The organism is Pseudomonas syringae pv. coryli str. NCPPB 4273, assembly GCF_000972175.1.
Lineage (GTDB): Bacteria > Pseudomonadota > Gammaproteobacteria > Pseudomonadales > Pseudomonadaceae > Aquipseudomonas > Aquipseudomonas syringae.
On the sequence record NZ_AWQP01000043.1, the window covers coordinates 1 to 83,124 of the forward strand.

67 protein-coding genes, 1 rRNA gene and 6 pseudogenes are annotated in these 83,124 nt (G+C 56.6%); 38 read left to right on the forward strand and 36 right to left on the reverse strand.

Annotation, left to right across the window (positions count from 1 at the left end; genetic code table 11):
- The first annotated feature begins 81 nt into the window (after positions 1-81).
- Positions 82-197: ribosomal RNA gene (rrf, locus tag P406_RS17860) — 5S ribosomal RNA — on the forward strand.
- A 117-nt stretch (positions 198-314) separates the two neighbouring features.
- Here the strand turns inward: rrf and P406_RS17865 are convergent.
- The 7 genes from P406_RS17865 to P406_RS17895 all read right to left on the reverse strand — a co-directional run bounded on the left by P406_RS17865 (position 315) and on the right by P406_RS17895 (position 9,623).
- Complete coding sequence (locus P406_RS17865; RefSeq protein WP_046236897.1) at positions 315-794, reverse strand: SRPBCC family protein; 480 nt, start codon at positions 792-794, stop codon at positions 315-317.
- Positions 795-826: 32 nt separating this feature from the next.
- Positions 827-4,273: a non-ribosomal peptide synthetase gene (locus P406_RS17870; RefSeq protein WP_046236898.1), complete on the reverse strand. Its 3,447-nt coding sequence runs from the start codon at positions 4,271-4,273 to the stop codon at positions 827-829.
- A complete protein-coding gene (locus P406_RS17875; RefSeq protein ID WP_046236899.1) occupies positions 4,270-5,217 on the reverse strand; it encodes a diiron oxygenase in 948 nt (315 codons plus the stop codon). Before P406_RS17875 ends, P406_RS17870 begins: the two co-directional genes overlap by 4 nt.
- Before the next feature lie 42 nt (positions 5,218-5,259).
- Entirely contained in the window at positions 5,260-6,036 is a 777-nt protein-coding gene (locus P406_RS17880; RefSeq protein WP_046236900.1) for a DUF3050 domain-containing protein, read from the reverse strand.
- An 813-nt stretch (positions 6,037-6,849) separates the two neighbouring features.
- The gene (locus tag P406_RS17885) at positions 6,850-7,587 is read right to left on the reverse strand and encodes a GntR family transcriptional regulator (protein WP_003413733.1); all 738 of its coding nucleotides are present in this window, start codon (positions 7,585-7,587) and stop codon (positions 6,850-6,852) included.
- A gap of 318 nt (positions 7,588-7,905) precedes the next feature.
- Positions 7,906-8,913, reverse strand: coding sequence for an aldo/keto reductase (locus P406_RS17890; RefSeq protein ID WP_046236901.1), 1,008 nt, complete (start codon positions 8,911-8,913; stop codon positions 7,906-7,908).
- A gap of 20 nt (positions 8,914-8,933) precedes the next feature.
- The gene (locus P406_RS17895) at positions 8,934-9,623 is read right to left on the reverse strand and encodes an HAD-IA family hydrolase (protein ID WP_003413731.1); all 690 of its coding nucleotides are present in this window, start codon (positions 9,621-9,623) and stop codon (positions 8,934-8,936) included.
- A 275-nt stretch (positions 9,624-9,898) separates the two neighbouring features.
- Here P406_RS17895 and P406_RS17900 point away from each other — a divergent pair, with 275 nt between their 5' ends.
- Complete coding sequence (locus P406_RS17900; protein WP_046236902.1) at positions 9,899-11,380, forward strand: YdgA family protein; 1,482 nt, start codon at positions 9,899-9,901, stop codon at positions 11,378-11,380.
- A 61-nt stretch (positions 11,381-11,441) separates the two neighbouring features.
- Here the strand turns inward: P406_RS17900 and P406_RS30325 are convergent.
- The 3 genes and pseudogenes from P406_RS30325 to P406_RS17910 form a co-directional block, all read right to left on the reverse strand.
- A pseudogene (locus P406_RS30325) lies at positions 11,442-11,798 on the reverse strand (methyl-accepting chemotaxis protein); the annotation flags it as partial.
- A 555-nt stretch (positions 11,799-12,353) separates the two neighbouring features.
- Positions 12,354-13,460, reverse strand: a pseudogene (locus tag P406_RS30330) (FIST signal transduction protein); the annotation flags it as partial.
- Between the two features lie 120 nt (positions 13,461-13,580).
- Positions 13,581-14,381, reverse strand: a complete 801-nt coding sequence (locus tag P406_RS17910; RefSeq protein WP_046236904.1) for a mechanosensitive ion channel family protein — start codon at positions 14,379-14,381, stop codon at positions 13,581-13,583.
- 244 nt (positions 14,382-14,625) lie between these two features.
- On the opposite strand from P406_RS17910, the gene P406_RS17915 reads away from it, so the two are divergent.
- Entirely contained in the window at positions 14,626-15,108 is a 483-nt protein-coding gene (locus P406_RS17915) for a hypothetical protein (RefSeq protein WP_046236905.1), read from the forward strand.
- Positions 15,101-17,575, forward strand: a complete 2,475-nt coding sequence (locus P406_RS17920) for a PEP-utilizing enzyme (RefSeq protein ID WP_046236906.1) — start codon at positions 15,101-15,103, stop codon at positions 17,573-17,575. Before P406_RS17915 ends, P406_RS17920 begins: the two co-directional genes overlap by 8 nt.
- Before the next feature lie 437 nt (positions 17,576-18,012).
- Here the strand turns inward: P406_RS17920 and P406_RS17925 are convergent, their stop codons facing one another.
- From P406_RS17925 to P406_RS18010, 19 genes and pseudogenes are all read right to left on the reverse strand, one after another.
- On the reverse strand, positions 18,013-19,107 hold the full coding sequence (locus tag P406_RS17925; protein ID WP_046236907.1) for a fatty acid desaturase family protein: 1,095 nt from the start codon (positions 19,105-19,107) through the stop codon (positions 18,013-18,015).
- Entirely contained in the window at positions 19,100-20,233 is a 1,134-nt protein-coding gene (locus P406_RS17930; protein ID WP_046236908.1) for a sterol desaturase family protein, read from the reverse strand. Before P406_RS17930 ends, P406_RS17925 begins: the two co-directional genes overlap by 8 nt.
- The gene (locus P406_RS17935) at positions 20,230-20,850 is read right to left on the reverse strand and encodes a phosphatase PAP2 family protein (protein ID WP_046236909.1); all 621 of its coding nucleotides are present in this window, start codon (positions 20,848-20,850) and stop codon (positions 20,230-20,232) included. Before P406_RS17935 ends, P406_RS17930 begins: the two co-directional genes overlap by 4 nt.
- Entirely contained in the window at positions 20,847-22,130 is a 1,284-nt protein-coding gene (locus P406_RS17940; RefSeq protein ID WP_046236910.1) for a F390 synthetase-related protein, read from the reverse strand. The genes P406_RS17935 and P406_RS17940 overlap by 4 nt, the downstream gene beginning before the upstream one ends.
- Entirely contained in the window at positions 22,127-22,933 is an 807-nt protein-coding gene (locus P406_RS17945) for an MBL fold metallo-hydrolase (RefSeq protein WP_046236911.1), read from the reverse strand. Before P406_RS17945 ends, P406_RS17940 begins: the two co-directional genes overlap by 4 nt.
- Positions 22,926-23,942 carry an NAD-dependent epimerase/dehydratase family protein gene (locus P406_RS17950; protein WP_046236912.1) on the reverse strand — a complete coding sequence of 339 codons (1,017 nt, stop codon included), beginning with the start codon at positions 23,940-23,942 and terminating at the stop codon, positions 22,926-22,928. Before P406_RS17950 ends, P406_RS17945 begins: the two co-directional genes overlap by 8 nt.
- Positions 23,939-24,946 carry a 3-oxoacyl-[acyl-carrier-protein] synthase III C-terminal domain-containing protein gene (locus tag P406_RS17955; protein WP_046236913.1) on the reverse strand — a complete coding sequence of 336 codons (1,008 nt, stop codon included), beginning with the start codon at positions 24,944-24,946 and terminating at the stop codon, positions 23,939-23,941. The genes P406_RS17950 and P406_RS17955 overlap by 4 nt, the downstream gene beginning before the upstream one ends.
- A 140-nt stretch (positions 24,947-25,086) precedes the next feature.
- Positions 25,087-25,515 (reverse strand): DUF2628 domain-containing protein, encoded by a 429-nt coding sequence (locus tag P406_RS17960; RefSeq protein ID WP_003413715.1) that lies wholly within the window; start codon positions 25,513-25,515, stop codon positions 25,087-25,089.
- A 352-nt stretch (positions 25,516-25,867) separates the two neighbouring features.
- A pseudogene (locus P406_RS28020) lies at positions 25,868-26,071 on the reverse strand (transposase domain-containing protein); the annotation flags it as partial.
- A gap of 1 nt (position 26,072) precedes the next feature.
- Positions 26,073-26,366: pseudogene (locus tag P406_RS17965) on the reverse strand (hypothetical protein); the annotation flags it as partial.
- A gap of 43 nt (positions 26,367-26,409) precedes the next feature.
- The gene (locus P406_RS17970) at positions 26,410-26,718 is read right to left on the reverse strand and encodes a hypothetical protein (protein WP_032700021.1); all 309 of its coding nucleotides are present in this window, start codon (positions 26,716-26,718) and stop codon (positions 26,410-26,412) included.
- A gap of 183 nt (positions 26,719-26,901) precedes the next feature.
- A complete protein-coding gene (locus P406_RS17975; RefSeq protein ID WP_187292700.1) occupies positions 26,902-27,198 on the reverse strand; it encodes a hypothetical protein in 297 nt (98 codons plus the stop codon).
- Positions 27,199-27,390: 192 nt separating this feature from the next.
- Positions 27,391-27,861 (reverse strand): hypothetical protein, encoded by a 471-nt coding sequence (locus tag P406_RS17980; RefSeq protein ID WP_046236915.1) that lies wholly within the window; start codon positions 27,859-27,861, stop codon positions 27,391-27,393.
- A 233-nt stretch (positions 27,862-28,094) separates the two neighbouring features.
- Entirely contained in the window at positions 28,095-28,406 is a 312-nt protein-coding gene (locus P406_RS17985; protein ID WP_050554491.1) for a hypothetical protein, read from the reverse strand.
- Positions 28,407-28,502: 96 nt separating this feature from the next.
- Complete coding sequence (locus P406_RS17990; RefSeq protein ID WP_046236916.1) at positions 28,503-28,973, reverse strand: hypothetical protein; 471 nt, start codon at positions 28,971-28,973, stop codon at positions 28,503-28,505.
- Complete coding sequence (locus tag P406_RS17995; RefSeq protein ID WP_046236917.1) at positions 28,970-33,940, reverse strand: RHS repeat-associated core domain-containing protein; 4,971 nt, start codon at positions 33,938-33,940, stop codon at positions 28,970-28,972. Before P406_RS17995 ends, P406_RS17990 begins: the two co-directional genes overlap by 4 nt.
- Positions 33,937-34,680: a DUF4123 domain-containing protein gene (locus P406_RS18000; protein ID WP_046236918.1), complete on the reverse strand. Its 744-nt coding sequence runs from the start codon at positions 34,678-34,680 to the stop codon at positions 33,937-33,939. Before P406_RS18000 ends, P406_RS17995 begins: the two co-directional genes overlap by 4 nt.
- Positions 34,670-36,712, reverse strand: coding sequence for a type VI secretion system Vgr family protein (locus tag P406_RS18005; protein WP_046236919.1), 2,043 nt, complete (start codon positions 36,710-36,712; stop codon positions 34,670-34,672). The genes P406_RS18000 and P406_RS18005 overlap by 11 nt, the downstream gene beginning before the upstream one ends.
- 132 nt (positions 36,713-36,844) lie before the next feature.
- Positions 36,845-37,363 (reverse strand): Hcp family type VI secretion system effector, encoded by a 519-nt coding sequence (locus P406_RS18010; protein WP_003413701.1) that lies wholly within the window; start codon positions 37,361-37,363, stop codon positions 36,845-36,847.
- A gap of 780 nt (positions 37,364-38,143) precedes the next feature.
- Here P406_RS18010 and tssA point away from each other — a divergent pair.
- The 30 genes and pseudogenes from tssA to P406_RS18160 all read left to right on the forward strand — a co-directional run bounded on the left by tssA (position 38,144) and on the right by P406_RS18160 (position 71,765).
- A complete protein-coding gene (gene tssA / locus P406_RS18015; RefSeq protein ID WP_003413699.1) occupies positions 38,144-39,700 on the forward strand; it encodes a type VI secretion system protein TssA in 1,557 nt (518 codons plus the stop codon).
- 32 nt (positions 39,701-39,732) lie between these two features.
- Positions 39,733-40,239: a type VI secretion system contractile sheath small subunit gene (tssB, locus tag P406_RS18020; protein ID WP_003413697.1), complete on the forward strand. Its 507-nt coding sequence runs from the start codon at positions 39,733-39,735 to the stop codon at positions 40,237-40,239.
- A gap of 28 nt (positions 40,240-40,267) precedes the next feature.
- Positions 40,268-41,746 carry a type VI secretion system contractile sheath large subunit gene (gene tssC, locus P406_RS18025; protein ID WP_003413696.1) on the forward strand — a complete coding sequence of 493 codons (1,479 nt, stop codon included), beginning with the start codon at positions 40,268-40,270 and terminating at the stop codon, positions 41,744-41,746.
- 13 nt (positions 41,747-41,759) lie between these two features.
- Positions 41,760-42,167, forward strand: coding sequence for a type VI secretion system baseplate subunit TssE (gene tssE / locus P406_RS18030; RefSeq protein ID WP_003413694.1), 408 nt, complete (start codon positions 41,760-41,762; stop codon positions 42,165-42,167).
- A gap of 10 nt (positions 42,168-42,177) precedes the next feature.
- The gene (locus P406_RS18035; protein ID WP_046236920.1) at positions 42,178-42,684 is read left to right on the forward strand and encodes a PAAR domain-containing protein; all 507 of its coding nucleotides are present in this window, start codon (positions 42,178-42,180) and stop codon (positions 42,682-42,684) included.
- Between the two features lie 4 nt (positions 42,685-42,688).
- Positions 42,689-43,540, forward strand: a complete 852-nt coding sequence (locus P406_RS18040; protein ID WP_046236921.1) for a hypothetical protein — start codon at positions 42,689-42,691, stop codon at positions 43,538-43,540.
- Complete coding sequence (locus P406_RS18045; protein ID WP_046236922.1) at positions 43,537-43,914, forward strand: hypothetical protein; 378 nt, start codon at positions 43,537-43,539, stop codon at positions 43,912-43,914. The genes P406_RS18040 and P406_RS18045 overlap by 4 nt, the downstream gene beginning before the upstream one ends.
- Before the next feature lie 69 nt (positions 43,915-43,983).
- Positions 43,984-44,181, forward strand: a pseudogene (locus P406_RS28995) (type VI secretion system baseplate subunit TssF); the annotation flags it as partial.
- Positions 44,182-44,687: 506 nt separating this feature from the next.
- Positions 44,688-45,128 (forward strand): hypothetical protein, encoded by a 441-nt coding sequence (locus P406_RS18055; RefSeq protein WP_167338286.1) that lies wholly within the window; start codon positions 44,688-44,690, stop codon positions 45,126-45,128.
- A 125-nt stretch (positions 45,129-45,253) separates the two neighbouring features.
- Positions 45,254-47,041: a type VI secretion system baseplate subunit TssF gene (tssF, locus tag P406_RS18060; protein WP_024652733.1), complete on the forward strand. Its 1,788-nt coding sequence runs from the start codon at positions 45,254-45,256 to the stop codon at positions 47,039-47,041.
- Entirely contained in the window at positions 47,005-48,012 is a 1,008-nt protein-coding gene (tssG, locus tag P406_RS18065) for a type VI secretion system baseplate subunit TssG (RefSeq protein WP_003413682.1), read from the forward strand. Before tssF ends, tssG begins: the two co-directional genes overlap by 37 nt.
- Before the next feature lie 13 nt (positions 48,013-48,025).
- Positions 48,026-50,674 carry a type VI secretion system ATPase TssH gene (tssH, locus tag P406_RS18070; RefSeq protein ID WP_046236924.1) on the forward strand — a complete coding sequence of 883 codons (2,649 nt, stop codon included), beginning with the start codon at positions 48,026-48,028 and terminating at the stop codon, positions 50,672-50,674.
- 10 nt (positions 50,675-50,684) lie between these two features.
- The gene (locus P406_RS18075) at positions 50,685-52,202 is read left to right on the forward strand and encodes a sigma-54 interaction domain-containing protein (protein ID WP_046236925.1); all 1,518 of its coding nucleotides are present in this window, start codon (positions 50,685-50,687) and stop codon (positions 52,200-52,202) included.
- Positions 52,203-52,289: 87 nt separating this feature from the next.
- Positions 52,290-52,430 carry a hypothetical protein gene (locus P406_RS18080; RefSeq protein WP_017702037.1) on the forward strand — a complete coding sequence of 47 codons (141 nt, stop codon included), beginning with the start codon at positions 52,290-52,292 and terminating at the stop codon, positions 52,428-52,430.
- A 17-nt stretch (positions 52,431-52,447) separates the two neighbouring features.
- Positions 52,448-53,644: a type VI secretion system-associated FHA domain protein TagH gene (gene tagH, locus P406_RS18085; protein WP_003413677.1), complete on the forward strand. Its 1,197-nt coding sequence runs from the start codon at positions 52,448-52,450 to the stop codon at positions 53,642-53,644.
- A gap of 5 nt (positions 53,645-53,649) precedes the next feature.
- On the forward strand, positions 53,650-54,150 hold the full coding sequence (gene tssJ, locus P406_RS18090) for a type VI secretion system lipoprotein TssJ (protein ID WP_003413673.1): 501 nt from the start codon (positions 53,650-53,652) through the stop codon (positions 54,148-54,150).
- A gap of 2 nt (positions 54,151-54,152) precedes the next feature.
- The gene (gene tssK, locus P406_RS18095) at positions 54,153-55,484 is read left to right on the forward strand and encodes a type VI secretion system baseplate subunit TssK (protein WP_024652737.1); all 1,332 of its coding nucleotides are present in this window, start codon (positions 54,153-54,155) and stop codon (positions 55,482-55,484) included.
- Positions 55,485-55,489: 5 nt separating this feature from the next.
- Positions 55,490-56,365 (forward strand): type IVB secretion system protein IcmH/DotU, encoded by an 876-nt coding sequence (gene icmH, locus P406_RS18100; protein ID WP_003413671.1) that lies wholly within the window; start codon positions 55,490-55,492, stop codon positions 56,363-56,365.
- Between the two features lie 13 nt (positions 56,366-56,378).
- Positions 56,379-59,906 (forward strand): type VI secretion system membrane subunit TssM, encoded by a 3,528-nt coding sequence (tssM, locus tag P406_RS18105; protein ID WP_046236926.1) that lies wholly within the window; start codon positions 56,379-56,381, stop codon positions 59,904-59,906.
- Positions 59,906-60,631 (forward strand): PP2C family protein-serine/threonine phosphatase, encoded by a 726-nt coding sequence (locus tag P406_RS18110; RefSeq protein ID WP_003413669.1) that lies wholly within the window; start codon positions 59,906-59,908, stop codon positions 60,629-60,631. The genes tssM and P406_RS18110 overlap by 1 nt, the downstream gene beginning before the upstream one ends.
- On the forward strand, positions 60,628-61,635 hold the full coding sequence (locus P406_RS18115; RefSeq protein ID WP_046236927.1) for a serine/threonine-protein kinase: 1,008 nt from the start codon (positions 60,628-60,630) through the stop codon (positions 61,633-61,635). Before P406_RS18110 ends, P406_RS18115 begins: the two co-directional genes overlap by 4 nt.
- 21 nt (positions 61,636-61,656) lie before the next feature.
- Positions 61,657-63,693, forward strand: a complete 2,037-nt coding sequence (locus P406_RS18120; RefSeq protein ID WP_046236928.1) for a type VI secretion system Vgr family protein — start codon at positions 61,657-61,659, stop codon at positions 63,691-63,693.
- Between the two features lie 10 nt (positions 63,694-63,703).
- A complete protein-coding gene (locus P406_RS18125) occupies positions 63,704-64,174 on the forward strand; it encodes a hypothetical protein (RefSeq protein ID WP_046236929.1) in 471 nt (156 codons plus the stop codon).
- A 4-nt stretch (positions 64,175-64,178) separates the two neighbouring features.
- A complete protein-coding gene (locus tag P406_RS18130) occupies positions 64,179-67,361 on the forward strand; it encodes a M23 family metallopeptidase (protein WP_167338287.1) in 3,183 nt (1,060 codons plus the stop codon).
- A complete protein-coding gene (locus tag P406_RS18135; RefSeq protein ID WP_135007416.1) occupies positions 67,351-68,259 on the forward strand; it encodes a tetratricopeptide repeat protein in 909 nt (302 codons plus the stop codon). Before P406_RS18130 ends, P406_RS18135 begins: the two co-directional genes overlap by 11 nt.
- A gap of 24 nt (positions 68,260-68,283) precedes the next feature.
- Positions 68,284-68,430: pseudogene (locus P406_RS30335) on the forward strand (hypothetical protein); the annotation flags it as partial.
- A 126-nt stretch (positions 68,431-68,556) separates the two neighbouring features.
- A complete protein-coding gene (locus tag P406_RS18145; protein ID WP_046236931.1) occupies positions 68,557-69,492 on the forward strand; it encodes a hypothetical protein in 936 nt (311 codons plus the stop codon).
- 95 nt (positions 69,493-69,587) lie between these two features.
- On the forward strand, positions 69,588-70,175 hold the full coding sequence (locus tag P406_RS18150) for a lysozyme inhibitor LprI family protein (protein ID WP_024652748.1): 588 nt from the start codon (positions 69,588-69,590) through the stop codon (positions 70,173-70,175).
- A 112-nt stretch (positions 70,176-70,287) separates the two neighbouring features.
- Positions 70,288-71,145, forward strand: a complete 858-nt coding sequence (locus P406_RS18155) for a tetratricopeptide repeat protein (protein WP_046236932.1) — start codon at positions 70,288-70,290, stop codon at positions 71,143-71,145.
- A gap of 41 nt (positions 71,146-71,186) precedes the next feature.
- Complete coding sequence (locus P406_RS18160) at positions 71,187-71,765, forward strand: hypothetical protein (RefSeq protein WP_052739341.1); 579 nt, start codon at positions 71,187-71,189, stop codon at positions 71,763-71,765.
- A gap of 260 nt (positions 71,766-72,025) precedes the next feature.
- On the opposite strand, the gene P406_RS29000 is transcribed toward P406_RS18160, so the two are convergent.
- Together P406_RS29000 and P406_RS18165 are read right to left on the reverse strand one after the other, a co-directional pair.
- The gene (locus tag P406_RS29000) at positions 72,026-72,304 is read right to left on the reverse strand and encodes a hypothetical protein (protein WP_154232053.1); all 279 of its coding nucleotides are present in this window, start codon (positions 72,302-72,304) and stop codon (positions 72,026-72,028) included.
- A gap of 60 nt (positions 72,305-72,364) precedes the next feature.
- A complete protein-coding gene (locus tag P406_RS18165; protein ID WP_046236933.1) occupies positions 72,365-73,186 on the reverse strand; it encodes a hypothetical protein in 822 nt (273 codons plus the stop codon).
- 146 nt (positions 73,187-73,332) lie between these two features.
- Between P406_RS18165 and P406_RS18170 the strand changes: the two genes are divergently transcribed.
- The gene (locus tag P406_RS18170) at positions 73,333-75,267 is read left to right on the forward strand and encodes a RecQ family ATP-dependent DNA helicase (RefSeq protein ID WP_046236934.1); all 1,935 of its coding nucleotides are present in this window, start codon (positions 73,333-73,335) and stop codon (positions 75,265-75,267) included.
- A gap of 133 nt (positions 75,268-75,400) precedes the next feature.
- On the opposite strand, the gene P406_RS18175 is transcribed toward P406_RS18170, so the two are convergent.
- From P406_RS18175 to P406_RS18190, 4 genes are all read right to left on the reverse strand, one after another.
- Entirely contained in the window at positions 75,401-75,841 is a 441-nt protein-coding gene (locus P406_RS18175; RefSeq protein ID WP_003318246.1) for a glycine zipper domain-containing protein, read from the reverse strand.
- A 209-nt stretch (positions 75,842-76,050) separates the two neighbouring features.
- On the reverse strand, positions 76,051-78,387 hold the full coding sequence (locus P406_RS18180; protein ID WP_003413652.1) for an FdhF/YdeP family oxidoreductase: 2,337 nt from the start codon (positions 78,385-78,387) through the stop codon (positions 76,051-76,053).
- Positions 78,384-79,220, reverse strand: coding sequence for a formate dehydrogenase accessory sulfurtransferase FdhD (gene fdhD / locus P406_RS18185; protein ID WP_003420321.1), 837 nt, complete (start codon positions 79,218-79,220; stop codon positions 78,384-78,386). The genes P406_RS18180 and fdhD overlap by 4 nt, the downstream gene beginning before the upstream one ends.
- Positions 79,221-79,323: 103 nt before the next feature.
- A complete protein-coding gene (locus P406_RS18190) occupies positions 79,324-80,205 on the reverse strand; it encodes a LysR family transcriptional regulator (RefSeq protein WP_003420318.1) in 882 nt (293 codons plus the stop codon).
- Between the two features lie 150 nt (positions 80,206-80,355).
- On the opposite strand from P406_RS18190, the gene lysM reads away from it, so the two are divergent.
- The gene (gene lysM, locus P406_RS18195; protein WP_003318251.1) at positions 80,356-80,796 is read left to right on the forward strand and encodes a peptidoglycan-binding protein LysM; all 441 of its coding nucleotides are present in this window, start codon (positions 80,356-80,358) and stop codon (positions 80,794-80,796) included.
- 44 nt (positions 80,797-80,840) lie between these two features.
- On the opposite strand, the gene yrfG is transcribed toward lysM, so the two are convergent.
- Positions 80,841-81,503, reverse strand: a complete 663-nt coding sequence (gene yrfG / locus P406_RS18200; RefSeq protein ID WP_003343604.1) for a GMP/IMP nucleotidase — start codon at positions 81,501-81,503, stop codon at positions 80,841-80,843.
- Positions 81,504-81,600: 97 nt separating this feature from the next.
- Here yrfG and nudE point away from each other — a divergent pair, with 97 nt between their 5' ends.
- The gene (gene nudE / locus P406_RS18205; RefSeq protein WP_003372295.1) at positions 81,601-82,167 is read left to right on the forward strand and encodes an ADP compounds hydrolase NudE; all 567 of its coding nucleotides are present in this window, start codon (positions 81,601-81,603) and stop codon (positions 82,165-82,167) included.
- Positions 82,164-83,006 (forward strand): 3'(2'),5'-bisphosphate nucleotidase CysQ, encoded by an 843-nt coding sequence (gene cysQ / locus P406_RS18210; protein ID WP_046236935.1) that lies wholly within the window; start codon positions 82,164-82,166, stop codon positions 83,004-83,006. The genes nudE and cysQ overlap by 4 nt, the downstream gene beginning before the upstream one ends.
- Positions 83,007-83,124: the final 118 nt, after the last annotated feature.

Genomic DNA, 83,124 nt, shown 5'->3' on the forward strand with positions numbered 1-83,124 from the left:
ATGCGTTGAGGGTTTTTGTTTAAGTAGAAGTCACCAAAATTCGCTGGAACGTTACCTGCTAACGGATCAGCAACAGAATTTCTTGACGACCATAGAGCATTGGAACCACCTGATCCCATCCCGAACTCAGCAGTGAAACGATGTATCGCCGATGGTAGTGTGGGGTTTCCCCATGTGAGAGTAGGTCATCGTCAAGATTGAATTCCGAAACCCCTCATCGCTTACGCGGTGAGGGGTTTTGTCGTTATGGGTCATCAAATAAAAAAGCCCGCTCAGGCATTCGCTCCGAGCGGGCTGCGGTGGTGCAGCGTCAGTCAGCCAAACAGGCTGCGCACGTTACTCATTGCGCCATCTGCAAACCCCTGAAGAAACGCCTCGAATGCATCCCCCTCAGGCCCTCCCTCAACAGGGTCGGCAACAATCGTCCAACTGGCGATGCAGGTATCGCCATCACCACTGGCTTCAACGGTCATTGCCGCCCACAGATTGCTGACCGGCAAGCTGGTGTGGATCAGTGACCAGGTTATATAAAGCGCCTGATCGTCCCTGGAGTTCAGCTGTTCGATGGCCACATTGCCATCCTTGAACAGCTTGTTGCGAACCGAGCCCGGACCTTCGCCAGTGACCTCGATGCTCTCCAGCGCCGGTATGAATGCCTGGAAGCCGCCGAAGTTGCCGACAACAGCCCACACGCTGGCCGCGTCACCGGAGACGTCCACGGCGGACACCACTCGGCACGCCACCGGGTTCTTGATAAGGGTGTCGGGTTTCAGATTGCTGTGAAGTCTGTTCATGTCGTTCTCCATTTATCTCAGTGGGTAATGGCTCAGATGAAGTCGATTTCGTTCAGGTAATCGCAGCCCCTGCGCAATAACGCCGGAGTTTTCTGCGGGTATTGCTCGCCCATGCGACGAATGCCGTTCAGGGTGTTGCGGTGCTCGATCATCGAGATATCGCCGATGTCTTCTTCAAACCCGTCGAGGTAGAACCCCAGCACGCCAAACAGCGCGTTCTGGCTGTCGACGCGCCGGAGTTGCGCCTGCCATTGCTCGACGCTGACCAGCTCGAACTGACACCCTGCCTCGCGGAAGGCGTGCACGTAGTCGCTCCAGCTCAAGGGCTCGGGGTTATGCAGATTGAACACCGCGTGTTCTGGTTGGTAACGGCTGGCATGGAAGCCGATGAAGCGCGCCAGAAAGTCCACCGGCATCAGGTCGAAGTTGATGGCGAATGCCGGAACCTGACCCAATTGCAGCGAGCCCTTGAGCATCAGCATCAAGCGATTTTTCTGTGGCTGACACACGCCGGTAACGCTGTTGAAGGCGATGTTGCCGGGGCGATAGATATTCACCCACACACCTTGGTCGCTGGCACATTGCAGGATGCGCTCAGCCACCCACTTGGAGAGGTTGTAGCCGTTCTTGATATAGATCGGCGGGGTCGCGGCAGCGGGTTGTTCAAGCACATTGCCGGCGGCATCGATGGCACTGCAGGCCGACAGCGTCGAAACGAAATTGAAGACCTTCTTACTGCGCCCCTCACACAGCTTCAGGCATTCAAAAACCGGGGCCACATTGTCTTTGACCAGGGTTTCGTAGTCCTGAACATGGTTCACATTGGCAGCGTTGTGCACCAACGCACCAAACTCGAGATCCAGTCGTTCATACACCGCTTCACTGAGCCCCAACCGGGGCTTGGTCAGGTCAGCGGGGTAGACCTTCACGCGACTCAGGTCCAGGTGATCCAGGCGGTTTTCCCGCAGGGCATGTTCGAAGCGCTGTTGCGCGCTTTGTCCAGAAGCCTCGCGCACCAGACAGGCGATCTCGGTCGCCCCCCAGTCGAGCAGCGCTTCGACGATATGCACACCCAGAAAACCGTTGGCACCCGTGACAATCACTTTATGAACATCCCCCATCCTGCTGACGGGCAATGTAGTCAGTTGAAAGTCCGGGTTGGCATCCCGCAGGGCCTGAGCACTGAGGACTCCGGCAGAAGTGCCGTCGCTGTCGACCAGGCTGGCGAGTGTCAGCACGGTCGGTGCTTCGATAAAACGATTGATGGGAATGCTGCGCCCAAAGCGTTCACGAACGCCCAGCAACAGGCGTGACAGCAGGATCGAGTGGCCTCCGAGATTGAAAAAGCTTTCATCAGTCGAGATGTCGTCTGGCGGCAGCTCCAACAGCTCGCCCCATAGCTCCAGCAGCGCCCGCTCCTGCTCCGTCTCGGGCTGGCGACGAGCGTGCTGCCCGATAAAGCTCAGCGGTATTTCCAGAAGCGCTTTGCGATCGACCTTGCCGTTGCTGGCGAACGGCATGCCGGGCAACATCGTGTAGACAGCCGGATGCATGTAATCAGGCAACAGGCGTTGTACATGCGCCTTTAACGCCTGTTCGTCATGCTCAAGATACGGTTGAGCGAGAAACGCCAGAATTCGCCGCTGCCTGTCGATCACCACGGCGACCTGTCGATACAGTCCACTGTCGCGCAGGCAATGCTCTATCTCTTCCGGCTCGACCCGAAAACCGCGAATCTTCACCTGATTATCACGGCGTCCGCTGAGGACAATGCCGTCAGCGGTCCACTTGGCCATATCGCCGGTACGGTAGGCACGCATCAGTTGACCATCCGGCTTCGTCAGCCACACATAACGCTCGGCGGTAAGCTCCGGATTGTTTACATAGCCCAGGCACACACCGGGTCCGACGATGTACAGCTCCCCTTGAGTCTGATCGGCCACGGGCTGCAATTGCTCGTCCAGAATCCACGCCTGACTGTTGGCGATCGGTCGGCCCAGATGGCGGTTGCTGCTGGACGAAGCGAACTCGCAGGCGGTAACCAACACGGTGGCTTCGGTGGGGCCGTACAGGTTGTGGAAATGACATTGGCCGGTGAGTTGCGCAATCACATGCGGCTCACAGACGTCGCCTCCGGTCATGACATGCTCAAGCCCCAGCGGCTGATCCAGCGGCAGGATGCTCAACAGCGCCGGCGGCAGGAATGCATGGGTGATGCCTTGTTGCAGCACGCGGACCAACTGCAACGGATCACGTCGCTGGTCTTCATCGGGGACCAGCAGTTCGGCACCACTGAGCCAGGTGGGGAAAATGTCGATGATCGACGAGTCGAAACTCAGCGTAGAGAATTGCAGCACCCGGCTGTGTTCGTTCAGGCTCACATGCTTGGCGTACCAGGCGGTGAAGTGGCTGAGATTGTGCTGGCTGAGCAATACGCCTTTCGGCTGCCCGGTGGTGCCCGACGTGTACAGCGCCATGCAGGGCGCATCCTGACCGGCAGCAACGCGTGCAACGCATGAAGCGCCACCCTCTAAAGGCACCGCCGCGATATCCAGCGCCGGAAACTCCGCAGCCGCCAGCGGGTGCGTGCCATCGTGCAGCAACAGCATCGCCCCCGAGTTTTCCAGAATGTACTGCTGACGCTGCACCGGCTGGCCGGGATCAAGCGGCAGGTACACCGCACCGCAACCCAGAATCGCCAGGATGCCGGCATACAGCTCGGCTGACTTGCGCAGGCAAATACCAATCACCGGAGGTGCGTCGGCTTTCGCGTGCGCCAGCAACGGCCGCAGCAAGCGCTGGATAGCGAGGCTGTGCGCGTGCAGTTGCCGATAGCTGAGCGTCTGATTGCGAACGGAGAGTGCCGGGCGCTCGGCAAACTTCAGCAACGCCTGCTCCAGCCGCTCGGTGATGGGTGTTTCGGCCAGTTTCAGCAGGTGCGGTTGATCTGTCTGATTCAGGCGATGCTCGAACAGCAATTGATCAATCGCCTGCAAGCCATGCTGTCGATCGCTCTGGGCGGGTGTGGCGCTTGTCAGACCGTTGAAATAGTCGTCTTCTCTGGATAAGCGGCTGATCTGCAATGCCGACAGATCCACCATGGCAGCGACAGCCGCATCACGCAGTACGCGCCCGTTGCCTGATTCCTCGACCGGCAGCGACTCACGAACGATCAAGCGTCGAGCCTGGGCAGCGCCATGCAAGCACAGCAGCTCCAGCCGGGGTAACCCGTACTCCAATTCCCCGCTGATACCGACCCGCAGACTCAGATGCGTGCAGTGGCCGAACGCACTCAGTTGTTCTTTTGTCAGGCCCAGGCTGCCGTCTTCGATCAGCACGCCGCCATCAGGCACCGTCAACGCGTCCAGCGCCTGCTGATCAGACAGATGCCGCACGCCATGCCCGTGGTCCAGCAGCTCGGTATTCAGTTCACTCAAGGTCAGGCTGTGACCGATGAGCACAATCTCCAGGCGCTTCATTGCAGCGTCCCCTGCGCAGGCAGATAGTCCGCCAGCGCCCGCTGCACACAAGGATCGTCCAGCATCGAGCTGTTCTTGAAGAAGCGCACGATGTTGGCCACCAGTGGGTGATGGCGGTTGACTGGAAAACTCACAGCCCTGGTCTCCTCCCTGAGCGCGTGCTTGATGGTGTCCGGCACCTGCAGGTGGTCGATCAGGGTGAAGTCGAAGCCATTCTGAATATCGTTGGTCAGGTATTGAGCGATGAACACCGGCATGATGCGGGCGATGGATTCCCGGTCCTGTTGGGGAGCGGTGTGCCAGTAGATGCGTACCAGCCGCGCCCAGAAGCCCGAGTGACGCCCCTCGTCCAGCAAGTGGTCGGCCATCAGACCCTTGACCGATTGCTTGACCGATTCGTCCTTGGCGAACGCCGCCACGTCATTGGTCACGGTGTTCTCCGCGATGGCGACACAGATCAGCTCCACTGCGCTGCGCAGATGCTCGGGGGCCAGAGCCAGTGCGGCGGGAATGGCCCGGCTGAGTTCAATCTCGTTCGGCAACGGGATAGGTTCTATGCCCGTCAGGGCGATGGTCTGTTGCATGAAGTCCATCGCCACCAGTGCGTGATAGTCCTCATCGACCACCACCGTCATCGCGTCATAGCGACAGGCAAACGGGAAGCGAATCGTGAAGTGGTTCTTGGCGATGCTGCGCGCGGTCCTGTCGACGATTTCGGTCTCGAAGATCACCACATCATTGATGAACTTGTAGAGGCTCTGCACCAGCGCGTAATCGCGCAAATGCGCACACTCGCGTGTGAACGTGTCGCTGAGCACCAGCGGCTGGCGGCTGAGGGGGTAGATCAGTTTGTCATCGTTCTCGACCATCCTGCGTGGGCGAGTACGAATGGTGGCGCGACCTTCCCACGCATCGATGAACGACATGTAGTCTTCTGCTTTCATGATGGCTTCCTTGTAAAGGCTTCAGGGTGTTGCGGGCGGGTCTTACGCGCTGGCCTGCACGAGCGGCGTTCGCATGCTCAGGCGCAGCGTGTCCCACAGCTGGATCCTGCTTTCCACAGCGGCGATGGCGGTCTGATAAACCTCTCGTTCGCGCTGCGCGTCGCCGGCAACCAGACGAGCCAGCAACTGCTCTGCTGCCGGACCGTGGTCCTCGGCGTCCACTTCGATGTGGCGCTCCAGGTAGTAGCGGAAGGTGGGTGCCTGGTGGGCGGTGATGCCCCAGTCATCGAGGATGGTCTGGAACATCTGTGGGATGACGCTCTCGCGTCCATGCAGAAAGGCCGCAGCAACGCTGTGTGCCGGCGCATGCAGGGCGATGTCGAGGGTGTGTGTCACGAATGCCGTCGCCGCTTGCCCCGCGTCGACGTGTTGCAGTGCGGTTGTGTAACGCATGCCCTGTCTCTGCAGTTCGATGAAGCGCTCGATCTGTACCGTGCTCGCGCCAATCTCGCGCATCGCATCCAGGTACAGCTCGAAGTGGCTGTAATGACCCGCGCCCAGTCGGTCATCGGATTCCTCACCCAGAACGATCTCGTTGATCAGGCGGGCAGCGGAAGCATCTGTCGGCGGCAGCCACGGCAACTGGGTGCAGGTCAGCTCCTGTTGCAGGCGCTTGGTCAGCGACATGAAATCCCAGACAGCGAATACGTGGGTCTCCATAAAGCGCCGGAGTACATCCAATGTGGTGATTTCTGCAAAGATCGGATGACGGCCAAGTTCAACTTTCTTGTGTGCGAGCAGCGTTTTTTCACAAGGCATAATGACGGTCCTATTGAAAGAGGGCGGTAAGTAGCACTGCAGTTTTCTACGATATAAACGTGTCGCCAGTGCCGCGATAAAACGCAATGAAATGCCGGGTGCGAGGCGAACACGGGCCTTAGCGTGAGGGGCCTGTTCGCCGCAAACACGCATTGGTTATTTCAATTCGAGACACCCTGCCGCGTTGGCTTTCCGAGCGCCAGCCCTTTTATAGCAAGAGGTCCCGCCCGGTGAGCCGCCGACATCACTGACGACGAAGAAAACTTAAAACAAACTTATCAAGGGCTGCAATCATTTTTTAATAATATTTAATAGGTTGTTTTTTTAGCATGTAAGTTGCCATATAAAACGGCGTGAATACGTTTTATAGGCGTGCAGGCAACCCTCCCGACTGATTAAGTCAGAATTATTAATAATGAGCGAATGCCTCGCCCAGCGTTGCCGATGTGCTGAATAATCAGGGTTCTGGATTTTTTAATGGGCGAAGTTGGAAATGACTTCCAATGTCTGTTTGCCCCGTTCAACAACTCCTTATCCATTGAGTTCAGATGAACAGAGAACCGCTCCAGTCCTGTGCGAGCCGTTCAGCCGTAGCCAGGGAACATCCTCCGGTTGGTTTCCTCAGCGCCACGGCCGAGTTTGCCTCATTCCGGCGTTGTGCCATCCGGCAGATCAGGAAAATAGCGATAAAAACGCCATGCCGAGGTTGAGCCTGGCAATGCGTCGAGGAGGTGTGAAGAGGAGGGCGGGAGGTGCAAGCGGCCAATCCGCAGACGTTGTGTCATCGCCTGCTGGATAGACCGCCTTGATGATTCAGGCGGGGTTTTTCTTTACTGCACGGGTCGACTTGGCCGTAGTGGCCTTTTTGCTGTTCAGGTATTGAGTGACGGCCTGAACACCACGGTTGAGGTGATGCTGCAGTGCTTCGACACAGGGCTCGATCGCTTTCTGCTCGGCGAGGCGCAACAGCTGCCAATGGTCATCCTGAGAAAGCTTGCCCAGGCCCATGTCGGAAAGATTGAAACGCAGGAAGCGTTCTTCTTCGTTCAGGCCTTCTTCAACCAGACGCATGAGACGCTTGTTGTGGGTTTTGGCATACAGCGAAAGGTGGAACATCCGGTTGAGTCTGCCGATCTGGCCGAAATCCGTCTCGACCTCAAGCTGCTCGATATAGCCCTTCGCCGCCGCCAGATCATCAGCGTCCAGCAATGGGATAGACAGGCGCAACGCTTCGGATTCCAGGAGGATGCGCAAGGAATAGGCATCCACCGCGTCTTCGGTGATCAACGGTGCGACCACCGCGCCCTTGTGCGTTTCGACACGCAGCAGCGACTGCGCCTCGAGCTGGCGCAGTGCTTCGCGCACAGGCATGCGGCTGACGCCAAACAGCGTCGCCAGTTCCTGCTGGCGCAATGCCGTGCCGCTTGGCAGGCTGCCGTCGATAATGGCGTTTCGCAGCTTTTCTTCAATCACGGTTCTGGCAAGGTGCGCCGGAGGCTGCTCATTGCCCAGTACGGAGCCCAGAAAGGCTTCTCTATCTGATTTGCGCATTGACCTACTTCTTCATCAACCCTGGCTGGACAACGTCCAATTAATCGCTTTGTTGCCGACAGACTAGCCAAGACTTGCCAGTCCGTCGCGAAAATACAAACATCATTATGTTTAACGGCGAGCGCCGGACCGCGCTGCAGCCCGGCGAGCTCGACAAAATAGGCGTCTATCTTAGCGCTCATCGACCCCACGTACCGAGTTCGCATTCATAGGTAACAGGAGTTTCACGTGTTGTTTTTATGACAGCGCGCTCTGAAACGACCGTTCCAGAGCGCAACAGTGATGCGCTCGCGGCATAAGGCCGCAGGCGTGATCGTCTCAGCGCGTCAGGCGGCCGGAAACGAAGTGCTGAACGTCATTGAAGCCTGGCGTCGACGCATGGCCGGGTGTCACCAGCGAATCGATGAACGCTTCGTCTTCAGCGGTAATCTCCACCGTGAGTGCCTTGGTATAACCGTCCCACTGCTGCTCGGTCCTTGGTCCGACGATGGCTGAGGTCACGGCCTGGTTGTTGAGCACCCAGGCAATGGCGAACTCGACAATGCCGACGCCTTTGTCCTGCACATACGCCTGAATTCGCTGCGCGATGCGCAACGACTCCATGCGCCATTCGGTTTCCAGCAGCCGCTTGTCCTGACGTCCGGCGCGGCTCTCGCTGTCGGGAGCGATGTCCGGAGCGTACTTACCGCTGAGCACACCGCGTGCAAGCGGGCTGTAGGGCACGACGCCCAGGCCATGGTGTGCGGCAGCGGTGATCTGCTCGACCTCAGCCTGGCGGTTGACGATGTTGTACAGCGGCTGGCTGATGACCGGCTTGTCGACGCCCAGGCGTTGCGCGACGTTGACGATTTCGGCAATTCGCCAGCCGCGGAAGTTCGACACGCCCCAATAGCGGATCTTGCCTTGCCGGATCAGATCGCCAATCGCCGACACCGTCACTTCCAGCGGCGTGTCGTGATCTTCCTTGTGCAGGTAATAGATATCCACATAGTCGGTATCCAGCCGCCGCAGGCTGTTCTCGATGGCATTGAACATGTGCTTGCGATTCAGGCCGGCCCGGTTGGGCACGCCGTCGGTCGGGCCGATGGCGACCTTGGTGGCCAGCACCCAGGCGCTGCGCTGCGCCGCGATGGCTCGGCCGACGATTTCCTCCGAGCGCCCGGCGTTGTAGACATCCGCCGTGTCGATGAAATTGATGCCCTGATCCCTGGCCTTGTCGATGATACGCAGCGACTCTTCGGCGCCGGTCTGCTCACCGAACATCATCGAGCCGAGTGTCAGTGTGGAAACCTTCAGGCCGGACTGGCCAAGGGTTCGATAATTCATGCTCAGCATCTCCTTGTCATTCAGACGAGCTCAGGCAACCCCCACGCCTTGAGCGGGAAATCGGCCAGCGAGCCCAGCAGCAGGTCCGCATGCTCGTACTGCTCGACCGGCATGTGCGAGTCCGGCACGGCGACGGCGTACATCCCGGCAGCCTTGGCGGCGGTCACACCGAACGGCGAGTCTTCGAAGACCAGGCAATCGGCAGGCGAGACGCCAAGGCGGCGGGCGGCGACCAGAAAGATGTCCGGGGCCGGCTTGGCGGCGCCGACTTCCGGGTCGTCGGCGGTGACGACGGTGTCGAACAGCTCGAACCATGCGCGGTGCAGAGTGGTCTTGGCCTCGAAGTAATGCACCGACGAACTGGTGCCCACAGCGATCGGAATATTATGCGCAGCCAGATGACGGACCAGCGCTTCGGCACCGGGCATGGCTGCGGCGCGCGGGAAACGCTCTTCAAGCATGGGCTCCCTGACTTCGAGAAACTCGTCGATCGACATTGGCAGCTCCAGCGCCTTGATCACGTAGTCCGAGAAGTCCCGGGCACCGCGGCCAATGGTGTGCTGCTTGACGGACCAGTCGAAGGTGCGACCGTGGCGACTGGCAATCAAGTGGGTGACTTCGGTGTACACCCCCTCGGTGTCCAGCAACAGGCCATCCATGTCGAAAATGACGGCCTTGATCGGGCCTCGTTGTGTTTGCTGCTCGCTCATGTCATCACGTCCTGTTCGCAAATTCGTTTCAGCCTAACGTTTCCGGGAAGGCTGTGGCTAGGGTCTGTTTCAAAACCTTTCCGCGGGATTGGCGTGCGCAACAAAAGGCACAAGGCCATGTCCAACGCGCTTACAGAAGGGCGACGCGCCCACAGAAATGGCCATGAAGGCTGGGCTGTCGGGATCTGCCGATGATAGTCTCTCGCGGCTTTCAATCGGCGCTGCCGGTCCCGGTACGACTTTCCCATCATCAGAACGGATATCTTCACGTCACTATGAATAAATCAGCAGGTATAGCGATTGGCGTCATCGTCGTAGCGGGCGCACTGGCTACGGCCGGTGCCTGGTACACCGGCAATCAACTGGAAGGCGCGCTGAACGACTCGATCAGCAAGGCCAATCAGGAACTGGCGAAGTCGTTCAAAGGCACGGACACCAGCGTCAAACTGGAAATGCTCTCGCTCGATAAGCACTTCTTCAGCAGCACGGCGCACTACCGCGTCGACATCCAGAACCTGTCCGATAGCACCCAGGGCGGCCAGTTTCTGTTCGTCGACCATATCGAGCACGGCCCCATTCCGCTGTCGCATCTGAAGACCCTGAACCTGCTGCCGGTCATGGCCCTGAGCAATTTCCAGATGGAAAAAAGCCCCAGCGCCGAGAAATGGTTCGCCATGAGCAAGGACGTTCCACCGCTCACAGGCCAGGCCAGCATCGGCTATGACCGCGCCACCAAAGGCACGCTGCAGATGGCCCCGCTGGAGATGACCGACGTCGACGGCACGTTCCGTTTTTCAGGCCTCAACCTGAATGCCGAGTCGTCGGCCGACGCGGAAAAATTCAGCCTTGCGGGCAACATGGACAATCTGCAACTCAATGTCGCGTCGCCTGACGGTCCGGTCAGCATCGAAATCAAAGGCATGACCTTCGACACGGGCGGCACCAAAGGCAAGTCCGGTTTCTATCTGGGCCACACCAACATGAAAATCCAGAACGCGGGTTTCCAGGTGGTGGGCAAGCCACAGGTACAGATCCGCGATTTCACCAACACCAACCTGGCGCAGGAAGATGCCGGTAACCTGGCAGCGCAGATCAACTACGATGCCGGCATGATTGCCTACGCGGGCAAGGACGTCGGTTCTGCGCACATGGGCTTCAAGATCGCCAATTTCGATGTGCTGGCGACTCAGGCGCTGTATCAGTTGTATCAGGATAAAATCCTGCCTCAGCAGCAAGAGGCCGCGCAGGAGAAGCGTCCGTTCCGCCTGGAGCTGAGCCCGGCTGATCAGGAGCTGATGAACACCCAGATGAAAACGCTGCTGGCAGCCAAACCGCACATCGAGCTGGAAAAGCTCTCGCTCAAGACCAGCAACGGTGAAAGCCACATGCGTATCGCCGTGGACCTCGCCGATCCAGGCACGCTCGATCAGCCTTCCGATGCGCTGCTCATGAAGAGCCTGGGCGAAGTCAACGCCAGGGTCGTCCTGTCCAAACCGATGATTCGCGATCTCGCGACCCAGCAAGCCATGCGTGAAGGCCAGACCGACCTCAAGGTCATCGCCGATCAGGCCAAGGCCGCTGGCGACATGGCCAGTGCCATGGCCGAGATGATGCAACTGGCCAAGGTCGACGGCGACAACATCGTCTCCGACCTGCATTACGCCAACCAGATGGTCGACTTCAATGGCCAGAAAATGACCGTGCAGCAGTTCATGAGCAACGTCATGGGCAAGGTCGGCGTGCTGGGTAACCAGTAAGCCGCCTGTAACACGGTCTGCTGTCAGGACGGGCCATTTGCCGTCCTGACAGCAGGCGCTGCTACTGAGTCAGGCCCCGCAGGGTGTCCGCCAGTTGCCGGGTACGCTGCGAGGTGCCCGCCGTCATGTCACTGGAGCCTTCCAGCTCCGACAACAGCCCCGTCAGCGTTCCGACTTCAAGGGACTGCTCCTCGATGTGCTGCGCCACCTTACGAATTTCCTCGGCCAGGCGCTCGATATCGGTGCCGATGTCGTTGGCGTTCTGCGACGTCTTCTGCGCAAGCTGGCGCACTTCATCGGCCACCACGGCAAAGCCACGTCCCATTTCACCCGCCCGTGCCGCCTCGATGGCAGCGTTCAGCGCCAGCAGGTTGGTCTGCCCGGCGATCTGCTGGATCGTCTGCACCACCGACTGAATACGCAAGCTGGACTTGGCCAGCTCCCGCGAGCCCAGCACCACCTCGTCCGCCTGACTGACCAGGCTTTTGACGGTGTTGCCCGCTTTGTCGATAACCGTTTCCTGCTGGGTGATGGTCTGCGACAGCTCGTCCATCGACACATGCAGCTCGCCAGAGTAGTGGCGCAACTGAGCGGCGATTTCTTCCTGATCATGGTGGGCCTTGACCAGCACATCGCCCAGGTCGCTAAGGCCACCGAACACCGGACGGATCTGCTCGTCCAGACCGCTCGGGTCAATGGTTTGCACGAAGTTGCGCTGCTTGAACTGATCGATCTGCTTGACCACCACATGGCTCAGACCGGCCAGCTTCTTGATCTGCCGACGCAGAAAGAACGCCTTGAACTCGCCGTAATAGGCGATGAAGTTATCGATGTAGTCGTCGCGGAACGGCTGGCCTTCGGGCACCTTGAAGAAGAACACGGCGGTGAGCGTCTGGTTGAGGTTTAACCCCAGAATCTCGCCAAAGGTCGAGAAGCCCACCACCGGCGTCGCACCGAACACATCGTTCATCCGGCCCAGTTCACTGCCGTTGTTCAGGCGCCGCAGGATGCAGTCGCTCAACAGGCCGAGCAGCGGCTTTCCGGACTTGCCCTGCAGAAAGCGCGCGAAGTCCTTGCGCGTGGTATCGATCATGGATGTTCGTTTGACCATCACCAGCTCTTCGCCGGGCGCCACGTCGCAGAACAGGTGAACCCGCTCGCTTTCATAATCAATGCGCGCAATCGAACGCACGAACAGCTCTTCGCCTACCCGGATGGCGAACGAGTACTGCGCCAGCTTGCCTTCCAGCTCATGCCGCTCGCATTTTAGCGCGTCACACAGCGCCGCAACCATCGTGGTGATCTCGCCTCTGGCGTTGACCACCTGGCTGATGTAACGCTCCTCCAGGGAGGCCGTCAGCACGCTCAGGCTCAATGGCGTCGGCTCGAAGTTCTGGCTCTTGAAGACACCGAAGCGCACGTTTTTCGCGCTCTTGAGAAACACCACCTGGGCATGATTTTCGTAGCTGCGTTTGCCGTCGTGAATCAAGGTCTTCTTGAAGTCGCCTTTGCCACCCGCAGAACCGCCGACGAACAGGCACGGAAAGCGCCCCGACTCATACAGCGCTTCCATGAAGAACGACTCCGACGCCGACAGCCCGTCGAACGTGACGTAGGCCAGCGTATCGCGGTGGTCGATGGGGGTGTTGATCTGCGTGCGCTTGATCGAATCGGTCAGGCGCGCAATGCGCTCACGCATAGACAGTCGCTTGCCCGCGCCGCGAATGTCTTCGCTGTGCAGCGGAATGTGCACCACCTCCGCACTCTTGATGACGCTTGAGTCGAACAGCGCGAGGACAATCCGGTCCCACTGGTTTTCCGCCGCGCAGTACAGCGAATCATTGCCCGAGCACAGTTCGCCTGACGTTGTGCACAGGCTGATCTTCGCGTTGGGAAAGCGCGCAGCGACAGACTTGGCCACCTGATCGAAGTCGACGTGCGGCGAAACGAAACCGGTCAGATAGACCGGATCGAAGCTCAGCGCAGACAGCTTGGCGTTCAATTCGCGGGCGGACGTAATGACACTGATGACGCCTTCAGTCCGCGATGTGCCGGCCCGAAAACGAGATAAAAGGCTCATGGTTAAACCCGTAAGGATAAAGAGCAGAGGCCACGCGGAATATGGACCGATCCTTATTGATCGGCTGCCAACAGGTTCGGGTGAGCTTGAAGGGCGATGAATTTTGCCTATGCGTGCCGCTCAGGACAGGTGCAGCATCAACGCCCTGATGAGGGCAAGGGTCTGGCGATGCACTGAATCATAGTGATCATTGTGGCAATAGGGCCTTACCGACAGGGTGACGGAGTCGGCTGTCGCAGCGGACAGGTGCACATCCACTGCAGGGCTGCTCAGTACATTAGGCAGGCGGGCTATCTGATCCTTGAGGCGCGGGATGATCTTCTGCTCGTCGGCAGTGCCGGGCAATATCGCGGTCAGTTCGACGCTGCGAAAGGCATTGCTGGAAAAATTGACGATCGTGTCAGAGAAGATCTTGTTGTTGCCCACCAGATTCAGCACGTTTTCCGGAGTGTTGATCGACGTAACGAACAAGCCGATTTCGACCACAGTCCCGGTGACGCCCGCCGCCGAAATCAGATCGCCGACCTTGAAGGGCCGCAGCACGATGATGAAACCACCCGCGGCCAGATTGGCCAGCAAACCCGACCAGGCCATGCCGATCGCCAGCGCCACGGCCGCCAGCAGCGCCGCAAAGCTGGTGGTCTCGATGCCGCAATAGCTCAGAATGGCGATCACCAGAATGATATTCAGCGTCACCGTGATGAACGAGCCGACATAGCGCAGGACCGTCGGATCAAACCGCTGCCGCGTCAGCGAGCGCTGCGCCATCCTGACCAGCACACCGATCAGCCAGCGACCGACAATCCACAGCAGCGCGGCGATCACCAACCTCAAAACAACAGTCGCTCCGTACTGCATAACAGTGTTGAACAGCGAGTTGATTCCGTCAGTGTCGATATTGATGACATTCAGCGCATCCATCACCGCTACTCCCGACTGCTGGGCTCGCCCGGCAGATGGCCTGACGAGCGGAGCCGTACATTGAAGGGCAAAGCGGGGTGATGGCTACTGGTAGTTTTGACTGGAGGCAAAGGGCCTTTACGGTGTCACGCGCAGCAGCGCCCAGCATCCACAGTGAATCGAGCCGCAGGCAAGGGCGGCGGTATTAAGCCTGATGAGTTATCGCTAAACTCGCCACCTCACAAGGACGACTCAAGGACCTGGTATGCCGCTCTCTTCTGACACCCTGCGCCGTACGCTGGTGATCTGGCTGTATGCCGTCGCAGTTGCGCATGTGCTGGGCAGTCTGGTATTCACCTGGGCAGGCTTTTCCGGCTTGCTCGATGGCTATCTGACTAGCCTCGAGCAGGCGTTCTGGACCGAGGCGGTTCCCGCTGCTGCTCGCGCGCAACAGGTCTGGTGGATGGCGCTGTTCGGCGCAACGCTGCAAACCTATTCAATGTACATGCTGGCGCTGGTGCACCTGGGCAATCGCCTGAAAAGTGCCATGTCCTGGGGCTGGCTGATTGCGGGCCTGCTGCTTTGGGCGCCTCAGGACATGCTGATTTCCGTGCGTGGGGGCGTCTGGTCGCACGTCTGGCTCGATCTGGCAGCGCTGCTGGCCTTGTTGCCGCCGCTGATCTGGCTGTATCGCCATGATCGCCGCACTTCGGCTGTTCACGCGTCGAAGGAGCCTCGTCATGTCTGACTTGCCGCTGCTGTATCTGCTGGCGGGCAACGGCAGCAGTGCCGAATGGTGGGACGACGCGCTGCCGCATTTTCAGCAGCATCAGGTCGTGCCGCTGGAGCTGCCAGGCTTCGGCAACAATCCTCAGCCACCCTGCGAAGACCTCGCCGCCTATGCCGATGCGCTGTTGGCGGCGACCGTGAAGGGCAGTGCCATCGTCGCTGTGGGTGTCAATGCCTTGCTGGTCATGCATGCCTTGCAGCGCCAGCCCGGACACTTCTGCAGAAGCGTGCTGCTGGCCCCGGTGGGGGCTTTTCTGTGGCAGCGGCGTTTGCCTGCGTTGATGTCGCCGCTGCCCATTCGCAAGACCATTCACTGGCTGCTGGCCAACAGGCCCACGCTGTTTGCGCACAAGTTTTCCAGGCAGCGCTGGCCTGCCGCGCACTACCAGCGCATGGGTTCCGGTTACGCTCGCTGCCGTGCTTTCGTGCCGTATTGGGACCTGTTGCGTGCCGACACCGCGCTGCCGCTGCTGGAGTGGGTGCAGGATCCGATAGAGCTGGTCTGGGGCGATCAGGACAAGGTCTTGGGTATCGAGCAGGCAGCAGCGTGGTCGGCCATTCTGGCGCGTGCCGACCTGACCATCAGCCTGAAACCGGGATGGGGTCACTACCCGTGGATCGACGCGCCGGCCGAGTTTGCGCAGTGGCTGGAGTCGGGCGAGCGTGGGTTCGTTGCGCACACCAAAGGCGGCCGTCTGCGTCTGGCGGCCATCGCCGGGCAACCGGTGCCCGAGGCACTGTCTCTGGAACAGGGCGATGACTCGGCCTTGCCCGCGTTTCTGGCCCGTCAGCCTGACGCTATCTGGGCCGTGCGCTCGTCCAGCTTCGGTGAGGATCAGGCCGATGCGGCCAATGCTGGTCTGAGTACCACTTTTCTTCGCGAGCCCAGCCACAACGTTCCCGCGCGTGTCGCAGAGCTACACAGCGCTGGCGTCGAAGAGGTGGTGGTACAGCGCTTCATCACGCCGGTGCTTTCCGGCATCGCTTTCGTGCGTCACCTGTCGGTCGAGCTGGAGTGGGTGGAAGGGCATCTGGAGTCGCTGGCCGACGGTCAGGCAAGCCCTGAGCGAGCAATCATTTCCCGCCTCGGCGCGGCCTGGAGCAGCGGCGACTTCAAGCCATCCCACGGTTTGACTGAGGAGGTGCTCTGGGACTTCCTGCAGGGCGTTCTGCGCGTATTCCACTACGTGCCGGGCGACGTCGAGTGGGCTTGGGATGGCCGCCAGCTGTGGCTGCTGCAGTACCGCCCGATCAGTGACTACGGCTGGCGCCGCCACCTGACCGCCGCCAATATTGCGGAGATCCTGCCGCCACAGCCCAGCAGGCTGGTCGAGTACGCACAGCGGCGTGCCGCAGGCAGCATCCCGGCGATCATGGCGCGTTGGGATTCGCGCGTGTTGCAGGACAACGAGCCATTCACCGCACTGTTTGGCGCAGCTTCCTACATCAACAACGACCTGTTTCTCGCACGTCTGGCTGACTGGGGCATCGCCTCCAGCAGCTACGCCGATGAGGTCGGCGGCGCGACCCCGCATCTGCCTTGGCGACCGCTGCGTCTGCTGCGCTCATTACCGGTGTTTCTGCGGATGCAGCGCATCGCGCGTGGTCACTTGTTGACCCTTGAAAAGCAACTGCACCGCTTCGACCGAGAGCTGCATGCCCTCACGGACCAAGGTGCTGACGGTCAGCAACTGGCTGACTGGTTCACCCGTTTCTACGTATTCGTCGTGCAAGGCAACCTGTGCATCGCCACCTCGCTGGCCAGCAGCGGCGGAGACCTGCTGGGACGTCCGCCGACCGCTTACGACGACCTGGAGCACTGCCCGCACCGGCTGCCCTGGGAAACCGACCCCGCGACCCCGCGCCCGGCAGCCACTGGCCTGCCTTTACAAGCCTTCCCGACCTGGCCGGGTTTCATACGCATCGCCCACCGCGCAGGCCTGCCGGGCATGCGCGGCTACTACCTGCAAGTGCGCGAGTGGTATCGCGACAACCTGATGCGCCTGTTCTTCCGCCTGCATCACGCCATGCCCGGCGCCGACCGGGAACACTGGTTTGCGCCCCATCCGGACATTCGCAGCCGTGCCGGCAGCTTCTGGCAGGACGGCCGCGAAGGCACCGAGCAGGCCACCGGCTTCATGATTTATCCTGGCCAGGTCCAGGGCATTCTGGGTGACGACATCCTGCTGGAAGACACCCTCGACCCCGGACGCCACGCGCACTACCAGAACGCCCGCGCGGTGATCGCGCGCATGGGCGGACGTCTCTCGCATGGCTCGACATTGCTGCGTGAACTGCGCAAACCCTCGGCCGTGCTGCCGCAGGTTGATCTGGCGTGGGTGGGGCGCGAAGTGCTGTATGTGGATGGGGAGTTGAGGCTGGTGGAAGGGCAGGCATGCGATCAGGTCCGCGGCGACAAGGTATAGCCAAACGCTTACACGCGGTGGAGGGATTTGGCCATTTCCGAACTGGTCCTTCCTCCGTATTATTGGATCCATCAAGTGGTGAACAGGAGTTCACCAGGATCAAGGATGATCGACCATCGCCTCGGAGGCAGCCGACAGGAAGTCGGGATGGTCTTGGAAAAACCCGCTTCGGCGGGTTTTTTGTTGGGCGCGATAAAGTCCTCGTCGATCTCGGATCATGTGCGCGGTGCCTTCCGCTTGCGCAGGCTCTGACGATGTTTCTCGAGGTCTTTACGGCGATGCATCTCCCGACGGATCTCCTTGCGCTCGCCCCCAATGCACACGCAATTCGCGACCGTGCCGGCTGTTGAGCGATAAAAGGCCAGCGATGGGAAAAGCAGACAAACAATATCAGCGCGGTCATGCCAGAAGTCACAACGCTTCTGGCTCTGGGTTTGTCAGGTGATGTTCGTCACCTGCGCGTCCCGCCCCATACTGCGCAAGAACTTTCGCTGCTGTCTGAGCAACTCACGGTAGTCGATGCAGCGATAGTGCAGACCGTGGCGGGGTGCCAGGTCGGCGATGATGTTTGCCAGCGCCGGGTAGTGTCGATGACTCCAGCCAGGGAACAGGTGATGAGTCAGATGAAAGTTCAGCCCGCCCACGGCATGGTGCAGCCAGCGTGGAGAGGTTTGCCAGTCGCAGGTTGTCGCGAAGTTATGTCGATACCAGCCGTGTGGCATCAACGGGCTGTCTGATGGCTGATAGAACTCCGCTTCTGCCCAGTGCGTACCGAGCAGCAGAAATACCACCCAGAGAGAGGCGAGCATCTGGCTCAAAAAGTACGCGATCAGCACCGTCGTCCAGCTGCCCTCGAATATCACCAGCGGCACTATCAGTACCAGCAGCAGATGGCATGCCTTGCTGGCCAGAAATACCGCCCAGCCTTTGTTTCCTGGAAGAATGCTTTTGGCTTTGAGCGGCGTCTTCCCAAGGCGGTCCGACCAGTCGAATATCCATGAGATGTAGGGCAGCGACAACGCCGCGACCATGGGCCAGTAAAGATGTTGATAACGCATGTGCTTGCGCCAGCCCTGGAAGGGCGTCTGTCGCAGGACGCCATTTTCCTCGGTGTCCAGATCGTAATGTTCAACGTTGGCATAGGCATGATGAAACTGCACATGCCTGACTCGCCAGTAATCCGGATCAATCCCGAGCGGCAAGGTCATCAACCTGCCCACCAACCGGTTTGCCCAGGTCGCCCGGAAAAAAGCATTGTGGGTGGCGTCGTGAAACACCATCACGTTGAGTAGCATGCCTGTCAGGACAAACAGGAAGTAGCAGCCCACGAATGCCCACGCATTGTGTTGCATAAGGCTCGAGGCATAAAAACCGCCGCACAGCACGATGAGGAGCAATGCCGTCACCTTTTGCCGAATGCTTGCGTAGCGATGGTCGTCTGCCAGGTAGGCGTGGGCCGCCTGCTTGAGGGCGTGATGAAATGCCTGTTCGCCATCGGCAGGAAATGACAGGGGGGCAAGTGACTCAGCCATGATGTTTTTCCACCGGATTTGCGGCTGAAAGGTTGTAGCCGCGAGAAGACACGGCCACCCATGCGCCGTGCAGGGCGAGGGCGACCATCGGCAATTGCCAGTAAACCTGCGACCAGCCGTAATAACCCAGAAACAGCGACGCCGGCCCCAGGCTGACTATCAGCCAGACAGGAACACTCCAGGTCCTCGCTTCGGTCATTCCTCCCAGCGCCACCGAGCCCGCCACGAGAAAAACGAACAGGACGACCTGCGGCCAGGTGATGTCGCTGTAGCCATAGCCGTATTGATAGATATAGCCCACCACCAGCGCGAAGAGCAGCAACGCGCCACTGAAAATGCTCAAACCAGAAACGCGCGAGCGGGTAGGCTCTTTCGATTTTATCGACAGTCGCAGGTAATGCAGAAAAGGTACGTTGCTGGCCCAGAACGGGTTCGCGGAAGAGCGAGGCCCTCCGATTCCAAATATGTAAGGCACATCGGGCAGCCTGGAAAATGTGCCGAACAGCTTGTCCCAGAAAATGAAAGTACCGCCGAAGTTCTTGTCTGAGTAGGCCCGGTCTTTGAAGTGATGCACGCGATGATGGGTCGGAGTAACGAAAATCTTTTCCAGCACACCCAGCCTGGGTGTCAGCGCATTATGGTTAAAGAACTGCATCGAGTAATGCAGGATCGACACTGCGACAAACACATGCAGGGGCACCCCCAGCACGGCCAGCGGAATGAAGAACGGAATCGAGGTGAGTGACGAATACCACGAATTACGCACGCCCAGGGACAGGTTGAAGTGCTCGCCCTGATGATGCACCACATGCACGGCCCAGAGCACGCCAACGTGGTGATGCAGGCGGTGCAACCAGTAGAAACAGAAATCCCAGGCCAGCAATGCGAACGCCCAGACCCATAGTGGCGGCCATGTATCCAGCAGGCCAAGGCTCAAGTACGTGGCGACAAGTCCGTAACAGATGACTTCCAGTCCACGGAACAGCCACAGCATGAGGTGGCCGGAATTCAGATTGAACACCACGTCATGCCAGTCAACCGGCTTGCGCTGCATCCACTGCAGAATGACGGCCTCGCCTGTTACGGCCAGCAGCATGATGATGATCGGAATGGCCAGATCGCTCATTGCATATTCCCTTTGAGTGCGACTGGCCTGCTTCGGCCGAGCGCATCGACCAGCATACCCGCCACCAGTGCGAGCACGGCGCCACTGACCACGTCGATGAACAGATGACGGCGCAATTGCAGGATCGAATAGGCAATGGCGGCCACCCATAAGACAAACACTGCAGTACGCGCGCTACGCCTTGCTGCACTGATCCCCCAGACCGCCAGCACCATCAGGGCCATGTGCAGGGATGGCAGGCAATTCTGGGTCGAGTCCACATAGGTCAGTGCTGCCAGCAGTGTAGAGCTTAACGTTGTGCCCTCATCGACCGGGTAAACCATCGTTGTCGGCCACAGCAGATAGACCGTTCCGGCACCCAGTGCGGTAAAACGCATGGCGCGAGACAGCCAGCGCACCCGATCAAGCGGGGTCATCAGATAGCCCAGTGGAACAACCGCGAAGAACGACAGGTACAGCCAGATTGCGTGCGGCGTGAATGCGATCATTCGGTCGAGCGGCGAGGGTGTCATGACCTGGCCGGTGCTCTGCAAATGGTCGGTCAGCGTATAGATCAGACCGACCGAACCCCAGCCAAGCAGCATGTGCCACAACCGAAACATCATGGGGTTGTTCATGCTTCTGCCTGCCGGACAATACGGCATCGTTTTCGATCGAAGTTCGGCATCACGTTCTGCACCGTCAGTTGCCATTCAAGTTTGTCAGTGGCAATACCCTGTTGTGTGAACAGGGCGACAAGTTGTCTACGGCTGTGCTCCAGTTCGGTTTGCGTACAGTCTGCAATCAGCTGCAGCCGGGTTTTCGAAAGCTGAATCAAGCGGTAGTCACTGGTCAGTGGCAGTGCATTGGCAATTGCCCGACTGCACAGGTCGGCAAAGATAATCTGCATCTCACCGTGCTGGTCGGGCAGCGAAAGCTGATCGTCGCGGCGACCTTCTATTCGGGAAATTGCCATCGAGTGCTGACCGCACGGGCAGGGCTCGGATTGCCTGACCAGTACATCATCCAGTCGGTAGCGTACGATAGGTTGGGTGCTGCGAGTGAAGTCGGTGATCAACGGCGTGAAGCGCTGCTCATCAAGCCACTGGGGCTCGATATGCACGAACTCTTCGTTCAAATGCAGTGTGCCATGAGAGCACGTGGCCGCCAGAAAACCTTCAGTTGCCTGATAGACCTCGCCGACCTCGCGGAACACCGTGTTCAGCAACTGGCGATCCTGCGCATCCAGGACTTCGGCGACGGAGATCACTTTCTTTACTTCGAGTTGGATCTGCCCGCCCAGAACGGCCAGGGCCAGGGCGCGCAGCACCTGTGCTGGCGCAACGATAATGGTCGGCGCCTGTGCTTGTAAGCGAGGCAACTGCTCAGTGAACGGCGCGAACAGGTCATAAAAGGCCAGGCTCAGCCAGCGATTGTCGACGCCGTGGTACAGGTTATTGTCCGCACGTAAAAACAGCGCGACTCGCTCACCCGCGAAAATACCGTCTGGCAGCATCTTGGCAAGCATCCCGCCCGCCCAGATCTGCTGTTCCTGCGGGCTCACGACGAAAACGCCGCGCTGCCCTGACGTGCCCGAAGACAGCCCGACGCTAAAGCGGCCGATGCGTGGCGTGAAGTCGCGTTCGGCTTCGCCGCGCCTTGCGCAGGCCAGCAACTGATCACGTTGCAGACCTGCCGTGTTCATCTGGTCGAACTGCGTCATCATCAGCGCTTTGTCCATCAGCGGCCATTCGTTGAATGGCAGAGCGCTGTAAGCCCGAAAATAGGGACTTTTGGCCAGCACCCTATGGGCAAAGCGTTTCAGTTGCCTGTTCTGAAAATGCTCCAGTGCCTGGCGACTGGAAAAGCGCAGGCGACGCGCTCGCCAATAGTGCCAGAGCGTCATCACCGGAATCATAAATCCCCCTCGTGGCACAATCGGATATCCACATGGCCTGCTGCCCACAACAGGTTCAGACGGTTCAGCGTCTGGTAGTAGGCCTTGCTGTCGTCCATCAGCACGTTGGCAAGCACAGAAGGCCCGCGCAATTCTTGATAGCTCAGCGGCGACCATGCGGAATCACTGGCCAGCAGTGTCCAGCCATCGTCGGTGAGAATAAATGCACCCAGGTGTCCAGCGGCATGACCTGGTAGCGGCACCAGAACAATCTGCCCGTCACTGCCCGGTAGTTCGTAGCCATGTGTAAACGGCGCCAGTTGCTCGGTCAGGCTTACCAGCTCAAAGCCCTCGACGAACTGCAACGCTGCCTCGAAACCTTCCGGAATCAGTCCCGGTACGAAGGCGCGCTTGAGCGCGGCGATGCCACGTAATGAGCGGGTTTTCTGCCAGCCTTCGCCCGAGCAGATAAAGTCGAGATGACTGAAGTCCCGAAGGCCGGCGATGTGATCGGCATGAAAGTGGGAAATGATCAGCGCCTGAATATCGTTGGCCGCGTAACCCGCATTACGCAGCTGATCCAGCAGCGTTTCACCCGCATCCAGGTATACCGGGGTAACCTGGCTGTAGATGCGGAACACCCCCGACCGGGTATGCTCCTTAAAATGGTTGGCGTAGCCGGTATCCCATAACCAGCGGCGATCGCCAACCTCCAGCAGATACGCTCTGGACGGAAATTTGCAGACCCTCAGGCCCGCGCCTTGCAACGCCATACAACCGATATGCGTGCAGTAACCCACTTCAAAGGTGGTAATGCTAGCCATGGGGCTTCACCGCATGAGACTTAAGCCACTCTCCCGTAAGCTGAACGCCTTCTTCCATCGAGTACCGAGGCCGGTAGCCCAGCTCTTCAATGGATCGCGTCTGGCTCAGGGTCATATCGAAGTTCACCGCCGCCACACTGTATCGGGTCAGCACGGGCTCCTTGCGCGTTATACAGGCCAGAAGTTCGAGTGCCGTCGCCAGCGAGTGCAGCAATCGGTAGGGCACGCGCTGCACACGATAACGAATGCCGAGTTGTTCGTGCAGTAACAACTGCAAGGTATCCACCAGTCGCATGGGCTGATGATTGGTGACGTTGTAGGCGGCACCTGAGGACAAAGAATTGTTATGGCTGGCCAGGTCCATGGCGTGCACAACGTTCAGTACAAACGTCAGGTCCAGCACTGCCTGGCCACCACCGGGCAAACGCAGCACGCCGCGGTCGCGTTCTATCTGGCCCAGAATCCGGGGCAGAATCACCCGGTCATACGGGCCGAACAAGCCACGGGGCCGCAGGATAATAAATGTGGTCTGTGGATAAAGCGGTACCAGCGCCTTTATGGATTGTTCTGCCTGGTACTTGCTGCTGGCGTAGTGATTGGCGAATCGTCGGGCACGGTATTGCTCGTCAATACGCTCATGGTCTTGAAAGTCGAAATAGATCGCAGGCGTGGATATGTGCACGAAGCGCGAAACGCCGCAGCGGCCAGCTGCCTCGGCCAGCTTTTCTGTGACGACTACATTGGCCTCATGAAACTCGGCCTCGCTACCCCAGGGAGAAGACTTTGCCGCGCAGTGCCAGACCATGTCACTGCCGAGCATCAATTGCTCGCATTGCTGTGCTGTAGCCCGGGTCAGATCCAGGGCGGTGAACGCCGCTCCTTGTTCTCGCAGCAGATTCCCCACTGCCGGGTCACGTCCGGTGGCATGTACCCTATGGCCTGCGTTCAATAGCCACTCTGCCGCATTGCGTCCGAGGCCACTGGTGGCGCCGGTCAGCAGAACCTTCATGGCAGCAGCACCATGCCCGCCAATGTCAAACCGGCAGCGGTACCGATCAGCATCACGGGTTTGCCGGGTGTAAAACGGCCGTTGGTAAAAGCAGTATGCAGCGCCGTCGGAATCGATGCCGAGACCTGGTTACCGTGATAGCGATAAATATCCACCAGTACCTCAGGCCGTACTCCAAGCCTTTTCCGCATGTGCTCAAGCGAAAGATGGCTGGCCTGATGGGGGACCACGGTGGCGATCTCGGCAAGCGTCAATCCGCTCCTTTCCAACAGGCGTGCGAGGTAGCCCTCGATCAACGCGGCAGCCTGACGAAACAGCTGCTTGCCCTTCATATGGAACAGAAAGTCGCTGTCAGTCATGCCGGCACGTGGATTGCGGCGTGTACCGCCTGCTTGAATCTCGCACAGGTCGCTGCCCTGTGGATAAGTCTCGGACAGGCTGCTCAGAATGCCGCTGCTGCCGTCACCGCGTTCGACAATGGCGCAGGCTGCTCCGTCGCCGAGGATCAGCGAGCTTTCTTCGTCATTCCAGTCGATACCGCGCGAAACGAGATCTGCCGACACGACAGCAATGCGCTTGTAGATCCCGGCATTGAGCAAGCCGGCAGCGACCTGTAGCGCTGTAATGAAGCCGACGCAACTGCTGTTGATATCAAAGCCGGGCGTACCCGATGGCAGGTGGGCCGCTTTGAGAATCAATGCTGCCGTGCAGGGTAAGGCCTGCATGGGTACTGCCGAGGCCGAGATCAGCAGATCGATCGAACCCGCCGGGATCTGCTCTCTTCTCAGGGCATCCTGAAGTGCTTGCGCGGCAAGTTCGGCCTGGCTGGCATCGAGTGTTGCGTGAAAACGGCAATGTACGCCGGAGCGCTTTTCGACATAACCCGCAGGCTTGTTCAATAACGTGTCCAGCGCAGACGAGTCCACTCGATTTGCGGGCACCGCTACGCCAGTCGCAATAATTTTCAGTGGCAGCAAAGCTGCGGGAGAGGAGGGCGCTGTCATTGGAGTCCTGGCTTCGCATCCATGTGGCAATTACCTGAATGACTGATTCAAATATAACGCTGGCTGAACACGGCATGGGTCGATGCACCGCGAACCCTCATGCTTGGTAAGAGGACGGTGTCATCGGTTATCTTTTCGGGTTAAAGACGCATGCCTTTGAACGGATTCCAGCCTTGCTCGCTTTTTACTTCTTTGAGGTAGTACGAATAATTGACGGTCAAGGCATACATCAGCGAGAAGGCCACATTCAAACCTCCCCCCAACGCGTAAGGAACCTCGGTTCCCAAAAGCGTACATACCAGAAGGATCAAGGCGTTGGTCGCGAGCATTATGCCAATCAACGCAATGCCTTTTTTCCACAGGCCCAGCACGAAGAAATAAATGGGGCCAAAGAAATACGCGATGACGTTGAAATTGATCCGCATTTTCTTCCTGAAGCCAGGAAGTGATTTGAGGCCAGCCTTGAACCGCGGATCGTTCGGCGCACCATACGTCTCGAAGAAATTGAAGCGCTCCTGCCACTTGGCGCTGTACGTGCCAGTGCTGCGCGTCTGATCTGCTGTGCTCATGGTGCTGCTCCTGATGTTCCATTGGGGTGACGTCTTTCTTCCGGGAAATCCTGTGTTCTGGCGTTTTTATGATCAGGGTGCTGAGTGTATGGAGTTTTCGGGTGGTGTACTACGCAACCGCGTAACCTGGGCGCTAAATCGCCACAATTCTTCATCTCGTCAGCCTGATAGGCAGCCATTGACTGGAGTCGCTCGTTTTTCTGGTCAGGTTGCGGCCAGATTATCGGTTGTCGTGGCTGGTCCGTCCCCGTGGCTGGACGCGCCTAAAGCGTCTTGCCAAGGTATCCGCGCCACGAACCCCGCTTGGCAAAAATGAGTATCTGGTTTACCGAGGCATCCCTGGCGAGCAGTTCTAAGGCAGTCGGGCTTCGTAATCTTTTACCGATGCAGCATGCTGCAAACGCTCAAGTACGTGGCGCAGCCACGTATAACGCTCCTGAGCGTTGAGTTAGGCGGTCTCTACCCGGCTGTAGATCTGGCCGCTGGCAGTGGCGCCTTTGGTTGTGTCGCTGAACCGCCAGGCTTTTCGCCCGATGGCGTACGGTCGGATTGCCTTAGGCATCGTAATCGTAATGGTGGTCGCCCTGCATCAGCAGGCGGTTGCCTTTGACGTTGGCCAGGTTGGCAGCCGGTTGGTCGCCTTGGCCGAGCAGGTTGCCTGCCGGGTCATGAGCGAAGCTTTCCGGGGTGCTGCCCCGCACGTGATCAAGCGGTCGAGCGGGGCTTGGTGGCAGCTGCGGTTGCCTTTGTGGCTGTCGTCGATGCCGGCGCCGGAACAAGTTTCGGTCCTGCTGGCTGACGCTGTGCGCCTGCAGTCGGCCTTGGTCATCGTACTGATACTGACTCAGCAGTTCAGTGACTGTACTGAACACGATTTCTGCGGACGTCATTCATTTACGCTCGGAATTTAATTATCGGTATATTAAATTTTTTGAGCGACTGGATGAAGTCGTTTAGTGTGGGGGGTGACAGCTTTAGAAGGTCCAGCATCCAGAGCGCGTTTAGTTCGACAAACAAAGGTGTCCACTCGGGATTGGCTGCTTCAGCCTCGGGTAACTCGAATCCCGATAACCCATGCCCTTTCCCTGCTGAAAACAACAAGCATTTATGCTCGTAGGAGTACGCGATAAATTTTGGCCAGTCCGAATCGTGAGAGTTATCTAACAGAGTCTCTTTCTTTGCTAAAATGAAATAGTCTTTCATTGCTTTTCCGCAGGACCTCTATTTCGTCAAAATAAATAACTCAACTGCTTGTGTAAATCTGTTGTGCATCTACATTGCCATATTCTGGATATGATTCAGGAAGTGGTTCTACGTTGACTTTATCTTAGTCACCATTTCCAGAATGGCCAGAGTTTTTAAGGCGTAAATTTGATCGATTAATTTTCAGAACTCTATAAGTTCGGGGGTTCCTATTACAGTTTTCAGCTTTTCTAGAAAGTCTTCTTCATCATGAAATTTATTGTTATCTATAAAGTCTATGATCCATAGTGCATCTAAAGTGGTAAGGGTGTCGCGCCACCTTGGTTCTTTGATTTCAGATTCTGGCATATCGTTTGCGGCGAACCCATGGCCGTTTCCTTCGGCTAGATAAAATAAGTTATATTTATATGAGTAGGCTATTAATTTTGGCCATTTAGAACTATGTGGCAGTGTGGGTTCTAAATGTTTTTTTGCTATCACGTAGAAAGCTCTCATTCTTGTCCAGTATTATGTGGGCTTGATTGGGTTGGTAATATTTATGAGTTTTATTGCAATCCCTATTACGTCGATCTACAGGTCATATCTGGAGTGGGATCTTTGAGATCTAGTATCGAGGATTATGATTGCCGTATTAATGCTGTTGCTTTAGCTGACCGCGAATTTTAATTTCAGCTATAAATTTTCTATGTTTTTTGGTCCACCATCTTTGGCTAGTTTTTTTATTTTTGCATTATAGCTTTCAATATCTTGGTTGTCGCTGGAATTGCTGATTTCTTTTTTTAATAACCTTATGGATTCTGAGATTTTCTTTGTTGCTTTCGGTCCTTGATCACGGACTAGGTCAAGATTTTTTTCGGATAGAATTGGAGCTTTCTTTTTCATATGGTAATAGCAGGCAATATTCTCCAACAGGTTATTAGGATCTTCAACAGTGCCTTCTATGCTTAGTACGTACGTTGTAAAAGCATTTTTTAGTAAGGTGTCCGGTTTTTTTTGCGTTTTTAGAAAGCTACATAGTCCAGACCAGTTAATTGCGTGGAGCTGAGTGCCCCAGTCTGGATCTCTTGTGAAGTAAATTCCCATACCCCTGAAATACTCTGGGAGCTCATTTCTATTCAAAGCTTTTTCAAAATTACTAATCATTGAGGTTTCTCTCAGTCATCGTAGGCGTTTAGAAATTTGTTGATATCCATTCCGTGCGCAATTTTTGCTGAAGCTATTAAAGCTGCTTACTTAATTCCGCTTTTCGTTTCACCTCTTGGTGCTCGCTTTTTGTCATATACTCCTGCTTCATTTTCATCAGGCACTTCATATTGAAATCCAGGATCGTCAGAGTTGGATTTACAAGGGGTTAACCCATTTTTTGAGTTTCTATATCATGATTTTATGATTTCAACAATGTTGCGCTTTGCTTTTATATGGGTTTCAAGTAATGTTTTTTCTAATCTCGGGGTGCTAGTAATTAGTTTTAGGAACCAGTTGGCGTCCAGTATTTTGAATAGTCTATCCCATCGGGGTTCGTTGGCGATAGTTTCGGGCACGACAGTGCCATTAAATCCGTGACCGTTGCCTTCAATAAAAATAAATGATTTGTTTTCATGACAGTAGCCAATGATTTTTGGCCATTCTGGACTGTTTAATATTTCTGGCTCCAATTCCTTTTTTTCAATCACATAGTAATTATTCATTCTTTCTCCGGGAGGGTATCTACTCTATCGAATTTTATTATTAGTCTATAGAGTTGTGACTTTGTTTGAGATATCTCTAATGCTACTTTTAGTTGCTCAAATATTTTCAAGACCGATGGTGCAGCCATTTGATTTTATTTCTAAAAGGAAATTATCAAAGCTGATTACCGGCTTTCCTGCGTTTTTAATGTCATACTCTTTTCGAAGCAATCTAAACAGCTTTCCGATCTTTTCTTTCTGTGCATCATCAAGTTTTTGGATCAGGTCAAAGCCGTTCTCAGACATAAAGCTTGTCTCTGTTCGCAGCAAGTAATAGCAGCCTATGTTTAATAGGAGTGAGTCTGCGCTCTGGTAGTTGATATCTAAAGAGTCTAAGTATGCGCCGAATGCATCAAATAATATTCGGTTAGGATTTTCTTTCAGCTTTAAATATCCACATAAGCCTTGCCAGTTGTTGATATAGAGGTGGTCGCCCCAGTCAGGGTCACGAGAAAAATATTCGTTTTGACCTTTAAAAAACTCTGGAAATTCGTTTTTTTCTAAAGCTATTTGGAATTTAGTTTTCATTGAAGCTTTTCCCAGTCTTCGAATTGATCTAGCAGTGCACCAATGTTTTTGTCGTGTTTTATTTGCTCTGAACCTATTAATGCGGCTTCTTTTGTACCACTTTTTGTCGCTCCTCCAGGAACCCATTCTTTTGGGTAAGCACCATTTTCCCTTCCGTTGGGCATTTCGTATGTAAATCGAGGGTCTTCTGGTTTTATACGCACCAAGTAAATGGCCGTATCGGATAGATCATCTGCTCCTAAATTGAGCTCATTACTTAAGACGCGCCAATCTTTATTGGATGAGTTATATTTTCCTACAACTTCATCCATTTCAGATGATAAACCTACGAATTTACGCTCTGGGAGACTCCCGTATCTTGCACCTGTGATCCATTTCTCAATTACGACAAAGGATCCACCTTCTTTTGCAAAAAGTTCCCGATGAGCGCTTACATAACTCTCTGGAAGATAGTCGCCGGGATTCGGTGGCCGATCTGCTTTGTCCATGTCGATAATTTCATCGAACTTTTCCTGAGTCATTGGCAAATGGTCAGGTTTAGTAGCGTTCGCCGAGTTTGTCGGAAGCTTGCAATCAGGCCCCGGACAAGCCGAGCTCAACCCCAACGGATCCACCCACCCCGTAGGGTTAGGCACGTACTGGTAGTTGTTCAACCCACCCGCCAGCTTGATCGGATCCGGGGTCAAAAACCGGCCAGTGCCCGGATTGTAATAGCGATGCCGGTTGTAATGTAAGCCCGTTTCCGCATCGAAGTACTGACCCTGGAAGCGCAGCGGGTTGTCGATTTCGGCGATGTCGAGGGTGGCGAGGTTGCCGTAGGCGCGGTATTTCGCCGACCACATGATCTCGCCGCTGTAGTCGGTGAGTTCCTGCGGCGTACCGAGGTGGTCAAGCTGGTAATAGAACGGTTCGGCTTTCAGCGGGCCTTCGCCGTCCAGCATCGCCAGCGGGCGGAAGGTGCCGGGTTCGTAGATGTAGGTGCGATACCGGTTGTCGGCGCTTTCGGCGATGAGCCGTTCGCCTTGCCAGAGAAATTCGGTGGTGTGGCCATCGACGGTCTTTTCGATGCGGCGGCCAAAGGCGTCGTATTTGTAGGACGCGGTACTACCGCCCGGCAGGCTGACGCCGATCAGGCGGTGCTGGCAGTCGTAGCGGTATTCAGTGACAAGCTTCTGTCCGGTGCCGCGTCGTTCACGGATCTGATTGCCGTAGGCATCGTATTCGTAATGGCGGTCGCCCTGCATCAGCAGGCGGTTGCCTTTGACGTTGGCAAGGTTTGCAGCCGGTTGGTCGCCTTGGCCGAGCAGGTTGCCAGCCGGGTCATGGGCGAAGCTTTCCGGGGTGGTGCCACGCACGTTGATCAGACGGTCGAGCGGATCGTAATGATAGCTACGGTTGCCTTTTCGGCTGTCGTTGACGCCTGCCAGATTGCCGTTTGCGTCGTAAGCGTAGTGGCGGTGGAACAGATGTCGGTCCTGTTGGCTAACGCTGTGTGCTTGCAGTCGGCCTTGTTCATCGTACTGATACTGACTGAGCAACAGACCTTGCTGGCGTTGCTGCTCGCGGCCTGCGCTGAACTGGTGGGTGGTCAGGCGCGAGCCGTTGAGGTCGATGCTGCTCAGCTGTCCGCCGCGCTGGTGGTGGTAATCGAGTTTGCTGCCGTCAGGCAGGCGGCACTGGCTCAACTGGCCAAGCGCGTCGTACTCGTAGCGGGTGGTGCCCCAGCCCTGATGCTCGGTGATCAGGCGGTCTTGCAGGTCGTATTCGTAGGCGAGAGGCCAGTGACCATCGTTAACGCTGACGAGACGACCGAGTGCGTCGTAGCGGTAATGGATCGCGGTGCCATCGGCGAGGGTTTTGACCAGCAGACGGCCAGCGCTGTCACGCTGATACTCGGTAACGAGTTCGCTGCCGTCGTCGCCGAATTCGGTTTTCTTCAGTAACTGGCCGTTGAGGTCGTATTCGTAGGCGGTGCTGCGGCCGTCGAAGCCGGTTTCTCGCTGGATCAGGCCGTTGCTGTAGTAGTCGAGGTGGTAGTGCTCGCCACGTTCGTTCTCGATCTCGGTAAGCAGCAGGCGGGCATTGTCGTAGCGATAACGCAGTTGGCTGCCGTCCGGGTTGATGCGGCGGCTGACCAGATGTAGGTTGTCGGCGTATTCGTAACGGGTAATGCGGCCCAGCTCGTCGCGCTCGGCGGTGACTTTGCCGTAGGCGTTGTAGGTGAACGCGCGGGTGGCGCCGCCGGGCAGGGTGATTTGTGCCAGGCGGTTGGCTGCGTCCCATTGGTAATGGGTGATGGCGCCGGTTTCTTCCTGACGGGTGATCTGCCGGCCAAGTGCGTCGTAGCGGTATTTGCGCTGACCGCCGTCGGGCAGGCGCTCTTCGAGCAATTGGCCAAGGCCGTTCCAGCCCAGCGTGTGACGACTGCCGTCGGCGTGACGGATTTCCAGAAGGCGACCGTGCAGGTCGTAGCTGTAATGGGTTTCGTTGCCGTCCGGATCGATCTGGACGGTGATGTCACCTTGACGATTGCGATCGTATTTCCATCGCGCATCGCCACGTTCGACGCTTACCAGTTGGCCGTCGAAATAGCCGTAATAGGTTGGAAGTCCTTCAGAGGGAACGAGGGCGATCAGGCGTCCGGCGTCGTTGTAGCGGTATTCAGTGACGGCGTCGAGTGCATCTTTTTCTGCAATCAGACGCCCTTGTTCGTCGTAGATTTTCTGTGTTTTTGCGCCATCAGGATCGGTCTGGCTGACCAGCCGGGCATTGGTGTCATGCACGTAAACCTGTTCGCTGCCGTCGGCATTGACGACCGTGGCTGTGCCGTTGTCATCCCAGACGTAGCGTATGTCCATCTGCGAGTAGTTGGCCCACTGGCGCACGCAACGCGAAGCCTTGCCTTCGCGTTCCCATTCCCAGTGGAAGCTGGCACCACCGGCCAATTGCCGTTCGAGAATGACGTGCTGATCGTTGTAGCGATAGTGCTCGCTTTCCCCGGCTGCGTTTGTGGCGCGTACCAGTTGATGGTGCTCGTTGTAGTGATAGGTGACCAGGGTCTGTACGGTCAGCCACGGATCCTGCCGCTTGCCTTGCTCATCATATTCCGGACGTTGTTGCTGGTAGTCGACCGAGGCGATGTGGCGGTCGTCGTAACGCAACAGCAGCGAGCGTCCTGCGCCGTTGTCGATACGCTGGATGCGGTCAACCAGGTCGTACTCGATATGTAACTGGTTGTCGTAGGCATCGCTGATGGTTGTCAGTCGACCCGCGCGGAAATGATAGAAGCGCGGCTTTTGCCCAGCCTGGGTCAGAATGAGTTCGCCCGGCGCATCGCCGACGAAAATTGCTGCACTGGCCAGGCTGTTGGTAATGGCCGGACGTTGTTCGGTTGGCATCGGAAAGCGGGTCTGACGATTCTCATTGTCAGTCCAAAGGACACCCTCATCGTCCAGTTGCAGACGATGGGAAAGCGAATGGCTCCAGCCGTGGCCCAAGCGGCTATCAATTTCGACTGCGCTGGTCCGGTACAGACGTGTCCACTCGAGATTCAGCAGTCCGCCGAGCTCACCGTCGGTGAGGGTCAGAAGCTCTTCCCCCGTGACCATTGAAACAGGGTCGCCGTTGGTACAGGTTTTCTTCGCAGGTTCTGCAGGTTCATCAGCCGGGTTCTTCGACTGTTCAGGCGCGTCGTCGACTGGCTCTTTCTGTTCAACCTTTGTGGCGTTCTTCTTCTTGCCCCGTGCCTGAACCTGCGCGTCCGCTTCCACCGCGCCGGAAATGGGCGGTTTTTTCTTCGGTGCTGTAGCCGTGACAGCCGGTTTTGGAGGTGCGATGGCGACGTCGGCCTTGCGCGCCGGGTTCAGCCTGGCATCCGCATTCAGCAGCAGGGGCTTGGCGGTTTCGGCGTGAGCTTCTGCGTTTTTCCGGCTGAGCTTCATCAGCATGGAGGTGAAGTCTTCAATCAGCGCCATGACTTTGCCGCTGTTTTGTGTCGCTTTGAGTGCCTTGGTAGCAACCCGCACAGTCAGGCCGATGCCACCGGTCAGTACGACGCCGATCAGGATGTTCATCAGCACTTCGGTGGTCAGTTCGGCGAGCACTTCGGTACAGGTCTGCGGCGGCAGCATCTTGACCCACGCCACGATGGCAGCGACGTAAATCCACATCAAAGGCTCATCACTTGCGATCAGCAGCGCTGTGTGAATAGCTTTTTTCGAGGCGTTGTAGATCTTCTTGATCTCTTCCTCGGTAAAGAACTTCTTCAGTTTCTCGTAGTTTTCTCGGGGATGGGCAACCAGGTTGTAGAGACTTTTGATATCTCCCCATAAACCCATGATGGCTTTGAGAAAGCCTTTCCAGGCTGAATCCAGTTGCTGCAGGGCGCGGCCAGTCATGGGCGCGTTGCTATGCGCCTGCCAGAGCGGCAGAAAATCGGTACTCCACTGGGTGGTCAGCCAGCTGCTCAGCTCGCCGATGACGCCCTGATAGGAGTTGAACAGGCTGTCGATCTGGGCGGGTGTCGGGTTGGGGAAAAAGGTGATTTTGTATTGCTGGTTAGGCTTGAGACCGGTGACTTCTTTGATACCGCTGGGACCAATGGTCACGTTTATAGGAGCGCCAGCCTCATTTTTGCCCATGATTAAGCCGTCGACTACAGGCACAAGTCGCACAGGCGTGTTGCCGATCGGTACAAAACGCGCGGACTCGAAGCTATGCACCAGCTTGAGTTTGCCGTTGGCCGGGCATGTCGCATACAGGTCAGCGCTGCTCTTGCTGTCCTTGTCCTGAGTGCCGACTTCATCGCCTACCTGAAACTGCTGTTCCGCATCCAGAATACCGCCATACCAGGCCTCGGCATGTTTGCGGTAGTCGGCGAGGCACTTCTTGAAGTCCTTGATGATGACCTTGGCATCGGGTTGCTCGGCTGTCAGGTTGCCGACGATAGAACCCATGGAAATGTTCATGCGGTCACCTCATTTTTCAGGTGGGCTTTCAACAGCCCGGTATAGTTTTCTTCCGTGAGCGAGGTGCGTTTTACGAAACGAGCCACTTTCTGCCGCAGATTGGATTCGGGAAACGAGAAGTACAGTTCGGCTTCATTTTCTTGCAGCCACTGCATCATGTTGTCGATGACAGTGTTGGGGTCATCGCCCGCAAGCTTTTTAATCAGTGCGTCCGGCACGCTCCACCAAGGGAACGGCATCGGATCGCTGACGACCCCCTGACCGGTTATCAACGCTCGCCCGTTGATCAGATAGCGATCAAAAACCGGAACCACTTCAGGTGCTTCTGCGCCGAGTTCGCTCAGAATCGGATAAATATGCCGCCCATCCCAGAACCGGAAAAACACCTCGGCCCCGTCCGGCATCTTCACCTGGGTCAGGCTGCGGAGATGTTCGAACACCACTTGTGGCGCACACGTCGAAACCGCCAGCCAGCCCCAGTCTTCGGCATCGGTTTCGGCTACCCAGGTCAGGAACGCTGAGCGGGGCTTGAGCTCGCTCAGGTAAGGCATCACCGGTTGCCAGGTGTCATAAGGCGTTCCGCCCCAGATCGGGATGAATCCGGCGTCTGGCTCGGCCATGTGCAGGGTTTTAAGCGCGTCGGCATCACTGGCGGCGCTGACGACCACGTACAGGTGTTCGTCCTTGCGCAGCGGTTGTTGCGTCAGCCAGTCTTGTGGCGTGAGTCGGTCAGATCGCACAGGCACCGTCCTTGCACTTCTCGCATTCTTCACAGAACGGCGCGTTGCGTTTGAGGGTGTTGATCTGCGCCGGGGTTAGAGCCGCACCGGCCTTGTCGGCATCGGCCTGCTGCAAAGGACCTGGCATCAGCGGGGCCGCCGGGGTTCCGCTGCCGGGGCTGCCGCCTTCGTTGACGCGGATCACCGGGCCGCTCAGGGTCACGCCGCTAGCATCGATCTTTATGAAGCTGCCCCCAGCCTTCAGGGTCAGTTCGCTACCGGCTTCAAGCACCACTTTCACGCCGCTGCTCAGGTGGATCTCCTGGCCTGCTTCGATGAACTGGCCGGTGCCTACCTTGACGTGCTGGTTCGCACCCACGGTAAGGTGATCGTCAGCCCGTCCTTCGACTTTGCGGTCGGCGTAGACGGTATGGTGCTCTTCGGCCTTGAATTCGCTGTAGCTGTTCTGTTCGACCGTGTCGTGTCGCTCGTTGCCGACGCGTATCTTCTGATCGTTCTCGACGTTTTCGTCCCAGTCGCGCTGGGCGTGCAGGAATATCTGTTCCTGGCCTTTCTTGTCTTCGATGCGCAGCTCATTGAACCCGCCACCACCGGGTGAGCTCAAGGACTTGAAGGTGCTGCGGGTTTTGTTAGCCGGCAGGTCGTACGGAACCACGTTTTCCTTGTGGTACAGGCAGCCACTGATCAGTGGCTGATCGGGGTCTCCTTCAAGGAAAGTCACCAGCACTTCCATGCCAATGCGCGGGATGGCAATGCCGCCGTACATCGCACCTGCCCAGGCCGAGGAGACCCTCAGCCAGCAACTGGTCTTGTCGTCGGACTGGCCCTCGCGGTCCCAAGGGAACTGCACCTTGACGCGGCCGTACTGATCGCAGTGAATTTCTTCGCCTTTGGGGCCGGTGACCACGGCGTTTTGGCTGCCGAGAATGCGCGGCTTGGGATGGTTCAGTTGCGGACGGTTGGGCACGTCCCACGGGGTGGCCTGGAAGCGGTTGCGGTAGCCCTGATGGAAATCATCCTTCAGGTCGGTCGTGTCGCTGGTGACCGACTCCTCCAGTACCTGCGGCTGTTTGCCTTCGTGCAGGATTTCGGTCAGCAGCCACAGATCGTTCCATTTGGCTTTGGGGTGCTGGGTCAGCGCCAGAAAGTGGCCGCTGACCAGCAGCGGCTGATCGCTCTTGCCCATGGCGAGCTGGTAGTCGCTGCGATGGCGTTCCAGGGCGCGGGTCGCCAGTTGTTTGCCGCGCTCACGGCTGGTGAAGCGGCCAGGGTAGTCGTAGTCCTCGAGGTCGGGGATGGCATCGCCCCGGTTTTCGCTTTCCAGCGTCAGGCGCGGTTTCTCGAAGTCGTAGTCGCGGCGTGTCGTGCGGCTAGTACGGGTTTCCAGACGCAGGTTGAAACGTTTTATCACCGGATCGGTGGCGGCCATGCCGGAGTCTTGCTGGTAGCTCACTGGCGCCAGTTTGCGGAACACCGTCTGATCATCGCCGAACACCAGTGTGTGACCGGTGGTGCTGTGCTGGAAGTGGTAATGGATACCTTCCTCCTCGCACAGGCGTTGGACGAAGTGCAGGTCCGATTCATCGTATTGAACGCAGTAGATGCGTTCGGGATAAATCGTCCCGACTTTGAATTCGTAGGCGTTGCTTTGAATACCGTGCTCTTCGAGGACCATACCGATGATTTTCGGGACGGTGAGGTTCTGGAAGATACGCTGGTTGGTGCGGTGGGCCAGGTAGGCCAGCTGCGGGCGCAAGGTCACGGCGTAGCGGGTCAGCCGCTTGCCCGAATCGCCCTGTGAGGCGCGGTAGATCTGCCCGTGAATACCGCTGCCGTCAGGCGAGAGTTGCAGAAAGGCCGGTTTGTGTAGCAGTGTTTCGAGGTCCAGAGACGGCTGTTCACTGACCAGATCGACCTCAAACAAAAAGGGCTGGCTGATGGCTTCCCGACCTTGCAAGGCAAGCACCTGCAGATCATTGGAAAGGCCTTCTATGGTCAGGGCGAAGTGAGTCTGATTGGCCGGCGCGAACATCCCTTGTTCCTCGTGCAGTGCTGCTGCGTGCGTCGGGGCTCAAAAAAATTGCCCGGCACACGCGAAATTCTGGAGCTGCGTAAACAACATCGACCAGCAGAGCTGGCCGATGCTTGAAGCGGTCGGCGTGACTTAGCCGGCGACCGGGGAACGCCAGTCATCGGAACCCGAAGTACCGGATACTTCGTGGGTCCAGGTGATTTTGCGGTAGGTGAATTCCACGTCTTCCAAGTGGGTGAAATGCGCGTTCGCCGGGTCCTGGCAGTTGTGCATGTAGTCCTTGATGTCGACGATGATCGCGTCTTCAAGCTTGGTGGTGTAGTAGTGCTCCTGGGTGCCGGCAGCCGAGGTGCGGTACCACTGGATGGTGATTTCGGTCAGACGCTCGCCCGACGTCAGTGCTGCCAGCAGCAGTGGCGAGGACTTGTCGAACACCTTGGTGATCTTGACTGGCTTGTGAACGCGCTGACCGGTTGGCTGACCGGACTGCGGGTCACGCGGGATGATGACTTCGTGGCTGAAGCCCTGAACCATCACCTGGTCTTCGTGACCTTCTTGAAAGGTGTTGCCGACCGAGTCAGCAGTGAAGGCACCGGCGGTGATCAGGCCTTGTTTGGTGCCGGTGATGGACATGTACGCTGGCGTAGCCATGGAGGTGCTCCTTGCTGGATAGATGTAGTAACCCGGGAGGCGAAATCGCTCATTGGGTTTAACTCCTCTTCCAATCATCATGCCAGGTTACAAAAAACTAGTTAAATCAGCTGAATACACTCGCCGTTGCGGCCGTTTGACCTCTTTTCGTTGTAAAAAAGCTTTTGGCTTGCGCAAGAAGTTGCGCACTGTTGCGCAACTTCTTGCGCACTCGGCTGCGCCCCTTGATAACTAAGTGCTGTGGCGATATATCCACAGGTTACTAACAGTTTTGGTGCGCAACTTTCTGCGCAAGGTGGCGTTGTGCTTCTGCGTATTTTGTCGCTGCGAAATACGCAGCAAGATGAATTTCAGACATTTCGTACACCGTTTTTGATGTGTCGGTAAAGAGATTTTGTAATTATGGATGCTTGAATTTGTATCATTTTTAATCGCTTTTTTAGACGTGATCCTTTTTTTGAGCGGTTTTGGACGTCTGGATCCTGCTGAGGTTTTCATGAGTAAATATATATTTTTCAATGGCTTACGTTTTATTTTTAATTCGCTTATATAGCCAGGTCATACAGAGGTGTAGCCATGTACAGAAATTTCCTACAAAAAAAGAAGGGTATTCACCTTGATGTTTAATCGAATGCTTGCTAGTGGCCATTACCGTGAGTAACATGGCGACTTCTTTGGACGCGCACAATTCTCGACCGGCCAGGCCGCGTCGCTACCCTTTCAGTTTCCTTGTGCCATTTTATCTAATGGCCGTAGGTATGATCGTATTGAAGGTCATGGATGTCCTACTCAAGTAAGCTTTCTGCCCATTATTTAGAACTCGCCAAGGTTCCTGTTTCGCCTGCGAATTTTGCTGGTGATGACGTCCGCTTTTCGGTTGAGTTCGAGTCGCTGGAAAGCGAGCTGGGCAAAGCTCAGTCCATGCACGAAGCAGGGCAGATCGACTGGCTTAAAATCCGTGAAAACAGTGAGAGCCTGCTTCGCACCCAATCCAAAGACTTGCGGGTAGGCGCCTGGCTTGCATGGGCGCTGTATCAGCGAGAATCCTTCCAGGGCCTGTTGGCCGGTCTCGGTGTTTTGCACCATCTTTGCGAACAGCACTGGGCTGACATTCATCCGAAAAAAGCCCGCACTCGTGCCGCTGCCATTGGCTGGCTGGTGCCGCGTCTTGAGCAGGTGCTAAACGAAAACGTCGCGCTCAAGGAACAGTTGCCGATGTTTCGGCGTCTGGTCGAGCACCTTGAAGGCCTCGATAAAGCGTGTACCGAGCATTTGGGCGACGACGCCCCCTTGCTGCTGCCGATCTCTCGCCGTCTGAAAAGCATGGTCCAGCGCGCTGCTGACAACCAGCCGGAGCCTGGTGTGGTCGGCGCAGCGGTTGCCCAGGTCAAGCAGGCTGCCGCACAACTGTTCACGCCCGGCGCCCCTATCGATAACGAAAAGGAAGCGCACAAGGCCTTGCGCGCCCAGCAGGAAAACGCTCGTCCTTTATGTGCATGGTGGCTTAAACAGAAAGCAAGCGATCTGCGAGCCTTGCGGCTTAATCGCACCCTGCTGTGGCTGCCGATCGATGCTGTTCCGGAGCGTAACGCGGAGCAAATCACCGCCCTGCGAGGCCTGCCTGCAGACAAACTCAAGGCTTATCGGGATCGCTACGAACAGGCTCAATATGCCGATCTCCTGGTCGAGCTGGAAGCGAGTCTGGCGAAGGCGCCTTTCTGGTTCGACGGCCAGCGAATGGTATGGGAGTGCCTGCAAGGCCTGAACGCAGAGATGGCGATGCGTGAGGTGGAAATCCACTTCGCGCTTTTGATTCAGCGTCTGCCCGGCATCGTCGAATTGCGCTATCACGATGGAACACCGTTCGCCGACCCGGCGACCCGCGCCTGGATCAGCGCAAGCGTCTTGCCGCATCTGCAAACCAACAACGCACCGCGCAAGGTTGAAGTCGCCGATACCCAGCCAGTCTGGGAAGTGGCCCTTGAAGCGGCGTTGCTCGTCCTGCGCAAAGAAGGCCTGAAACCCGCTGTGCAGTTCCTCAAGCAAGGGCTGCAAAAAGCGCAGGGCGGACGCGCTCGATTTTTCTGGCAGTTCGCTCTCGCCCGACTGTGCTTCGTGGCCAAGAAATACGAACTGGCCAAGGCGCAACTCGAGACGCTGGATCAGACATTACAGGAGTCGGGCCTGCATGCATGGGAGCCTGATCTTGCTCTGGAAGTGCTGCATCTGCTGCATAGCTGCTGTGAGTTGCTACCGCAGAACCAAGTGGTACGCGAACGCAAGGAAGAGATTTATCGCAGGCTGTGCCACCTAGACCTCGAAGTGGTACTCGAATAGGCCTTAGGGCCACAACCGAAAGGAGAAAAGCCATGGCCAAAGAAGGCTCTGTAGCCCCCAAGGAACGCATCAACGTCACCTTCAAACCCGCTACCGGCGGTAATCAGGAAGAGATCGAGCTGCCGCTGAAGTTGTTGGCAATCGGTGATTACACCCATCGCAGGGACGAGCGCAAAGTTGAAGATCGCAAGCCGATCAGCATCGACAAGACGACCTTCGACGAAGTGTTGGCCAAGCAGGAGTTGGAGCTGACCCTGAACGTGCCTAATCGTCTTCAGGACGAAGAAGGCGTAACGGAAGAGCTGCCCGTGAAACTGCGTGTCAACTCGATGAAAGACTTCAACCCTGCCAGCTTGGTCGACCAGGTTCCAGAGCTGAAAAAACTGATGGAACTGCGTGATGCGTTGGTGGCGCTCAAAGGCCCGCTGGGTAACGCGCCTGCGTTCCGCAAAGCTATCGAAGGCGTTCTTGCCGACGACGAATCCCGCGGTCGCGTACTGGGTGAACTGGGCCTGAAAGCCCCAGCCCCGGACGCTTGAGTCCCTATCAGCCAAGGAAGTCAAATTCATGCCAAGCAATAGCTCAGCAAAGCAAAAAAGCGTTGAGACAAGCGAACACAGTATTCTCGACAGCATCATTGCCCAGACCAGTCTGACGCGTGACGACGAAGCCTATGACATCGCCAAGCGTGGCGTATCGGCCTTCATTGAAGAGCTGCTAAAGCCGCAGAACGACGGTGAGCCGGTCAAGAAGGCAATGGTCGACCGCATGATCGCCGAGATCGATGCCAAGCTCAGCCGCCAGATGGACGAAATCCTGCACCACCCAGACTTCCAGTCCCTGGAATCGTCGTGGCGTGGCCTGCAGTTGTTGGTCGATCGCACCAACTTCCGTGAAAACATCAAGATCGAAATCCTCAACGTCTCCAAAGATGATTTGCTGGAAGACTTCGAAGACTCGCCGGAAGTGATGCAGTCGGGCCTGTACAAACACATCTACACCGCAGAATACGGCCAGTTCGGTGGTCAGCCAGTGGGCGCGATCATCGCCAACTATTTCATGTCCCCTAGCTCGCCGGACGTGAAACTCATGCAGTACGTATCCAGCGTAGCCTGCATGTCTCATGCGCCGTTCATTGCTGCTGCCGGCCCGAAATTCTTCGGTCTGGAAAGCTTCTCCGGCTTGCCGGACCTGAAGGATCTGAAAGATCACTTCGAAGGTCCGCAGTTCGCAAAATGGCAGAGCTTCCGCCAGTCGGAAGATTCCCGTTATGTCGGCCTGACCGTTCCACGCTTCTTGCTGCGCAACCCGTACGACCCGCAAGAAAACCCCGTCAAGTCGTTCGTGTACAAGGAAACCGTCGCCAACAGCCACGAGCATTATCTGTGGGGCAACACGGCTTACGCGTTCGGCACCAAGCTGACCGACAGTTTCGCCAAGTTCCGCTGGTGCCCGAACATCATCGGCCCGCAGAGCGGCGGTGCAGTTGAAGACCTGCCGTTGCACCATTTCGAAAGCATGGGCGAAATCGAGACCAAGATCCCTACCGAGGTCCTGGTCAGCGACCGTCGTGAATACGAACTGGCTGAGGAAGGCTTCATCTCTCTGACCATGCGTAAGGGCAGCGACAACGCGGCGTTCTTCTCCGCCAGTTCCGTGCAGAAGCCGAAGTTCTTCGGTAACAGCGCTGAAGGCAAGGCTGCAGAGCTGAACTACAAGCTGGGCACCCAGCTGCCGTACATGATGATCGTCAACCGCCTGGCTCACTACTTGAAAGTGCTGCAGCGCGAGCAACTCGGTTCGTGGAAAGAGCGTACCGACCTTGAGCTGGAACTGAACAAGTGGATCCGTCAGTACGTCGCCGACCAGGAAAACCCGAGCGCCGAAGTGCGTGGTCGTCGCCCGTTGCGCGCCGCCCAGATCACCGTCAGCGACGTCGAAGGCGAGCCCGGCTGGTACCGCGTCAGCCTGAACGTGCGCCCGCACTTCAAATACATGGGTGCTGATTTCACCCTGTCGCTGGTTGGCAAGCTGGACAAAGAGTAAACGGAGTTCACTCATGACCGGATACGGCAGCCTTTTCGAACGCCTCAATGGCGATGCGGAAAAACGCGTCAGTTGGAGCCGCGAGGTTTCAGCCACGGCGTCCGTGGCTGCCCATCTGGCCAAGATGCTCAGCACCCGTGCGGGCAGCGTGCAAACGCTGTCCGACTACGGGCTACCCGATCTCAATGACATGCGTCTGAGCCTGCACGACTCTCTGAGTCAAGCCCGCCTGGCCATCGAAAGCTTCATCGAAGCCTACGAGCCGCGCTTGAGCAATGTGCGTGTCATTTCCCTGCCGCGTGATCACGATCAGCTTCGCTTGTCCTTCAGCATTGAAGGCCTGCTGGAAGTCGAGGGTTTCAAGCGTCAGGTCAGTTTCGCCGCTCGCCTGGATGGTAGCGGTCAAGTAAAGGTCAACTAAGGAGATTCGTATGTCCGGAAAACCAGCAGCACGCGTCACCGACCCAACGGCTTGCCCGCTCCCCGGCCACGGCACCAATCCTATCGTTGCTGGCTCCAGCAACGTGTTTTTCGACGGCCTCCCGGCCGCCCGCCAAGGCGATGCCTCGGCGTGTGGTGGTGCGATGTCGGGTGGTTTGGCGACCACCGTGCTGATCAACGGAAAACCGGCCGCTACGGTTGATTCCGTCGGGACTCACGGCAACAAAGTGATCGCCGGTTCCGGGACAGTGATTATCGGGAATTCCCATACGCCGGCGCCGTTTGTGCCACCAGAGCCAATAGTTATTCCAGGAGTCTTTAACCGTATTTTTGCTTTTCATACTGCGGATGGCCAGCCAGTTACGAACCTGAATTACAGAATGGTTTCTGATAGCGGCCTAGAGAAAGCAGGCTGTACATCAGTAACCGGGAATACAGGATGTTTTTCCACCGGTAAACAAGGCGAGATGGTTAGCATCTACGTGTCGGCGGAGTAAGCGCGTGGAAACCTCTATTGTTATCGATGGCACTGCGCATATTTTTAAGACCTCCGATGGGAAAACGGAGCTGAAAATTAGAGCCGAAACGACGCCAAGTGAAGATAAAGAACCGAAAGAGCTTCCTTTGCCCAGCGTGTGGCTGATAACCAGAGGAAATGGAGTACCTCTTTTTGCTCTAAAACCGAATGCGTCAGATGTTCAGTTCCGAATTATGAAGGCTGAGAAACTGTACGCGGAAGCAGTTCAATGGTTTGAACCTTTGGCTGATCATTACCGGAAAAAGTGTTGGGTGAATCCGGAGTCTAATACGGCTGGTACAGACGCTTACAATGCCTATAGACAAATGACTTGGGCAGAAATTATAAGGTTTTCAAATATTGACAGAATGTCAATTAGCTTCGCTCCTAACATGCCCGGTGACTGGAAAAATAGCTCAGATGGCGGCGCTGGGTTTTTAATGGTAATGATCGAAGGAGAGCCCTACTGGGCTGACGGTGTTGGACAGATTCCCTTCGCCACCGATACCTACCGTTTATATTTGGAAGAAACGAAACTTGTGGAGGCCGCCATCAAGAAAACCGTTGAAACGGGTATGAAGTATGGTGATGGCCTCCCTATATTTCCAAAGGAGGACAAAACCAACGAGTACGATAATTATATGGTGCTACGCGGCGCCTTGTGGGCCTCTGAGAACTTTAAGCTGCGCACTGAAAGGGTAAGGGTATTTGCTGGTCGAATGGGCTATCGCGAGAATGTGGTGACTAGCACAGTGTACCTGGGCACCTCTGACCAGAAATTGAGAAGTCCCATCACGCAAGATTATGTAGATAAATATGGAGAGTGGAAAAGATGATTGCCAGGATAGCGCGGGGCTTGCTCATACATTTTTTTGCCTGCGTCATTTATGTCGTTGCTAATTACTATGGGGTTTCTCTCTACAAGGTGATCTTTGGTGGCTTGACTTCTCGGGGTGCTTCCATTGGGATTGCCATGTACATGGTTTTTTATCTATTTATTTTTTTGAATTTGGTAGTTGCTGTAATTCCAAAGCAGCTTTTTAAGTGGTGCGCTGTTGTTTTAATGGTTGTGTTGATATTGGTTTATCTGCTGCCACTTTATCCTGTTCGAGCAGTAGCTTATAGCGTTTTGACGGGCGGGCTTACTGCTCTGGCAATAGCGGTGGCTGGCAAATTTGAAAGGTTCTGGCTGGCTCGGGATCTCAAATAAAATTTTCCATAGTCGTACTCTCAGTAGCTTCAGTGCACATAAAACGAATGAATACGCAGGCAGCCAGACATGTCCTTTAACCATTACTACCAAAGCGAACTCACTGCAATGCGCCAGCTTGGTCGTCGCTTCGCCGGGCGTAGTCCGGCGCTGGCGCTGTTTCTGGGGCAGGCCGGACGGGATTCGGATGTGGAGCGGCTGCTCAAGGGCTTCGCGTCTCTGACCGGTCGGCTGCGTCAGAAGTTCGATGTCGAGCTGCCGGAACTTGGATGGCATATTGGTTTAGTTTTGAAGTTTTGGTTTGAGGTGGGTGTAATGGTTGGAGAAATCTGGCGAAATTTGTTGGTGCGAACGCGTTTCAGAAGCGCACGTCTGGTTTTGTCAGCATCCTTGATGCTCGTGGCGCTATCATTCTATTTCGTTGATGATAATTTGTCTCAGCGCCGACCAGATGTTATCGAATTGAGTTATTCAAAGCAGTACATAGTGGAGCGCGTGCCCTTTGTTTCTTTATTTTTCGGGAAAGCCCTTTCCTATCTTCGAGTCACGAATCAGGACGCTCCTGAATATATTTACCGAAGTCCGCTATATCCGACGAAACTTCTGAAAATGCAAGTAAGTGAGGTTGAAGGGGCGGTGAGTATTCCTAACGTTGAATTTCTGACCAGTGAGAAGAAATTCATATTCCACTCTCAGCGTTGGGAAGAATATTGGATGAATCGTTTTGTAAGTAATACGTCGTATGCGGTAGAGCCATTGAGCGAGAGTGGGGAATGATGCCTGTGTTTAGCAATTTTTTTATTGGTACGAATCGAAAAGGTATTCGCCGGGCGATCGTTTTGCTCGTGGTACTTTCTGTACTGCTGTTTTCTGTTGTCACTACGATGAAAAATTATCCCGCCAGTTCGACGGTAGTCAGTCCTTCCGGTCGGTATATTTTGGAGAACGTTAGGGTTGGGAGGATCCTCACGCTTGGTGGAATGGCTTACTTGAGAGTGATTGATAGGCAAAACCCACAAGAGGTTTACCGTACACCTCTGTACGACACTCAATCACTGGATATGAGGGTGACCGAAGATAACGAAACTGTCGGCATTGCCTGGATCTATTTCAATCGAGATAAAAAAACGTTCGACATCGCCATGCCCCAGTGGGAATCGCATTGGCTGAATATGTTTATCAGCAACACCCCTTATGTACACATTGAAAACTGAGCCTCCGCATGAGCCGTTGCGCCGGCCCAGGCCAACCTGCAGGTGCCATGCAACGGTCAAGTCGGACATCGGGCGAAATCTACAGGACAGTTTTTTCATGAGATCCAACACCAGGAAGGTACTCCGTGTCCTTTAACCACTACTACCAAAGCGAACTCACTGCACTGCGCCAGCTTGGTCGTCGCTTCGCCGAGCGTAGTCCGGCGTTGGCGCCGTTTCTGGGGCAGGCCGGGCGGGATCCGGATGTGGAGCGGTTGCTCGAGGGCTTTGCGTTTCTGACCGGTCGGTTGCGTCAGAAGCTGGATGACGAGCTGCCGGAACTCAGCCATTCGCTGATGCACCTGCTGTGGCCCAATTACATGCGGCCGTTGCCGGCGTTCAGTATTTTGCAGTTTGATCCGTTGAAACGTTCGGGTCCTGCGCTGACGGTCGAACGTGATACACCGGTCGATAGCAAGCCGATTAATGACGTGCGTTGTCGCTTCCGTACGTGCTACCCGACCGAAGTTCAGGCGCTGGATCTGACCGCGCTGAATTACTCGGTGAAAGGCGGTGGTTCGTTGCTCAGCTTGCGCCTGGAGATGAGCGCTGAAGGTCACCTGGGTGAGCTTGAACTGAGCCGCCTGCGTTTGCATTTTGCAGGCGAGCGTTACATCAGCCAGATGCTGTATCTCTGCCTGCTACGCAATCTTGAGGGTATCGAGCTGATCCCGCTGGACGGTACTGGCAAGCCCATCAACGGTGTCAATGGGATGCCGATGGCGTTCACGATGCCGGGCGATCGCGTGCAGCCGGTAGGGTTTGCCGAAGAAGAAGCGCTGATCCCGTATCCGCTGAACACGTTTCGTGGCTATCGCTACCTGCAGGAGTACTTCGCGTTTCAGGACAAGTTCCTGTTCGTCGACATCAACGGTCTGGATCTGCTCAACGCGCTGCCAGAAGAGACACTCAAACAAGTGCGCGGTCTTGAGTTGCGCTTCGATATTCGCAAGAGCGGTATTCAGCGTCTTCGTCCCACCCTGGATAACGTAAAGCTGCATTGCACGCCGATCGTCAACTTGTTCAAGCACGACGCCTTGCCGATTCGCCTTGATGGCAAGCAGGACGAGTACCTGCTGCTGCCAGCCGAATATAACCTGGAAACCTGTGGCGTCTTTTCGGTTGAGACCGTGACCGGTTGGAAGCCGGGAGGTCTTGGCTATCAGGATTATGTGCCGTTCGAATCCTTCGAGCACGACCCCAGTTTCGACGTGCCCAACAGCCGTCCGCATTACAGCATTCGCCAGCGTTCTTCTTTGCTGCATGAAGGCCTCGACACTTACCTGAGCTTCGGCATTCGCCACACAGAAGCGCACGAAACCCTGTCGATCGAGTTGATGTGCACCAACCAGAACCTGCCACGCAAACTCAAACTGGGCGACATCAACGTGGCCTGCGAAGACACGCCGGAGTTTTTGAGTTTCCGCAATATCACACCCGCCACTTCCAGTTTCGCGCCCCCGCTGAACCGTGACTTCCTGTGGAAGTTGATCAGCAATATGTCGCTCAACTACTTGTCTCTGGCTGACGTCAATGCGCTGAAAGTGATTCTGGAAACGTACGATTTGCCCCGGTACTACGACCAGCACGCGGAAAAAGTCAGCAAGCGCCTGCTGGGCGGTTTGAAATCGATCAAGCATCGACACGTAGACAGACTGCACCGAGGGTTGCCGGTACGCGGGTTGCGCACTGAGCTGACCATCGACCCGGAAGGCTATATCGGTGAAGGCGATATGTTCGTATTCGCTTCGGTTCTCAACGAGTTTTTCGCGCTTTACGCCAGCCTCAATTCGTATCACGAACTGCGGGTAAAAAGCACACAGGGAGAAGTGTACCAATGGACACCACGTATGGGCCTCCAGCCCCTGCTTTAAGCGGGCTGACCCTGGGTATACGCGAGTACTCGTTGTTTCAGGCCGTGCTGCTGGTCGTTGACCGGCTGCGCGATGTGCACCCGCACCTGAGCGAAGACGACCTGTACGACCAGCTTGAATTTCAGGCCAACCCCAGCCTTGGCTTCCCGTCGAGTGACGTCAATCGCGTGGAGTTTTTCCACGAGCATGGGCAGATGCGCGCACGCATGCAGTTCAACCTGATCGGTCTGGTCGGTTCGGGTTCGCCACTGCCGGCGTTCTACGGTGAGCAGGCGCTGGGCGACAGCGAAGACGGCAACCCGACGCGCAACTTCCTCGACCTGTTCCATCACCGTTTGCAACGGCTGATGTTGCCGATCTGGAAGAAGTATCGCTACCGGGCCAGTTTTGAAAGCGGCGCGCTCGATCCGTTTTCCGCACAGCTGTTTGCCTTGATCGGCCTGGGCGGCGAAGAGATTCGACGTGCTCAGGAACTGAACTGGAAGCGTCTGCTGCCCTACCTGGGCTTGCTCAGCCTGCGTGCGCACTCGGCTGCGCTGATCGAGGCAGTGCTGCGTTATTACTTCAAGCACGCCGAACTGACCATTGAGCAGTGCATCGAGCGCCGCGTGGAGATTCTCGACGAACAGCGCAATCGCCTGGGGCATGCCAACAGCATGCTCGGTGAGGACCTTGTGTTGGGCGATCACGTGCGTGACCGCAGCGGCAAGTTCCGCATTCACATCCGCGAACTCGACTGGCAACGCTTTCACGAATTTCTGCCGATCGGTTTCGGCTATCAACCGCTGTGCGCGCTGGTGCGTTTCACGCTGCGTGATCCACTCGACTACGACATTCGACTGGTTCTGCGCCAGGAAGAAATCCGCGAGCTGCGTATAGGTGAACAGAACGCCTGTCGCCTGGGATGGACCAGTTGGCTCGGTCGCGAAAACGCGGACGGTGTGGTGACCTTGGGCAGCAAAATTCATTAAGGATCAATGACTGATGAGCAACGTAGACCTGCAACAACTTATTCAAGCGCTGGACGCCGAAACCCGCCGTGATCTGGAAAGTTCTGCGGAGCGCTGTGTCGCCCGTGGCGGCAGCAAGATTCTGGTTGAAGATCTGTTGCTGGAGCTGCTTGAGCGTCCGCAAGGTCTGCTCTCGCGTGCCCTGCAGGATGCTGAAGTGGATGCAGGTGAATTGAGCGCCTCCCTGCAATCGCGAGTCGAGCACAGTGCTTCACGCAACCCGGTGTTTGCTCCGGAGCTGGTGCAGTGGCTGCAGGATGCCCTGCTGGTGGCCAACCTTGAATTGGGTCAGACCCAGGTCGAACAGGCTGCGCTGATCCTTGCATTGCTGCGCAACCCGATGCGCTACGCCGGTAGCCGCTATCAGCCTTTGCTGGCCAAACTGAATATTGATCGGCTGAAAGAGTTTGCTCTGTCCCAACAGGAGCAGCCTGCCAACGGCAAATCGGCCGCCCAGGGTGAATCGCTGTTGGAGCGCTTCACTCACAACCTGACCCAGCAGGCCCGCGATGGCAAGCTTGATCCGGTGCTGTGTCGCGATGGCGCGATTCGGCAGATGGTCGACATCCTGGCTCGGCGCCGCAAGAACAATCCGATTGTGGTCGGTGAAGCGGGTGTCGGTAAAACTGCCATCGTTGAAGGTCTCGCATCCCGCATTGCTGCAGGTGAAGTGCCGCAGGCGCTCAAGGGCGTTGAGCTGCTGTCGCTGGACATGGGCCTTCTGCAGGCCGGTGCCAGCGTCAAGGGTGAGTTCGAGCGTCGTCTCAAAGGTGTGATCGACGAGGTCAAAGCGTCGCCGAAGCCGATCATTCTGTTCATCGACGAAGCCCATACGCTGATCGGTGCTGGCGGCAACGCCGGTGGCTCCGATGCAGCCAACCTGCTCAAGCCGGCGCTGGCGCGTGGCGAGCTGCGCACCATCGCGGCCACGACCTGGGCGGAGTACAAAAAGTATTTCGAGAAAGACCCGGCACTGGCCCGTCGTTTCCAGCCTGTTCAATTGCATGAACCGACCGTCAGCGAAGCCGTCACGATCCTGCGCGGCCTGGCACAGGTCTATGAGAAAAGCCATGGCATCTACCTGCGCGATGACGCCGTAGTCGCCGCTGCCGAGTTGTCTGCACGTTATCTCGCTGGCCGCCAGCTGCCTGACAAAGCCGTCGATGTCCTCGATACGGCGTGTGCGCGAGTGCGTATCAGCCTGGCTGCCGCGCCGGAGAGCCTTGAGCGTCTGCGTGGCGAGCTGGCTGAAGGTGGTCGCCAGCGTCAGGCACTGCGTCGCGACGCCGAAGCCGGTCTGCTGATTGATCACGAGGCGTTGGAAGCGCTGGAAGCGCGCCTGAAAGCTGCCGAAGAAGAAAGGGCTGTGCTGGAAGCGTTGTGGCTCGAACAGAAAACACTGGCCGAACGCTTGCTGGAACTGCGTCAGCAACTGGCCAAGGCGCGTGAAGCAGAAGCTGCCGAGCCAGTCATTGAAATCGCAGAGGACGACGAGGGCACGGTCATCGAAGCCGTTGCGCTCGATGAGACGCAAAGCGTAGAGGCGCTGACCGCAGCCCTGAACGAGGCACATGTCTCCTTGGTCGCACTGCAGGTCAAGGAGCGACTTGTGAGCTTCGAGGTCTGCCCGCGTCTTGTGGCTGAGGTGATCAGCGCCTGGACCGGTGTCCCGTTGGCGCAACTGGCTCGTGAGCACAACGCCAAGGTTGCCAGTTTTGCCAAGGACCTTCGTATTCGCATCCGTGGTCAAGAGCAGGCCGTTCACGCCCTTGATCGCTCCATGCGCGCCACTGCCGCTGGCTTGAACAAGCCCGATGCGCCGGTTGGCGTGTTTCTGCTGGTGGGGCCGAGCGGCGTTGGCAAGACTGAAACGGCACTGGCGCTCGCCGATCTGTTGTACGGCGGTGATCGTTTTATCACCACCATCAATATGTCCGAGTTTCAGGAGAAGCATACCGTTTCGCGCCTGATCGGTGCGCCGCCAGGTTACGTCGGTTATGGCGAAGGCGGCATGCTCACCGAAGCCGTGCGTCAGAAGCCGTACTCGGTCGTGCTGCTTGATGAAGTCGAGAAAGCCGACCCGGATGTGCTCAACCTGTTCTATCAGATCTTCGACAAGGGGGTGGCCAACGACGGCGAGGGACGCGAGATCGACTTCCGCAATACGCTGATTCTGATGACATCTAACCTCGGCAGCGACCAGATCAGCGCACTGTGCGAAGACGGCGCGCGGCCAACCGCCGAAGTGCTTGAGGAGACCATCCGCCCAGTCCTCAGCAAACACTTCAAGCCAGCGTTACTGGCACGTATGCGCGTAGTGCCTTACTACCCGGTCAGCGGGCCGGTGTTACGCGAGCTGATCGAAATCAAACTCGGTCGCCTGGGCGAGCGCCTCAACCGTCGTCAACTGGAGTTCACTTACTGCCAGGACCTCGTTGATCACTTGGCGCAGCGTTGCACTCAAAGCGACAGCGGTGCGCGTCTGATCGACCATCTGCTGGATCTTCATGTCCTGCCGCTGGTAGCTGACCGCCTGCTTGATGCCATGGCTAGCGGAGAAAGTCTGAAGCGTGTTCATGCCACGCTGGACAGTTCCGGCAGCGTGACATGTGAGTTCGCCTGAGGTGGGTGTGATGTTCACTCAGATGCCGCAGCCGCTGGCGTATGCCGAAGCCTTGTTGGCGCAATTCGCCGGCGTGGCGCGGGCGGTGAATGGTGCCGAATTGCTGGGGGATTTTGTACGCGGCCTTGCTGAGCTCAGCGGCTGCGAGCTGTCGCAGCTTTATCTGCTGGACGCCACTCATAAGTGTTTGAAGATGAGAGCCGAGTGTCTGGACGGGATGCTGCAACCAAGGGAAGCGGCAAGCCTGCCGGTGGATTACAACGGCGAACAGTTGTTGCAATTTGCCCTTTGTCAGAATCGTGTGGTTTGCCTTGGCGAACTGGGCAGCAGCCTGCACGAAACCAGTTTTCTGCCGACGCAAAGTACGCCGTGGCAGTCGCTGCTGTGTGTCCCGGTCGTCAACCATCAGCAAGCTGTCGAAGGCCTGTTGTTATGCGCAAGTCGCCGACATGTCGATCTGCAGGGTTTTGCTGATTCCCTTGGTCAGTTCGGCTCGTTCGTACTGGGTCAACTCAACCTGCTGCAACGCTTGCATAAGCCTGTGGATGAGGTACGACCGGCAGTGCTCAGTACGCCAAGCGTCAGCGGATACGGTTTGATCGGAAAAAGCGCAAGCATGCGTCAGACCTACACGATGATCAGCAAGGTGCTGCACAGCCCGTACACGGTATTGCTGCGGGGAGAGACCGGCACCGGCAAGGAAGTGGTTGCCCGGGCTATTCACGACTTCGGGCCGCGTCGCTCTCAGCCTTTCATTGTTCAGAACTGTGCGGCATTTCCAGAGCACTTACTTGAAAGCGAGCTTTTCGGCTATCGCAAAGGCGCCTTTACAGGTGCTGACAGTGATCGTACCGGGCTGTTCGAGGCTGCCAATGGCGGCACGCTGTTGCTCGACGAAATCGGCGACATTCCCATGCCGCTGCAAGCCAAGCTGCTGCGCGTGCTGCAAGAGGGCGAGATTCGCCCATTGGGTTGCAACGATACGCGCAAGATCGACGTGCGCATTCTTGCAGCAACGCATCGTGACCTGTCGGCGATGGTCAGCGAAGGCAAATTCCGCGAGGACTTGTATTACCGTCTTGCGCAATTTCCTATTGAGCTGCCTGCCCTGCGCAATCGAGAGGGTGACATTCTCGACCTGGCGCGGCACTTCGTCGACAAGACGTGTGCGTTCTTGCAACGGAGCCCGTTGCGCTGGTCGGACGCAGCTCTTGATCTCCTGTCCGGTTATACGTTTCCCGGCAATGTGCGCGAACTCAAAGGCCTGGTCGAGCGTGCTGTTCTGCTGTGCGAGGGCAGCGAGTTGCTGGCGGAGCATTTCTCACTGCGCCCGGCAGTCATGGCTGAAGGCAGCAGCCCCAATCTGCGCGAGCGGCTGGAGCAGGTAGAGCGCAGCCTGTTGCTCGATTGCCTGCGCAAGAACGACGGCAACCAGACTCTTTCCGCGCGTGAACTCGGTCTGCCTAGACGCACGCTGCTTTACCGTTTGGGGCGCCTGAATATCAACCTGGGTGACTTCAATGGTTAGGCAAAAGCACTTGTTTTCACCTTATTCGCTTCTGACAGCGTTTCCCGAAAGGGGCGGCGCTTTTTACTCACTTCTGGAGACCATCTGATGTCTGTTCGTCACTGGCAAGCCGTCCTGCTCACTGTTGTCGTTTTATGCGGCGTCGGGGGCTGCAGCGGCAACTACAAATTCAACGACAACACTTATCGCCCATTGGGTGATCCGCAGGCGGTCAACCGCGGCAAGTGACCGCAAGGAGCATCATCATGGAACTGGTTTTCGAAATGCTGAACACCAAGCAATTCGTACCCACTGACTTGTGCCAAAAGACCTTCAAGCAGGCTGGCGGCGTGATCGGCAGAGGGGACGATTGCGACTGGATAATCCCGGACCGCAAGCGGCACCTGTCCAATCATCACGCGCTGATCAGCTATCGCGACGGCTCGTTTTTCCTGACCGATACCAGCAGCAATGGTATTCAGGACAGCACGAACGGCACGCGCCTGCGCAAGGGTGAAGCGACACGCATCGAGCATGGCAGTGAATACACTCTGGGCGATTTTGAGATTCGTGCCCGACTGGTACGCGACCCGGCGGCTTTTGACGTAGAAGTCGGCCGCCCGCAGGCTGCAGGCAGCATCATTCCGGACGACGCGTTTCTCGATCTCGATCCGCTGAATGCCCTTGATCAGCAAGAGCGCGTTTACTCGGAAATCGAAGAACTGATCTCACCGAGTATCGCCGTTGATGATGGCAAACAGCGTGCAGACTATGCACGTATCGATATGGAAAGCCTGCTGGTGCCGGAACTGGTCGAGGTTCCAAAAGAACCTGCACCTGCGCCACCGCCACCACCGGTTGAGCGTCAGAGCGACGGCTTCTGGGAAAAATTCGGTGCAGCGCTGGGCGTAGATCTCAAAGGGCTCGATCACGATGCTAAAGAAGCGTTGGCCTTGAATGCAGCTCGCTTGCTCAAGCAAAGCGTCGGCGGTTTACAGCAGAGCCTGCGCACTCGCAGCGAACTCAAAAACGAACTACGTCTTGCGCAGACCATCGTGCAAGGTACGCAGAAAAACCCGTTGAAGTTTGCCGTCGATGCCGGTGAGGCGCTGGACATTCTGTTGCACGCCAACAAGCCAGGGCAGTTGCCGGCCGAGCAGGCGATCTCCCGTGCATTCCGTGATTTGCAGGCTCACCAGGTCGCCTTGCTGACCGCCAGCCGTGCAGCTGTTCGAGGCACCCTCGAGCACTTCTCGCCGCAACAGCTCATGCTGCGTTTCGAGCGCGATAACAAGCCGCTAATCGCCACTTCCGGCAGCCGCTGGAGAGCTTACGGGCGTTATCACCAAGCGCTGCGCCAGGATACCGATTGGAGCGAGCGCCTTCTGACCCGGGATTTCGCTCAGGCCTACGAAGAGCAGATTCGTTTGATTTCCACACTCCACACTGACCACCAAGGATGATGCGCATGTCTCGCCGCTCGACTGCTTTCTTTAACATGCTGGCTGCGCTCACCGCCGTGTTGGTGCTGGCCGGCTGCTCTGCGTTGTCGCCTTACTCAAACGTCACCAAGCTCAACCTGAAGCTGACCGCCAGCGACCAGGTGAACCCGGACCTCAACGGTCGCCCGTCACCCGTTGTTGTGCGCCTGTTCGAGCTCAAGCACCCGGTAGCGTTTGAAAACGCAGATTTCTTCAGCTTGTATGAGCGCGCAAAAGAATCTCTGGCCCCGGACATGGTTGCGTCTGAAGAGCTGGAACTGCGTCCGGGTGAAACCGTCGAGCTCAAGCTCAGCCTGCAGGAAGGCAGCCGTTACGTCGGCGTTCTTGCAGCCTATCGGGACCTGCCGGACAGCAGATGGCGCTACACGCTGCAGGTAACACCGGTAGGTATCACTGATGCTGACCTGACTCTCGATCAGAACGGCATTCGTAACACTCATGAACCGCTCGCCAAGGCAGATGACTGACCATGAAATCCCATAAAGTCATTTGGCAGGAAGGCATGTTGCTGCGTCCGCAGCACTTCCAGCACAACGATCGCTACTACGATCACCAGATGAAAACCCGTACCCAGCTATTGGGGAGCTACACGTGGGGTTTTCTGAGTCTGGACATCGACCTGCAGTTTCTCAATATGGGCAAACTGGTGATCAGCCATGCTTCGGGAATCCTTCCGGACGGCAGCCTGTTCGAGTTGGGGGGCAACACTGAGCCGCTGGCGCTCGATGTGCCGCCCAATACCGGTAATACACCGATCTATCTCGCGCTGCCGCTGGTCACGGGTAACCACATCGAGTCGCGTCGTCCCGAGCAATCCGACGTGCTGGCGCGCTATACCGCCTACGAGGCAGAGGTGTCCGACTCCAACGCTGGCGATGACTCATCGAGTCAGGTCAGCTGTGGTCGTCCCGACTTCAAACTGTTGCTTGGCCAGCAGCAAAGCGATCAGGCTTACGTGAAGCTGAAGGTCTGTGAAGTGCTCGACACGACGCCGGATGGTGTGATCAGCCTTGATCCCGATTTTGTACCGACTTACCTCCAGGCTCACGCTTCCAGCTACCTGCTGTCTTGCCTCAAGGAAGTCATCAGCATGCTCAGCCACCGGGGCGACACCATCGCTGACCGGATCCGCTCCAACGGTAAAGTAGGTGGTGCCGAAGTCGGCGACTTCATGATGCTGCAACTGATCAACCGTACCGAGTTGCTGCTGCGTCACTACCTGGACCTCGAGCAGGTGCACCCTGAAGAGTTGTATCGCACGCTGCTGACCATGCTTGGCGATCTGGCGACGTTTTCGAGCGATAGCAAGAGACCGCGTCTGGACAGCCGCTACCAGCACAGCGATCAGGGGGCCAGCTTCCGCAAGCTGATGGAGGCGATCCGTCAGGTGCTGTCGATGGTGCTGGAACAGCACGCCATCGAACTGGTTCTGCAGGCGCGTCAGTACGGCATCATCGTATCGCCGCTGCATGATCACAAGCTGTTGGGATCGGCGTCGTTCGTTCTGGCAGCCAGCGCAAATTGCGACTCCGAGGAGCTGCGTCACCGTTTGCCAGCGCACCTCAAGGTCGGTCCTGTGGAGCGTATCCGCCAACTGGTCAACCTTCATCTGCCTGGTATCAAGGTCAAGCCATTACCAGTGGCCCCGCGGCAGATCGCGTTCCATTCCAACAAAACCTATTTCATCCTCGAACTCAGTTCCGAAGATCTGGCGCAACTCGAGCGCTCCGGCGGCTTCGCGTTCCATGTGTCCGGCGAATTTGCCGAGCTTGAACTGAAATTCTGGGCTATCAGGAACTGACCGACATGAGTAAGGATACGAATTACAACCAGGACGATAAAACCGTCCTGCTCGATCGCCAGGGCCACGGCCCCGCGGCGAGCCCGCTGACGGACTTTGCTGCTCCGCCACGGTTCGAGCAACTGGAAGAGCGCATGATTTACGCGGCACGCCTGCGCCCGGCCGAGGCCTTCAACATCAGCCTCAATTCGCTGGTTGCGGCTGGCTCCGACCTGCTGTCGGAAGTGGTACGCCTCAAGCATAGCGACACGCGTGAAGACCTCTATGCGCTCAACGAGCGTCTGACTGCAGGTCTGAAGCTGTTTGAAGTCCGCGCGTTGCACAACGGTGCTGAAAGCAGCCAGGTGATGGCCGCCCGTTACGTGTTGTGCACGGTGGTGGACGAGGCGGTGGTGACCACCCCGTGGGGTAACGAAAGCGAGTGGTCGCAGATGAGCCTGCTCAGCAGCTTCCACAATGAAACCTTCGGTGGTGAAAAGTTTTTTCAGCTGCTTGATCGGCTGTCGAAAAACCCGGTCAAGCACCTGCCGATGCTGGAATTGATGTACCTGTGTCTGTCGCTCGGCTTCGAGGGCAAGTACCGGGTGCAGGCGCGCGGCATGCTCGAGCTTGAAGGTATCCGTGATGCGCTGTATCGCCAGATTCGTCAATTGCGCGGTGATGTGCCACGTGAACTGTCACCCCATTGGGAAGGCTTGAACAATCGACGTCGCAGCTTGGTGCGCATCGTGCCTGCCTGGATGGTGGTGTTGTTTACCCTGGTCTGTCTGGCAGTGATGTATTTCGGCTTCGCCTGGGTACTGGGCGATCAACGCGAAACCATCTTACAACCATATCAGCCGTTTGATCCGGCGGCGGTCCAGCCGCAGTCGCAGCCGTAAACAGGGACGCATGATGAAAAACTTCTTCAAGAAAGTCGGCGCATTCCTGCGCAAGACATGGGTCTGGACGCTGCTGCTGGTGCTGTTTGTTGCGCTGTTGGTGTGGTTCGCCGGGCCGCTGCTGGCGGTAGATGATTACAAGTTCTGGGAAAGCTCCACATCGCGACTGCTGACCATCAGCGTGCTGTTCCTGATCTGGGGCCTGACGATGGTTTTCGTCAGTTGGCGCGCGGGTGTTCGCAAGAAAGCCATCGAAGACAGCGAAGACGGCCAGGATCGCATTCGCCGTGAAGAGCAGATCGACGAAGAGCAGAAGGAACTGAAAACGCGCTTCAAGGCTGCGTTGAAAACGCTGAAAACCTCGAGCCTTTATCGCGGCCGTAGTGAACGCTGGCGCAGCGACTTGCCTTGGTACCTGCTGATAGGTCCGCAAGGCAGTGGCAAAACCAGCCTGCTGGATTTCTCGGGCCTTGAGTTTCCGATCAACAAGATTGAACGCAAACTGACACGGGACACTCTGGGCACCCGTCATTGTGACTGGTACTTCGCCGATCACGGCGTGCTTATCGACACCGCTGGCCGCTACCTGACCCAGCCTGACGCCGAAGTCGACGGCAGTGCCTGGAACACCTTGCTGGAACTGCTGCGCAAGCGTCGCCGCAATCGTCCGCTTAACGGTGTACTGGTGACCATTCCGGTCGAAACCCTGCTGAACGACAGTGAACAGAACCTTGAAACACTCGCTCGTCAGGTGCGTGCGCGCTTGCAGGACGTGCATCAGAAACTGCACGTCGATGTGCCCATCTATCTGGTCCTGAGCAAGGCCGACCGTTTATTGGGTTTTGAAGAGTTCTTCGATCAACTGACGCGTGAAGAAAGCGATCAGGTCCTCGGCACGAGCTTCCGCAAAGAGCAGATGGGTACTGATGTGGCGGTGTTGCGCACCGAGTTCGAAGAGCTGCTGCGTCGCCTGAACAGTCAGGTGATCATGCGCATGCATCAAGAGCGTGACACGCAGCGTCGTGGTCGAATTCTCGACTTCCCGCATCGACTCGGGCAGATCGGCGAGCGCCTGTGCCTGTTTGTCGATCTGGCATTTACCGGTAACCGCTACCAGCGTGTCAGTCAGTTGCGCGGCTTTTACCTGACCAGTGCGCCACATCTGACAGAGGAAATGGACGCTACTACGGCTGGCATCGGCGCCAATCTGGGTATGAATGCCGGAGTGTTGCCTACCCTGCGCAGCGGCCGATCACGATTTATCCACCATCTGCTCAGCCGGGTCATCTTTCCGGAAGCCGATCTTGCGGGACTGGACAAGCGTGAGCGCAGTCGCATCCATTGGGGCCAACGTGCGTTGTACGTGGGCGCGCTGGCAGCGTTGGCGCTGTTCGGCGTACTGTGGGCTGGCGGTTTTTCGGCTAACTATTCACGTCTGGAAAACCTGCGCAGTCTGGCTCAGACCTGGACTCAGCAACGTTCGGCGCTGAGCGCTCGCGATGACTCCATGGCGGTGCTCAAAACGCTCGACACCAGTTACGCAGCCACTCAAGTCTTCCCGGAAAAAGGTGACGTGAGTTATCACGAACGTGGCGGTCTGTATCAAGGCGAAGACGTCAATCCGGTGGTCAGGGTCGCTTACGAACGTGAGCTTCACGACCAGTTGCTGCCCCGTGTTGCAAACTTGCTGGAAAGCCAGATCCGCGCCAACACCAAGGATCGCGACCGCCTGCTCAACAGCCTGCGTGCGTACCTGATGCTGAACATGACGGATCGCCGCGACGCTCAGTGGCTCAAGGATTGGGTCGCTGCCGAATGGTCCCAGCGCTATACCGGCAACACTGCGGTACAGAACGGCTTGAACACCCATTTTGATCGTTTGTTGAAGCAGCCATTCAGCTACCCGCTGAATGATCCGCTGGTGGCTCAGGCGCGTCAGATTCTGCGCAGCGAATCCCTTGCGACCGTGGTTTACCGCATGCTGCGCGAGCAGGCCCGCAATCTGCCGGAATACACTTTGGGCCAGCACCTTGGCCCTCAGGGTGCGCTGTTTGTCGGTACCGATTACACGATCCCCGGCTTCTACACCCAACAGGGCTACCAGCAGTATTTCTCGGTTCAGGGCACCAAACTGGTCACTGACATCCTGAGCGATAACTGGGTTCTGGGTGAAGGTGCCGGTCTCAGCACGATGGACTTGCGCCGCCTGATGGTTGAACTGGAGCAGCTGTACTTCCGCGACTACGCCAACTATTGGGGTGAAGCGATAGGCGAGGTTCAACTGCCAGCAATCAATGACTTCGGCGAAGGCGCCGAGCAGTTGGCCGGCCTGACGTCAGCCAACTCCCCGGTCATCCAGTTGCTCATAGAGGTGCGTGAAAATACTCGCTTCCCGGTGGTTGCCGATTCAGCAGAAGAAGCTGCCGATGCAGCAGGGCAACTGACAGAGAATGGTGGCAAGCTTGGCAAACTGGCAGTTGCTGCAGCAGGCAAGGCATCGGATGCATTGGCGAAAAAACTGCCGGATACCGCGAGGAAGTCTCTGCAAAGTCGCTTCGAGCCGTTGCACCGCTTGCTGGATGACAACAACGGACCGACTGCCGACCTGACGCCTGCCCTGGCCGCTCTCAATGAGCTGCAACTGCAGATGGCGAGCCTTGCACGTTCCAGCTCGCCGGATCAGGCCGCCTTCGAAATGGCCAAAAGCCGAATGGGTGGCCAGCGCGATGCGTTGAGCAATCTGCGCACGGCGTCCGGCCGTTTGCCGCGTCCGGTAGGCGTGTGGTTCAACGTTCTGGCTGAAGACACCTGGCGCCTGGTGCTGGGCGATTCCTATCAGTACCTTAACCAGCGCTATCAGAGCGAGCTGTACAGCTTCTATGGCAAGGCGATCAGCAAGCGCTATCCCTTCGACGCGCACAGCGCCAGCGACGTGGCAATCAGTGACTTCCGTGAGTTCTTCAAGGCTCAGGGCATTGCCGATCGCTTCTTCGATAACTACATGCGTCCGTTCGTGAGTGGCGATGCAGGCAACTATCGCATGCGCAGCGTCGATGGCTACAGCCTGCCGGTTTCCAAGGTCTATCTCGACCAGATGGCCGCGGCACTGGTGATCCGCCAGAGCTTCTTCGCCGACAACCCGGCCGAGCCGCAGGTGCAGTTCAAGCTGGAGCCTTACACCCTTGACCCGTCTGTCAGTCGCTCCGAGTTCAAGTTTGGCGACAAGACCATTGAATACCGTCACGGTCCGATCGTACCGGTGTCCTTCAAATGGCCTACAGATGCGGAAGACGGTCGCACCAGTCTGGTACTCGACAGAATGGTGGGTCGTCCGCTGGGGCTTGAGAAGAATACCGGTCCATGGTCGCTGTTCCGTCTGTTCGACCTGATGCAGACCGAATACCTGACCGGGCGCGACGTGTTGGTGCTCAAGGCTGACGTGGGTGGTTTGCGCGCCAACTACCTGTTGACCAGCCAGCGTACGCCGAACCCGTTTGACATGGGCGCACTGCGCACCTTCCGTATGCCGGGGCAGCTTTGATGCTGGCCAGCCCTTGGCGCAGCGCTGCGCGCACCGATGCCGGCAAGGTACGGGCGCGTAACGAAGATGCTTTTCTGGATTCCCCGCAGCATGGGCTGTGGGTGGTCGCGGATGGCATGGGCGGTCATCAGGGTGGCGATGTTGCCAGTCAGTTGATCGTCGCCAGCCTGGCGGAACTGCCTGTGCAGGAAGGCTTTGACGAACGCCTCAAGGGCATTCGTCAATGTCTGCACTGGCTCAACCGCCGTCTGGGTCAGGAATTGACAGTCACCGCGGGTCGCCATGACAGCATCATGGGCAGCACGGTAGTGGCGCTGATGGTTGAGGGCAATCGCGCCGCCTGTATCTGGGCGGGCGATAGCCGTTGTTACTTATGGCGCGGACAGCGTCTGTACCAGCTGTCCAAAGACCACTCGCTGCAACAGCAACTGATCGACGAGGAGAAAATGAGCGTCGAACAGGCCAGAGCTCATCCTTCCGCGCACGCCTTGACGCGCGCGGTCGGTGCGGCAGAACAGTTGACCCTGGATGTATTGGAGCTTGAGGTATATCCCGGCGACGCATTTTTGCTGTGCAGCGATGGCCTGTATCAGGGACTTGGCAGCGATGCACTCGGTAGCGCCTTGAGCCTGACCGCGCCACAGGTGGCGCTGGAGCGCTTGTTCGATGGCGCCTTGCGTGGTTCTGCGCGAGACAATCTGACGGCCGTGGTGATCCGCAAATGACTGAACTCATGCGCCCGAACGACGACCTGCCGGTGAGCGAAGAGCAGGACAGCAACCTGACCTACTTCGCGTTTGCCAAATCACACAAGGCCGAATCTGTGCTGGCGCCGACCAAGGCCAGTATCGGTGAGATGCCCGACGTGCTGGCAGGTCGTTATCGTATCGAGCGACTACTCGGTGCCGGTGGCATGGGCGCGGTCTACCGGGCCAAGGACTTGCTGAGCGAACAGTTCGGCGAGCCTGATCCTTATGTTGCGCTGAAAATTCTCAGCGAAGAATTTGCCGAGTCGCCGGATGCAAGCGCCTTGCTTTACAGCGAGTTCGCCCTGACCCGACGCCTTCGTCACAACAACGTGCTGCGCTTGCACACGTTCGAAGTGGACACTAACTGCCAGCGGGCCTTCATCACCATGGAGCTCATGCGTGGGTTGACCTTGGACAAACTGCTATGCGAACGGCCTTTGGGCCTGCCGTGGAAAGAATTGCGTGACATTGCACTGGCGCTGCTCGACGCACTGGCTTATGCCCATGCCCGCGGCGTGTTGCATGGCGACATGAAGCCCAGCAATGTCATGCTCAGCGAAGAAGGCGTGCGCCTGTTCGACTTTGGCCTTGGCCAGGCCGAGGAGGGCGTAATGCCGGGCCTGCCTCACCTGAGTCGCGACCGTTTCAACGCTTGGACTCCGGGCTATGCAGCCCCGGAATTGCTGGAAGGCCAGGCACTTTCAGCCAGCGCCGATGTGTATGGCGTTGCCTGTGTGATTTTTGAACTGTCGGGAGGCAAGCACCCGTTTCGCCGCTTGCCGTCGACCCAGGCGCGTGACGAGCGTCTTGAGCGTGAGTTGAAGGCACCCAGGAATTTACCGAAACACTGCTGGCCCGCTTTGCGGTCGGCACTGACATTCGATGCACAGGATCGCAAGATCACTGCCAAACAACTGCGTGACGCTTTCGCCGCCACCTCGTCCAGGCTGCAACGCTTGATACCTTGGTGTAACGGATGACGACCGAACAGGGAGCAAACAATGTTCAATCCTTCTAACGAAACGCACTTCAGTCTGACCGTCAAAGATTTTTCAGGCGACCTGCAAGTGTTGTCGTTTACAGGCACTGAAAGCATCAGCCAACCGTTTCGGTTCGACCTGGAACTGGTCAGCGAAAACCCCGACATCGATCTGGAGACGCTTCTGCACAAGCAGGCATTTCTGGCGTTCGATCCACAGGGGAATGGCATCCACGGGCAGATCTACCGCATCGCCCAAGGCGACGCGGGCAAGCGTCTGACGCGTTACACCCTGTCGTTGGTGCCGCAGTTGCAGTACCTGCATCACCGGACCAACCAGCGCATCTATCAGCAGATGTCGGCGCAGCAAATCATCGCGCTGATCCTGGAAGAGCATGGAATCAAGGGCAACGGCTACAGCTTTCAGCTCGGCCAGCCATGCCCGGCGCGCGATTACTGCGTGCAGTACGATGAAACCGATCTGCACTTCGTCCAGCGGCTGTGCGAGGAAGAGGGGGTTCACTACCACTTCCAGCACAGCCAGGAAGGGCATGTGCTGGTCTTCGGCGACGATCAAACGGTCTTCCCCAAGCTGAGTGGGCCCACGGCTTATGTGCAAGGCAGCGGCCTGGTCGCTGACGTGCCGGTGATAAAGGGATTCCAACTGCGTCTGGAAACCCGAACCAGTCGCATCACCCGTCGCGACTACGACTTTGAAAAACCCAACCTGCAACTCGAAGCGGCCTACAAGCCTGCTGGCGACAGCACTGAGCCAGACCTGGAAGACTACGACTACCCAGGCCGCTTCCTGGATCGTGCGCGGGGTAAATTCCTCAGCCAGCGCGCCCTTGAGCGCCATCGCGCCGACTATCAGCAAGCCGAAGGCTGGGGCGATCAGACCACGCTCAAGAGCGGGCATTTTCTTCCGTTATCCGAGCACCCACGCGCGGAGTGGAACGACTTGTGGCTGCTGACCGAGATCGTCCATGAAGGCAAGCAGCCGCAAGTGTTGGAAGAGTCGGTGACCAGCGACACCACCAACAACAAGGACGACTTCCACCACGGCTATCGCAACCGATTCCTGGCAACCCCGTGGGCAGTCTTTTATCGCCCGGCACTGCAACACCCCAAGCCTCGCGTGCTCGGCAGCCAGACCGCCGTGGTCACCGGGCCCAAGGGTGAAGAGATTCACTGCGACCAGTATGGCCGTGTGAAGGTCCAGTTCTTCTGGGACCGCGAAGGCCTGGCCGATGACAAGACCAGTTGCTGGCTACGCGTTTCCAGCAGTTGGGCGGGCGATCGCTACGGCGGCATCAGCATCCCGCGCGTAGGGATGGAAGTGCTGGTGTCATTCCTTGAGGGCGACCCGGACCAACCGCTGGTGACCGGCTGCCTGTATCACAAGGAAAACCAGGTTCCGTACCCGCTGCCGACCAACAAGACCCGCACGGTATTCAAGACCTTCAGCTCCCCTGGCGGTGGGGGCTACAACGAACTGCGCATCGAAGATAAAAAAGGGGCGGAACAGATCTTCATCCATGCCCAGCGGGACTGGGACGAGAACATCGAAAACGACCAGAAAATCCGCGTCGGCAACGAACGCCACGACACGGTCGAAAAGAACACCTACACCGAGCTGAAAGCCGAAGAACACCGCACCACCCACGCCGACCGCAAGACCGAAGTGCGCATGGACGACCACCTGACCGTCGCGCAGAACCAGCACGTGAAACTAGGCACCGCGCAACTGACCAGCGCAGGCACCGAGATTCACCTGAAGGCCGGCGAAAAGATCGTCATCGAGGCAGGCGTGGAGCTCACCGTGAAAGCGGGCGGGAGCTTCATCAAGCTCGACGCGGGCGGGATAACCATGATCGGCCCGATCGCGAAGGTCAACGCTGGAGGCTCCGCCGGAACCGGCACCGGGATAGGCATCAAGCCGCCCAGGTTGCCGGGGGTTGTGGATAAAGATAAGGCGGGGAGTTTGATGGATCCGGCGTTGGTGAATGCTCCGCCTGAGAAGGTTGAACCGAAGGCTTTTTTTGCGTTTTCTGAATAAGGATAAACTCATGATTAACACTAATTCACAGTCGACGCTGAGACGCTTAAAACTGACCTTTTCTGTTTTAGCGCTGGTCACTATAAGTGCATGTTCTAATACCACGTTGGAAGAACAATTCCGTGGAATCGAAGCTTGCCAGATCAAGAATATCTACCTTGATCCTGTGACGAAGAAAGCCAGCGGTGCGTATTTTACTGAACGAAAGCTAGAGCCTTGCAGAGTCGATGAGGCTGCTTTTTACTGCGTAAATGATACGTTCTATGGATTGGCAGTAAATCAAATAGCCATACCCTATAAAGGACCATTTAGTGTTCATGCTATATATTTAAAAGACAGCCCTGCGACCGTTGAGGCTACACTTAAAGCTAAATTTACGAATATTAAGCTCAATCAAAAAGACGGTATGTCGCCTGTTTTAATAGCAAATCCGAAGCAACAAGGAAGTTCAGTTTTCTACTGTGATGAGTACAGTGAGTAATAATATGGAACTCTATAATCCAGGTGCATCTTTTCGTTATACAAGCGAGTGGAATCCTACACGTACTCACCCTGTCAGTGGAGAGGTTCGTCCGCATAGAGGCGAGGACTGGGGCGCTCCCGTAGGCACATCTATCCCCGCAGCTGGCGCCGGGAAGGTGGTCTACAAAGGCGTTATGGCTGGATACGGGAATCTGGTAGTCCTAGAGCACGCTAACGGCACAGAAATTGTTCACACCCTATATGCGCATATGAGCGCGCCATCTCCACTAGCATTGGGGGCATCCGTTGCCAAAGGAGCAACCGTTGGCCCTTGCGGAAATACCGGTATAGGGACAGGCGCGCATTTACATTTTGAAGTACTGAGAAACGGAACTAAAGGCCAGCCAAATCTAGCACGCGGACATGCGACAGTTGATCCTCGCGGATTCGACATTTCGAACTTGGCCAATCCGGATGGCGTCAGTCCAGCTGCCCCCGCGCCTGCTGAAACCGTAGCGGCGAGCGGCACTTGGCAATTTCCCATTCGCAAGGCGGGAGGAGCGCAGTACAAGGACGCGGAAGAACTGTTTGCCGCTCTGGAGAAAGAAACGTCAGGCCATTATCTCTTGGGTAGTCACAAGTTCTGGCACGGCGGCATCCACATCACCGATCAGAGTTCCCCGCAATGTGTGCGAGAAGAGCCCGTTCGCTGCATAGGCAACGGCGTGGTGGTCGCCTACCGTCTGAACAAAGATTATCTGACAAGCGAATTTGCCGGTGCCGAAGCAACGCAATCCCTGAAATACTCCAATTCGTTCTGTCTTGTGCGCCATGACTATAAGTCACCCGCCAACACTGAGGTGCAGCCTGGCACCAGCAACGAACTGACGTTTTACAGCCTGTACATGCACTTGCTGCCGTTTGACCGATACCCGGTTTCCCAAGATGAAATACCGGCTCTAAGAATCAAGATGATTGCGAGCGGCTTCAGGGCGAGAAGTGACATCAAAGGCGCTCCCGATTGCCAGGAATATGGAGCCATCTCCGCGGGTGCCGAAATTGAAATTCTGGAAGAACACGCTGATCGTGTTCATGCGAAAGGTAAACTCATAAAAGGTACAGTTGGCGGGCGCACCGAAGGGCAGGAGTTCTGGTTTGCCTACAAACAGAACGGTACTTCCTACCCCAAATCGGATGGCACGCCCAGCTGGCAAGAAGTCGTCCCGCCAGAGAGAACCAAGCCCGGATACTGGAAAGGAAAAGTCAGAGCGGTCGTCACCGCCAGCGGACTGACCCTCCGCCACCCGCCGGCGACACTCACTCACGGTGCGGCGGCGGGGCAGCCCATAAGCGCGGCAACGACACAGAGTTCAAATCAGGGCCTGGTGCTATGCACGAACAGTACGATCGAGTTCGATAGCGCAAAAGTGCTCAATCTCAAGATCGGAACCAAGACGTTACGAATGGCTGAATGTACGTTTATTCCAAGCACTTCAGGTCCGACGACGGGGTTGAAGGGCCATTCCTTGCCAGTGCCGTCTTCTTTCTGGGCTTGCGTGGAGGATGTCTCCCCCAACCGCTTTGTTCAGTGGCAAGCGCTGACGCCTACTGTTTTCGATGCAGTCGTTCCAATGGAGACAGCCATCAAGGCGGGAGATCCAATTGGCTATTTAGGGCTGAACGAGAACATAGCAGGACCAACGGGTGGGGTTTCCAGCAAGTATCAGGTGCACGTGGAGGTCTTTTCGGCTGATCCTAGAATAGAGGATTTTTTGAAGAATAAGGCTGGTGTGAAGGAGGGTAAGCAATATATCTACCTGACGGCCGATACCAAGCTAAATAAGAAGGCTCCTGAAACCGGTCAGATCGATTTGAAAAAAGAGCATGTGGTTGATCTGGCTAAAGCCACCCCGTTTAAAGATACTGTTGAGTGGTACGAGGTTTCTGTATTGGATGAAACTGTGACTAAAACGGGGCTCATTAAAAAAAGTGAAGCCAAGTTTATTTCGCAGCATGATTGGGAAAAGTTAGGCTTCCGAATTGTAAAAGAAGAAAACGTCAACGCTGACGGCTTTTTAGATCCTGACGACATGCCAGCGTTTTTTAAAGAGCTTTACACAAGCTTGGACAAGCTGGGTAATTCCGATGGGAAAGTCACATCAGATGATCTCACACAGGCGCTAAAAAATAGCGAGCTTAGAGACCAGTGGTCAAAGCTGGTTGCTTATCATCCTACAGAGTGGAAAGACAGCGCCGATAGTCCAAAGTGGGCTCGTTTGCCTGATTTGTTAAAAGATAGCCCGAACGTACTGGAACACGAAAAAAAGCGTATCGACAGTCTGGTTTTTTGGAAAGATATCGGTTCGCAGTCAGGGCCTTTTAATGAAGGTATTCTATGGCATTTTCATCCGGTTTCCTTCGTGAGCAACATCCTCTCGACCAGCTGTATTCCCTTAGATAAAGCTAAAGAGATCGCACTATTAGTCTCGTCAGGATACGAGGGAAAGAGCAAGCTTGATTATGAGGCGTTGGCTGACAACTTCGACGGGCAAGGTATGTCATTTGGAATAATTCAATGGAACTTCGGTCAGGGGACGCTGGGTCCGGTTTTGCTAGAAATGAGAGCGGCAAATCAAGCCGTTTTCGATAGCTGTTTTGGGATAAATATGAACTTTCAGGTTTTGATCAACTCTATAGTTTCCGCCAATAAAACAGATCAAATGAACTGGGCTATTGGAGTTATCGCTAATAATAGGGCTGGCTGGAAGTCAGCTTTCAAAAAGATAGGGGAGGTTGAGGCGTTTCAGAAGATACAACTCAATCATGCGGCAAAGTACAATAGTAACATAGTGTCATGTGTGAAGCTTATGCGTGAGCTTGCACCCCATTTGATGGTGAAGGTAGAGCTGAGAACATACTGCGCGCTGTATGACCTATGTGTCCAGCAAAATAACTTGACGAAGGCCGAAGAGCTTATTAGGTCCGAGTTTTCCGGCGCCAATGTAACTAGCCAAAAAGAACTGCTGGTTTTTGTATGCAAAAAAAGAGCGGAAAAAGCCTCCATGAAATATCGCGCTGATGCTTTCAGTCGACGTATGGGTATTATTACAGGGCAAACATATTCCGTGAGTATGAGTGGCGAGACCTCTGCGCGCGCAAACTCGAATTACCATATGATAACCGAAGGGCACGTCTGTGATTTCTAAAAAAGCATTATTTGCTGTGATTTTTATGTTCGCCACTTCCGTATGGGCAGATAAAAATAGAGTTGTGTGTGACCCGGATAGTAATTTTTGTTCTATTCAAGTTGAAAGAAATTATTGTGGCGATGGCGAAATCTCTAAATCGAGATGGAACATGTTAAGTGGGGAGTATGTACTAAGCTGCGAGTGTGACTGCACTGCACAAGAGAACCACTTTTGGATTGTAAATTCAAGTGGGGATGTGAAGTCTCTTGATGCAAGCAAGATATTGAGTTCGATAGATTTAAATAAAAATAAGCAAGGTATACCTGATACTTTCGGAGTGGTTCCTTTTTGCAGCGCAGAGAACTCTAGTTCGAATGTGCTTGTTTTTCTTGAAAAGCTACCAAGTAATAAATCTGCTAGCGCACCATACTGCTATTCACAGATGAAGCAAGAATCGGCAGAGCTATGTATAACTGAAGAATGTTTGGAAAAGAAAAGAGTTGCTATTGATATCGGAAAAAAATACAAGCAACAGTTTTTACTTGAGTTTAAAAATTCTACCTCTCGCCTATATAAAGAAAAATTAAGGTTTGCCGATTTTCCGAAGAGGGTTTTTGTGGAATCTTATCTGGATAATTATGGATATTCAAAAGATGATCAGCAGCTGCTTAATGATGTAGCCTATTTCTGGCAGCAGGCTAATTTCAATAGTGATGCAATATGGTTACTTGAGAAGGTGATTGATAATAATCCCGAAAGAGTCGTCGCTTATCTGAATCTAGCAGATGCATATTGGTCCGAAGGCGACAAGAAAACTGCACAAAAAAACTACAATATCTATATCGGCATTATGACTAAGCAGGGTAAGCAACAAAAAATTCCTAGTCGAGTGATGGCACGCTATAACTCGAATTAATAGCGCGTTTCAATTTCAGTCTGAGGCCCTGATATGTCTGTCTTCCCCAAGCTGAGTAAGCCCACGGCTTATGTGCAAGGCAGCGGCCTGGTCGCTGACGTTCCGGTCATCAATGGATTCCAGCTGCGTCTGGAACCCCGCACAGGCGGTGTGACCCGACGCGACTACGACTCGGCGACCTGCTATCTGGGCGTTACGGAGCAAGATTCTGCAGAGGCCGCTTTTGTTGCTGTGGCAATCAGCTGGTGTAACCTGACACGCCGTCTCGAAAGTCAGTAAGATCAAGGAGACAATGAAATGAGGCTTTCTAAAGCGTGGATGGCTCTAGTAATTTTTTTCTCGTCACAAGCTTTCGCCCAATTTGAATACGTACTCATCAAACAAGGAGTAACGCAAAACATAAGAGCTGAGTGTATTGGTAATAAAAATAGCCTGCGGTTTGAAAGTGGAAGTATTGGGGTGGTTAAAGACTCTGGGGAGGTTTATGGCTTAGATATGGAAAAGCAAGAGGGTGATCTGTTTGCTTATTATGGCTCCGTAGGAAAAGAAGAACCTTGCATTGTTGCGCTTAAGTATGCAGAAAACTCTGTTAATGAAAGTTATTACCTGTTCGTTTTTGACCAAAAAACAGATAAATTTAAAAAGTCAGTCGTGCGTGCGATAGGGAGCCCGGACTTTGTCTCTGAAAAAATATTAAGTAGCTACAATGATGGTCCCATCAAGCACGATGACGCTGTTTGCTATTCTCGTATAAAAAAAGATTATTATTTTTGCGAGAAAAGAACGCAGTTTTCAGAGCGCTTGCAAAAACTTGAAATTTGCAATGAAATATCTTGTTCCGAGCCAAAGATTGTTAAGGAAAACACGATGGAGCAGGCACGCGCGCGCGTGGTTGTAGGAAAGTCATATTTTTTTAATAGAAGTGGTTCTTCTAGTTTTGTTAAAAGAAAGGCTTATCTTGTAAAGGGCGATATTGTAGAGTTGCAAGACTATTATAGTGATGGTAATGCCTCCTACTTTAATGTGGTCTATTCGGGAAGCAAAAAAACTACCGGTTGGGTCTTTGAAGAGTCCGTGTTGTCGCTAGAGGCTGGAAATTTTTCGGCTGCAGTAAGTCAAGACAAGGCCACGTTATATTTTAATTCGTCGGAAGGCTCGCGAAGCAACGGCCATCTGATCAAGGGTGACCGTGTGCGTATTTCTGGAACATCGTTCTGGCTACTTGGAGATTAGATACGAAAGCAAAAAGGAGCTATTTTGCATCAATGGATCAAATTGTCTTCGGTAATATAGTATTTTTTATAATTCGTACTGGCAGGAGATGGCAGATGGTGTCGTTAACCGCAGCAAAGAAATTGTTTATGGGGTTATGTATTCTGAACTTGACGGGTGTTGCGTTCGCTGACAACGACTGTAATGTCAGCGGAGTATCCAATCCGGATATTATCACGTGTAATCAAGCGTCCTATGCCCGGTTGGATAGAATATTGAACGCGCAATACAAGTCGTTGCTTTCTGAACTGGACTCGTCCTCCAGGTCCGAGCTGCTATCCACACAGAAGGTGTGGGTCAAGTTAAAAGAGGGATATTGTGACGACCTGAAGCACTCGGGTGCTGAGTCTTCGGTGGAAATTATTTCCTGTAAATCACAATTCACAAGCTTTCGCTTGAACGAAATTATTTATCTTCATACAGGCGTTGTGGGGGATGGGTTCTACAAAGCAGTTTCGATGGTAAGTAACAATGTAACATCCTTGGATTACGCCAAAGCTTTCCAATACGTTAGCGGGGACGGCGATTTTGGCGCATTATGGAAGGATTACGCAGGGAAGAATTGTGCCATGACGAATAAATTGTACAGTGAGTCGCTGAAAGACTGTATGGCGAGAATGAGATTTCAAACGCCTATTTATTAATATGACAATAGTGCCGCGTCAATAAATTGTATTCGAATGCTTTTGGGTCCGCTATGCTTAATCGGCGCTTCTTTATCAGATTTTTGAGTTTTTGCGATCACAGGGTGTTTGAATGTTTAATCGTGAAATTATGGCTGTGACCCTATCTCTTTCATGCTCCATGCTATGTCACGCGGACACGGATCCAGTCGATATTATCGGGATTGGCGGTAGCGCGCTGCATTTCAGTCATTTCAACGAAAAATTCGGCGGCTGGAGCCATGTGGAGTATACGTCACCCACACATCGTTTCTTTCTCTATGCACCACCCGATGGTATTGGCGATTCTGGGGTAAGCGTCGTAGCAGGATCGGATAACAGCATGGTATCGCCGGATCAAAAGAATGTTCTCATCCAGCGCACAATGCTCGGCTATGTCGAAGATCCACAGGGCAATCGTATTATTTCCGAGCAAACCTACTGCGATGCGATCGCTCTGGAGACCGGGTGCGCCAGAAATCTCGGTTCCGCGATTCAATGTGACGGAGAATGGGTTGGCAACGCGTGGAAAGACACTACAGGTCGTTTGATTGACTTTTCAAAACCAGGAACTTCGCCTCAGGAGGTTAGAAATCAGGCGTCAACATTGTCCTCTGCCAAGTCCCGCGCGCTTTCGCTGAGCGACACGCTGTTTATGGGTGTTCCTTCATACATGGCGTGCTATCCGGTAAAGGAAAATATTGCGGCTTACAATGATCTTGGTTTCTACTTCGCGGAAGGTGGGGAGCATCTCTGGGCCATGCAGGTCTATGAGAAATTATTGGATCTGGCTCAGGAAAGGATTCCTCTGCAGCTTAATATCGCGGACTCGCTCTGGGCGTTGGGGCAGCGCAACGATGCTAAATCTCACTACGCAATTTACCGTGATGCCATGCTGAAAAAAGGCTCTGTGAACAAGATTCCGAATCGTGTCCAGCTGCGGTTGAAATAAGCGCTAAGCAGTTCGCTTGGCAGACGAGCCATTACCCAGCAATGAAGACCAAAAAATTGGGCAGACAATCCCGCAACAAGCCAGGCCCTCTCGACCCAAAACTGATGTATTTCTACGCCCCGCACAACTTTCGCGCCCGCTATTTCCCGATGTTCATGTTTTCCATCTTCATGTGCATATTTTCGCTGGCCATCACGACAAGCATCGTCACGCAGGCCTGGTTTGCTCATGACCGCGATGCTTCCATGGATACCCTCAGGCTCATGATGGGTACCAGTTTGATCATGTCAGCTGGCGGCATTTCGCTGGCAAGAGGGCGGCTGTGGGGGATGTGGGTGTTGGTGGCGTTGCTGGCGATCTGCCTGGCTACGGTGCTGGTGATCTGGGCTTTGCCTGGTCGGCGTGTCGATGTGATCAGTTCGATATTGGGTGTGCTGTTTCCGTTGCTTGGCTTTTTGTCTCTGAACAGCAAGCGTCACCGGGAGATGCGTGAGCAGTTCCTGTTCAATCACGCTCACCGCAAGGCGCTGCGTGAAGAGTACAAACTCAGGGATGCGCGTAGGCACCATATCGAGAGTCGCAGGGCCATGCTGCGCGAGAGGAAGGCGAGCCGTCGATAGCCGGATGCTTTCCTGCAGACAACAAAAAACCCGCCGAAGCGGGTTTTTCCAAGACCATCCCGACTTCCTGTCGGACGCATCCGAGGCGATGGTCGATCATCCTTGATCCGGGTGAACTCCTGTTCACCCCTTGATGGATCCAATGCTACGGAGCGCGAGCTGGGTCGGAAATAGCCAAATTCCTCCAGCGCGTGTAAGCCTTTCGCTATACCTCGCGGGCTCAGCTTCGAACGGCCCTTTGAAGAGCGGGAAATCTGGCGTCAGGAAAAATCTTGAGGCGGTATGGCGCTGACGGCAAAAATCGCAGGCAATAAAAAACCCGCCGAAGCGGGTTTGTACCAAGACCATTCCAACTCCCTGTCGGCTGCCTTCCCGGCGATGGTCGATCGTCCCTGATCCTGGCGAACTCCTTGTTCGCCAGTTGTTGGATCCAATACTACGGCTCTGACGGCAGGTGCAAAATAGCCATTCGCTTCATTGCGTGTAAGCCTTTGGCTATACATGTGTCCGTTTTTGCGGATTCTCAGGTGCACGGCCATGCATCGGGAACGTAGAAAAAACCGGTGAAACTGCTGTGCCAGAGCGGCGCAGGCTTGTTTTCAAGGTGAGAAATTCGCGGTTACTTCACAATAGCGCTGCTGGGCGTTTTTACTGTCCTCGTCGCGGTTTCTGGCCGCGCGTTTGGTCCACTCTCGGCACTCTTCTCTGAAATTGACCTCCGCTGCCTTGCGACACTCGCGCCGTTCGAATGAACGAATAGCGAAGTTTTCGCAGACGCTGTCGCCATCGATCGTGTTGCCGTACACCCGCCACTGCGCGCGGTAGCGGTTTCTGCCGTCCGCTTCGCGGATGGAGGCCGTCGCTACGCTGTAAGGCCTGGAAGAACGCGCAGAGTTGCGTGAAGCATTTGCCTTGAAATCGGCCATGTAGTCGGCAGACACCATGCCTGTTGCCGGTTCTGACTGAGCGGGGCGTGGAGCCTGGCCGAATCGACAGTTCGCTACCGCCTCATCGATGACGTTGCCGTTTTTCATGCAGTCATCCAAGGGCTGCACAGGGGCGGGCGGCGCTACAGTGGCCGCGATCGGCACAAGCTCTGCGGTTTTTCGAATGTGTGCGGGCGCAGGATCGGCGGCGGCTGCGGGCTGCGCCTCGGCCTCGACTGTCCGGGTTTCAGGTATGGACTGCACAACAGGCGGTACTGTCAGCGCTTTGGGGCCTCTCGCGTGTGAGGTGATCAGTCCGGCCACGCAGGCTGCAGCAATAAGGCACGCCAGCCACAGGCCATAAGGGCGTGAGCGGCGAGGCGCATCGACGCGCTTGCGGCGTGGATGCGAGCCCAGCACCACATCGACCTGACCGGGCACGAGGCGCTGAATGCGGATGATCCCGTCGTCCTCGGGTTGCTGTAGGGAATCCATTCCTGCTCCTGATCAAGCGATGTTCGGTGGTGATATTACAATGATATCGGCCGGTGGGTAGAGTTTCTGCAACGCTTTGGTGCTATGTGCATCCGGCCTGGCGCGTTAAGGTTGAGGCCGTTTTTTGACTGATGGATGGACCGCGAATGCACCAGCGTCTCGAACAGGTATTCGGCTACACACAGTTCCGGCCGGGGCAGGAGGCTGCCATCAGTGCGGTACTGGCCGGACGCTCGGCTGCGGCGATCTTTCCGACTGGCTCGGGCAAGTCGCTATGTTACCAATTGCCTGCCCTGATGTTGCCGCATTTGACGCTGGTGGTGTCGCCGTTGCTGGCGCTGATTCAGGATCAGCTTGCCTTCCTGCACCGCCATGGCATTTCGGCGGCGAGCATTGATTCTGCGCAGAGCCGCGACGAGATCGCTGACGTGATGGCGCGCGCACGTTCCGGCGAGCTGAAGATTCTGATGATCTCGGTCGAGCGCTTGAAGAACGAGCGCTTCCGCAATTTCATCGCTCAAGTGCCGATTTCCTTGCTGGTGGTCGACGAAGCGCACTGCATTTCGGAGTGGGGGTATAACTTCCGCCCCGACTACCTGAAACTGCCGGACTACCAGCGCGAATTCAATATTCCCCAGACATTGCTGCTGACCGCCACGGCGACCCCGCAAGTCATCATCGACATGCAGGACAAATTCGCCATTGCCCCCGAGGATGTCATCACCACCGGTTTCTACCGCGCCAACCTGCACCTGTGGGTCAAGCCGGTCAGCGGACGAGACAAGCGACGCCGGCTGGTGGAGTGGCTCAACGAGCGTCGCGGGCAACCGACCATCGTTTACGTGACCCTGCAAAAGACCGCCGAACATATCGCCGCGCACCTGGAGCAGCATGGCCTGCCCTCCAGCGCCTACCATGCCGGGCTGCCCAACGATCAGCGCGAGTCGATCCAGAAGCAGTTCATGGGCGGCCATTTGAACTGCATCGTGGCAACCATCGCGTTCGGGATGGGCATCGACAAAAGCGACATTCGCAACGTGGTGCATTTCGACCTGCCCAAATCCATCGAGAACTACAGCCAGGAAATCGGTCGGGCAGGGCGCGATGGTGCTGCTTCGGATTGTCTGGTGCTGGCCAACCGCGACAGCCTCAACGTGCTGGAGAACTTCGTGTATGGCGATACGCCGGAGCGCGAGGGGATTGCCCGTGTGCTGGAAGACCTGCTCGGGGCGCGTCATGACGGGCAGTGGGAATTTCTGCTCGGGCCGCTCGCCGACCTCAGCAACATTCGTCAATTGCCGTTGAAGACCCTGCTGGTGCAACTGGAGCTGCGCGGGATCATTGCGCCGCGCTACGCGTATTTTGCCGAGTACCGCTTCAAGTTTCTGCTCCAGCCGCAAGACCTGATGGCGCGTTTCGAAGGGGAGCGACGCGAGTTCGTTCAGGCCCTGATCGACACCTCAAACCGGGCACGGACCTGGGCCACCGTCGATTTCGAGGCGATGTACCAGCAATACGGCGCCGAGCGCGGGCGGGTGGTCAAGGCGCTGGATTACTTTCAGGAAAAAGGCTGGATCGAGCTTGAAAGCAAACAGATGACCGAGGTCTACAGCCTGTTGCGCAGCGACTTTGATGCACAGGCCCTGAGCGTCGAATTGCACGATTATTTCGCTCATCACGAAGCCACTGAAGTTGCGCGCATTCACACCATGCTGGACGTGTTCGCCAGTGACCAGTGCCTGACCCATCGGCTGGCGCGGTACTTCGGTGATCACAATGCGCCTGAGCGTTGCGGGCATTGCTCGGTCTGCCTTGGCGAAGTCGCCCACCTGCCCGAACCACCCGCGCTGGAGCCCTTGGCGAATCGGGACTTTCAGCAACTGTGCAGCGAGTTTATCCACAAGCACCAGGACTACACCGGCCAGCGGCCCAGCGCTGACTGCCTGACGCGTTTTCTGTGCGGCATCAGCGTGCCGCTGTTCACCAAGCTCAAAGCCCGCGCCACCACCGGTTTTGCCGTGCTGGAGGACTATCCGTACGCACAGGTGAGGACGTGGGTGCAGGCGATGGCTGGCAACTGACTACGCGTACAAAGTGATCTGACCAAGGGGGCGATGCTCTGCATCCAGTCCTGAGCCTGCGTTGCGACAGACAAATGAAAACCGGCCGCTCAAGAGCGGCCGGTTTTTTGTGCTTCAGCAACTGACGGTGGTATCAGTCACGATGACGGCGATGGCCGTGGTGCTTCGGGCGATGGCCATGGTCACGGCCACCACGATAACGACGATCGTCGCTGCGGCTTTCGTTGCCCATGTAGTTGCCGAGTGCAGCACCGCCGCCGCCACCTACCGCCGAGCCGACCAGGCTGCCGGTGTTGCCGCCGACGCTGCGACCCAGCACGTTACCGCCCGCTGCGCCCAGACCGCCGCCAATGGCTGCTTCTGTGCGGTTGCGACGATCTGCGCCTACAGCGCCACCGGCTGCGCCGCCGACACCCGCGCCAATTGCTGAACCAGTGCTGCCGCCGACCTGCTGGCCGACGACCGAACCGAGTACCCCACCCAATGCTCCGCCTACGCCTGACTCGAGGTTGCCTGCAGACGCTGCACCGCCGATCAAGGTAAGAGACAACAACAGTATCGAGGAATACTTCATGTATGGAATCTCATAGGGATGACGCCGCGATCTTGGTGTCAAGTGAAGAATGTAGCAATGCAATTCCGACGAGTAACACGATTGCCACACAAACTGCTAAGTTATTGTTTTGGCTAAGGAACTTAAGTCGAAAAAGAGAGTCTGAGGTTACTTGCAAAAGGCCCGCTTCCAGTGAAGCGGGCCTTTTTTGTGGGCGTCTTTCAGGGACGTCAGAGGATGCGTGCCGACTCTGCCGAGCGCTCGAGGCGAATGGCAACGAACTTCGATGTCGGCGTGCTGCTGCCATCACCCACGCTTTCCAGAGGCACCAGCGGGTTGACCTCTGGGTAGTAGGCGGCAGCCTGACCGGCCGGAATATCGAACGGCAACAACGTGAAGCCTTTGACGCGGCGCTCGCGGTTATCACTCCAGATCGAAATCAGGTCCGCCTTCTGCCCCGGCTGGAAGCCGAGACGGATGATGTCGGCTTCGTTGACGAACAGCACGTCACGCTGACCTTTAACGCCGCGATAACGGTCATCCAGGCCATAGATAGTGGTGTTGTACTGATCGTGCGAGCGCATCGATTGCATGATCAGGTCCGGGATCTGCCCGGTGGAGCTGACGTGTTCATTGATCAGAGTCAGCGGCAGCGCGTTGGACTTAAAGTTGGCGCGGGTCGACGCAGTGTTCCAGCGACGTGCGCCAGCAGCGTTACCCAGATAGAAGCCGCCCGGGTGCTTGACGCGTTCGTTGAAATCCTTGAAGCCGGGGATGGTGTCGGCGATCAGGTCACGAATACGGTTGTAGTCCTCGACCAGCCACAACCAGTCCACAGGCGCCTTGCCCAGCGTAGCGTTGGCGATACCGGCTATGATCGCAGGCTCGGAACGCATTTGCTTCGACGACGGCTTCAACTGACCGTTGGAGGCGTGGACCATGCTGAACGAGTCTTCCACGGTGACGGCTTGTGGGCCGTTGGCCTGGATGTCGATGTCGGTACGGCCGAAGCACGGCAGGATCAGCGCGTCCTTGCCGTGGAACAGGTGACTGCGGTTCAGCTTGGTGCTGATCTGTACGGTCAGGTCACAATTGCTGAGGGCTTCGGCAGTGCGATGGCTGTCCGGTGTGGCTTGAGCGAAGTTGCCGCCCAGTGCGATGAACACCTTGGCGCGACCTTCGGCCATGGCGTGAATGGCTTCGACGACGTTGTGGCCGTTTTCGCGGGGTACTTTGAACTGGAAGCGTTTTTCCAGGGCATCGAGCAGGAATACCGGTGGGCGCTCGTTGATGCCCATGGTGCGGTCACCCTGCACGTTGCTGTGACCGCGCACCGGGCACAGGCCGGCACCCGGACGACCGATGTTGCCGCGCAGCAGCATCAGGTTGGCGATTTCCTGGATGGTCGGCACCGAGTGGCGGTGCTGGGTAATCCCCATCGCCCAGCACATGATTACGTTCTTGCCCTTGGCGTACATGCGTGCCGACTGTTCGATGTCGCTCAGCGGCAGGCCGGACTGCTCGACGATGGCGTCCCAGGACGTGTCATCGATGGCGGCCAGGTATTCGAGTACACCTTCGGTGTGTTCGTTGAGGAACGCATGATCGAACACCGAAGGGGCGTTGTTGGCCTGCGCCTCGCGCTCCCATTGCAGCAGGAACTTGGCCATGCCGCGCAACAGCGCCATGTCGCCACCCAGGGCAGGGCGGAAGTAGGCGGTGTTGGTCGGGCGGTCGCCGTTGGTGAGCATTTCGACCGGGTGCTGCGGATGCTGGAAACGCTCCAGGCCGCGCTCTTTGAGCGGGTTCACGCAAACTACCTGGGCGCCGCGCTGGACCGCTTCACGCAAAGGCTCGAGCATGCGCGGGTGGTTGGTGCCGGGGTTCTGGCCGAGGACGAAGATGGCATCGGCGTGTTCGAAATCCTCGAAGGTCACGGTGCCCTTGCCGACGCCGACGCTTTGCGACAGTGCTACGCCGCTGGCCTCGTGGCACATGTTCGAGCAGTCCGGGAAGTTGTTGGTGCCGTAGGCGCGCACGAACAGCTGATACAGGTACGCCGCTTCGTTGCTGGCGCGACCCGAGGTGTAGAACTCGGCCATGTTCGGGCTGGGCAGGTTCTTCAGATGCTTGGCGATCAGCGCAAACGCGTTGTCCCAGCTGATCGGCTTGTAACGGTCGGTTTCCGCGTCATAAGTCATCGGCTCGGTCAGGCGACCCTGATACTCGAGCCAGTAATCACTCTGCTCCATCAACGAGCTGACGCTGTAGCGGGCGAAGAAGGCCGGGTCGACACGGCGCTTGGTCGCTTCCCAGTTCACCGCCTTGGCGCCGTTCTCGCAGAACTTGACCATGCCGCTTTCCGGCGAATCACCCCAGGCGCAGCCCGGGCAGTCGAAACCGCCGTTCTGGTTGGTCTTGAGCATCATGCGCAGGTTCTTCAGCGCGTTGTCACTGCCCAGCCAGTGTTGCGTCACGCTGATCAGTGCGCCCCATCCGCCTGCCGCACCTTTGTACGGCTTGTAGCGAGGGGTTGGTGTCTTGTCGGCTTGATGATGAGTGCTCACGCTTGAATCTCCATCGCAGGGCTATAGACCCGCGGCGCACTGTGCTGCGGCAGGTGAATTAAATTGAGGTTATGACGGCGGGCCCATTGCAGGGCCAGGCCGGTGGGCGACGACAGGCTGACCAGGGTCTGGATGCCGGCGCGCAATACTTTCTGAATCAGTTCCAGGCTGCAGCGGCTGGTCACGATGGCGACGCCGCCGGCCAGGGGGATGTCCTGGCGGATTAAGGCGCCGATCAGTTTGTCCAGCGCGTTGTGGCGGCCGATGTCTTCACGGCCCAGCAGCAACTGGCCGTTGCCGTCCATGAACACCGCCGCGTGCACAGCGCCGCAATGGCGGCCAAGCGGCTGGAACTCGCCGATGCGCTGACGCAGGCCTTCCAGCCATTCGATCGGTGGCAGGGGCGCGCCGGGCAGGGCCTTCAGATCAGGCAATGCCTGCTCGACGGCTTCAACGCCACACAGTCCGCAGCCGCTGGTGCCTGCCAGTTGCCGACGCTGCTGTTTGAGTTCCCAGAACGCGCGGCTGGCGATCTCGACCTCGGCCTGCATCGCCGAGCCGCAACCGCTGAGTTTGAAGTCGTAGATTTCGTCATGCGAGGCAATGATGCCGCTGCCCAGGCTGAAGCCGACGATAAAGTCTTCCAGATCGGTCGGGCTGACCAGCATGACCGCCTGGCTGATGCCGTTGTAGGCAATCGCCAGTGCCACTTCTTCGGCAAGTTCGTTGCGTGCAGAGGCCGTGCCCTCGAGATTCGAGTAGCTGTAGGACTGGCTTGCTTCGGGGGCTGGCGTAGCAAAGGACGCCGAGCTGACCTTGCGCGTAACGGGCATGGGCTGAAATACCGGCAGAATGACATCTGCAAGACTAGGCCCGTTATGTGAAATCGTCTAATCGCTAGTGCTGATGCCCCGATAGATGACGTCGATCAACGCCCTAGCGCGGTATTTCGGCTACCAGCGCAAAACAGGCTTCAGCCAGTGCCGAGCGCGGCGCACTGCGGCGCATGATCAACCCCAGCCGGGCCAAAGTCCGGGAGTCGGCAATCGGATGCAGGCGCAGATGCTCGGTGAGCGTTTCCAGTCCGCCATCCAGCGGCATGATCGCGCAGCAAAAACCGCCATGTACGGCTTGCAGCAACTGATGAACGGCATCGGTTTGTATCAGCGGGTTGGGTTGCAGGCCGCGGCTATGGAAGTTGTGATCGATCGACTGGCGAAAATGCATGCCGCTGGTCAGCATGCCCAGTGGCAGCTCGACCAGATCGGCCCAGCTCAAGGGATCGTCGCCAAACGAAAAGTGCCGACGGTCGTACAGCAGGCCCATGCGCGTGTCGTCCAGGGTCAGCGAATCGAAACGCTCGTTGTCCAGACGTTCCAGGTACGAGACGCCCAGGTCGATACGATTGCTTGCCAGTTGTTCCAGCACTTGCTCGGAGCTGAGTGACGACAGCTCGAAGCGCAGATTGGGGTGCAGCTGGTGCAGTCGGTGCAGCAATGGCAGCGGATCGAAGCTCGACAGCGGCACCACGCCCAGGCGCAGCGTCCCGACCAGATGACCGCGGCAGGCGGCCGCTTCAGCCTGCAGGCCGTCGTAGGCAGCCAGTACCGTGCGTGCCCAGGCCAATACGCGTTCGCCTGGTGCGGTGAAACCTTCGAAGCGCTGGCCGCGATTGACCAGTGGCAAGCCAAGCTCTTCTTCCAGATTGCGCAGGCGCATCGACAGCGTCGGCTGGGTGATGTTGCAGCGCGCAGCCGCCTGGCCGAAGTGCCTCGTCTCGTCGAGGGCGATCAGAAATTTAAGTTGCTTGATGTCCATGTTCACTCCGATGAGCCGTCCAGACAGCCGATTCTACGCGCTCAGGCTGAACGATGGTCGAGCTACGTTGGTCGGAAGCCTGCAGCCCTTGATTTACAAGGGCTACACTCATCACGCTATTCCTTAAACCTACTTACGGAGAACCAGAAAATGAGTCTGATCAGTTTCATCAAGGAAGCAGGCGAGAAAATTCTGGATGCACTTCTACCAGATAAAGCCAACGCCGATGAGTTGCTGAGAAAGCATATCTCCGAAGTCGGTCTGGGCAACCCCAATGTGCAGACCGAAGTCAACGGCAGCACTGTCACCGTGAAAGGCCAGGTCGCCAATCAGGAGGAGAGGGAAAAGATTGTCGTGACGCTGGGCAATATTCATGGCGTGGATAAAGTCGACGACCAGATGACTGTTGCGGGCGGCGAGACTTCTGAATCTGAATACGTCGAAGTGATGCCGGGCGACACCCTCAGCGCTATTTCCAAGCGCGTGTATCACGATGCCAACCAGTACCAGAAAATCTTTGAAGCCAACAAGCCGATGCTCAAGAGCGCTGACAAGATCTATCCAGGTCAGAAGCTGCGCATTCCGAAGTGATCTGAAGACGCTGCCCGCCTTTTCAGGCGGGCACATGGCGTTGCTTACAATCCCTTGCTCAGCTCCCGATAGTCGTCCACTGCGGCGAACTCTTCGGTGTCTTTCGGGCCTTTCTGGCTGTTGGGCTGGCTGACTGCCAGCAAATGAGCTACACCGAAGTGTCGAGCGCTGCGCAGGATCGGCAAGGTGTCGTCGATAAACAGACTGCGTGCCGGGTCGAACGCTGTTTCGGCCTTCAGGGCGTCCCAGAAATGCTGGCTTTCCTTGGGAAAGCCGTAATCGTGAGAGCTGATCAGGCGTTCGAAATAAGGCGCCAGCTCGATTCGCTCCATCTTCAGCGACAACGAATCACGGTGCGCATTGGTGATCATGATCACCCGCTTGCCGGCTTTTTGCAGGGCCGCCAGAAACGTCTCGGCGTCCGGGCGCAGCGCAATCATGTGGGCGATTTCGCGTTTCAGGTCGCGGACCGACAGGTTAAGCTCGGCGCTCCAGAAATCCAGGCAGTACCAGTTGAGCGTGCCCGCGTTGTTTTCGAACAGCGGTTTCAATTCCAGCCAGGCCATGGCGAAACTGACGCCGTGCAGTTCGGCGTAGCGCTGCGGCAGGTGCTGCATCCAGAAGTGTTCGTCGTAATGCAGGTCGAGCAACGTGCCGTCCATATCCAGCAGGACGGTATCGATTTCGCTCCAGGGCATGGAAAGCATTCTGGCCTCGTCAGGGGGTTGATAGCGGGTAAGCATATCCGACACAGACATCGGGAAAAGCTCGGTATAGTACCTCGTTCATGTAAAGGAGCCTGTCATGCGTCAGAAACCTACCGTACTTGCCCGCGCAATCGTCGCCAGTAGTCGTCTGTTCCGCGTTGAAGAGCTGCAATTGCGCTTTGCCAATGGCGTCGAGCGGACCTATGAGCGTCTGGCCAGCAAAGGCACGGGCCCTGGGGCGGTGATGATCGTGGCCATGCTCGATGCCGATCACGCTGTGCTGATCGAAGAATATTGCGGCGGCACCGATGCCTACGAGCTGTCCCTGCCCAAGGGCCTGATCGAGCCGGGCGAAGACGTGCTGGCGGCCGCCAACCGTGAACTCAAGGAAGAGGCCGGTTTCGGTGCGCGGGAGCTGGAACTGTTGACCGAGCTGTCGCTGTCCCCGGGCTACATGAGCCAGAAAATTCAGGTGGTGCTGGCCACCGACCTTTACGAAGAGCGGCTGGAAGGCGACGAGCCCGAGCCGATCCGGGTCGACCGGATCAACCTGCGCGAGTTGTCCAGCCTTGCCCAGAATGCCCAGTTCAGCGAAGGCCGGGCGCTGGCCGCGCTGTACCTCACACGTGACCTGCTGACCCAGCGTGGATTGTTCCAGCCATGACCGACTCGTTGCACAACCTGCCACATCCGCTGCTCGCCCCGGTGATTGAACTGACGCGACTGGCGGGCGAAGTGATCCTGCCGTTCTGGCGCGCCAATGTCACCGTGACCACCAAGACCGACGACTCGCCGGTGACCGCCGCTGATCTGGCCGCCCATCAGGTGTTGGTCGAGGGTTTGCAGGCGCTTGATCCGGACATTCATGTGCTCTCCGAAGAGGACGCTGACATCCCCTTCAGCGAGCGGGCAGGTTGGGAGCGCTGGTGGCTGGTCGATCCGCTGGACGGCACCAAGGAGTTCATCTCCGGCAGTGAAGAGTTCACCGTCAACGTCGCGCTGATCGAACGCGGCCGCGTGGTATTCGGCGTGGTGTCGATGCCCACCAATAACCGCTGCTACTTCGGCGGCGCCGGGCTGGGTGCCTGGCGCAGTGATAGCGTCGACCACATCCAGCCGATCGCAGTGCGCAACCAGCTTGGCGAAGGGCAGACCTTTACCGTGGTCGCCAGCCGCCGCCACTCCAGCCCGGAGCAGGAGCATTTGCTCGCTGGCCTGTCGAGCGGGCTGGGTCATTTGCAACTGACCAACATCGGCAGCTCACTGAAATTCTGCCTGCTGGCCGAGGGCGCCGCCGACTGCTACCCACGCTTGGCCCCGACCTCGCAATGGGACACCGCTGCGGCGCAGGGCGTGCTTGAAGGTGCAGGAGGCGAAGTGTTGCAACTGGACGGCCAGCCGTTCAGCTACCCGGCGCGCGAATCGCTGCTCAACCCGTTCTTCCTGGCCCTGCCGGCCAACGCCGAATGGCGCGACAAACTGCTGGTGCTGGCGCAGTCCTGAGGCCAGCTTCAAGGCCTCTGCCCGGCGAGCGTAGGCGAACCGGGCGACACTTCGCTTGCTCGCGAAGGCGATGGTTCAGGCGACGAATTTTTGCCGGTTGCACCGGCCTCTTCGCGAG

Bases quoted from the DNA above. Each gene is read 5' to 3' on its own strand.
- P406_RS17930 (WP_046236908.1), bottom strand. From the start codon at position 20,233: ATGAGCGATCTGGCCATTCCGATCATCATCATGCTGCTGGCCGTAACA.
- tssE (WP_003413694.1), top strand. From the start codon at position 41,760: ATGACCGGATACGGCAGCCTTTTCGAACGCCTCAATGGCGATGCGGAA.
- yrfG (WP_003343604.1), bottom strand. From the start codon at position 81,503: ATGCTTTCCATGCCCTGGAGCGAAATCGATACCGTCCTGCTGGATATG.
- P406_RS18045 (WP_046236922.1), top strand. From the start codon at position 43,537: ATGATTGCCAGGATAGCGCGGGGCTTGCTCATACATTTTTTTGCCTGC.
- P406_RS17880 (WP_046236900.1), bottom strand. From the start codon at position 6,036: ATGCCTTGTGAAAAAACGCTGCTCGCACACAAGAAAGTTGAACTTGGC.
- P406_RS17980 (WP_046236915.1), bottom strand. From the start codon at position 27,861: ATGATTAGTAATTTTGAAAAAGCTTTGAATAGAAATGAGCTCCCAGAG.
- P406_RS17950 (WP_046236912.1), bottom strand. From the start codon at position 23,942: ATGAAGGTTCTGCTGACCGGCGCCACCAGTGGCCTCGGACGCAATGCG.
- P406_RS17900 (WP_046236902.1), top strand. From the start codon at position 9,899: ATGAATAAATCAGCAGGTATAGCGATTGGCGTCATCGTCGTAGCGGGC.
- P406_RS17935 (WP_046236909.1), bottom strand. From the start codon at position 20,850: ATGAACAACCCCATGATGTTTCGGTTGTGGCACATGCTGCTTGGCTGG.
- P406_RS18145 (WP_046236931.1), top strand. From the start codon at position 68,557: ATGAGGCTTTCTAAAGCGTGGATGGCTCTAGTAATTTTTTTCTCGTCA.
- P406_RS17960 (WP_003413715.1), bottom strand. From the start codon at position 25,515: ATGAGCACAGCAGATCAGACGCGCAGCACTGGCACGTACAGCGCCAAG.
- P406_RS18035 (WP_046236920.1), top strand. From the start codon at position 42,178: ATGTCCGGAAAACCAGCAGCACGCGTCACCGACCCAACGGCTTGCCCG.
- P406_RS18080 (WP_017702037.1), top strand. From the start codon at position 52,290: ATGTCTGTTCGTCACTGGCAAGCCGTCCTGCTCACTGTTGTCGTTTTA.
- P406_RS17995 (WP_046236917.1), bottom strand. From the start codon at position 33,940: ATGAACATTTCCATGGGTTCTATCGTCGGCAACCTGACAGCCGAGCAA.
- P406_RS18175 (WP_003318246.1), bottom strand. From the start codon at position 75,841: ATGAAGTATTCCTCGATACTGTTGTTGTCTCTTACCTTGATCGGCGGT.
- P406_RS17940 (WP_046236910.1), bottom strand. From the start codon at position 22,130: ATGATTCCGGTGATGACGCTCTGGCACTATTGGCGAGCGCGTCGCCTG.
- tssB (WP_003413697.1), top strand. From the start codon at position 39,733: ATGGCCAAAGAAGGCTCTGTAGCCCCCAAGGAACGCATCAACGTCACC.
- tssJ (WP_003413673.1), top strand. From the start codon at position 53,650: ATGTCTCGCCGCTCGACTGCTTTCTTTAACATGCTGGCTGCGCTCACC.
- P406_RS18075 (WP_046236925.1), top strand. From the start codon at position 50,685: ATGTTCACTCAGATGCCGCAGCCGCTGGCGTATGCCGAAGCCTTGTTG.
- P406_RS18150 (WP_024652748.1), top strand. From the start codon at position 69,588: ATGGTGTCGTTAACCGCAGCAAAGAAATTGTTTATGGGGTTATGTATT.
- P406_RS18190 (WP_003420318.1), bottom strand. From the start codon at position 80,205: ATGGACATCAAGCAACTTAAATTTCTGATCGCCCTCGACGAGACGAGG.
- cysQ (WP_046236935.1), top strand. From the start codon at position 82,164: ATGACCGACTCGTTGCACAACCTGCCACATCCGCTGCTCGCCCCGGTG.
- tssM (WP_046236926.1), top strand. From the start codon at position 56,379: ATGAAAAACTTCTTCAAGAAAGTCGGCGCATTCCTGCGCAAGACATGG.
- P406_RS17990 (WP_046236916.1), bottom strand. From the start codon at position 28,973: ATGAAAACTAAATTCCAAATAGCTTTAGAAAAAAACGAATTTCCAGAG.
- P406_RS17945 (WP_046236911.1), bottom strand. From the start codon at position 22,933: ATGGCTAGCATTACCACCTTTGAAGTGGGTTACTGCACGCATATCGGT.
- P406_RS29000 (WP_154232053.1), bottom strand. From the start codon at position 72,304: ATGGCCGTGCACCTGAGAATCCGCAAAAACGGACACATGTATAGCCAA.
- P406_RS18120 (WP_046236928.1), top strand. From the start codon at position 61,657: ATGTTCAATCCTTCTAACGAAACGCACTTCAGTCTGACCGTCAAAGAT.
- P406_RS17970 (WP_032700021.1), bottom strand. From the start codon at position 26,718: ATGAAAGACTATTTCATTTTAGCAAAGAAAGAGACTCTGTTAGATAAC.
- tagH (WP_003413677.1), top strand. From the start codon at position 52,448: ATGGAACTGGTTTTCGAAATGCTGAACACCAAGCAATTCGTACCCACT.
- P406_RS18055 (WP_167338286.1), top strand. From the start codon at position 44,688: ATGATGCCTGTGTTTAGCAATTTTTTTATTGGTACGAATCGAAAAGGT.
- tssG (WP_003413682.1), top strand. From the start codon at position 47,005: ATGGACACCACGTATGGGCCTCCAGCCCCTGCTTTAAGCGGGCTGACC.
- P406_RS17885 (WP_003413733.1), bottom strand. From the start codon at position 7,587: ATGCGCAAATCAGATAGAGAAGCCTTTCTGGGCTCCGTACTGGGCAAT.
- P406_RS18010 (WP_003413701.1), bottom strand. From the start codon at position 37,363: ATGGCTACGCCAGCGTACATGTCCATCACCGGCACCAAACAAGGCCTG.
- tssH (WP_046236924.1), top strand. From the start codon at position 48,026: ATGAGCAACGTAGACCTGCAACAACTTATTCAAGCGCTGGACGCCGAA.
- tssK (WP_024652737.1), top strand. From the start codon at position 54,153: ATGAAATCCCATAAAGTCATTTGGCAGGAAGGCATGTTGCTGCGTCCG.
- P406_RS18005 (WP_046236919.1), bottom strand. From the start codon at position 36,712: ATGTTCGCGCCGGCCAATCAGACTCACTTCGCCCTGACCATAGAAGGC.
- P406_RS17985 (WP_050554491.1), bottom strand. From the start codon at position 28,406: ATGAATAATTACTATGTGATTGAAAAAAAGGAATTGGAGCCAGAAATA.
- P406_RS17920 (WP_046236906.1), top strand. From the start codon at position 15,101: ATGTCTGACTTGCCGCTGCTGTATCTGCTGGCGGGCAACGGCAGCAGT.
- P406_RS18130 (WP_167338287.1), top strand. From the start codon at position 64,179: ATGGAACTCTATAATCCAGGTGCATCTTTTCGTTATACAAGCGAGTGG.
- lysM (WP_003318251.1), top strand. From the start codon at position 80,356: ATGAGTCTGATCAGTTTCATCAAGGAAGCAGGCGAGAAAATTCTGGAT.
- P406_RS17955 (WP_046236913.1), bottom strand. From the start codon at position 24,946: ATGACAGCGCCCTCCTCTCCCGCAGCTTTGCTGCCACTGAAAATTATT.
- P406_RS17875 (WP_046236899.1), bottom strand. From the start codon at position 5,217: ATGAAAGCAGAAGACTACATGTCGTTCATCGATGCGTGGGAAGGTCGC.
- P406_RS18110 (WP_003413669.1), top strand. From the start codon at position 59,906: ATGCTGGCCAGCCCTTGGCGCAGCGCTGCGCGCACCGATGCCGGCAAG.
- P406_RS17925 (WP_046236907.1), bottom strand. From the start codon at position 19,107: ATGGCTGAGTCACTTGCCCCCCTGTCATTTCCTGCCGATGGCGAACAG.
- fdhD (WP_003420321.1), bottom strand. From the start codon at position 79,220: ATGCCCGTTACGCGCAAGGTCAGCTCGGCGTCCTTTGCTACGCCAGCC.
- P406_RS18155 (WP_046236932.1), top strand. From the start codon at position 70,288: ATGTTTAATCGTGAAATTATGGCTGTGACCCTATCTCTTTCATGCTCC.
- P406_RS18170 (WP_046236934.1), top strand. From the start codon at position 73,333: ATGCACCAGCGTCTCGAACAGGTATTCGGCTACACACAGTTCCGGCCG.
- P406_RS18125 (WP_046236929.1), top strand. From the start codon at position 63,704: ATGATTAACACTAATTCACAGTCGACGCTGAGACGCTTAAAACTGACC.
- nudE (WP_003372295.1), top strand. From the start codon at position 81,601: ATGCGTCAGAAACCTACCGTACTTGCCCGCGCAATCGTCGCCAGTAGT.
- P406_RS18115 (WP_046236927.1), top strand. From the start codon at position 60,628: ATGACTGAACTCATGCGCCCGAACGACGACCTGCCGGTGAGCGAAGAG.
- P406_RS18165 (WP_046236933.1), bottom strand. From the start codon at position 73,186: ATGGATTCCCTACAGCAACCCGAGGACGACGGGATCATCCGCATTCAG.
- P406_RS17910 (WP_046236904.1), bottom strand. From the start codon at position 14,381: ATGGATGCGCTGAATGTCATCAATATCGACACTGACGGAATCAACTCG.
- tssC (WP_003413696.1), top strand. From the start codon at position 40,268: ATGCCAAGCAATAGCTCAGCAAAGCAAAAAAGCGTTGAGACAAGCGAA.
- P406_RS17895 (WP_003413731.1), bottom strand. From the start codon at position 9,623: ATGAGCGAGCAGCAAACACAACGAGGCCCGATCAAGGCCGTCATTTTC.
- P406_RS17890 (WP_046236901.1), bottom strand. From the start codon at position 8,913: ATGAATTATCGAACCCTTGGCCAGTCCGGCCTGAAGGTTTCCACACTG.
- icmH (WP_003413671.1), top strand. From the start codon at position 55,490: ATGAGTAAGGATACGAATTACAACCAGGACGATAAAACCGTCCTGCTC.
- P406_RS17865 (WP_046236897.1), bottom strand. From the start codon at position 794: ATGAACAGACTTCACAGCAATCTGAAACCCGACACCCTTATCAAGAAC.
- P406_RS18160 (WP_052739341.1), top strand. From the start codon at position 71,187: ATGAAGACCAAAAAATTGGGCAGACAATCCCGCAACAAGCCAGGCCCT.
- P406_RS17870 (WP_046236898.1), bottom strand. From the start codon at position 4,273: ATGAAGCGCCTGGAGATTGTGCTCATCGGTCACAGCCTGACCTTGAGT.
- tssA (WP_003413699.1), top strand. From the start codon at position 38,144: ATGTCCTACTCAAGTAAGCTTTCTGCCCATTATTTAGAACTCGCCAAG.
- P406_RS17915 (WP_046236905.1), top strand. From the start codon at position 14,626: ATGCCGCTCTCTTCTGACACCCTGCGCCGTACGCTGGTGATCTGGCTG.